A 110,859-nucleotide genomic window follows, 5' to 3' on the forward strand; every position below is an offset into this window, starting at 1 on the left:
GCTCACCACCGCGTCGGCGACTGCCATCGTCCCGCCCCGGTTCGATTGGAGAAGTTATAAGTATCCCCTCTCCAATTAGACGACCGATGACGAGTGTTCGCACGTACACGATAATATACGCCATACTGCTGGTGCTCGGGAGTGCCAAGTTCGTCTTCTTCGAGTTCGACCTCTTCACGTACTGGATGGCAATGGGCGGTACGATCGCTCTCGCAGCGGTCAAGTCGGGACTGATCGCTGGCTACTACATGCACCTGATCGAGGAACCGCGTGCCGTCACGTACATGATGGCAACCGCGCTGTTTATGGTGCTGTTGCTTACCATCGCCGCTGGATACTCCATCCAGTAACGTCGTATCGACCGTCGTGCGATCTTCTCTCTGGCCGATCTACTTCTATCCTCTGGGGACTAAACACGGACGCCCCGCGCCACCGTGCGCGGGGTACTTCACCACCTGTACGAGCGACTATGCAGTGGTCGTAGCGGTTGTGAACTTGCTCGAACTCGAGAAGCTACCCACCTCCCGACGGTGACGACGAGATGCTCACTTGTCTGATAAACACCGATCGCATCGAGAAATCGCCACAGCCCGAGATCAGCCCGGAGCCAGGACGTTCAACTCGGGGACGAGGAAAAACGCCGTCCAGATCCCGATCAGAACGAGTAAGTGCGGTAACGCCGCGTAGGCTACCTTCATGTAGTCGATGTCAGTCAGACCGCTGATGACGTAGAGGTTCAGCCCGTACGGTGGTGTGATAAAGCCGATCGCGTCGCTCATCATGAAGAGAACGCCCCACGTGACCGGATCGAGTCCGAGTTCCATCGCGGCGGGAGTGAGAAACGGGGCCGTGAGGACGATGTTCGGGACCGACGAGAGCAGCGATCCCGTAATCAGCATGATGATCATCATCGCGAGGATGATCGCCCAGTCGGAGTCGAGACGCAAGATCGCATCCGAGACGACCGTCTGGACCCCGAGAAACGAGAGATTCTGCTGGACGAGCACGGCGAACACCGTTACCGGCATGATGACGCCGATGAGCAACAGCGAGGTGAAACAGGCCCGGACGATCTGATCGAGTCCGTCGATTCGCCGTGCGAGGATGCCGGTGAGCAGGATGTAGACCACGGCGACCGCGGACGCCTCCGAAGGGGTGAAAAATCCGAGGAAGATTCCACCCAGGAGGATCACGATCGTCCCGAGTCCGAGTTTCGCCTTCCACGTGGAGAGTGCGATCTCGGCGGGACGAAACTCGAAGTCGTGACTCGAGACGCCGTATGTGGTTCTCGAGGAGAGATACGAGTTGACCGCGACCATCCCGCCGACCATCGCGATCCCGGGAACGATCCCCGCGATGAAGAGGTCGGTGATCGAGACGCCAAAGAGCACGCCGTAGATGATGAGCAGGATACTCGGCGGGATGATCGCACCGACGGTCCCGCCGGCCGCGACGGTCGCCGCCGCGTACGTCGAGTCGTAACCCTCGTCGACCATCGGCGGATGAAGCGCTTTGCCGACCGCAGCGGTCGTCGCCGTGTTAGAGCCGGTGATCGCAGAGAAGATCGCCGAACACGAGAGGGCGGTGTTACCGGTACTTCCCGGCAGCCAGCCGATCGTCTGTCGTGAGAACGCGATGAGATCGTCCGCGATATTCCCCTCGTGTATGAGGTCGCCGACGAGAATGAAAAGCGGTATCGCGACGTACGCGAAGTTCTGGAGTTCCGCGTGTGACTCGATCGCCATGTTCGTCATCGGAAACTGCGGAACGAGGAGATGAAAGCCGACGACCCACAGCCCGAACACGAGCAAGATCGGCATTCCGAACACGAACAGGAGTGCACACAGAAGCGCCAACCCGACCAACACCGTGGTGAAGCCGAGTTCAATCATCGATCTCGCCTCCCGTCCCGATCGACGCCGTCGGCGTGACGTCTTCGCCGCGACGGTACGCGTTTCTTACGCGGACGATCTGTTCTGTCGCACGTAGCACGATCAGACCCATTCCGACGGGAACCGACAGGTACAACAGTGCAGACGGGACGAACCCGGTTCCGACGACGATCCGGCCGGTCTCCCACCGGTCGAGGAAGATCGGCACCGAAAACCGGAGGACGAGCCCCATCACGACGATCCAGGCGACGTACTCGAGCCAGTACATGACGTAGTTGGCCCGGTTCGAGAGCTGTTTGCGAACGAGCGTAAACCGGAGGTGCGACCGGTGTCGAACCGCGAATGCCGCACTGAGCCACGTCATCCACGTGAACAGTCCGAGGACGATATCGAGACTCCACGTGAACGATCCACCCCAGAGCGTCCGCTGGATCACGTCGAGTGTGATGATCGTCGTGTAGACGGCCAAGATCGCGAGCGCAAGGAGGCCTTCTAGATGTGCGGTTGCCCGTCTCACGGCATCTTTGAACTCGATTTGCGTCCCACCGATCTCGAGCGTGCGAGTGTCCATGGGTTAGGTTACGGGTAGGGTATCGGTTACAGATCGTCGACGTAGTCGTCCCACCAGGTGTCGACGGTGACGTCAGTGACGTCCGTCGGTGTGGTGTCGGCACGGGCCTCGGTCCAGAGGTAGTCGTGGAACTCCTGGCCGTCGACACCGAGATCGTCGACGTACGCGTATATCTGGTCGTAGAGTTCGGGATGGTCCTGTGGATCGACCGGCGCTCGCCACGCGTCCAGCTCGTCGTCCTCGAGTGTGTTCACCGTGATGTCGTGTTCGGCCATCGCAGTCCCGTCGGCCGGCGGCGACGTCTGCCCGATGCGCTCTTCGACGACGTCGTCGTGCAGGTGGACGGCGTCTTCCGTGAGTTCGCGTGTGACGTCGGCGAGGAGTTCGCGGTCCTCGTCGTCGAGGCTCTGGAGCCAGTCGACGCTTGCCCACCAGCCCTGGTAGCCGATCGACCAGTCGTTGACGACGACCTCACCGAGCGTCTCCGTCATTCCGAACGCCGCCGCGGCGCTCGACCAGGTCTCGGCTCCGTCGATGACGCCCGTTCGAAGCCCCTCGACGGTGTCGCCCCAGGCGACCGACTCCGGGTTCGCACCCCACGCTTCGATCGCCGTCGAGGCGTTCTCGCTTTCGGTCCGACGGATTGCGAGCCCCTCGAGGTCCTCTGGCGTCCGGATCGAATCGTCGGCGTCGTGGGTGTCCTGACCGATCATGAGCTGACGGAAAAACGGGACGCCGAAGAAGAACGGAACGACGCCGTACTCCTCGGCGAACGGCACCCAGTATCGCTCCCAGGTCTCCTCGTGGCTGATCACGTGCGTGACCGAGGCCACCGTCGGGAACGTATACGGGATCAGGAACACGTCGTTCGACGGCCACTGGCTACTCGAGTTGCCGATCGAGGCAGAGCCGACGTCGACGAGATCTTGCACGACGCTCTCCGGACAGTCCTCTTCACCACAGATCGAACTATCCCCGGAGTAAGACACCTCGAGGCCGCCGTCGCTTGCGTTTTCGACTCGTTGCACGAACTCGTCGTGACCGTAGACACCGGTGCCGTCCCACAGGTGTGCCTCGGACTCGAGACTGGGAGCCCCTGCCATAGAGAACGACCCCGGCTCGTCACCGTCGAGTCCCGATGGATCATCGATACATCCGGCCAGCAGTGCGGTCACAGCGATACTACCACTCGTCAGGTACCGTCTGCGGGTGAGCCGCGTCACGTCCAGGGACCAACGTAGTAACACACTTGGGGGTTACGAACTCGAACGAAACGGTTGATTCTACTAGGTAACGTGAAGAAACATCTCACTACTGGGGTTCTCAAGGTAGCTGTCCGCTGACTCGGGACGGCACCAAGTGGCTACCCCTGCCCTCGAAGTGACTCTCGAGCATCGCGATCACCGACGACCACCTCGTCTGAACGCGGCCTGATCGGGGGGCGGGAGTCGGGATCGAACTAGCCCGTACGAACCGTTCTGAACCGCCGCCTTCGTAACTGTCTTTGCCAGCAGTAGTGAACGCGCCGCTATGTATGGGCTGTCGAGGCGTGAGATCCGCTTTGCTCTCGTTATCAGTTCATCTCATTTCACCCAGCACGTATATTACCGACTCCTTCCGCCACTCATTCCAGTACTGGCAGTCGCGCTAGAGTATCCACTGTGGCAGCTCGGCTTGCTGATCTCGGTTTACCAATTTGGCATGGGTATCGTCCAGGCCCCCCTGGGCGTTCTCTCGGACCAGCTCGACCGTCGGTACCTGCTGCCCACGGGGCTTGCAATTACCGGAGGGGCATACATCGGATTTGCGTTTGCACCGACACTCGGAGATCCACTTTCGGCGCTCTCTCTTTTCGGCTACACCGTCGAGGGCGGATTTATCATCATGTCGCTCGCGATGCTTTTGGTCGGCGTCGGGTTGGCCGTCGTTCACCCGGTCGGATATCCGATGATCACGGACAACGTGAGCGACACGAACAAGGGCAAGGTGCTCGGTGTTTTTGGAGCCTCTTCGAAACTCGGGGACGCAGCAGCACCTGCTGTCATCGCCGTCTTGATTCTGGCTCTCGCCTGGGAACAGATCATCCTTCTTTTCGGTGTTGCAGGGGTTCTTTACGGAATTTCTCTCTACGTAGTGCTTCGAAGCGACGACTACGAGACGGTCCCTGCCGGGAAACGGACCGAAGATGGTGCTGGATCGTCTGGCGACACCGTAGAGCGACGAGGGTATCTCTATCCGATGGTCGCTATCTACCTCTTTTTCATCTCGACGCATATCTCGACCCGCGGTCTCAATACGTTCCTTCCCGCATTCTTGGTCGCTGTTTACGCGTATTCGTTCGAGATCGTGGGCGTTCAGGTCGGTGCGGAGTCGGTGGCGAACATGTACTTTTCGGGAATGTTGATCGCCGGTGCCGCGATGCAACTCGTTTTGGGCGGGCTGACCGACGCGTACGACTCACGACAGCTTCTGTTGTACTGTATGGCAATCGCGACGGGAGGGATGATCGCACTTGCGCTGTTCGATCTTTCGTTCCTTCTCCTCCTCGTCGTCGTCGCTATGCTTGGGGTCGGGCTCTACGGCGTCAACCCGGCGCGTGATGCGCTGGTTAGTGACTTCTCGCCACCCGATTACGAGGGGCGGTCGTTTGGATACATCTTTACTGCTGGAACGTTGACGGTAGCACCGCTGCCGGCCGTCATTGGGTACGTTCTTGAAACCGCCGGGATGAGAATGGGGTTTCTCTGGCTCGCTGTTGGACCCGTCCTCGCCGCTGGCTGTATTGGACTGCTCTATTCCAATCGGATCTATCTGGAGTCGGATGTCGGCGCATGCACCGACACGTCGGATTGAGCGAGCATCCTTTCCGAACGCTGTTCGATCGATCGTCACGCTCGAAGTGACGTCGATATCGGATACTCCCTATTGTTGTCACTCGTCTTCGACTCGTGACGAAACAGAAATGCCCGGGGAGGGCTCCGAACCCTCGATCTCCGCATGTCCCAGGTTCGAGGCTCGGCAGTCCTCTGTGGGACAGGGAGGCTTCCAAGGCGAACCGCACCGAATCTCTGAACCCTATGAGTGCGGCGCTATGTCCAGCTAAGCCACCCGGGCTCACTCTCCCGTAGAGTGGTCTCGTTCTTTAAAGTTCTCATTCGCCACAGCCGTGGGGCCTGCACCCACGGATTTATCACACGACGTTACGAATTCGTACGTATGAACGTTCCCGGTATCGTACAGTCTACTCTCGACGACGAAGAGATTGCGGCGCGAGCCTCACTCGGCGGCGACGACGAGCTTTTCATCACTCCGACACGAACGATCATCTATCGAGCCGACGGACTGCTTAGTGACGAATCCGTCGACGACTATCCTCACGACGCCGAACGGGTTACGCTCTCTGAGGGACGACGGAAGACACGCATTACGCTCGAGTACCCACTCGAGGGCACACGCGAGTTTACCGTCCCGTCGAGTCGCACCGAGACGGTCTTGCATCCGGTCCTCGCGGGTATTCTCAACGGCAACGACATCACCGATCCCGGCGAGACGGTCGCGAAGACGTACCGGTTCAGCGAGCTGACGCTCATCATCACGAGCGACCGGATCGTCAAACACATCGGCGAGGCGGTCTGGGACGGCGACTTCGAACAGCATCACTTCGACGACGTGACGAACCTCTCGTTCGAGGACGGCAGCGTCGCAACCCAGATCGTCCTCGAGGTCGACGGCCGCCAGCAGCGAATCAAAGCCCCGAACGATCAGGCCGATGAGGTCCGGGAACACCTCGAACAGGCGCTGTTCGAGTACTACGACGTTACCTCGCTCGAGGAACTCAACGAGTACGTCGCACCCGACGACGACGACGAACGGACGGACGACCCGGCCGACGCGTTCGGTGACGGCGTCGATCCACTCGGCACGAGCGGGTCCGAGGTCGACACACCGGCAGGTACGAACACAACCGACGCTGGGGCCGATCCTGACCCTCTCTCAAGCACCGACGACCCGCTCTCGTCAGTCGGTGACGAAACTGCGGGAAACGCCGAGGCGGCTTCCACGGACGGACGTAACTCGAGCGCCGTACACGAGACCGACAAGAACCTCGCAGGCGAGACGCCGGACGCAGACGCTACGACCGGCGGCGGCGTCGCCGCAAGCGTCGAACGGCCGGTCGCGAACGATCGTCGGTCGACCGCCGGTCGCGACGGAGCCATCGGCAGCGACGCGCACGGACGTCTTTCCGATCCGGAGCTGCGTGAGCGGATCGCGGATCTCGAGGCGACCGTTTCCCGTCAGAACGAACTCCTCGAGCGCCACCAGCGGACGATCGAAAAACTGATCGAAGAGCTCCGACAGGGTCGCTGACGACGGTCCAACGAGAGACGATCACTCCCGACCAGTCACCTTTCGAATGCACGACGAACCGAACGGCCCGATCTCGCCGGCATCGACGTCGATGAAGTAGCCGGTCGAAAGCGTCGACCCACAGCGCTCGCACGTAAACTCACCGTCTTTCGTGATCACGTCCCGGTCGAACCGGACGTACGATCGACTTTTCGGGCGAACGATGCCGTCGTCGCGGTCGATGATCCCCCGGAGTTCCGCCTCGTCGAGAACCGTCCGGGTTACGGTCGGGTCGGTCGTTACCGTCTCGAGCCGATCGACGACGGCCGACAGCGGCAGTTCCTCGTGTTCGAGACGCTCGAGAAGTGCCAACCCTCGTTCGACGCGGTCGTCCGTCGATCCCATCGGTCCCTCGTGTCTTCCAGATCCGGTTAAGCGTTGTGTCCTATTCGGCGGAGAGTCACAAAGCCTTCAACGCTCGAGGTCGAACCGCGGTCGATGACGCTGCCGCGTTCGGCCCGTGTCGTCGCGAGTGCGGTCGTTCTCGGGGGAGTCGTCGCGGCGGGGCTGCTGTCGTCGCCGTCTACGCCGCTCACGGCAGTCGAGTCGACGGCATCCGACCCGTACCGATTCGGACTCGTCGTCGCGGGACTGTACCTCGTCCGACCGGCGCTCGCCTGGCCGACCACGCCGCTCGCGGTCGTCGTCGGCTACGGCTACGGCGTGGCGCTGGGCGTGCCGATCGCGCTCGTCGGCGTCGTCGTGACGGTGATCCCGGTCTTCGTCGTCGTTCGGCGGACGGTCGGACGCGCCGGCGGTCACGACGGCGACGTACTCGGCGGGTTCGGTCTCCTCGAGCGGACGGGCCGGGCCGTGGATCGCTACTACGAGGCAGCGGGCCCGGTCAGGGGCGTGACGGCCTCGCGACTCGCGCCGATCCCGTCGGACGTCTCGACGGCCGCAGCGGCGACAAGCGGCGTGAAGCTCCGTCATCTCGTCGCCGGGACGGCGATCGGCGAACTGCCGTGGACCGTCGCGGGCGTCGTCGTCGGCGCATCGGCGGCGACGGTGACGACGACCGGACTCGGCGAGTTCGGTCTTCCACTCGCTGTGGCGTGTGCCCTTGCAGCGACGCTATTGCTCGCCGGGCCTGCCTATCGGCTCGCACGGGAGCGGGCCACGCCACGCTGAAGCTACAGAAACGGATCGCTACAGTCGACGATCACGCCGTGTTGGGGACAGACGTACTTGCAGTGGCGGTCGTACAGCGCAGCGCCACAGCGTGGACAGCGCGGTCCACGGCGATCGTCGTCCTCGTCTGGCTCACTCGGTCCGGCCATCGTGTCACGGTTCGGACGAGGCGGTGCTAAGCGTTCTGGATGCGAGGTTAACACTCGCTCCAGCCACAGGACTCGCAGGTCTTACAGCCCTCCGAGTAGTAAAGCGACAGCGAGCCACAGTCGGGACACTCGGGGGATTCGCCGGCGTCGATGAGGTCCTGCGTCGCGTCGTCGCCCTCTCGGGCGGCCGCACCGCCGTCGGTCTCGTGGTCGACGTCTACGGCTGCGTCGGCGTCAGCCGACTCTTCGAGCGTCTGTTGTTTCGGATAGGGTTTGTCGATCTCGCCGTCCAGATACCGACGCATCGCCGTCCCGATGGCGTCGGGGATCGACTGGATCTGTTCGCCTTTGTCCCAGGCGATCTTCGGGCTGCGCGTTCCACAGAGTTCGTCGACGATCTCTTCGGGATCGACGCCCGAGCGCAACGACGTCGAGATGACCTTCGCCAGCGCCTCGGTAAAGGAGTTGGTGAAGCCGCCGGAGTGACCGATGTTCGCGAACAGCTCGAACGGCTGGCCGGTTTCGGGATCCTCGTTGATCGTCACGTAGATCTTCCCGTAACCGGTGTCGATGCGCTGGCTGACACCCTGCAGGGCGTCGGGGCGGTCGCGCTTCTCGGTGAAATCGACCTCGGCCGGCTGTCGGTCGCCGACCGGTGAGCCGACGCCCGTCTCGCGGACGTCTCGAGCTTCCTCGCTCTCGAGGAACGCCTCGAGGCCGCCGAAGATCTCCTCGATCTGTTCGACCAGGGCCTCGGCGGCTTCGGTCTCGTCGGCGAACTCCGCGTTGTCAGCGCGCGTGGTCAGCACCTGCTTGCTGCGGGTGCCGTCGCGGTAGTAGGTGACGCCTTTCCCGCCGTGTTCGTAGACCCACTCGAAGACGTCCTTTGCGTCCTCGACCGTCGAATCGCTGGGCGCGTTGACGGTCTTCGAGATCGCGGAGTCGACGCCGTCCTGGCAGGCACACTGGACCGCGGCGTGTTCTTTCGCCGAAAGGTCACTCGTGATGACGAACAGTTCGCCGATCGCGTCCGGAACGGTCGAGAGACCTTCGACGCCCTCGAACTGGTTCGTCGCCATCTGCTCTTGGGCCTCCGTTTTGACGGCGTCGACGTCGATGTCGTTCGCCTCGAGCGTTCGAAGGAAGTAGTCGTCGAACTCCACCAGCATCTCATCGCCCTGGACGTCGTCGGTGACGTTCTTGTAGTAGGCGACGTTGTAGATCGGTTCACAGCCGCCGGTGGTGTTGCCGACCATCGAGGTCGTCCCCGTCGGCGCGATGGTCGTCACGTTGTGGTTGCGGATGGGGAAGCCGTCTTCCCAGTCCTCGGCGTTTTCGCCGGTCTGTTTCTCGAACCACTCGCGGTACTCGGTCGGGTTCGCGTACTTCGAATCCTCCCAGTCGGCGAACGAGCCTCGTTCGTTCGCGAGGTCGTGGCTCGTCGCTTTCGCCCCGTGGTTGATGTGGGTCATCAGCTGGCGGGCGATCTCGTTGCCTTCCTCGCTGCCGTAGCGAACGCCGAGTTGGATGTACAGCTGGGCCAGTCCCATGACGCCAAGCCCGATCTTGCGCATCTCCCGGACCTTCTGTTCGATCTCTTCGACCGGGAAGTCGCTCATCGTGACGACGTTTTCCAAAAAGCGCGTGCCGTACTCGATGCGCTCGTCGAACTCCTCGTAGTCGATCGCCTCCTCGAGAAACGCCGCGATCGCGTCCTCCTGGCTGTCGTAGTCGTCGCCGTGTTCCGCAGACCAGACCCGCCAGTCCGGTGCGTCCAGATCGGCGAGCGTCGAGAGGTTGATGTGTCCGAGATTGCAGGCCTCGTACTCCTCCAAGGGTTGCTCTCCGCAGTTGTGAACGACAAGGCCGTTCGCAACGAAGGAGTGGGTGTCGGGCTCGGTCAGGTCGTACACGGCTTCGTGGCCGTCGTGTTCGACTGATTCGACGGTCGCTTCGAATCGCTCGCTGTATGGACCGCGCTCGTACTCGGAGAGACGGTGCTCGAGCGTGTCGGTCTTGTTATCGAGCAAGAAGCCGATCTCGTCGGCGAACCGCTCGAGGTTGTCCTTGACGATGACGAGTTCGTGCTGGTCTTTCGTCTCGTATTCCTTCGTTCCGCCCCGACCGTCGGAGAGTTCTCGAGTTCCCGCTTCCTTGCGGTTTTTATAGATCTTGCTGGCGATACCGAAGTTGAGGAGAAGCTGCTGGACGTCGCCGAGCAGATCGCCGTCCGAACTCCACAGTCGGACCGAGACGCCCTTTTCGACGTTACCCTGAACGCATCCGTCTGCAGTGAACAGCGACTGGAGGAATCCACGCGCCATCTCCTCGCTGCCGCGCATCACTGTATCGGGAACCTGCAGCTTGTCTTCCGTCAGGCCGACTTCTTCGGCGTACTCGTAGAGACGGGTGGATCGAATACGCTGTTCGATCGCTTGCGCACCGCGATACCCGTCGTCACGGCTAATCTCGTTGACGCCGATTTCGTAATCCGCGTTCCCGAGGGGCTCACGAACGACGTCGTTGACGTCCTCGACGAGCGTCTCGGAGATGTCGGCGTCCTCGTCGTAGAAGTTCAACACGGCACGTTCCTCCCCGTGTTTGAGGTGACCATCTCCGACGAGCCAACCGAGCGTCCGACCTTCCTCGACGGTTCCGTGCTGCCCGAATCCGCCCTTTCTATTCTGAATGTGAACCGTATCACCGGCGTCAAGCTCCTGTGTTTCGACCCATCCGTCGTCGGTCATGACACGGTGGTCTGCGGTGAGTCGAAGTTCGTATCCTTCTTCGGTCGTGAGCTTGTAGACGTCTTTCTCGCCGGTTTTGTAGACACTACTTGCTTCTTTGATTTCGTCTTCACTAAGCCGTCCGTCGACGACGACGTCGGTCGCGACACCCTGTTCGTATAGCTCTTCTGCAGGGACGAGACCACGTCCGGTACTAATGAGCGTCTCTCCAGTGACACACGGGTTCGTCGCGAGGATCCGGTGATCGTCGTGTTCACCGACGTCGAAGGAGTGCTCCTTGTTCACCCGCTCTAAGTAGATCACGCCGGGTTCGCCGTTCTCGTGAGCGCCCTCGACGATGCGCTCCCAGACGAGCTCCGCGGGGATCGACAGTTCCTCGCCGACCTCGACGTACTCGCCGAGGTCGTAGCGGCTGTACATCTCTTTTGTCTCCTCGGTGGCGATATGGGGCTCTTCGGTGCGCGGATTGGTGAACGTGTACTCCTCGCCGTTCTGGACGGCTTCCATGAAGTCGTCGGTGACGCCGACCGAGATGTTGAAATTCGAGAGGTGGCCTTCGACGGCGTTGCGGAGGTGTTCGGGAACCCGTCCCTCGTCGTCGATGAGGTCGCGGGCTTCCTCGAGTGCTTCCGAGAAAGAGGTGTAGGTATAGTCGTCGGGGTCGTTCAACCGGAGACAGTGAGCGAGCGAGACGTCCTTGTTCTTGGCGTGGATGAACTCGATGACGTCGGGGTGAGAGATACGCATGATCCCCATCTGGGCACCGCGGCGAGTGCCGCCCTGGGCGATCGTCTCACAGAGCTGGTCGTACGTGCGCATGAAGGTGATCGGTCCCGACGCGATGCCGCCGGTCGAGCCGACTGAGTCGCCGTACGGGCGAAGCTGCCAGAAGCCGTAGCCGACCCCACCACCGCTCTGGAAGACCTCCGCGGCCTTTTTCGCGGTCTCGTGGATGTCCGAGAGGTCGTCGTCCGGAGACATCACGAAACACGCCGACAGCTGCTGGAGTTCGTCGCCGGCGTTCATGAGCGTCGGCGAGTTCGGCATAAACGAGAGCGACTCCATCCCCTCGGTGAACGTCTCGGCGACGCCCTCGACGTGCTCGCGAACGTCGTCGGGGAGTTCGGGGACGACGGTGTCGTAGGCGAACTTGTTGACGTTGTGTTCGGTGAGTTCTGTCTCGACGTCGTCGTTCGTCGTCACGCCTTCCCCGAACACCTCTTCGGCGAGTTCGTCCCGACGCGGGTGATCGGGCTTGAGCTGGGCGGGCGTGACAGTGATCTCGAGGTCGCGTTTCTCGGCCTCGTAGACGGCCTCCGCCAGGGCGATGTTCGTGCCGACGCGCTCGAAGAGATCTTCCTGTTCTTCGATCAGGTCGCCGTCGGCGTTCTTCCGGAGGTACCGTGCCGGGAGGATGTTGTGGTAGGCGTTGTCGGTCATCCGCTCCTCGAGCGTCTCGCCCTCGGTGCGTTTGATCGGGAGCGTGATCTCGTCTGCGGAGCGTTCGGACTCGCTCATACGCGCCCCACCTCGTCTGTACGCCGACGTCTCGTGCCGGTTTTGGCCGGAGTTCGGGTGTTGGCTCTCATCGTTCGTGACGAAGGTTCGGTATTCATGCTATTCTCATAAAACAACTGGTTTGCAGTAGTCCAATTCTATTTGTACAGATATCTCTATGGGGTCGTGCGTGTACGGAGTCGCCGGTCTGTTCGGCCGTCTCCGAGCCTGTACCCACCTACGGAAAGGACGCTCTTAACGATTTTCAGAACGTACTGAAAGTAATTGTGAGCGAGGACGGGGTTGCGTCCCGACGGCGAGTTTTCTCTTTCACTGACGGGCGTGGCGTCCGGAGCCGGAACCATCGCTGTGGGTACGTGCTCGAGGCAAATAACCCTGATCGACAGGTTTCAATCTCCCTGGTGAGAATCTATGGTTACCGGTGGAATCTCTTATATCACCATTGGTGTGCGAGTGGTCAGGGTTGGCCAAAGACAGTGCGAATGATGATTATATAAATTTAGTTACTATAGAGTGATGCCAGTTCTAACGGGAAAAGCGTAAATAGGCGGCGACATATCTGACAAACTGTCTCGTAACACCCGTTACGGACGACAGAGACAAGAAGGCCGGACTTGACTGCTACGCAATCAAGTCTGGTGTTCAGCGTACCATACACCGAACCATACGACCATCGCAAAGGCCCAAGCGACCATCGTGATGGCGATGGTTACAGCCAATATTGCGGTAGATGGGCCCACAGTAGTGCTGGTAAGGCAACCTACCGTGAAGGTTCGGCTGCCAGCCTTTGCGAAGGCCAACGATGCTTCGTCGGTGATGGTATCACGGCGGCTTCACTTTTTGCGCGCCAATCCGCCGGGCACGATCACAAGACGTTAGTTTCTGTAACGTCCGTGACGAAGGTTCAGTATTCATGCTACTCTCATAAAGCAACTGGTTTTGCAGTTATGAAAATCTATTTTCAAAGATGTCTCTACTGGTTCGTGCGTTCGCAGAGCCGCCGACCAGTTCGGCCGTCTCCGCGTCCGTACCCGACTACGGAAAGGACCGTCTTAATGATTTTCAGACCATCCTGAAAGTGGTGGCGGCCGGAGCCGATTTCGGCGCCCGACGTCGGCGTTTCTCGCTCACCGGCCGCTTTCGTACCCGAACCCGGAACCATCAGTGACGGTACGCGCTGGACGCAAATGAGGCCAACGTTGTTTTTGAACAGATGGTCACGAACGCGTCATATTCATTCATCCGGAACAGTTACGGTATCGCAACGTCGTGTCTCGGGTATGCTCGAGCCACTTACGGCGGGTACGACGCTACTGCTCGTCCTCGCGGCGCTTGCTGCTATCGTCGTCGTCATCACGGCGATCAAGATAGCCGTCAGAATCGCGATCAGGGTCGGTCTGGTCGCCGCGGTCGTCCTCGCGGCCTTGTATGCCGTCGGCGTTATCGGCTTTTAACTTCTGCGAGGAAGTTTTCGATCACGTCGTGACCGACGGCCGTGAGCACGCTCTCGGGGTGAAACTGGACGGCCTCGATCGGGTACTCGCGGTGGCGAACGCCCATGACCAGAGTCTCACCGTCGTCCTGGGGCTCTGCCACAGAGCCAGCGGAACCGTGTTCTACGCTGTGTTCGGCCGTCGCCGTCACCTCGAAACACTCCGGTACGTCCGTCGCGACCAGCGAGTGGTACCGCCCGGCCCGAAAGCCCTGCTCGAGGCCGGCGAAGACGCCCTCGCCGTCGTGGTCGACCGCGGAGGTCTTCCCGTGGATTGGCTCCGGGGCGCGGCCGACGCTGCCGCCGTAGGCGTAGACGGCAGCCTCGAGGCCGAGACAGACCCCGAGCGTCGGCGTCTCGGGGCTTACCTCCCGGAGGGCGTCTATCGACACGCCCACGTCCCGATCGTTTTCCGGATGACCGGGGCCGGGACTGATGACGATCGCGTCCGGATCGACGGCCCGGACCGCCTCGAGCGTGGCCGTGTTCTTCAGCACCTCGGTCTCGGTGCCGGCCTGCTGGCTGACGTACTCGACGAGGTTGTACGTGAACGAATCGAAGTTGTCGACGAACAGCACGCGCGTCGGCTCTGACGCGAGTTCGTCTGCGGTGGCGTTCATCGACTCACCTCCGGCGTCGACGCCGGCGCGTCGGCTTCGATCCGCTCGAGGGCGACCCGGACGCCGTCCATCTTCTTTTCGGTCTCCTCGTACTCGGCGGTCGGGTCGCTGTCGGCGACGAGCCCGGCACCGGCCTGAATCGTGATCCGCTGGCCGCCGGGAACGGTGTCGTCCTCCTCGACGGTCGCCGTCCGGATGACGATCGCGAAGTCGGCGTCGCCCGTCCAGGAGTAGTAGCCGACGCCGCCGCCGTACAGGCCACGGGGCTCGCGCTCGAGATCGTCGATGATCTCCATCGCACGCACCTTGGGCGCGCCCGAGAGCGTCCCGGCGGGAAACGCGGCCCTGGTCGCGTCGAAGGCGTCCGTATCGGTTGCGAGCATCCCCGTTACCGTCGATTCGATGTGCTGGACGTGGCTGTACTTGAGTACGTTCATGAACTCGTCGACCCGAACCGATCCCGGTTCGGAGACCCGCCGGACGTCGTTTCGCGCGAGATCGACGAGCATCGTGTGTTCGGCTCGTTCTTTCTCGTCGGCGAGCATCTCACCTGCGAGCCGTCGATCCTCGACGGGCCCCGACCCGCGGTCGCAGGTGCCGGCGATCGGGTTCGACATCACCTCGCGACCGCGAACGGAGACGAGCGTCTCGGGGCTGGCACCGACGACGGTGAGATCGTCGTGCTCGAGCAGGTACATGTACGGCGACGGGTTGACCTCGCGCAGGGATTCATAGAAGCCGAGCGGGTCGACCTCGCCGTGGAGCTCCCGGGTGCGGGAGATCACCCCCTGGTAGATGTCGCCGTCGAGGACGTGTTCTTTCGCCCGCCTGACGCTGTCCTCGTAGTCGTCCTGTGGTCCTGCCGTCTCGTCGTGACGGACGAAGCCGCCGGTCTCGAGGGGGTCGGCCGCGGCGAGTGTCTCCCGGACTGTGGCGGCTTCGGCGACCAGTTCGTCGTACACCGCGCCGGGGTCGTCGTCGGCCCCCACGACGGGCGTGAACACGAGCGAAACCGTCCCGTCGCGTTCGTCGAACGCGAGCGTCTTCGTCGTCAGGACGAACTCCGCGTCGGGAAACCGCGAGTCGGGTCGCTCGCAGCCGACCTCCTCGAGATAGAGGTCGTACACCGCGTCGTAGGCGAGGAAGCCGACCAGTCCGCCCTCTAAGTGCTGGCGGTCCCGGTCGGGGACGTTCGCCAGCCTGACGTCGGGCATGGCAGCCCGCAACGCGTCGACGACGTCGCCGTCGGCGTCTCCCTCCACGTGCTCGATGGGTGCCTCCGGGGCCAGCGCCTCTACTGTCGTCCCGTCGGGACCGACCGTGACGACCGCCTCTGGGTCGTAACCGACGTAGGAAAAGCGCGCGTGGCGCTCGGCCGGCGTCGACTCGCGCTGGAACGCGCCGTCGGGGTCGCTCGAGGCGGTCTTCTCCGCGCTCTCGAGCAGGAAGGCGTGCGACGACCGTTGCCTGCCGTTGGTCCGTCCGGTCAGGGCCGCGTAGGCCGCAAGCGGCGTCACGTCGACGGCAAGCGTCGCGGCGGTTCGGACGACGACGGGGCGGTCTGTCTCGTCGCCAGCGAACTCGATAAACGCCTCCCGGGAGAGTTCGAGTTCGGGTTCGTCGGTCATACTGACTTCCTCCGTTCGACTCGTCCGCGGGCCGTCGTCGCTCGCTCGATGAACGACCGGACAGCGGCCTCGTCTTTGATCCCGCCGCTTGCTTCGACGCCGCTTGCGACATCGACGGCGAACGGCTCGACCGTCTCTATCGCGTCGGTCACGTTTCCTGGCTCGAGTCCGCCCGCGAGGACCACCGGCGACGCGAGGTCGGTCGTCGCTTCCGCCGTTCGGTCCCAGTCGTGGGTCTCGCCCGTGCCGCCGCCGCCGTCTCCGTCGACGGAGTCGACGACGAGCGCGTCGGCGACATCGTCGTAGGTGCGTGCCGTCTCGAGGTCGTCGGCGTCGACCGCGCGAAACACGTCGACCCCGACGCGCTCCCGGAGTTCGGCGAGCTCGTCAACGCCGAGTCCGTCGTGGACCTGTACCGCGTCCGGCTCGATTGCCTCGACGAGGGAAACTGCGTCCTCGAGATCCGCGGGCATCGTCACCAGCACGCTCGTCACGAACGGCGGGACGGCATCGACGAGTTCGCGTGCCCGTTCTCGCGAAACCTCCCGCGGCGTCTCGACCGGCACCGAACAGACGACGCCGACCGCGTCCGCACCCGCTGTGACGGCCGTCTCGAGGTCGTCCTCGCGAGTGAGCCCGCAGATTTTCACGCGCGTCATCGTGCCTCTTGGGCGCTCCGGAGCCGCTCGAGCGTCGCCGCCGCCTCGCCGTCGTCGATCGCCTGTCGGGCGCGTTCGGCCCCGTCCTCGAGACTGTGGGCGACGCCGGCGACGTACAGTGCTGCGCCCGCGTTCGCGAGGATGACGTCTCGTTTCGCCCCGTCGCGTTCGCCCGCGACGATCGCGCGCATGTCCGTGGCGTTCGCTTCGGGGCTCCCGCCTGCGATGTCGCCGATCGCGTGTCGCTCGAGGCCGAGGTCGGCCGGTTCGAGTTCGTAGGTCTCGACGTCCTCGCGGGAGACCTCGGCGACGGTCGTCTCGCCGTGGATCGCGATCTCGTCGGTACCGGAGCCGTGAACGACCAGCGCGCGCTCGACGTCCATCCGGGCGAGCGCGTCCGCGAGCACGGGCACGAGATCGGGGTCGTAGACGCCGACGACCTGGGCATCCGCGCCGGCGGGGTTGGTCAGCGGACCGAGCACGTTGAAGACCGTCCGCATCCCGAGTTCCTTGCGCGGGCCGATGACGGCTTTCATCGCGGGGTGGAAGACCGGCGCGAGCATGAACCCGATCCCGTCGCGTTCGATGGCGGCCTCGACCGCCGGCGGCTCGGCCTCGACCTCGACGCCGACCGCCTCGAGAACGTCCGCACTGCCCGAGGACGACGAGACCGAGTAGTTACCGTGTTTCGCGACCGGGACGCCCGCCCCGGCGGCGACGATCGCGCTCGTCGTCGAGACGTTGATCGTGTCGTAATCGTCCCCGCCGGTCCCGCAGGTGTCGACCAGCGGCTCGCGGTCGGGGTCGATCCGGCGGGCGACCTCGCGCATCCCCTCGGCGAAGCCGGCGATCTCGGCTTCCGTCTCCCCTTTCGCGCGCAGCCCCGCCAGCAGCGCACCGATCTGTGCCTCCGTCGCGTCCTCGAAGACCGCACTCGAGGCCGCTCGAGCCTCCGTCTGGGTCAGGTCGCGTCCGTCCGTGACGCGTTCGACGTATTCCTGCATAGTGAACACCAATGTACGCTGTTGTGTTGTGATGATCAAATCCGTACATCCACTTAAGCGTGTCGTCGACGAGCCGTGGTGGATCTTCGCGTGCGTCGTCCGATTCGAAACCTTCAATTACACCCGCGGGCAACGAACGAGTGCAGCAGGGAAACACGCCAGGCGGGTTGGTGGTCTAGTCTGGTTATGACACCTCCTTGACATGGAGGAGGCCGGCAGTTCAAATCTGCCCCAACCCACTAATTTTACGCCGAACAAACTCGTGAGGCGTAAATTCGTTATGTTGGTCAGTTTGAACTAGGCCGGAGTTCTGCGCCGCAGGCGCAGGTTCTCGGGCGTCGTTCAAATCTGCCCCACCCATTACGTTTGCTGCGAGCAGGCAAATCCGTCACGCGGACTCTTCCTCGAGTGGCTCCGGCGTCGATCGGTCCTGGAGGTCGACCGTCGTCGCGAAGACGAACCCCAACAACAGCCCGAAGACGAGGTGGCCGACGAGACTCTCGACGGCGAAGGCGGGAAAGCCTGCAGCGGGATCCGCGCCGAACACCTCGACCCAAAGCGGCAGAACGACCACGGGAAGGATCGACCAGACGGCGAGCCCGTAGACGAAGCCGGCGGCCGTGACGCGGGCCATCTCACCGGTCGAGGCGATCGCGTCGGTCTCGACGTCGGTCCGGATGATCCCGAGAAACAGGTCTCGGGTGACGAGAAAGCCGAAGACGATACCGAGCGCCGCGCCGTGAACGAGGTGGATAAGCCAGCCGCCGACGCCCGTCGCCTCGAGGCCGTAGATACCGGGGACGGCGTCCTCGACGATCGCCGGATCGATCAGCCAGATCAGGAGTCCGAACACGGCAGCGCCGACCACGCCGCCGACCGCACCGCCGATCGGCCATCCGACGCGGCTGCTGATTCCGAACCCGGTCGTGCTGTCGGCCGTGTCTGACTCGGTGCTCATAACGCGACCTATCACGAGCGCGTCCAAAAGGGTTCGACCGGCACGTTCCGGGCTGGTCGGCGACCGCAATACGGCGTCCTCGAGCGTGAACGATTAGGCGTACACGACCGAACACGTCCCCGTGGAGTACGAGATACTGGGCTGGCCGCCCGACGGGCCGAAGCTTCCGCTGGATCACGAGCGGTTCAGTTACGCCGGCAAGTTCGTCATGACGAACACGGGGAAGGCGGTCGCCCGCGAGGGAGACGGGATCGTCGCCGCCGCCGCGTTCAACGAGGACCGGACCGACTCCGCGACGCTATGGCTGCGGTATGTCACCGTCGCCCGCGACCGACGCGGCGAGGGAATCGGTCCCGAGCTGCTCGGACTCGTCCGTGACCGCGCCAAAGAGCGCGGCTACGATCGGCTCCGGATCGCCGTCAACAACCCCTACGCATACGAGGCGCTTCATCGCGTCGGCTTTACCTACACCGGCGAGACGACCGGGATCGCCGAACTCGTCCTCGAGTATCCCGCCGACTGCGACCTCGAGACGCCGGCCGAGGCCGAGTCGTATCGGGCGGGGCTCGCGGCGTTTCGCGATCGGGACCTCACGGACGACGAACGGGCGTTCCTCGAGGATCGTCTCGAGCGCGGGCCGCCGGTGCCGGATGTGAGAGACGACGGTCGGTGACGACCCCGCAGGCTGACTGGGGCCGAGAAAACGTTACGTCGGTCGCGCCCCGTCGATCGAGTAGGGCCATGCTCGTCGCACACGTCGCGTTTCTCGTCTTGTTCGTCGGTACGACGGCGTTTTTCACCATCCTGTCGATCCTGAACCTTCGTCACGGACAGCGAGCCCTCGAGCGCGAGCGAGGGTGGGTCGAGGACCGACTCGGACTCACAGAACCCGACCGAATCCTCGCCTACCAGCGGGCGAAGTCCCGGTTCGGGCAGAGCCGGACGTGGGCGTTCGTGGGACTGGTCCTGCTCGCGTTGTACTCCGGCGCGCTCGCTCGCGTCGTCGAGGGACTTGAGGGACTGGGCTACGGCTCCGTACTCACCGGTGTGGTCTTTTTCGTCGGGGTTGCCGTTGCCCTCCGGCTGTTTTCGTTACCGTTCGAGGCCTACGAGGCATTCGTGATCGAAGAGCGCTTCGAGTTCAACAACCTGACGCCAGGACTGTTCGTACGAGACGCGGTCGTCGGAACGACCGTCACGGTGGCGTTTACGGTCGTCCTCGCTGGGGGCGTCCTCTGGGCCATCGCGTTCGTCCCCGACTGGTGGTGGCTCGCCGTCCTCGCACTGTTCGTCGCGTTCTCGCTTGCGATGCTCGTGATCTACCCGCGGGTGATCGCCCCGCTTTTCAACGACTTCGAACCGGTCGAAGGCGGCGAGCTGCGCGAGGCCGTCGAACGGGTCTTCGATCGCGCCGGCTTCTCGTGTGAGGGGATCTACGTCATGGACGCGAGTCGTCGCTCCAGCCACGCGAACGCGTACTTCGTCGGCTTCGGACGAGCCAAACGCGTCGTCCTGTTCGATACGCTCGTCGAGCGGATGACACTACCCGAGATCGAAGCCGTCCTCGCTCACGAACTCGCCCACTGGAAACGAGCCCACGTCTGGAAGAGCCTCGGAGCGAGTACGGTCCGCATCGGTGCTCTCCTGTTCGTGCTCTGGTACCTGCTCGGGACGAGGTGGCTCTACGAGATGTTCACGCTCCCCGAGACCGCCTACGCCGGACTCGCCGTCGGAGCGCTGTGGATCCAGCCGCTTTCGAAACTCAGCCGCCCCCTCGAGAACAGGCTCTCGCTGGCCCACGAACGCGAGGCCGACGCCGTCGCGACCGACGTGATGGGTGAGGGCGACCCGCTCGTGGACGCCCTCTGTCGGCTCACGGGCGAGAATCTCTCGAACCCGTTCCCCCATCCGCTGTACGCCGCGTTTCACTACACCCACCCGCCGGTCCCCGAGCGGATCCGGTACATCCGAGAACTGGACGGAACCGACTCGAGCGATGCGCCGTCTCCGGCGACCGTCGGATCGGGGTGATCCGGCCGCGGCTTTATCACGCACGGGCGTATGTACTATCTACTACGGCGACCGACCTCGCCGTCCGTGCCGAGGAACGCACACCAACACGATGTCACCACCACGACCCGACGACCGGACGAGACGTCCCCGAACCGCACTCGAGGGAGACGTCGATCGGCGAACGTTCCTGCAGATGGCCACGGCGGTCGGGGCCGTGACCGGCTCTCTCGTGGCTGCCGGCTGTCTCGGCCGCCGTGACGACGACGGCATCACGGTCGAGACAGTGGCCGACGGATTCGCCCATCCCTGGGCCGTCGCCTTCCTGCCGGGTGACTCACGGGTGCTCGTCACGGAACGGGAGGGACGCCTGAACGTCCTCGACCGCGAGGACGGAACCGTCGAGCCCGTCGACGGTACGCCCGACGTCTACGCCGCCGGCCAGGGCGGGCTGCTCGACGCGGCGGTACACCCCGACTTCCCGGACGAGTCCTGGATCTACCTGACATACGCGGCGACGAACGACGACGGCGAGTCGGCCACCCACCTCGGCCGGGGCCGACTCGCACTCGAGGGGCCCGAACTCGAGTCGTTCGAGGAGCTGTTCGTCGCCGAGCCGTTCGTCGACTCCGACGCTCACTACGGCTCTCGAGTCGTCTTCGGCGAGGACGGGATGGTCTACGTCACGACCGGCGACCGCCAGTTCAAGGACTTCGGACCCGACCACGTCTCACAAGACAGGACGAACGAACTCGGCGCGACGGTTCGACTCGAGCCCGACGGCTCGATCCCCGAGGACAACCCGTTCGTTACCGACCCCGGCGTCGCCGACGCGATCTACAGCTACGGGCACCGCAATGCCCAGGGGATGACGGTCCACCCCGAGACGGGCGCGATCTGGCAGAGCGAACACGGCGAGGAAGACGGCGACGAACTCAACGTCGTCGAGGGCGGGGGCAACTACGGCTGGCCGATCGCTCACACCGGCTGTGCGTACGGCACCGACGAACCGGTCGGCGACGATCCACACGACCGCGAAGACGTGGTCGACCCGGTCTACTACTGGGAGTGTGAGAGCGGCGGCTTTCCGCCAGCCGGAATGACGTTCTACGACGGCGATGCGTTCCCCGACTGGGAGGGTGACCTGTTTGTCGGCAACCTGGCCGGGCAGTACCTCGGCCGCTTTACCGTCGACGGCACGGACGTCGACGAACGCGAGCCGTTACTCGACGGTCGTGGCTGGCGGATCCGCGACGTCGGGGTCGCACCCGACACCGGACACCTCTACGTGGCGGTCGATGCGGGCGACGCGCCGATCGTCCGTCTGGGACCCGACTGACGACACGGGCTCGACTGCGTCAAGAGTTTCTGGCCTCGAGCACCGTCCGATACCGCGTTCCCGCGTCGTCGTCGGCCGACAGCGCCTGCCGGATCGGGTCGCGAATCCACTCGCGGCTTCCGTCGTCGACGCCGTCGGCGGGCGGCCCCTCGAAGTCCGCCGGTCGGAGAGCGGACGGGAGGTACCGCTCGTAGACGGGCAGGCGCTCGCGCAAGGGAACGCCCGCCGTCTCGGCGACGGCCTCGAGTTCACACAGCTCGGGCCAGGCGTAGTCGGGGTTGACGTGGTCGTCGGTCACGGGCGAGACCCCGCCGAGGTCGTCGATGCCACAGTCGACGAGCTCTCGGGCGGGCGCGAGGTTCGGCGGCACCTGGACCGACACCGCCGGGGGCAGCGCCGCCCGGGCCATCGCCGTCGCGTGCCGGAGCGTCTCGAGGTCGGGCGTCCCGCCGTGCCAGCGCTCGTTCTCGACGACGGGCTGGACGATCACCTCTTGGACGTGGTCGTAGCGGTCGTGCAGATCGGCGATCGCGAGCAGGCTCTCGGCCCGGTCTCGCGGACTCTCGCCGATGCCGACGAGAATGCCGGTGGTGAAGGGGACGGCGAGTTCGCCCGCGTTCTTGATCGTTCGCAGGCGCTGGCCCGGCTCCTTTCTGCGTGGCCCGGCGTGGGCGTCGACCTCGGCGGTCGTCTCGAGCATCGTTCCCATACTGGCGTTGACGTCGGCGACTGCGGCCATCTCCTTGCGGGTCTGGTCGCCGGGGTTCGCGTGGGGGAGCAGTCCCTCCTCGAGGGCGACTTCACAGGCCGCCCGCAGGTAGTCGTGGATCGAGTCGTAGCCCCACTCGGCGAGTCGGGCGTGGATCTCGGTGTAGCGGTCGTCGGGGTCGTCGCCGAAGGTAAACAGCGCCTCCGTACAGCCGGCGTCGGCCCCGCGACGACAGATCTTCCGGACCTCCGCGAGTGAGAGCAGCGACGCCTCGCCGGGCGGATCGAAGTACGTACAGTAGGTGCAGGTGTACCGACACGCCGTCGTCAGCGGCACGAAGACGTTCCGGGCGAAGCTCAGTTCCGGGGCGGACGAGACGCTCTCGGGTGTGACCGCAAGCAGGCGTTCGATCTCGGCGTCGTCGATCGAGACGTCGACGTCTTCCTCCTCGACCCCGGGGATCATCACGTCGGAGTGACGTCGCCTCGAGTATAACACTCCCGGTCGTCGATGCCGGCCTGCCGCGTTGGCGATGTCGTCCGGGTCGAACGGCGCGCTTGAGGAACGTTTATTCGTCTCAGTTTCTTCGGTTCGGACGAGAGCATGGTCGATCGGAACGGGCAGGGCCGGGACGTGTCACCGTCCGGTTCGCCCACACGCCCTCCATCGTCGTTCGTCGAACAGGCGAACGTCACTGACGAGGGGATTTACGAGACGTTCGAAGACGAGTGGCCGGAGTGTTGGGATCGAGCCGGATCCCTGCTCGAGTGGGATCAGGAGTACGAGACGATCCTCGACGATTCCGACGCACCGTTTTACCGGTGGTTTCCGGACGGCAAACTGAACGCGTCGTACAACTGCCTCGATAGACACCTCGAGGCCGGCCGGAAGAACCACGCCGCGATCTGGTGGGAGGGCAAACGCGGCGAGTCAGAGACCTACACGTACCGGGAGCTGTTCGTCGCGGTAAACGAGTTCGCGGCGGCGCTTCGCGAACTGGGCGTCGAGGAAGACGACGTCGTGACGATCTACCTGCCGATGATCCCCGAGCTCCCGGTCGCGATGCTTTCGTGTGCCCGCATCGGCGCACCCCACTCGGTCGTCTTCGCCGGGCTCTCTGCGGATGCGCTCGCGACCCGGATGGAAGCCGCCGACAGCGAGTACCTGCTCACCTGTGACGGCTACTACCGCCGTGGCGACGCGTTCAACCAGAAGAGCAAAGCCGACAACGCCTTGCTCTCGCTCTCACAGGACGTCTCGACGGTCGTCGTCGACCGACTGGGCGAGGACTTGCCTCACGTCTTAGGTGAGAACCAGTACGACTACGACGATCTCACGGCCGCCCACGAGGGCGAGACCGTCGAGCCGGTCACCCGAGACGCCGAGGACATGCTGTTTCTGATGTACACCTCGGGGACGACCGGCGAGCCGAAAGGCGTCGTTCACTCGACCGGCGGCTATCTCTCGTATGCAGCCTGGACCTCCCACGCTGTCTTGGACATCAAGCCGGACGATACACACTGGTGTTCGGCCGACATCGGCTGGATCACCGGCCATTCGTACATCGTCTACGGGCCGCTCGCGCTCGGGACGACGACGGTGATGTACGAGGGCACGCCGGACTATCCCGACCGGGACCGCCTCTGGGAGATCGTCGATCGCAACGCTGTCGACGTCTTCTACACCGCGCCGACGGCAATCCAGGCGTTCATGAAGTGGGGCACAGAGTACCCAGACCGTCACGACCTCACCTCGCTGCGCCTGCTCGGCAGCGTCGGCGAGCCGCTTAGCCCCCGTCCCTGGCGGTGGTACCACGAACATATCGGCGGCGGAGAGTGCCCGATCGTCGACACCTGGTGGCAGACCGAAACCGGCGGCATCGCGATCACGACGTTGCCAGGCGTCAGCGAGATGAAACCAGGCGCTGCGGGGCCGCCGTTGCCGAGCATCGACGCACGCGTTGTCGACGACGACGGGGCGGCGGTCGGCCCCGGCGAGGACGGCTACCTCACCATCCAGACGCCCTGGCCCGGTATGGCGACGACGCTGTACGACGGCGACGACGAGTTCGTCGAGGAGTACTGGCGACAATTCTCCGAGTCCGAAGACGACGAGTGGGTGTACTTCAGCGGCGACGCGGCCCAGGTGGACGAGGACGGCTACGTCACCATCCTCGGCCGCGTCGACGACGTGATCAACGTCGCCGGCCACCGGCTTAGCACGATGGAGATCGAATCGGCGATCTTAGACGTCGACGGCGTCGCCGAGGCCGCCGTCGTCGGCGGTACCTCGGGGGCAAACAGGACCGACGTCTACGCGTACGTTAGCACCGAAAACGACTACGAGCCCGGCGACGCGCTCTCGAGAACGATCGTCTCGACCGTCGAGGCGGCGATCGGTCCGATCGCGAGACCCGAAGAAGTTATCTTCACCTCCGAACTACCGAAGACGCGCTCGGGCAAGATCATGCGTCGCCTCCTCGAGGACATCGCAAGCGGCGACGAACTCGGCGACACGAGTGCGCTGCGAAACCCCGAGATCGTCGGGGAGATCCAGGCGGCGACTCGAACGGAGTAACTCTGACTCGACGTATCGATCGACTGATTTCGCTATTCCTGTAACTGCGAAACGAAACACGCACGCCCGAACGGTAGTTTAATTCACGCTTCGGGGTTTCGGGCTGTACCGTAAGAAATACTTGCCTTCGAAGCGTCGGAAAACGCGAAGGATGAGTCTCGAGGAGCCGCGTTCCGACCCCGACGTCCTCTCCCGCGAGCAGTACGACGCGCTCCTCGATGCGGCGGCGACCTACCGCGAGGCGCTCGTCGTTCGTCTCGCCGGCGAGGTCGGCCTGCGTCCGGCAGAGCTCGCTCGGATCAGACCGGGCGACGTCACGCGCGCGCAAGTCGACCCGTTACGGTATCTCCTCACCGTTCCGACCGAGGACGGCGACGACGACCGGGCCGCGTATCTCCCGACCGGCGTCGAGCGGGAGCTACGACGGTACGTCAGGAGCAACGACATTGACGACGACGAGCCGATCTTTTCGGTCACGCCACGACGACTCCAGATGCTCGTCTCGGACGTCGCCGACCGCGCTGCCGACCTCCACGCGGAGCCACGTCTCGAGTCAGTCTCGACGAGCGACCTGCGACGACGGTTCGCGTACGCCTCGCTCGTCGAACACGAGATCAATCCCCGCGTCGTCAAGGCCGTCGGCGGCTGGCAGAGCTTCGAGGGACTCGAGCCGTACCTGTCCGAGCCGAACGAGGACGCGATCGTCGACGCCTTCGAGACGATCGAGGGAAACGACGAGGACACGGCGTCGACGTCGGTCAGCGACGACAGCATCGTCCAGTCGCTGCTCGCGGCGAGTGACGGCTACGCGTTGATCCGACTCGACGAGGACGGATACGTCGACCGCTGGAACCGAAGTGCCGCGACGATGTTCGGCTATCGGGCGGGGGAGATCATCGGCACGCACGTCTCGGCGTTTTACACCGACGACGACGTCGAACGCGGCGTTCCCGACCGAATGCTCTCTGCCGCAGCCGAGGGCTCCGGTGTCGAAGAGGAAGGCTGGCGCGTCGGTAAGGACGGCTCGACGTTTTTCGCGAGCGAGGTCGTCTCCCCCATCAGGGACGATCGAGGTCGCCACCGCGGGTTCGCCGTGCTCGTCGCCGACGCCTCCGAGTTCCAGGATCGACTCGAGACGACCCGACGCGAACGCGACGAACTCGAGAGCCGACTCTCGATCGCCCGACTCCTCCGGGCGGTCACCGGGGTGCTGTTCGACGCCTCGACGCACGAAGAGATCGAAACCGACGTCACCGCCGTCGTCGCCGACGCCGACGTCTACGACTTCGCCTGGATCGATCGGCGAACGTTCTCGGGTACTCGTCTCGAGTGGCGCGCAACGAGTGGCATCGAACCGGACGACGTCGAACGACTCTCGTCGACGCTCGACGATCCGTCCGGAACAACTGACGAGGACGAGCCGTCGATCCGGCTCTCGGTCGACCGCGACGTCGCCGTCGATCACTCGAAGAGCGGTCGATTCGAGGGTGCAGTCGCGGCCATACCCCTCGAGTACGGCGATACGGTCTACGGCACGCTCCGGATCGGAACGAGCCGAAACGACGCCTTCGACGACGACGAACGCGCGTGGCTCGAGACGATCGGCCGTCAGGTGGGCTACGGCATCGCCGCAGTCAGACGTCGTAACCTCCTGCTTTCTGATACGCTCGTCGAGCTCGAGATCGCCTGTCGCGACGCCGATTCCTTTTTCGTCGACGCGACCGACCGGCTCGACTGTCGGTTCGAACTCGACTCGCTCGTTCCGATCTCGGAGTCGACACACCTCTACTACGTCCACCTCGAAGGCTCCCAGCCGGCCGAGGTCTTCGAACTCGCCGAAGACGACGACGGCATCGAGGACTTCCGACTCGTCGAGAGCTACGAGGACGGCTACCGTCTCGAGTTCGTCGTCCACGGCTCCTCGCCGACGTTGACGTTGACCGAGTACGGTGCGACCGTTCTCGAAACCGTCGTCGAAGACGGTGAGGCGACGATCGTCGCTGAGTGTGCAGCAGACGCCGACCTCCGGACGATCGTCGACGGCCTCCGGTCGCGGTTCCCCGGATCGGAGCTGCTCGGCAAACGGGAGGTCGAACGCTCGGTCCAGACCGCCCGGGAGTTCCGGGAGGGGCTCGAAGATCGACTCACCGACCGGCAGGAAGCGGCACTTCGAGCGGCGTACTTCGGCGGCTACTACGACTGGCCCCGCGAGAGTACGGCCGAAGAGATCGCCGACGCGATGGGCGTCTCGTCGCCGACGCTGCACAACCACCTTCGGAAGGCACAACACGAACTGCTTCGGACGTTCTTCGACGAGTCGACGGTCGAGGACAGAACGCGACAGTGACTACCTGTCTCCCTGTTCATCCGCCGAGAGACTAGAGTCACCAGTTCTGCATGATTGATGATCCTAGGCTTCTAGAGTAGCCGGTCGAAACCGCTGCTGTCTTACCGCCCACCGTGTCAGAAATACATCTATTATGGCGATCGACGACGGTGTGATTCGACACCAAACCGTTCGATCGGAATTATTTCGATTACTATTGTAGAAATACAACAAGATTATCCCGGGCAATATGTGGCGGTTTTGCACACCTAGATTCGGGATTTACTATGATAATAGCACATTGAATCGAGTACCATGTCAGAGGAAGATGTGCGTGGTGATGGCGGTTTGGAGGCACGGCTCGAAGAGCAGGAGACGTTCGAGCCGCCGGCGGAGTTCGTCGAGCAGGCCAACGTCACCGACGAGTCGATCTACGAGCAGTTCGAACAGGAGTGGCCGGAGTGTTGGGAGCGTGCGGCCGACTTCCTCGAGTGGGAACAGGCGTACGACGAGGTACTCGTCGAGGACGACGCGCCCACCTACCAGTGGTTTACGGGGGGGAAGCTCAACGCCTCGTACAACTGTCTGGACCGTCACGTCGAAGACGGCCGCGGCGACGCCGTCGCCATCGAGTGGGAGGGCGAACTCGGCGAGCAGCGCACCTACACCTACGCGGAACTGCTCGCGGAGGTCAACGAGTTCGCCGCGGCACTGCGTGAACTGGGCGTCGAAGAGGACGACGTCGTCACGATGTACATGCCGATGGTTCCCGAGTTGCCGATCGCGATGCTCGCCTGTGCTCGCATCGGTGCACCCCACTCGGTGGTGTTCGCCGGCTTCTCCGCGGACGCACTCGCAACGCGGATGAACTCGTCCGACAGCGAGTACCTCGTCACCTGTGACGGCTACTACCGTCGCGGCGACGCCCTCGAGCACCTCTCGAAGGCCAACGAGGGACTCACAGACGTCGAGCACGAAACCTCGACGGTCGTCGTCGACCGCCTCGGCGACGACGTAGAGCACGACCTCGGGGCCGACCAGTACGACTACGACGAACTCGTCGCCGCCCACGAAGGCGAGACCGTCGAGCCCGTCACCCGCGACGCCGAGGACATGCTGTTCCTCATGTACACCTCGGGGACGACCGGCAAACCCAAGGGCGTGAAACACACCACCGCGGGCTATCTCGCCTATACGGCCTGGACGAGCCACGCGGTGCTCGATTTAGAGCCCGAGGACACCTACTGGTGTTCGGCCGACATCGGCTGGATCACCGGCCATTCGTACATCGTCTACGGGCCACTGGCGCTTGGAACGACGACGGTGATGTACGAGGGCACGCCGGATTATCCGGACAAGGATCGGTTCTGGGAGATCGTCGACGACTACGACGTCGACGTCTTCTACACCGCACCGACGGCGATCCGCGCGTTCATGAAGTGGGGTGCGGAGTACCCCGAAAAGCACGACCTCTCCTCGCTGCGCCTGCTCGGCACCGTCGGCGAACCGATCAACCCCCGGGCCTGGAAGTGGTACTACAAACACATCGGCGACGAACAGTGTCCGATCGTCGACACCTGGTGGCAGACCGAAACCGGCGGCCACATCATCACGACGCTGCCCGGCGTCTGTGACATGAAACCCGGCGCCGCCGGTCCCGGCCTCCCCGGCATCGACGTCCGCGTCGTCGACGCCGCCGGCGAGGAGGTCGACGCCGGCGAGGCCGGCTACCTCTCCATCGACAAGCCCTGGCCCAGCATGCTCCGGACGCTGTATCGCAACGACGAACGCTTCATCGAGGAGTACTGGACCGAGTACTCAGATCCCGAGGCCGACGAGTGGGTCTACTTCCCCGAAGACGGCGCCAAAATCGACGACGACGGCTACATCACCGTGCTGGGCCGCGTCGACGACGTCATCAACGTCTCCGGCCACCGGCTCGGCACGATGGAAGTCGAGAGCGCGATCGTCGGCACCCAAGGCGTCGCCGAAGCCGCCGTCGTCGGCGGCGACCACGAGATCAAAGGCGAGGCGGTCTACGCCTACGTGATCCCCGAAGACGGCTACGAAGGCGGCGACGAGCTCGAAGACGAGATCGTCGACAACGTCGTCGACGCGATCGGACCGATCGCCAAACCCGAAGAGGTCGTCTTCACACCCGAACTGCCGAAGACGCGCTCGGGCAAGATCATGCGCCGACTGCTCGAGGACATCGCAAGCGGCAACGAGTTAGGTAACACCTCGACGCTTCGCAACCCCGAGGTCGTCGAGGACATCCAACGGCAGGTCCAGGGGGAGTGACCGAGCCGTGAGCCGACATCCAATCACGATGAGAGATACGAACGCAACTCACGACAACAGAGGCACCAACAATGTCAGACGATAATACAGAAACCGATGGCGGTACTGCCACGGTGAGAGAAGGGGGACAGACTGTCAACTACCTCGAGAAAGAGATCAACCTGTTCAAGCCTGCGACGCCGTTCATGCGGGACAACCTGAAGATGATCTTCGGGTTGTTCGCCATCTGGCTGGTGGCCGTCTTCGGGCCGGCAGTGGCGAGTTACATGGCACCGGAGTTCATGTTCGAGACGCGGGTGCTGGGTGGCTATCCGCTTAACTTCTTCCTCACCGCGATCGTCTCGCCGTCCGCCGCGCTGGTGCTATCGGGGATCTATGCCTGGTACCGGGACAAGCTCGACGAGAAGTACGACATTAGCCACGGAGGTGGACAATGATAGAGCCAGTCGTTCTCCAGTACGAGACCGCAGTCGACATCGGGTTCAAGACGATCCCGGCGCTGACGATCGTCGGAATGATGCTGCTGTTTCTCGGTATCGGGTACTTCTTCCGCGTCGCGGCGGTCGACGACCTGTGGGTCGCCGGCCGCTCGATCGGCCCGTGGGAAAACGGGATGGCGATCGCAGCAAACTGGATGAGTGCCGCGTCGTATCTCGGCGTCGCAGCACTGGTCGCGACGGCGGGATACTACGGTCTGGGCTTCGTCGTCGGCTGGACGACGGGATACTTCATCCTGCTGATCTTCCTGGCCGCGCAGTTCCGCCGGTTCGGGAAATACACCGCACCCGACTTCGTCGGTGACCGGTTCTACTCCGACCGCGCACGCGGCATCGCCGCGTTCACGACGCTCGTGATCGCGCTCGTCTACGCGATCGGCCAGGGGAGTGGCATGGGCTACATGGCCCAGTACATCCTCGGGCTCTCCTACGAGGCCGGTGTCATCCTGTTCATGGGTGTCACAATCGCCTACGTCGCCCTCTCCGGGATGCTGGGTGCGACCAAGAACATGGCAGCCCAGTACATCATTCTGATCATCGCGTTCCTGGCCGGCCTGTACGCAGTCGGCTGGAGCCAGGGCTGGTCGACGTTCCTGCCGTACCTCGAGGCTGGTCCACAGACGGCACTGCTCATCGACGAGTTCCACGCGCAGTTCGCAGAGCCCTTCGCCGTCAACAGCGCCTACATGTGGTTCGCGCTGGTCGTCAGCCTGATCCTGGGTACGTGTGGACTGCCACACGTCCTCGTGCGCTTTTACACGGTCGACAACGAGCGCACTGCTCGCTGGTCGACCGTCACCGGACTGCTGTTCATCTGCCTGCTGTACTGGGGTACCGCGGCCTACGCCGTCTTCGGTGGGTTGCTGTACGAAGAACCGGCAAGCGGCGACGAAACGGGCGTGACGGCTGGTGCAGTCGATAGCTTCGCAGAGATGCCCGCAGCCGACAGCGACGCGCTGGTCGCACTGACCGTCCAGCTCGCGGACATGCCCGAATGGCTGGTCGGCATCGTCGCCGCCGGTGCGGTCGCAGCCGCACTCGCGACGACTGCTGGCCTGTTCGTCTCCGCGTCGTCGGCTGCAGCCCACGACATCTACACGAACCTCTACAAGAAAGACGCCAGTCAGCGCGAGCAGATGGTCGTCGGTCGAACGACGATTCTCGTGATCGGTATCCTCACCGCCATCATCGCGCTGAACCCGCCAGCGCTGATCGGCGAGCTGGTCGCGATGTCGTTCGCGATCGCCGCCAGTGTGTTCTTCCCGGTGTTCTTCCTCGGTCTCTGGTGGGAGAACGCCACCAAGGAAGGCGCACTCGCTGGCATGATCACCGGTATCGTTATCTCGTTCGGCGCCATCGCAAACGACACCGCGATTCCGATGTACACTGGCGTCGAAGACGCCGTCATTCCGGCACTCGCCCAGTGGGTGCCCGGCCTGGCCTCGGGACTCGTCGGTGTCCCGATCGTCTTCGCCGTCATCATCGTCGTCTCGCTGGTCACGGAGAGTCCGCCGGAGAGCGTCAAACGCCTCGTCCGGCAGTGTCACAGCCCCGAACCGATGGAGCAGATGCAGACCGCCGAAGACGTCGCAACCGACGGCGGTACCCCCTCGGATGACTGACCCATGTACGAGAGAATACTCATCCCGACGGACGGAAGCGAAGTCGCAGAGAACGCAGTCACCCACGCGCTCGACATCGCCAGCCAGTACGGGGCCGAGGTACACACGATGTACGTCATCGACGTCGACGCGATCGACGTCAGCCTCGGCACCGAACAGGTCCAGCGCATCAAGGAGGGACAGTTCGACGAGATGCCGGAACTGCAGGCACAAGCACAAGCGGCCATGGACACCGTCGCCGAACGTGGCGAAGACCTCGGCGTCGAGGTTACCGAGTCGATCACCGCGGGCCAACCTCACCGCCAGATCAGCCGCTACGCGGAGGACAACGACGTCGATCTGGTCGTAATGGGATCGGCCGGACGCAGCGGCGTCCGCCGTGCCCTGCTCGGTAGCGTCGCCGAACGGACGCTCCGGACCACGAAGATTCCGGTGATGGTCGTCGACATCCACGACGAAGAGTAGCGATCCCGTCGCCGGTCACGTTTTTTGTGCATCGTCGGACAGCCTCGAGCGGCTGCCGTCGACGTCGCTATCCTTGCTTGCCGCTTTTCGCGAGCTCGAGGTTCCAGAACAACCCGAAGTAAGCGACGATACCGGCGACCATCATCGCGTAGTAGGCCCAGGTCGGTCCATCCAGCACCTGGAAGATGATCTCGACCATCGTCACCCAGACGATCGCGAACACGAGGTCGACGAATATTCCCCACTTCTCCTCCCGGGCGGTCGCGATCCACTCCCTGACGGTCGTCACCGTGTACTCACCCGTCTCGCCGTCGTGTACGTCATGTACACGAGTACGGAAGGACACTCAAAAAGCCTACTGTCACGGTCCGTCCCCGAATCCGAACCCACATATGCGAACCGGGCGAACGACCGGCATGAACGAGACGCCCGAGGTCGCCGTGCTTCGACTCGGCCATCGTCCCGGCCGGGACGATCGCATGACGACCCACGTCGGCCTGACCGCCCGCGCACTCGGGGCGGACCGGGTGATCTTCCCCGACAACGCCGGCGGCTCCCTCGAGACGGTCGCGGACATCACGGACCGGTTCGGCGGCCCCTTCGAGGTCGAACTCACGGACTCGCCTCGGGGAGTCGTCCGGAACTGGGAGGGACAGATCGTCCACCTGACGATGTACGGCGAGCGGATTCAGGACGTCGAAGCCGAGGTCCGCGAGACGAGTCGGACAGAACCGCTTCTCGTCGTCGTCGGCTCCGAGAAGGTTCCGTTCGACGTCTACGAGGCCGCCGACTGGAACGTCGCCGTGACGAACCAGCCCCACTCCGAGGTCGCCGGGCTAGCCGTCTTCCTGGACCGACTGTTCGAGGGCGAGGAACTCGAACGGGAGTGGAACGACGCCGACCGACGGGTGGTACCCCAGGAGACCGGCAAACGGGTCGAGTCGGTCGAGCCGAACTCGGAGCCGACGGACAAGTAGCGAATTCCGGCACCAACCTATTTCCCTCCGGTCGGTGGTCGGTTGCTGTATGGCCGAAACGACCGACTACGACGACGAGATCTCGAGAGAAGAGGCATCGGAGCTGATAGAAGAACTCGCTCACGAACTCCGCGGGGACGGACCGACGAACGTTCGCGTCGGGAACAAACGCGTGCGGCTGTCGCCGGGAGACGTCCTCGAGTACCACGTCGAGGTCGAAGAACGATCGCCGATGTTCGGCGGGAACCGCCAGTCGATCACCCTCTCCCTCGAGTGGCGTGCCGACGAGAAGGGATGATCGCGGCTCAAAAGACTTAATGGCTACATGGCGTTACGGATAGGTAATGGCTTTTGAGGAGCTGCTCGAGGATCCGGTCGTCCAGAAGTACTTGCACGAGCTGGTCGGTCCCAAGGGGATGCCCGTCGCGGCAGCACCGCCGGACGGGGAAGTGACCGACGAGGAGCTCGCCGAAGAGCTCGACCTCGAGTTGAACGACGTTCGCCGCGCGCTGTTTATCCTCTACGAGAACGATCTCGCGTCGTACCGCCGACTGCGCGACGAGGATTCGGGGTGGCTGACCTATCTCTGGACGTTCGAGTACGACAACATTCCGGAGAATCTAGAAGAGGAGATGTACCGCCTCCACGAGGCGCTCGAGGCTCGTCAGGAGTACGAGCGAACCCACGAGTTTTACCTCTGTGAGATCTGCTCGATCCGGTTCGAGTTCGAGGAGGCGATGGACTTCGGATTCGAGTGTCCCGAGTGTGGCTCGCCGCTTGAATCGATGGACAACGACAGGCTCGTGAACGCGATGGAAGACCGAATCGCAGAGCTCGAATCCGAGCTCAACGTATAATGGTCGTACTCGCGACGAAAGTGTACGTCGACGGCGACGCACGCGAGCGCGCGCTCGATTCGTTACGGTCGCTCGTCGACAACGCCGTCGGCGACCTCGAGGTCGAGACGGACGTCGGGGTTCGCCACGACCAGTTCCCGTCGGTCACGATCGAGGGCGACGACGCCGTGGTCGCGCGCAACGTCCTCCGCGAGGAGTGGGGCGAGATCGTCCCCGATCTCGAGGCCGGCGAGAGCTACGTCGGCACGCTCGAGTCCTGGGACGAGGGCGGGTTCGTCCTCGATGCGGGCCAGCCGGTCCGGATTCCCACAGACGAGATCGGTCTCGGGCCGGGGTCGCCCTCGCAGATCCGCGAACGGTTCGGACTCGTCCAGCACGTTCCATTACGGTTCGTCTACGGCGACGACGACCCCTCGCGACTCGCCGAGGCGGAACGGGACCGACTCTACGAGTGGACCAGAAGCGAGAACGGGCGACTGAACGTAAACAGCGCCACCCGTGCGGAGGTACGGGCCACGCTCAACCGTGCCGGACACGCACGGGACGTGGTGACGATCGAACGGCTCGGTCTGCTCGAGCAAAGCGTCATCACGACCGAGGATACGGACCCGCCGGGGCTGCTCGCAAGCGTCGGGGAGTACCTCCCCGCGGAGCTACGCTGTGTCGTTCCCTAGTATGAATCGACGTCTCGTCTTCGCCGTGATCGCCGTCGCCGCGCTCGCGACGCTCGCCGGCTGTGCGGCGATCTTCGGTGGCATCTCCGACGAGGACCTCGACCGCGAACAGGAGTACGACGACCTCAAAGACCGCAACGCGGACGTCGTCATCTCCATCGAGGACGTCGGGCTGGTCCGCAGCGGCGAGTTCCGTGCGGTGTACGATCTCAACGACACCGACGAGCTCTCGCTCCATCGATCCACGTTCTACCGCGATCGGGCGATGGACGTCCACAGCGTCCGGTACTGGTACCCGAACGGGACGGAGGTGACCGGCTCGGAGCTCGACGTCGATCAGGGACGCTCGAACACCGACGTCCGGGTGCCGGACGGGAACGGCACGCTCGCCTTTACCGGCAGCGCCGGGAGTCGGACGTTCCAGCTGCCGGCGTTCAAAGCGGGGTCGTACGAAGTGATGCTTGCGGACGGCTACCGGACGTCGAACTTCCTGTTCGGGGCCGTCAGTCCGGGCGGCTACGAGCGGGAGGTCGTCGACGACCGGGAACACCTTCACTGGGAAGAAAACGGCGGAACGATCTCGCTGCGGTACTACCTCCCGCGGGACGTGACGGTGTTTACCGGGCTCGTCGTCGTGGTCGTCACCCTCGGCGGAGCTGGCGTCGCCTACTACTACCGACAGGTGAAACGGCTGCGGGAACGACGCGAGGAGATGGGCCTCGACGTCGAGATCGACGACGACGACGACAGCGGACCGCCGCCCGGAATGCGGTAACCGTACTCATACGGACCGTTGTACGTCTGTCCCGGTGCAACCGTAGAACGGTCGCGGTTTCGCCGGTACATCGGTACAGCAATCCGTATCACTCGTTGATCCGTTTCGCATCGAGCCAGAGCGCACGCTCTCTCCCGGCCTGGCGGTCGAGGTCGACCCGTCCGCGGACGAACCGGGAGTGGCCGACCGTCTTCTCGAGCGTCGACGGAGCGACGGCCGAGGGACTTCCGACGGCGTCGACGAGCCACCCGTACCGCGAGCCGTCCGCGTCGGTCGATGTGAACACCACCAGTTTCGGATCGGCCGACCGTGCTGGCGTCCCGGAGCCGACCACCCGCCCGAGATCGACGACGCGGACGCGCGTTCCGTCGGTAGTGAACTCTCCTGCGTACCAGGGGTCGGTCGCGTCGGCCGGGACGGCCTCGCGGTCGACGCCGAGTACCGACCTGACGCGATCGACGTCGACACAGTAGCGTTCTCCCTCGAGTTCGAACGGCAGCACCATCGGACCCGACTGCTCGTCGGTGTCGGTCATCTCGAGAACGTTTCTCGGTTCGGGAGATCAATCTGACGACCAGCCGCCGATCGACTGACGGCTCCGCCGAACGGGGGTCAACGTTTTGGTCGTGGAATCTGAGATACGGGTACGAACGAAATCATGTCACCGGACCTCTCCGAGACACTCCAGGGGATCAGCATCGGCGAGCCGAGCGAGGAGCGCTCCCGGGACGACGCCGACGACGAGGACCTCGAAGAACGCGAGCGGTTCGTCGTCTTCGAACTCGGGGAACGTCGTCTCGCCGTCTCCGTCGACGACGTCGGAACGACCACGGCCGTCCCGTCGTCGATAACGCGTGTGCCTCGGTCTCCGGACGCGATCGAGGGGGTGACGGATCTGCGCGGTGACGTCACGGCGGTGGTCGATCCCCGGGCGCACTTTCCGACGCACGAACCGCCCACCGCCGACCAGGATTTGCTCGTCTTCGATCGACCGAGCGATCGACAGTCGGCCGGCATCCGTGTCGACGACGTCCGCGGCGTCGAGAGCGTTCCGACGTCGAACGTCCTCCGGGACGGGGAGTTCGACGAGGGCGACCTCCTCGAGTACGGACTCGACGCCGAGTCGCTCGTCGACAGGACCGCCCATCCGCTCGTCGCCGGGATCGTCCTCACGAGCGAACGCGACGAACCGACCGAGACCGAAACTGAAGCCGATGGACTGCTCGAGGGCGACGACGAGAGCCCAGGGACGACCTTCGAACTCGAGATCGAGGACGAGGACGACGAGGAACGCGAGGACGAGTCGACGAACGTCGTCTACGAGGCGACGATGCTGATCGACGTCGAGCGGATGTTACTCGCCGCTGGTCACGAACAGGAGTAAGCTGTCGGGTCGTCGCGTTCGTTCGGTGCCGATGTCAACGCCATCACTTATCACGTCTGATAATCGGGAGACAGCATTTATGGTCGTCGTATCGCAACCGAACCATGGTGTACAATTGAATGTCGACAGGGGTGCTCATCGTAGACGACTCTCATTTTATGCGTAATTTACTGGGCCAGATCTTACAGCAGGATTACCACATCGTCGGAGAAGCCGAAAACGGCGCGAAGGCGGTCAAGATGTACAAAGAACACGACCCCGACGTCGTGATGATGGACATCGTGATGCCGAAAGCGAACGGGATCAAAGCGACCGCGGCGATCAAAAAGATCGATCCCGACGCGAAGGTTATTATGTGCACGAGCGTCGGTCAGCGAGAGAAGATGAAACTCGCCGTCAAGGCAGGTGCCGACGGCTACGTGACGAAACCGTTCGAGGAAGAGAGCGTCCGGAAAGCCCTGACAGACGTCGTGGAATCGGAACCGTCGGCTGTATGACCAGCGTACTCGTTGTCGACGACTCGCGGTTCATGCGAACAGTCGTCGGCAACGCACTCGAGCGAGCGGGCTATGAGGTCTCGCTGGCTTCGAACGGACTCGAGGCCGTCGACCGCGTCAGGACGGATCGCCCAGACGTCGTGACGATGGACGTGGAAATGCCGGAACTCGGCGGGATCGAGGCTGTCGAGCGGATCATGTCGACGTATCCGACGCCGATTCTGATGCTTAGTGCGTACACGGACGACGGTGCCGACGCGACCCTCGACGCGCTCGAACGCGGTGCCGCCGACTTCCTGCCGAAACCCGACGGCTCCTCGCGGACAGTCGTCGATCTCACGGCGGAGGTGACGGAGAAAGTCGACGAGCTCGCAGCGACGGACGTCTCCTCGCTCGCACTCGCCCGTGCCGCCGCTGCGATCGAGTCGATAGAGTTGGGGTCGAACGGACGCGATCTCGAGGCCGCCGCCGGGCCGACAGCCGCGGTCGACGCTGGGTCCGTGCCCGCGTCCGCGTCTGCGTCCGGATCCGACGCGATCGACACCGGTGACGGAACGGCAGTCGACTCGAGCGACGCAGGCGAGGAGGTCGTCGGCGACGACCCGCTCGTCGTCGTCGGTGCGTCGACTGGCGGACCGAAGATCGTCGAACAGCTACTCGCCACGTTACCCCGCGAACTCGGCGCGAAACTGCTCGTCGTCCAGCACATGCCGCCGGCGTTTACCGGACGGCTCGCCGACAGACTCGACCGGATCAGCGAGTACCGCGTTCGCGAGGCTCGCGACGGCGACCGAATCGGTCCCGGAGACGCGCTGGTCGCTCCCGGTGGCTACCACCTCGAGGTGGTAGACGGTACCGGCGGTCGCGTGCAGGTCGGCCTCGACGAGAGCGAGCCGCGACACGGCGTCAAACCCGCGATCGACGTTACGATGGAGACGGCGGCTACACGGGCCGGCGATCCCCTCGTCGGCGTCGTCCTGACGGGCATGGGACGCGACGGCGCGGCCGGGATTGAGGCGATCAAAGCCGCCGGCGGCCGGACGATCGCACAGGACGAACAAACGAGTCCGGTCTTTGGCATCCCCTGTCAGGCGATCGAAACGGGCTGTGTCGACGACGTCGTTCCAGCCGGCGCCATCGCCGACAGTATCGTCAGTGCATGCGGTGAGAACCATGAGTGAGTACGTCAGCGAGTTCGTAGAGGAGAGTCAAGAACAAATCACGGAGCTGAACAACCGGCTGCTCGAGCTCGAACGCTCCCCGGAGAACGAGGAGTCGATGGACGCCATCTTCCGGATCGCTCACACGCTCAAGGGCAACTGCGGTGCGATGGGGCTTGCCCGGGCGAGCGAGCTCGCACACGCGATCGAAGACCTCCTCGATGCGGTCCGGGCCGGCACCGTCGAGGTGTCACCCGAACTCATGGACGCCATCTTCGACGGCGTCGACGAACTCGAGGCGATGGTCGACGAGGTCGCGTCCGACGGGGAGGTCCGGACCGATCCGACGCCGACGATCGAGACGCTCCGGGCGACCCTCGACGACGAGGAGTTCTCGACGCCGGGCGACGAGGCGATCGACGCCGTCCTCGAGGGGGTCGATCCGCCGGCCGAAACCCACAGGGCCTACTTCGTGCGGCTCGCGGTCGACGAGACGGACGGTCGAAGCGGCACGCTCGTCGTCGCGGCGCTGGTCGACGCTTTCGACCTGCTCGCAACCGATCCCCCTCGAGAAGAGATCGAGGCAGGCGAGTACGGCGACGGCTTCGACGCCGTCTTCGGAACACCCGTGAGCGAAGATGCGATCGCCGCCGCGCTCGATCCAGTCGACGTCGTCGTCGAGTTCGAGATCGTCGACGTCACCGACCGGTTCGACGCGTTCGACGGTGACGCCAGCAACGAAGACGCCGGCGAGCTCTCGACGACTGACGCGGCCGAGATGGACGTCGACGAGTTACTCGACGAGTTCGACGAGTTCGACGACCTCGATCGGATGGTCGAGGACGTCGAGGACGTAAGCGCCTTCGAGGACATGGGCGACGCGGGCTCGTTCGACGACCTCCTCGCGGACGAAGACGAGATCGATCCCGGTCTCGAGCCGGGCGTCCCCAGCGTGGACGGTCCCGTCGAGGGCGAGGTGGACGACGATAGAGCCGAGACGGTCGGCGACGACGCCCCCGCTACCGCCGTCGACGAAACAGACGACCCAGCCGTAGCCGACGAGGTCGACGGCGATGCAAACGCCGTCTTCAACGAACTCAAAGACGAGGTCGAGCAGGTCGAGTTCGACGAACTGCAAGCGGAGCTCGACGACCTCGAGTTCGACGAGTACGACGAGGAGGAAGTCGGCATGGACGAGTTACTCGATGACGACGTCGACGGCGGGACATCCCTCGCGGAGGGGTCCGACGGCGACGAAATCGACGAGGTCCCCGGCGAAACGGAGTCGTCGGCTGTCGAGGCGGAACCGTCAGCAGACGACGAGACGGGGCCGTTGCCCGACGAGACGGCGGACGAAGTGTTCGCTGAGATGGCGTCGTCGGCGGACGACGAGCGAGTGGACGAAACGGTCACGATAGAGCCGTCGGCGGACGAACACGCCGGTACGGCGTCGGAGCCGGAATCGGAGAGCGACGACGAATCGACGGACGTGACGTTCCAGTTCGGCGACGTCGAATCGGCCGACGAGCACTCAGGCGAGGAGCTAGAACCGGCGTCGGAGTCGGACGCACTCGAGGCGTCGGCGGACGCCGATTGGGAGACCATCGAGACCGACGATGACGACGATCGCGTCGACGCCGACGACGCGCCGGCCGCTGGCGACGACGATGCGGAGACGAACGCGTTCGTCGACGACGGACTCGAGCCATCGACGGACGCCGGTTGGGACGTCGACTCGGCCGACGACGAGTTCGACGTCGGCTCCGGGTTCGACGAGACGACGGTCGCCGATACGTCCGACTACGAGGAGTCGTCTGCAGTTTCGGATCCGTCTCTCGAGACGGACGCGTCGACGATCGACGACGCCGACGACACCGACGACGTCGGCGAATTCGATCCACCAGCTGCCAGCGCCGGCGGCTTCACGGAGCCGGAAGCCGGCGACGACGCGTTCGACGTCGACGTCGACCTCGACGACGGCGGTTTCGACGACACACTCGAGACGGCGGCCGAGCCGGATGCGGGAACCGACGAGACGACGCCGGAGACGGAGATAGAGACAGAGACGCCGGAATCGCTCGACGAGTCGGCGTCGACGGACGTCGAGCCGCCGGAGGCCCCCGACATCTCCCTCCCCGACGTCGAGGAGACGTCGACGGCCGACGACGAGCGCGACCGGACCGCGACACAGCAGTCCGTTCGCGTCGACGCCGACCAGGTCGACTCCCTGCTCACCCTCGTCGAGGGACTGGTTACGAGCCGCGTCCGGCTGCGACACGCGATCGAGTCCGACGCGGGTCCGAAGACGGTAGAGCGGGAGCTCGACGACCTCGAGGACATCACGACGGAACTCCAGGAGACGGTGATGGACATTCGACTCGTCCCCCTCCAGTCCGTCACGAACAGACTGCCACGTGTCGTCCGCGACGTCGCCAGAGAACGGGACAAGGAGGTCTCTCTCGAGGTGTCGGGTGAGACGGTCGAACTCGACCGGAGCATCCTCGGTCGGCTCGACGATCCGTTGATCCACGTGGTCCGAAACGCCGTCGACCACGGGATCGAACCGCCGGACGAGCGCGAGGCGGCGGGCAAACCCCGTGAGGGAACCGTCGAGCTTCGGGCCGACCGATCGCGCGATCGGGTGACGATCGAGATCGAAGACGACGGCAGCGGGCTCGACCCCGACCGGCTCCGGGACGAGGCCGTCGACGCCGGCGTCGTAAGCGAGACGGAAGCTACGGAGCTGACCGACGAGGAGGCCCACGAGCTGATCTTCCACCCCGGGCTGTCGACGGCCGAGGAGGTCACCGACGTCAGCGGCCGCGGCGTCGGGATGGACGTCGTCAAACGAACGATCGACGAACTCGACGGCGCCGTCTCGGTCGAGAGCGAACCCGGCGACGGAACGACGTTCACGCTGACACTCCCCGTGACGGTGGCGATTACGGACGTCCTGTTCGTCGAAAGCGGCGACGAGACGTTCGGCATCCCCTCGAAGGCGATCGAAGACGTCGAGACGACGACCGCACTCGAGATCGACGACGGGCGGTTACGTCGAGGAGACGACGAGGAGCTCCCGATCGTCGACCTCGCGACGGCGCTTGATACCCCCGAACCCGGAGCGGACGACGGAATGATCGTCCGCGCTCGAGAGGAGGTCCGGCCCGTCGCGATCCGCTGTGACGAGATCGGCGGTCAGCAGGAGGTCGTGGTCAAACCGTTCGAAGGGTTCATGGCCGACATTCCGGGGCTAAGCGGTGCGACCGTCCGGGGTCGTGGCGAAGTGGTTAACATTCTGGACGTGAAGACACTATGATCGAGAGTGCACGGAGGAACCTATGACGCTGAAAGTCGACATCCGAAAACTGAGTTTGATAAACGAAATGGCGAAAGTCGGGACGAACGGCGTGGCCGACAACATGGGAAAGCTGACCGGCAAAGACGCCAGAATGGAGGTCACGACGACGAACTTCATCGACGTCGACGACCTCGGTTCCCAGCTCGAGCCCGGCAAGCGCGTCGGCGTTCGCGTTCGGCTGCTCGATCCCCCACACGGACACATTCTCGTTCTCTTTCCCGAAGCGAGTGCGAAGAAAATCACGGCGCTCATGCTCCGGGACGTCACCGACGACATGTCGAACGTCTCGGGGAAGATGGCACGAAGCGCCGTCGAGGAGATGGGCAACATGATGGCAAGTGGCTTCATCGACGGCTGGGCAGACGTTCTGGGACGGGCGATCGACATCGCTGCTCCCCAGCTCGTCTACGCCCCCGTCGACGAGATCGTCGTCCGGACCGCCGAACGGGACGGTGACGACCTCGCGTTGTTCTTCGACTCGGATCTCACCGTTCCGAGTTACCAGATCGAAGCCGAGATCTACGCGTTTCCCGACCTGGAAGCGTTCGTCGAGATGATAAACGGTATGGACGTGACCGAAGCATGAAACTCGACACCGACGCACTCGGGACGTTTTATCGGATCGCCAGGGAAGGCGCTGGACTCGCGGCCGGCAGGCTGACGCGGCTGACCGGCGTCGATACCAGAGTCGGCGTGACGAAGGTCAACTTCACGCGCGGGGCGGACATTCGCCGAGACTTCACGGACGGCGCGGAGAAGGTCGGCGTCCGGGTCGAACTCAGCGGCGGTCTCGACGGCTACTCGCTCATCGTCTTCGATCGAGACAGCGCTGTACAGATCGTCGAGACGATCGTCTCGGCCTCCGACGTCGAAGACGTCGAGGAGATGGACAAAAGCGCCACGACCGAGGTCGGCCACATCATAAACAGCGGTCTGATCGACGGCTGGGCGGACGTCCTCGAGACCGCGATCGAACTCTCGACACCGGAGTACGTCGTGGGAGCCTCCGCCGAGCCGTTCGTCGACGACATCGACCACGCGCCCGGAGACGACGACCTCGCGTTGCTCTTTCAGAGCACTATCGAGGCCGTCGGCACCGAGATCGGGTTCGACCACTATCTGTTTCCCGAACGCGAGTCGATGGCGTCGCTGCTCGAGCAACTTCGGACGAGCGAGGGTATCGACTACGACAAACTCGACGGCTTCGATCGGATGGCCGAGCAGGGCGCAGAGGAGGTCGCGGAGACGGCGACGACGCTGACCGGAATCGACACGACCGTCGAGATTCGTCGACTGAACTTCGTCTCGCTCGAGACCATTCCCGAGACCGTCGCGAACGAGACCCTCGTCGGCGTCGCCTTCGAATTCGACGGCACCCCGAGTGGGTATCTGCTCTTTCTGTTCGACGAGGAGTCGGCCCACGAGATCGTCGACGCGATGGTCCCGACCGCGACCGACGCGGACGGATTCGACGAGATGGGACAAAGCGCTATCATGGAACTCGGAAACATCATGGCGAGTGGCTTTCTGGACGGCTGGGCGAACGTCCTCGATACGACGATCGACCACTCGACGCCGGAGTTCGTCCACGATACCGGCGCTGCGGCGGTCGATCCGGTCGTCGTTCAACTCGGCGAAAGCCAGGAATTCGCGTTCGTCTTCGACACCGTCGTGACGGCCGACGGACGCGACCTCGATTGCCAGATCTACGCGATTCCCGACGAGGACGACCTCGAGCGCGCGCTCGACGATCTCGACACCGACCGCATCGACGACACGCCGACGACCGCGGAGTTCGAAGAGATCGAAAACGCATGAAAACGTACGGAACCGAACCCGGCGCACCCGATCCGGTACAGGTCGGCATCGCAGAGCTCGTCGTCAGCGACGGCGACGACACGCTTCGGTCGTACGGACTCGGATCGTGTCTGGCAATCGCCCTCTACGAGCCCGATACCGGCATCGGCGGACTCGCACACGTGATGCTACCGAACGGCGACGAGGTCGAAACCAGCGACGAAACGCCCGGCAAGTACGCAGACACCGCAATCCGGGCGTTACTTCGACGGATGGTCGAACGCGGAGCGAGTTACGTCGACGTCGAAGCGAAGATCGCAGGTGGAAGCGACATGTTCGAATTCGAAAGCTTCGACGAGGGCGTCGGAGAGCGAAACGTCGAGGCGGCACGGGCGGAACTCGAGAAACTCGGCGTCCCGCTCGTCGCCGAAGACGTCGGCGGTGACCGCGGCCGGACCGTCGAGTTCTCCCCCGGAACCGGAGTCCTCGTCGTCACATCGAGCACCGACGACGGCGGAGTGACAGAGCTGTGACGAACGAGACGGCGGCACTCGAGTCGATTCTCGAGTACGTCGAGTCGGAGTTGGCGTTCGCGAGCAGTCACTACAACGACAGCTATCTCGATCGTCGCGTCTCCTCGCGCGTTCGCCGTGCCGACGTCGGGGGATACGAGGACTACCTCGAGTTGCTCCGGACCGACCTCGACGAGCAGGAGGCCCTGCTCGACGCCTTGAGCATCAACGTCACCGGATTCTTTCGCAACCCCGACGTCTGGGAGGGCATCCGCGACGTGTTGCGAACGCTTTCTGACGACCGAAAGCGCGGTCGGATCCGCGCCTGGAGTGCGGCCTGTGCCGACGGTCGTGAGCCCTACTCACTGTCGATACTCGCACACGCGGATCCGGCTATCGACGAATCGGCCGTTCACGTTCTGGCGACGGACATCAGCGAGACGGCGCTACAGACGGCCCGCGAGGGCGTCTACGAGGACACACGGACCACCGACATCGACGATCAACTCTCGGTGTTGAAAGATTACGAACGGTTCGTCGACCGATCGGGCGACACCTTTCGCGTTCGAGACCGGGTCAAACGCTCCGTCACGTTCGAACGGCACGACCTCATCAACGACGACCCGAAATCCGACTTCGATCTGATCATCTGTCGAAACCTGTTCATCTACATCGACAACGAGTACAAGACGCCGATGCTCGAGACGATCGCGGACTCGCTTCGCCCCGGTGGCTACCTCGTGATCGGCAAATCCGAGACGATCCCCCCGTCGCTTACGTCGGTGTTTTCCGTTTGTGACGGCCGCCTTCGGATCTATCGGCGAGAGCCGACCGGTTCGTAGCCGGGATCGACGTCTCGCGTTCGTCGTAACGTCCTCGAGGTCGATTGATCACTCACGGCTGGCCTCTCGGAGCGACAGGCCGGATACCCAGTGGTCGGAGCCGAGCGAACGAAACCGTCTTGTACGCAAGCCCCGACGGATCCGGTGTGACCGAGGTTGGCATCGACCTGGCGCTGTTTCTGTTCGCCCAGCCCATCGTCGCCTGGCTCGTCTACGACGAGTTTCTCGCGTACGGCCAGGCCCCGTCGGTGGCGCTTGCACTCCTCGTCGTCCTCGCAAGCGTAGGAGCCGCCGTTCTGGTCGGTCAGCTGTTGCTCGTACTCTTTCTCCAGGCCGCGGTGATCGGACTCTACGCTGGCGTCCGCTCTCGGGTCCGGGCCGTCGGCTGATGATCGATCGATCCCACGTCGTTATAGGCCCGGACGCACACCCTCGCGTATGGACCCAGACCGCTCGACGCTGCAGGCGTATCTCGCCGAGGAAGGGCTCGACGGCTACCTCATCGACGCCGACTCCACGGATCCCGACCAGCGGTACGTCTCGGGGTTCGAAGCGCCCGATCCCTTCCAGACGCTGGTGACCGACGACGGCGTGTCCCTGCTCGTCTCGGAACTCGAGTACGGCCGCGCAGTCACGGAGGCCGACGCCGACGTCGTCGCGCGGTTGTCAGAGTACGGGTACCGGGATCTGCTCGAGGAACACGGCCGCTACGAGGCTCGCATCCGGACCGTCGCCGCCTTCCTCGCAGATCACGACGTCGACGCCGTCGCCGTTCCCAGGGGATTTCCGACCGGAACGGCAGACGGCCTACGCGAGCACGGTGTTTCGGTAACCGTCGAACCCGCGGGGATCGTCGAGGACGTTCGCGCGGTCAAGACGGCATCCGAGATAGACCACGTCCGGACGACCCAGCGAGCAAACGAGGCCGCGATGGCCACGGCCGAAACGCTGATCGCCGAAGCCGACGTCGAAGACGGCCGGCTCGTCTACGACGGCGAGACACTCACCAGCGAACGGGTCACACGAGACCTCGAGATCGAACTCCTCCGACGCGGCTGTACGCTCGAGGACACCATCGTCGCCTGTGGCGAAGACGCCGCCGATCCCCACGACCGCGGTAGCGGCCCGCTCGAGGCCGGCGAGGCGATCGTCGTCGACATCTTCCCACAGGACAAAGAGACGAAGTACTTCGCCGACATGACCCGGACGTTCCTCCGTGGTGAGCCGACCGACGAACTTCGACGGCGCTACGAGGTCGTCCACGACGCCCACCAGGCCGCCCTCGAGGCCGTCGAACCCGGCGTCACGGGCGCCGACGTCCACGACGTAGCCTGTGACGTGATCGAGACGGCCGGCTACGAAACCCTTCGGAGTAACCCCGACGCCGAAACGGGCTTTATCCACGGTACGGGCCACGGCGTCGGACTGGCGATTCACGAACGCCCCACCGTCTCGCCGGGCGGGGGCGAGCTCGAGCCCGGCCACGTGATCACGATCGAGCCCGGCCTCTACGATCCCGAGATCGGCGGCATCCGCATCGAAGACCTCGTCGTCGTCCGCGAGGACGGCTACGAGAACCTGACGGAGTATCCGATCTCGCTCGAGCCGTCCGCTCGTCGGTGAGTTCTCACACCAGGACGCGCTCGAGGTCGACGACCGTCCCCGAGTCGGCGTCGGGATCGCCGACGAGTCGACCCAGACAGACGGCCGCGTCGTTCGGTGTGAAACAGGCCACAAGGTCGTCGCAGTCGGCCGGGTCGGCCTCGAGGACGCCCGGGGCGTACACCGGAGCTCCGTTGGCGACCTCCCGGGCCGCGCTCTCGGCGATCGTCACCGCCGGCAGGTCCGCGAGAATCCGTTCTGCCGGCTCGACGGCGTCGTACAGCGGTCCGGGATCGTCGTCCTCGAGCCAGAACGCGAGTGCGTCGACGAGGTCGTAGGCGCTGTGAAGCTCTCGGTCGTCGAACGGCTCGGTCGCGGTCCGGCGTAAGTCGCCCATGTGAGCGCCCGTTCCAAGCGCCAGTCCGAGGTCGTGACAGAGTTTGCGGACGTAGGTCCCGCTCTCACAGCGGATCCGCACGAGTGCTTGCCGATCGTCGGTCTCGAGCAACTCGAGTGCGTGGATCTCGCGGGTTCGCAGCCGACGGGCGACGGCGCTCTTTCGGGGTGGCTTCTGGTAGATCTCGCCTTCGAACTCGGCGATGACGGCCTCGGCGTCGGCCGGCACGGGGGCGTGACACTCCAGCACGGTGACGTACTCCTTTTTCCCCTCGAGAAACACCGGCGCGAGCCTGGTCGCCGTTCCGAGCATGACCGGCAGACAGCCCGTCACCTTCGGATCGAGCGTCCCCGCGTGGGCTGCCTTTTCGACGGTCGTCGCCGCGTCGGCGTCCTCGAGTGCGTCGGCGACGGCGTCGCGGATCCAGCCGCTCACCTGGTGGGAGGAGGGTCCCGGCGGCTTGTCCAGCGCGACGACGCCGAATGCGAGCAGTTCGGCCGGCGACCGATCTTCGGGTGGGCCACGCAGACTCATCAGAAGTCGTAGTCGACGTCGGTGACGGGAGTCATCCCTTCGTCGCCCGCGGGCTCGTACTCCTCGACGGCGGTCACGAGCATATCGAGGACGGCGTCTGGCTCCCAGCGTGCGGTGTTCACCGAGAGATCGTAGATCGTCAGATCCCGGATGTCGATGTTGTAGTACTCCTCGTACCGCATGGCTTCGCTCGCCTCACGGGCTCGCGTCTCCTCGGTCGCACGCTCTGGATCTTTCCCTTCGCGGTCGGCGATGCGCTCGCCACGGACCGACGCGGGCGCGTCGAGCCAGAACCGAAAGTCCGCGTACTCGCCGGCGAGCCAGCCCGCGAGCCGGGACTCGAGCACCAGGTCGTCGCGTTCGATCGCGATCTCGCGCAGCCGACGGTCGAGATCCCGGTCGATCTCGTCGTCTTCCTCCGCGAGCTTGTTGAACTCGAGGGGGCTGTAGCCCCGTTCGTCGGCCAACTCGCGGAAGATGTCGCCGCCGCTTACGTGCTCGAGGTCGAACTCGTCGGCGAGCAACGCTGCGGTGGTGCTCTTCCCGCTGCCCGGCGGGCCGGAGACGGTAAGTAACATAGTCGATCTGTGCCGTGGCCGGTAAAAGGGGTTGTGGATCGGTCGGCGTCAGCTCGTCGAGGGCGTCATGTTGATGTTCAACGACTTTCGAAGCAGCTGGGTAAAGCCCATCGAGCACAGGAAGTACCAGACGATCCAGGCCCGGAGCGGTCCGACCACGCCCGACCCCCACTCGATGGTGCCGACCATGGGCATGACCACCGACTCTTCGATCTGGTGTGGGCCGGGATCGTGGATCTTCCACCACATCCACAGAAACAGCGGGATCGTAAAGAGCATGATCCAGACCATCGGCCGGAACTGCTCTTTGAACATCCCCATGTTCTCGGCCATCGCCTCCATCTGTTCTTCCTGGACCTGCTCCATCTCCTCGTCGATGCGCTCGAGTTCCGCTTCGCTCGCGTCGCGCTCTTTGGCCTCTTTCTTTCGTTCCTGGATCTCCTTTCGCTTCTCCTGGACGGCTTTCATCCGCTGTTGGTACTTCGCCATCCGGTCGGGATTCATCAGATTCGCCTGCAACAGCGACGAGTAAAGCCCCGTAAGCAACGCGACGGAGAGAATCACCGCGTAAAACGGCAACGCGGCGTCGAGTGGTGCAAGCAGGAGGTCGATCGTCCCGCCGACGGTGTCCCGGATCGAGTCGAACCAGTAGCCGACCATCAACAGGACGGCCCCGCCAGCCGCCATCTTGTCCCACTGGGACCATTGCGATTCTTCCTCGTCGATGTCGACGTCCGGGATACCGGTCTCGACCTCCCCGTCGAGAGCCTCGTCGAAGGCCTCCCGATCGGCGATGACGAACCCCTCCTCGCCGTCGACCAGGACGCCCTTCTCGATCAGCCGGCCCCACTGCCCACTCGAGAGTTCGTCGTTGACGTCGCCCCACGCGACCTCCCCGCCGTTCTCGTCGGCCGTCTCGCGGATCGTCTCGAGGGCGTCGGCCATCGAGGCGTCCTCGCGAACGAGGGCGTCGATCTTCTCCGCTGTACGCGTCATCTGTTCGGGACTAGGTTACGTCCGGTATACAAGCCTTTTTCTTCGCGTGGCGGCGCGTACAGGCGTCGTCGACGTCGGCTCGCAACGGCCGGCGACCCCAAATGACGCCAGAGCGGTCCCGATGGTCGGTTTCAAGCGGCCGTTGACTCGTGATGATGTGTGCCTGAACGCGGCGGGTGTCCATCAACCCGACTGCCGGCCGGTCAAACGGCCGATTGATATATACCAGTGTAATTCATGCCAACGAACATGAACGAGTTGGTCCTCGAGGGGGAGAGACAGTGACGAGCGAGCGCGCCCAGACTGCGGTGCTCGGCGTCGTCCTGCTCGTCGGCGTCGTTGCGATCGCCTCCGTCGGAATTCTCATGCTCGCTGCGGAGACGACGGAGGAACTCGAGCAGCAGGCCGAAAACGAGCGCATCGAGCAGTCGTTCGTCGAGTTGAGCCAGACGATGTCGACGACATCTGCGACCGGTGATACGACCGAAGTCGTAGACTTCGCTGCGGGTGAGCATGGTGCAGTCGTGATGACCGAGACGGGGCACATCAACATCAGCGCCGACGGTCCCGCCGACTTCGAGGAGAATATTTCGATCGGTACGATCGAGTACGAGGCCGACGACGGAACTCGGATCGCCTACCAGGCTGGCGGCGTCTTCCGGGAAACCGGTACCGAAACGCGGGTCGTCACCGCGCCGCCGATTCACTACCACGACGACACCAGCACGTTCTCGTTCCCGATCGTCGAAGTCGAAGAGGAAGCACAGATCAACTCCGGAGACGTCACGATCTCACACGCCGACACCGAGACGTACCGAAATCTCACTCGCATCGAAGACAGCGTCGTCCAGATCAACGTCACGAGTGATTACTGCGTGGGATGGGAGAACTACTTCCGAGGTCAGACCCAGGCAGGCGCTATTCAGGAGTCCTGTGACGAGAATACGGACGATCAGGTCGTTGTCGAGCTTGGGCTTACTGACCTGAAAGGTGCCTACGAGCAGGGACTCTATGCTGTTGGTGAAACAGGCGTTGATCTCCGATGCGAGTCTGCACATCAAATTATAGCTGGTCCAGTTGCAATCGAGGGGGGTGTTGACAATGATGCCAAAGAATGTATTGATGAGGATTGGAGAGACGATGCTATTGGCATTGATCCCGATGAGACACTTCCACCACTCGACAGAGTTATCGAAAAAATGAATGAATCTGTCAAAGATAGCGAGGCTAAAAGTTTCGATGGCAGTGACAACCTCGAAGGGGGGAACACCTACTATGCAGATGATGGAGTTACGATTGATGGTCAGGGTGCAAATGCTATTGAGGCAAACTTAGATGAAGGTGATATCACCCTTGTGATTGATGGAGATCTCAATATCGATGGTGAGTTAGAAATTAAAGAATATGAAGATAGCAGATCACTAGATATCTATCTAACAGGAAATTTAACTATTGACGGTACTGCAGCCACTGACGATTTCGAATTTGAGGATCCAGATGGACAACATATAAGCATATATGGAACATCATCAATGATCGTTGGCGGGCAGGGTAGCGAGTTTGAGGGAACAATCTTAGCACCTCGGCATGAGGCAGCACTTAATGAGTCTCCCAACACTGCTTATTCTGGTAATCAGGAGGACGATTGTGAAATAGAAGAGACTGGCGAATATGCAGACGTTTGTATTGATGGTGGAAATACAGAAATTGGAGGAGCAATCATTGCCGGTCCAACATTAATCAACGCTGACCAAGGGAATATCGCTCTGAGATGGGATGAGGATCTAGAGGACCACGATCCCAAGTTACCAACTGACGAAATCGTCCTCCCTCCAGATCTCACCTACTTCAACATTGTCGAACACAAGGTTGATGTAGAGAACTAATGTCCCTAGGAATACATCTCTCAGGTTATAACCATGTCGTAGTATCTTCTCCTGGGTGTTATAGAATTAAGTCACAGAAATAATCTATCTCAGAATTGGCAGGCCAGTTGAACTGCAGTCGTCCCTCTTTTCTATCTGGTGACGATAACCGAACGATACTTCACCACTGACAGTCATACTCTTCGATATGACTGCGGCGGATACCGAGTCGGGCGGCGACGAGAGAGCACAATCGGCGGTCCTCGGCGTCGTGCTCCTGATCGGTGTCGTCGCGATCGCTTCCGTCGGTCTCCTCATGCTCGCCGCGGAGACGACCGAGAGCCTCGAGCAGGATGCCGAAAACGAACGCATCGAACAGTCGTTCGTCGAGTTGAGCCAGACGATGGCGTCGACGGCCGCGACGGGAGATACGACCGAAGTGCTTGACTTCGCCGCGGGCGAACACGGCGCAGTCGTGAAGAAAGACACCGGAAACATCCACCTCGAGGGCGGCGACGTCGACACGAATCTCTCTATCGGTGCGATCGAGTACGAGGCAGACGACGGGACTCGAGTCGCCTACCAGGCCGGCGGCGTCTTCTACGAAACCGGCAACCAGACACGGCTCGTTTCCGCACCACCAGTCCACTACGATTCCGCCACCGAAACCTTCTCGTTTCCGGTGACGACGGTAAGCGGCGAGACGAGTCTCAGCTCCGGAGAGATCGCCATCAAACACGACCGAACCGATCCGCACCGGAACGCCACTGTCGTCGAGGACGACTCCGTGACGATCACGATCGAGAGCGTCTACTACCGTGGCTGGCAGGAGTACTTCGAACGACAGGCCGGTGACGCGTCGGTTCGAAACGTCACACACCCCGAAGCCGACGGTGAGCCCGGAACCGTCGAAGTCATGGTCGGGTACGTCGAGATTGACGAAGCGTTCGAAGAGGGACTGATCGTTGGTGACGACGATGGCTTCAGCGAACAGGGAAGCACTGGTCTCAGTGACGACGACTGGGACGCTGCACCGATGCCGGAACTCGACGAGATGATCGAGATGATGGTCGAGGATGCCAAAAGCGGCTCCTACGAAGGCGGCATCGACGAGGATCTCGAAACGTATGAGGGTGGCACGTTGACAAGCGGTTCGTACTACGCAGACGAAGTCGATCTCGATGAAGAACTTACCGCCGAGCTCGAGGACGGGAACGTGACGCTCATCGTCGACGGGAACGTGACGGTCGACGACGCGGCCATCGACGTCGATCCTGCTGGCACGAACAACGAGTTTAGTATCTGGACGACTGAACACGTCGACGTCAGCAGCCAAGACGCCTGTGTCAACGATTGTCCAGATTCTGCCGAGGATGCCGACGCAAGCCAGCTACAGATCTACGGTACTTCTGATTCGCACGTAAGCCTCGGTCCGGGGACGTCGACGTTCGAAGGAGCGATCTACGTCGCGGGCGATGACGACCCCGATGAAAACGTCGTCCACGATACGGGTGAGGGACAGTGTAGTTCGCAGGTGTGCATCCACTCCGACGTCGATTTCTACGGTGCGATCGTCGCCTCGTCGATCCACGCCCAGGGGGGCGAAGGAAGTATCGACTTCGGATACGATTCAGATCTCGCCGATATCGACATCTACCCGAAAGGGTACCAGCTCCCGCCTCAGCTCACGTATCTCAACGTCGTCCACCACGAGGTCGACGTCAAACAGCGATAACGATAGTATCGACAGCGGCCGTCGTTTCCAGTCGCGCTGTTACGCCCGCCGGTCGTTGCATTCGATGGGAGACGCAGCTGGTCTGAGAATCTGTTCCCAGTCGAGACGCATTCAGGCCGCGTTCTCGATCGTTTCCTTCACCTCTGCCCAGACCTCGTCGGGTGCCTGCTCGCCGTCGACGCGCTCGAGCAGTCCCTCCGTCTCGTAGTGTTCCACCACGGGCTCGGTGTTCTCCTCGTAGACGCTGAGGCGTTCGCGGACGGTCTCTTCGTCGTCGTCGTCGCGCTGGACGAGTCGCTCCTCGATCTCGGGGTCCTCCGGCGGGTTGTACTCGACGTGGTAGATCTCGCCCGTCTCGGGGTCGAGCCGGCGACCCGTCAGCCGGTGGACGAGCTCTTCCTCGCTGACGTCGAGCATCAGCGCGAGATCGAGCTCGGTCATCTCCGCGAGTTCCTCGGCCTGCTCTAAGTTCCGGGGGTAGCCGTCGAGCACGAAGCCGTCGGCCTGGGAGAGGGCCTCGTCGACGATGGCGTTGACGACCGCGTCGGGGACGAGTTCGCCCTTGTCCATGTACTCTCGTGGGGTGTCGTACTCCGTGTCCATCTCCGAGATGTCCATGTCCTTGTTCGCACGGAGTGCGTCGCCGGTGGTGACGTGCTCGACGTCGAACTCGTCGACGATGTTCGCACTCTGTGTTCCTTTGCCTGCCCCCGGCGCACCGAGGATGAGGAGTCGTGGCTGTGCCATGATCTACCGTTTACAACCGTCACGTAAATGCTTAAAGAATCGCGTCCGATCGGATACGTATGACCCGCTTCGACGCGGCTGACCCTGCCGACCGACGAAAACTCTTTGTCGACGCGATCACGGCTCACCGGACCCGCGCCAGTCCGTTCCTGACGATCGAAGTCGACAAGGAGACGCTCGAGAGCGACGACCCCAAGCTCGACGCGCCGTGGCTTCAGTTTGCCGACGGGATCGTCAACCTCGACTGTACTGACGCGGAGCTCGAGTCCCTCAAGGACCTGCTCGGAGAGTTTCCGGCGTTCAAAATCGACGAGATCACTCGCTCCGATAGTACCGAGGGAGTTAACGTACGCGTGAGCGCGAAGGCCGATCCGAACCGGATCGCCCAGTTCGTCGACGCCACGTTCCAGAGGGTCTACGACTGTCCCGACGAGTTTCGGGCGTGGGTCGTCGCCGTCTGACCACCGACCGCGTGGTTACTCGATGCTAAGGCCGCCGCCGTCACCGTCGGTCTCTCCGTCGTCCCACTCGAGTTCGAACTCGACGGACAGCTCTGCAGGACCGCCGCTGCTCGAGGTTTCGCGCTCGGCTTTGATCTCGAAGGTCGGACGAGACGGCGGCTCCATCGTCACCGACTCGCTGCCGGATTCGAGTTCGATCGCGTCGCCGCGCTCGAGGTTGTCGGCGACAGTACGCAGATACGAGGCGATCTCCGAACGGTCCATCGAACCTTCGAATTTGAAGAGGACTTCTTCGGGCATGGGTGAGCTGAGAACTCGAGAGCACCTATAGGTACTGGAACGGGAATGGTCCTGACCGACGACATCTCGAGTTGGATTGTACTGTTTATATCAATTAACATTATCCGTGTACTACCTTCAAAATCCAGCAATTTTATACACTCAACATCGTATTTCGGAGGATGAGTAGAGGAAATATGTTCGTTATAATAATATGTGTTATAATTAGATTAGTATATATGATATTATCGTAAACATACTCTTATATAAAATACATGAAGACAAATATCACGATAAACAGATTCTATTCTCCGTTGAAGGCCCGTACGGCGCGGCGACGCTCGCAGCCGAGTCCCAAAATAAATAAATACCTAGTCTCTGAATGGGCGAGATAACACGCTCACAATCGAGGTGAATACGATCTTCAACGAAATACATCCGATGCAGACACGCGTTGACGTGTTCGAGGAGATGTTCCTCCTCTTCCTCGGGCTCGGCACGCTCGTCGGCATCATAGTTGTACTGTACACGTTGTACAATGCCTATAAGTATCGGGACTCGGACGATCGCGAGGCCGGTGAAGACCTGCCTTCGGTCGGTGAGTTACCGACCGGTGGCGTCGGTGGGAAGAAGCTCTTCCTGTCGTTCGGTCTGAGCGCGATAATCGTTATCTCGCTCGTCGTCTGGTCGTACGGGATGTTGCTGTACGTCGAGGATCCCGGCGACAACCCCGGAGATGACGGGATCGAAGTCGAGGTCGAAGGCTGGGCGTTCGACTGGGACTTTTACTACAACGACGGTGTCGACACCGAGATCGACACGACAGTCCAGACGACGTCCGTGACTGAGCCGATGCGGGTACCAGCCGATACAAAGGTCTGGGTAAACGTGACCTCGACTGACGTCTGGCACACCTTTGGCATCTCCGAGCTCCGTGTGAAAGCGGACGCGATTCCGGGTGAATACGACCAGACCTGGTTCGAAGCGAGCGAACCCGGTGAGGAGTACACCATCGAGTGTTTCGAACTCTGTGGACCCGGCCACTCCGATATGGAAGCCGATATGCTCGTGATGGAACAAGACGAGTTCGACGACTGGCTGGAAGAAGAAGCCGAAGAACAGGCTGACGACGGCGACGACGAAGAGGAAGAGGAAGAAACGGATGAAGACGACGACAACGACGATTCCAACGACGGAGGTGACGACTGATGGGTGAAGACCTGCCGCCGAAGACGTCGATCAAACGCTGGCTCGTCACCACGAATCACAAGGACGTCGGTCAGCTCTATCTGGCGACGTCGCTCGCCATTCTACTGATCGCCGGCGTGCTCGCTCTTGCCTTCCGGTACCACCTGTTCGAGCCGGGTGGAACCGGCCTCCTCGGTGAAGGGAGCGACGGCGATATGTTCAACCAGTTCGTGACAGCCCACGGGCTGTTGATGGTGTTTTGGTTCTTCTCCCCGATCGGGGTCGCCTTCGCGAACTACTTCATCCCCCTGCAGATCGGGGCGGAAGACCTCGCGTTCCCGCGACTGAACGCGATGAGCTACTGGTTCTACCTGTTCTCCGCTATCCTCGTCATCGGATCGTTCTTCCAGGGCGGGACCTACGCTGGTGGCTGGACGCTGTACGCGCCGCTTAACGTCCCGACCTACACGCCCGCGATGGAGGCGACGACGGGTGGGAACGCGACCATCCTCGGGTTGTTTATGTTCATCATCTCAGTGACGATGGGGACGGTGAACTTCATGACCACCATCCACCGTCACAGAGCCGAGGGAATGGGCCTCTGGAACATGCCCATGTTCACGTGGTCGATCCTGCTGACCGTCTGGATGATGTTGTTCGCGTTCGCGGCGCTGCTCGCTGCGGTCTTCATGCTGTCGGCAGACCGCATCCTCCTGACTCAGTACTTCGCGACTGATCAGGGATCGGGCCTGCTGTGGGCACACCTCTTCTGGTTCTTCGGCCACCCCGAGGTGTACATCGTCTTCTTCCCCGCACTCGGGGTCATGTTCGAGACGTTCCAGACCTTCTGTGGTCGACGGCTCGTCGGTCGCAAGTGGGTCATCATCGCGATGGTGCTGGTGACGGTCCAGTCGTTCCTCGTCTGGATGCACCACATGTTCCTGACGACCATCAACCTCGAGGTCAAGACGCTGATCATGGCGACGACGATCGGGATCTCCCTGCCGTTCGATCTGATGGTCTTCGCGATGATCTACACGATGGTCAAAGGGCGCGTTCGCTTTACCACACCGTTCCTGTTCAACCTCGGCGCGCTCGTGTTGTTCATCCTCGGTGGGATCACCGGCGTCTTCCTCGGTGCCGTCGTACTCGACTACGAGTTCCGTGGCACCTACTGGGTCGTCGCACACTTCCACTACGTGATGGTCGCCGGGGTGACAGCTCTCATCGGCGGCGTCTTCTACTGGTGGCCGAAGATGACCGGGAAGATGTACAGCGAGTTCCTTGGGAAGCTTAGCTTCGCCGTCTACTTCGTCGGGTTCAACCTGGTGTACTTCCCGATGTTCCTCGCCTGGGAGACGCCTCGCCGTGTCTTCCACTACGCGGAGGGCATGCACCTCTACCACCAGATCTCGACCGTCGGCGCGTTCGTCCTCGGGGCCGGCGTCGTGCTGGCGATCGTAACGCTCGTCCACAGCCTCCGCTGGGGCCCCGATGCGCCTGCCAATCCCTGGGAGTTCTCCCGGACGGCCGAGTGGGCAGTCTCCTCACCGCCGCCGCTCGAGAACTGGCCCGGCCGCCCCTCCTACGCGAGTGGCAAACTCGAGTTCGTCGACGACACGCCCGCCACCGACGGCGGGACGGCGACGGCAAGCGACGCCGCTGCCGTCGAACACGAAGAACACGCCGACCACGCAAGCATCTGGCCGTTCGGCATCGCAGTCGGAACCTTCCTGCTGTTCCTCGGGCTGGCCGGGCTGACGCCCACGATGGTCGAGCTTATCGAGCCGTATCACCCCGATCCCGGTTCGATCACTACCGCCGGTGAGATCGGGTATCTCTACCCCGCGATCACCGTCCTCGGTGTGTTGACCCTCGGATTCACCCTCTTCAAGCTCGGCGTCGAGGACTTCAACGTGCCCGAACCACGCGTGGCCGAGCGCTGGCCGTTCGAGGGCATGGGCGACACCAAGTTCGGGATGTGGGTCTTCCTCGCATCCGACGTCGTCCTGTTCGGCGCGGTCATCGGGGCGTATCTGTTCATGCGCATCCACGCCGGCTGGGGTAACTTCGAGACCATCCCGCCGGCGGCCTGGCCCGGCCTGTTGAACACGTACGTCCTGTTGACCTCGAGTTTCACCGTCATCATGGCGCTGGTAATGGCAGAACGTGGCAACAAGAAGGGGCTGCTGGGCTTCCTTGGTGCGACAATCCTGCTCGCGCTTACCTTCATGGGCGTGAAGGCCTACGAGTACAGCGCCAAGTTCGCCGAGGGTGAGTTCTGGTTCAACGGCGTCGAGTACTCGATGTACTACTTCACCACCGGTCTGCACGGTCTACACGTCATCTTCGGCGTGCTCATCGCCAGCTTCATGCTCTATCGGATCATCACGGTCGACGCCTACCTCGATGACGAGCGGCCGGTCGAGTTCTTCGGACTCTACTGGCACTTCGTCGACATCGTCTGGGTGTTCCTCTTCCCCATCTTCTACCTGATGTAGCGCCCTCGCGGCGCTCTCGCTGGCCGGAGCCGGACTCGTCCCGGTTCCGGTCATCAGTTCTCCGCTCTTCGTTTCGCGTGTTTCGCTTTTCACTCGGTGGCGCCGATCGAGAGCATTAGAGGTTCCCTAATCGCCACCGGCAAGCCGTAACCGGACCCCGAAGACGGCACGTGCGGGCAACGGCACGATCGGTCATAGATCGACTGCGAAAACCGATACGACGGGAAGACCGCAGATTCAAGAGGGCGTCGGACTCGCCAGGGCCTTAGAACGTTCTAGACCGACACAACCGGATGAACTCGGGACAACCGAACGAAACGCTCGACCGTCTATATCCCATCGGCTTTCGAACGAGCAGATCACGAAGCCACGATGTCCAGTTCCACCACCCACGACCGACGAACGACGTCGTCTCGCGACGAAGATACGTCCGATCGGAAGACACTCGAGCGGATCGCTCCCGGACTCGCAACGCCTGTCCGCGTCATGAGCTTCTGGATGGCGATCGTCCTTCCCTTTCTGTACGTCCCGTTGCTCGTGACAGGGCTCTCAGATGCCGCCGAGACGGTCACGTTTCTCGGGCTTTTCGTAGCGAACCTCGTTGCGCTCTACGTCGGCCACTCGCATCGTCGCTAAGCGGGCGTCGACAGTACACTACTGTACGTACCTCACTCTGCAGTAGTGTACCGAAGAAAGACCGCAGACGTGCCAACAGCGCCCCGTCCTCGGCAGAATGAGTCGGGGTCCTGTGGAGCTGGAAGCTATAGCGTTTCGAGCCGGACCACTCGACGGTCGTCGACACGATCAGCAACGGCGACGGTAATCTCGCGTTTCTCGCTCGAGGGCTGCTCGCTCATGTCGAACCATCCCGCGCGGCACCGCAGACACACCGACTACCCGCTTTCGAGCACTCGAAACAAAGCTGGTTGTACGGGTGATCCGGGTCACGGTCGACCGCGTACCCCGTGTGACCGTTCTCGAGGTTGACGACGTAGCCGGTCGTCACGGCTGCTCACCCTCGTCAGTGACCGCCGCGCGCGAACGTTCGAGGGTACTCCTCGAGTGGGTCGGGATGGGTAACCGATAGACCGGCGGCACTTCCCTTCGCAATTCGCTCGAGCGTATCGCACTCGGGACAGCGGTGGGCGACGTCGTTATCGTCTCTCTGCGACCGCCGGAACTCGGGCGTGACGTGCGAGCCACAGCAGCGACAGCACCGCGGGTCACGATCGACCTCGAGGCGCATCATGGCTGACACACCCCGTCGTCTTTCGCGGGACACTCCTGGCCGACTTCCTCGATTGCGAACCCACAGAATCGACACATGTGGACCGCTGGCGGGAGGTCCTCGGCATCGGAACTCACGCAGACCACCCCTGCTTAAACACGGGTGTTTAGTCCACCTATCGCCAAAGAGAATTTTGAGACGACAGAGTACTCTCCCTGTCGTAATTTTCATCCGGCAAAACGTTGAATGGGACCGCCGAGAGTCGAACTCGGGTCCTACGGACCCCATCCGCAGAGGATACCACTACCCCACGGTCCCGCACGTGAAACGACGAGTGTCTTCCGTTTAAGGGTGTCGCTTCACCGGTGGGCTGTCACTCGGTCTCGAGCGTTGGCAACCATAACAAAATTAGTATACGATCACTTCGTGAGCGAACCCTATGAACCGGCGGACGTACCTCTCGCTGGCGAGTGGAATCGGGACGGCACTCTGGGCCGGCTGTCTCGACGTGGCCGGACTGAACGACGAAAACGGCGAGACGGCCGATCCTTCGAACGAGGACGACGGTTCATCCGGATCCGGGTCCGGCGACTCGGCCGACGACCGACCGTACGCTGACGTGTCGCCGGAAGACCTCCTGCTGACGCCGGCGGACCTTCCCGAATCGGAGTGGACGACCTTCAACGAGGAAACGACCGACGGGGGCGAGGTCAACAGACGCGATTACCACTTCGAGTACGAGGTGGTAGCTGGTCCTGACGTACTCTGTGAGGTTCGCTCCGGCGTCTACCGTCAGGGCGAGTTCGGCGTCGTCGCGGGAATCGACGTCGGGACGATCGGATCGTACGACGAGTTCGTGACCACGTTCGAACGCGAACGCGAACTCGTCGAGGACGGGGAGATGTACGCTGTCAGTCGAGGGCTGGACGTCGCGGACAGTGGCTTCGCGATGGTCCTCGAGGAGACGACGGTTCGAGCCGACTTCCGTGCCGGAAACACTTGGGGAAAAGTTATGGTTTCGCTCGCGAGCGGTCGAGAAGAGCACGCACCGCTGGCGCCGTCACTCGATCAGGTCGAGACGCTCGTCGCCGAGAAGTACGACGGTTGGCACTAACTGGCAGCCAGACGGCTGACATCGCCCCCGTCCGCCCAAACGAGTCCATGCCAGTCGCGATCGACCGGCTCGGAGACCGTGGGAACTGTCACCGGCTTCGCTTGAGACGAATCGCTGTAACTGGTTACCGGGGCAACCGCCAGACGTGTCACGGTTGTCCCGGAACGGACTGACAGCAGTCAGTATGAGAGAGTTCGGAAAGTCCAAGACCGATCCCGCCGTACGACGGGACGGATCCGTTCGGTGACCGACTCGAGTAGCTCCCGTAGCGTCGTTCTCGCCGTCGTCGCGAGCACGTTCTTCGTCGGCTTCGGCGGCGGTGTGGTGTTTCCGATTCTGCCGAACCTCGAGGCGGCACTCGGCATCTCGGCGGTTATGGTCGGGCTCATCTTGAGCGCGAACCGGTTCGTCCGACTGGTGAGCAACGCGCCGGCGGGAGCACTCGTCGACCGCGTCGGGACGCGAACGCCGTTCGTCGCCGGACTCGCGATCGAGGGCGTCGCGACCTTTGGCTACGTAATTGCGCTTCACTCCGGCGCGCCGGAAGCGTGGTTTCTCCTCGCGCGGGTTCTCTGGGGAGTGGGTAGCGCGCTCGTATTCGCGACCGCGTACACGATCACGGCAGACGTCAGCGAGGCCGACTCGCGGGGGGCGAGCATGGGCATCGTCCGGGCCGGCATCACCTTCGGCTTCCCGGCTGGGCTCGTCCTCGGAGGTGTCGTCAGCGACCTCTACGGCAACTCAGAGGCGTTCGTGCTGGCCGCCGCCTTCGCCGCGTTCGCGAGCGTCATCGCCTACCTGATCGTTCCGGAGACACACGTCGAGAACCCGAAGGGCTCGGTCAAACCCTGGGACGTCGAGACGACCGTCCCCGCACTCACCGTTGGCCTCGTCAACTTCGGGCTCTACTTCGCGTACATCGGCGTGTTGTTCTCGACGCTCGTCCTCCTGCTCGGAGCCCGCGAGGTCGCCGTCTTCGGGCTCGACGCCCAGGGTACCTCCGGTATGTTGATGGCCGTAACCGTGCTCGCAGGCGCGACGTTTACGATCGGCGGCGGCGTCTTGAGCGATACGGTCGGCGCGCGCGTTCCGGTGTTGATCGTCTTCCTCCTGACGACGTGTGTCGGCTTCGCCGTCCTCGCGTTCGCCTCCTCGCTCGAGGTGCTCGTGCTCGCCTGTCTCCTGATCGGCGCAGGCCAGGGCGGCGTCGGCGGTCCGCTCACCGCCTTGCTCGCCGATCTCACGCCCGACGAGCGGATGGGCCGCGCCGTGGGGACGAACAACGTCCTGGGTGACGTCGGCGGCGGGCTCGGGCCGCTCGTCTCGCTGCCGCTCGTCAGAACCGTCGGCTTCGAGGCCGTCTACGCCGCGAGTGCGATCGTTCCGGCGCTCGCCGGCGTGATCCTCCTCGCCGGCATCTACCGTCACACGGGACGGATCAACCCGACGGTTGCGGAGTCGGCCGATCCCTCGTAACCCCCTTAAGCGGCGACCAACTACCTCGAAGCATGCATCCGCCGGGAGCCGACGTCGTGCTCGTTCGCCACGGCGACGTGAACGTAAAGAGCACGCAGGTCAAGCGGTACATGGTTGGGCTGCTCGTCGAGCACCTCGAGGCCCTGCTCGCGGACCGGTCGGTTCCCGGCGAGGTCGACCGGCGCTGGAACCGGCTGCTCGTCCACACCGACGAGGCGTCGGTCGCCGAGGCGGCGGCGACGGCCGCCGACGCGTTCGGCGTCGTCTCGGCCAGTCCGGCACGGGCCGTCACGCCCGAACGGGAAGCCATCTACGAGGCCCTCGCCGAGACCGCCCGCGAGTGTTACGACGGCGGCTCCTTCGCCGTCGACGCCCGCCGGGCCGACAAGGACCTGCCGTTTACGAGCGAGGACCTCGCTCGCGAGGGCGGCGACGAAATCTGGGCCGCCGTCGAGGACGAGTTCGAGCCCGAGGTCGACCTCGAGGATCCAGACCTCACCTTCGGCGTCGAAGTCCGCGAGGACGCCGCCTACGTCTACCTCGAGGAACTCGACGGGCCCGGCGGGCTCCCGCTTGGCTCGCAGGCTCCGATGGTCGCGCTGATCAGCGGCGGCATCGACTCGCCGGTCGCGGCCTACGAGGTGATGTGTCGGGGCAGTCCCGTGGTCCCGGTCTACGTCGACCTCGGGGAGTACGGCGGGGTCGACCACGAGGCACGCGCGATGGAGACAGTTCGCTCGCTCGCACACTACGCCCCGAACTTCGACATGCGCGTCTACCGGGTACCCGGCGGGAACGCCGTGGAGCGACTCGTCGAGACGATGGAGGAAGGACGCATGCTCTCGCTGCGGCGCTTCTTCTATCGCGTCGCCGAGGAAATCGCCGCGGAGGTCGACGCAAGCGGCATCGTCACCGGCGAGGCCCTCGGCCAGAAGTCGAGCCAGACCGCCCAGAACCTCGGCGTCACGAGTCGGGTCACCGACATCCCCATCCACCGGCCGCTTTTGACCTGGGACAAACAGGACATCGTCGCCCGTGCCCGCGAGATCGAGACGTTCACCGACTCGACGATCCCGGCGGGCTGTAACCGGGTCGCCCCCGACCGCGCCGAGACAAACGCCCGTCTCGAGCCACTGCTCGCGGCCGAGCCCGACGACGTACTCGAGTACGCCGTGCGGGCGGCCGCGAACGCGGACCGCGTCGAGCCGTAAGCTGCACCCGAAGGCGAAACCGACATTACGCTCTCGCTCCCACGTGAGACAGTGACCCGCGTCTGTTTCATCGGCTCCCCGGACGTGAACCTGCGGTACGAACTCCTCTCGCGGGAGACCTCTCGGGAGGCCCTCGCGACCTACGACCTCGAATGCCCCTTCGAGAACACGCTCGCCGTCCGGACGGTCAGCGTCGGCGCGGCCGTCTCTCTTCTCAACGATCTCGAGTGGTACCTCGTCCGGTTCGTCGACGAGGCACTGCTCCAGGAGCCAAGCGTCAGCGAGGCGGAGTGGCTCTCACGCGAGCTCGCGGAGTCGCTTCGAAGCGGCGAGATCACGCCCGAGGAGACGGGCGAGTATCTGAAGATCTACGGCGTCGAGTCGGCCGAGGAGGACGACACCGCAGGCGGTTCCGAGAGCGGACCCGGTGGCGCGACCCTCACGGCACCCGTCCGGCTCGTCGAACCGCTGTACGCCCGCCGGACCGACGGCAACGTCCCCGCCTACGACCTCCGGGACGTCGCCGAGACGCTGGTCGTTCGGCTCACGGAGGCTGAGTTTTCCGCATGAGTGGCACCGGAATCACGACGGTCGACGGACGACGTATCGCCTACCAGCGGGCCGGAACGGACGGCCCACCCGTCGTCTTGCTCCACGGTGGCGGCGTCGACGACTCGCGACTCTCGTGGCGACACACGATCGACGCCGTAGCCGAGGAGTATCGGGTGTACGCCCCCGACTGGCCCGGGTACGGCGACAGCGAGGACGGGATCACCCACACGACGGAAGCCTACGTCGACGTCCTCGCCGGCTTTCTCGAGGCGGTCGGCCTCGAGCGAGCGACACTCGCCGGCATTTCGATGGGCGGAGCCGCGGCGCTCGGATACGCGCTCGAACGGCCCGAGCGGGTCGATCGACTGGCGCTCGTCGACAGCTACGGGCTCGGACGGGAGATCCCGGCCGGCCCGTTCTGGAAGACCGCCGCATACGTCCCGGGATCGAACGCGATGGCCTGGTCCGCGATCGGCACCTCGAAACAGGCAACGCGGCTAGGACTTGGAAACGTCGTCGCGAACCCTCACAACCTCTCGGACGAGTTCGTCGAGGCCGTCCGATCGCGGGCGAGCCGGCCGGGTGCCGGAACGGCGTTCGAAGCGTTCCAGCGCAACGAACTCGGCCCCGACGGGACGGCCGCGACGAGCTACCTCGAGGACCTCGAGTTCTTGTCCGTTCCTACGCTGCTCGTCCACGGTGCCGAGGATCCGCTCTTTCCCGTCCGCTGGTCGAAACGCGCCGCGGCGAAGATTCCCGAGGCCGACCTCGAGATCCTCGACGACTGCGGTCACTGGACGCCGCGGGAACGGCCCGAACGGTTCAACGAGATCTTGCGGGGGTTTCTCGAGCGTGAGAGCCGGTAGGAATCGACGCCGTCACTCCTCGTCGGCCATCGACTCGAAGACCGCGTCGGCGTCGGCGGGAACGTCGAAGTCGTGGAAGTGTTCGCCCTTTTCTTTCGTGAGCACGTTGAGCGCGGCAGCCGCGCCGTCGCCGGCGGCGATGACTGCCTGCCACTCCTCGGCCCGGACCATCGCACCCGTCGCGTAGGCGTCCGCGACGTTCGTCTCCATCGTCACGTCGACGTCGACGATGTCTCCGTCGAAGTCACAGCCCAACGACTCCGCCAAGTCGCGGTTCGCGCCGGTCGCGAGGATCACGTAGTCGGCGTCTTCTTCGCCGTCGTCCGTCTCGACGCGGAAGCCGTCGTCGGTTTCGGTCACGTCCGTTACCTCCTCCTGTCTGCGCTCGACGCCGAAGCTGTCGACCTGTTCGCGGGCGGTCTCCATGAACGCCGACCCGTCCCGGGAGCCGATGCCGAGGTAGTTGAAGAGGTGGGCCTTGTGCATCCACGTTTCGTCCGTATCGAAGACGGTCGTCTCGAGGCCATTCTTCTGGGTGAACAATGCGCCACTGAGGCCGGCGGGGCCGCCGCCGACGACGATCACGTCCGGGTCGGAATCGCTCATACGACGCGGCTTCCACTACCATCGATAAAATACCACGCGGGGTATTTCAGAATCCGATGGTTTCACGCGTTTGCACGATTCGGTGGTAGTCGAGTCAGTCGAACAGACCGGTCGAGAGGTAGCGTTCGCCGCTGTCCCAGAAGACTGTCACGACGAGCGGACAGTCCTCGACGTCACCCCCGTCGGCCTCCGTCGGTGTCCCGAACTGCCGTTCGAAGGGGTCGGGCAGGGTCGGACACTCGCGATCCGGATCGGCGATCTCGCTGGCGACTCGCTGGGCGACGAGACTCGTCGCGCCGCTGGATTGGCCGACGAGCACCCCCTCCTCGCGGGCGAGACGGCGACACTCGGCTTCGGCGTCCTCGAGTCGAACCGTCTCGACGGAATCGATCAGATCGGTATCGAGGTTCTCGCTGACGAAGCCGGGTCCCATCCCCTGGAAGTCGTCGTCGCCGGCTTCGCCGGTCGAGAGTACGGCGTTTCGTTCGGGCTCGACGGCGACGATCTCGACGTCGGGAAACGCCTCGCGGAGCCGCCGGCCGGCACCCGACAGCGTCCCCCCGGTACCCACGCCCGCGACGAAGACGTCGACCTCGCGGTCGCCGACCTGTTCGACGATCTCCTCGCCGGTCGTCCGGTAGTGAGCCTCGGGATTCGCCGGGTTGTCGAACTGGCCGAGCTGGACCGCGCCCTCGGCCTCAATCTCGTCGGCCCGCTCGCGGGCGTCGGTCATGTCGCCCTCGACGAGCTCGAGGTCGGCCCCGTAGGCGGCCATGATCTGCCGTCGTTCCTCGGACTTGGAGGCGGGCATGACGATCGTGAGGTCGTAGCCGCGAGCGGCACAGACGAGTGCGAGCCCGATCCCCGTGTTTCCGCTCGTCGGTTCGACGATCCGGTCGCCCGGCTCGAGCGTGCCGTCTTCCTCGGCCGCCCGGACCATCGCCATGGCGGGGCGATCTTTGGCCGATCCACCGGGATTGAACGACTCGACCTTGGCGGCGACGGTCGTCCCCTCGGGTGAGTCGACCTGGACCAGCGGCGAGCCGATGGTGTCCAGGATACTCGCTTTCATCGCCTCCCGGTACGCATCGGAGACGTAAACCCGTACTGGACCTCGGCAGGCCGTGCCGGTGGAGTTATATTTCGCTGGCGCCTCACACTGTCCAGATGTACCAGGCTGGACACGTCGGCGCGGCACTGCTCGCGTACACGCCGCTTGGCGTGGCCACCGCGCTTGCGGGCCACGAATCGGTGGCAATCGGCGGCGCGCTCGTCTCGATCGCGCTCGCGACGCTACCCGACGTCGATCACCAGCTGCCGTCTATCGAACATCGAGGACCGACTCACACCGTGTTGTTCGCCGTACTGGTCGGAATCGTCGTTTCCGTCGCGGCGACCGTCGCCGTCGGTCCGTCCTCGACCGTCGGCGGCGTTTCGATCGGCGCGTTCGCTTTCGTCGTCGGGACGCTCGCGATCGTCTCACACCTGCTGGCCGACGCGATCACACCGATGGGGATTCGACCGTTCTGGCCCGTGTCGGACCGACACTACACGCTCGATCTCACGCGGGCGGCGAACCCGGTCGCAAACTACGCGCTCCTTACAGTCGGCGTCGTCGCCGTCTCTCTCGGTGCTGGCGTCGTCTCCGCACTCGGCTGACTAGCGGCCGGTATCGTACTTGTACGTCGCCGAATCGGGGTCAATACCGAAGTCTTCGGCCGTCTCGCCGTCGTCTTCGTCGTCCTGGCGTGCCGTTGCACGTTTGAACGCCTCGCGGAGTCGTTCCGGCATCCGGAACCGGCCGACCTCGATCCGTAACGGGACCGCGTTCGGATCCGTCTCCTCGCGTTTCTCCTCGAGGCGATCGGCGAGCGGTGCCGGAAGCCTCCCTTCCTCGATGGGACGGAAACCAAACTGCATAAGATACTCTACCTCGCCAGTCAGCGCGTACACGGCCTCGAAGCCGTCGTCGCCGGCGTACTCGAGTAAGCGTTCGATCACGTGGGCACCGACGCCCTGGCCGCGCCACTCCTCGAGGACGCCGATACTCGTGAGTTCACAGACGTCCACCTCGCCTTTGTGGACCCGGATGCGACCGAAGCCTGCCTTCGTGCCGGAGTTCTCGTCGATCGCGACGACGTAATCGCGCGAGCGGAACGCCGTGTCGTCGAGCTCCATCGACTCGATCTGCTCGAGCAGCCAGACCTCCTCTCTGTTTTTCGCGTCCCGCACGTACATGATTCGAGATACGGCATCCGTAACCTAAATCGTTTGTGGAGGGTCGAACAGCGACTCGAGCGATGGCGAGTCGATGTGACTGGTGACAACTTTCTTCGCGTATGGTGTGAAACAGTGACAATGAGCCATGGAGAACGATTCGGTCGACGAAATCGTCCACGAACCGGCCCAGGAGTTCGTCGAATCGACGAACGTCTACGCGTTCATGCAGGAGTACGGCATCGACGACTACGACGAACTCATCGAGCGCACCACAACGGAGGTCGACGGCGTCGACGAAAGCGGCGTCGGCTGGTTCTGGGACGAGCTAGTCGACTACCTCGGGATCGAGTTCGACGAGGAGTACGACGAGGTCAGAGACGACAGCGAGAGCGAGACACGAAGCGTCTCAGCGGGTGCGAGCGATGAACCCGCGAGCCGCGGGGGGCCACAGTTCACCGACTGGTATCCCGGTGGGAAGATAAACATCGCCCACAACGTCCTGGATCGCCACGCCGACCTCGAGGCGGAGACCCGAAACAGGGTCGCCTGCATCTGGGAGGGCGAAGACGGCGAGGTTCGGGAGGTAACCTACCACGACCTGCATCGCCAGTCGAACAAGGTAGCAAACGCCTTAGAAGAGCGGGGCGTCGAGACGGGCGATACGGTTGCACTCTACATGCCGATGGTGCCCGAGGTCGTCTCGATCCTCTATGGCTGTTTCAAAGTCGGTGCGATCGTGGTGCCGATCTTCTCGGGTTTCGGCGTCGAGGCCGCCGCGACGCGGATCGAAGACAGTGAGCCCGCCGTCTTGTTCACCGGCGACGGCTTCTACCGCCGGGGAGACCACGTCCTGTTGAAGGAGTCGGCAGACGAGGCTATCGACGAGGCGGGCCACGTCGAACACACGATCGTCGTCGATCGCCTCGGTGCCAGCGACGACGACGTCGACCTCGAGATTCCCTGGACCGACCGCGACGAGTGGTGGGCCGAGGCCGTCGAGCGCCAGGACGACGCCTACGAAACGGCGTCCCTGCCCTCGGACCAGGAGTCGATGTTGCTGTACTCCTCGGGGACGACCGGCAAGCCGAAGGGGATCGTCCACACCCACGCCGGCGCGTTGATGCAGTGTGCCAAGGAGGTGTACTTCGGCTTCGATCTGAAACCCTCGGACCGCTTTTTCTGGGTGTCGGACATCGGCTGGATGATGGGGCCGTGGACGCTCATCGGCACCCACACCTTCGGCGGGACGACGTTCATGTACGAGGGCGCACCCGACCATCCCGAACCCGACCGATTCTGGGAGATGATCGACCGCCACGCGATCACCCAGTTCGGTATCTCGCCGACCGCCATTCGGGCGCTTCGCAAACACGGCACGCGTCAGACGTCGTCTGACGAGCCATCCGGCTCCGGAGAAGCCGGAGACGACGAGTGGGTCGAGGGCCACGACCTCTCCTCGCTACGCCTGCTCGGCTCGACCGGCGAACCCTGGGATCCCGAGTCCTGGCAGTGGTTCTACGAGAACGTCGGCAACGAGGAGACACCGATCATCAACATCTCTGGCGGCACCGAGATCTGTGGCTGTTTCCTCATGCCGATGCCGATCCAGCCGCTGAAACCCTGCACCCTCGGCGGCCCCGGACTCGGGATGGACGTCGACATCGTCGACTCCTCGGGCGAGTCCATCGCCGACACGAACGAACGGGGCTTTCTCGTCGCGCGTGACTCCTGTCCGTCGATGACCAAGTCGCTCTGGAGTGGCGACGAACGCTACCTGGAAGAGTACTGGTCCTCCTGGGAGGACCTCTGGGACCACGGCGACTGGGCACAGAAAGACGAGGACGGATTCTGGTTCCTCCACGGCCGGGCCGACGACGCCCTCAACGTGGCAGGTCGGAAGGTCGGCCCCGCCGAGATCGAAGGCGTGCTCATCGACCACGACGCGGTCAACCAGGCCGCCGCCGTCGGCGTTCCCGACGAGACGACGGGCACTGCCGTCGTCGCCTACGTCATCTTAGAGGAGGGCGAAGAACCCTCCAAGGAGCTCCGCGAGGAACTGCGCGCCCAGGTCGGCGAGGAACACGGCAAGCCGTTTCGCCCCCGCGAGCTCCTCTTCGTCGACGAGTTCCCGAAAACGCAATCCGGCAAAGTCATTCGCCGGGCGATCGAAGCCGCCTACACCGGCGAAGACCTGGGAGATCTCTCGAGTCTCGAGAACCCCGACGCCCTGGCGGCACTCGAGGAGGCGAGTTGAGTTCGCGTCGGCTGTGGATTCTCGCGGTCGCGTCGACGAACCGCACGGCGGCGTCGGCGGGAACGCAACGGATTCGCGAGGCATCGTAGACGGGACGGTCGTTGTTCTCTAGGCGTTCTCCGATGGGCGCAAGTGATTTAGCGGGTGCGCCTGTATGGTCGGTCGATGAGCCCGCGTCGTCCCCTCACAGACGAGGACGATGGTCTGTCGCCCGTCGTCGGCGTCGTGTTACTCGTCGGAATCGTGGTCTCGGCGATGTCACTGATCCTGTTCGCGGTCTCGGGGTACGGCGTGTTCGAGTCCGAACCGAGCGCCGATCTGGTGTACTACGAGGATAGTACCGGTGGTGGTCTCGAGGTGACGATCGCCGTCTCCGAGGCGGATCGCCTCTCCGAAGGGAACACACGTGTCCAGGTCGACGGCGAGCGCTGTGACGATGTCTGGGACGGAAGTGGGGAGGTCGAGCCCGGAGACGTCGTAACGTTCGACTGTGGCGGCGGTATCGACGAGGGTGATACGGTGCAGATCGTCTGGTCTGACGGGCCCGGATCCCACGAGACGCTGATCGACACCTACGACGTACGCGACGACTGATACGGTCTGTTGTGATTCGGTACCGGTGATCGCTCGAACGGGGCAGCGGTCACCGGTAACACGTTACAACGATCCGTATGACCGCTCGAGGCCGGAAACTGGGCGTCCCTCTCGACAGGGCCGCTCCAGCAGCGCACCATGTCTCTCGCGAAACGTCGTCGGGACTGGTATCTCTGCGTTCGAGGACGTCGCGGTTGCCGACGCATAACTCCCGAGACGAATATATGCCGGCCGGGCGTATCCGGCCCCGTGAAACACGTCACGGACAGGGTGAGCAATCCCTTCGGGATGGCTCCGCCGTGTGAGCACAGTCCGGACGCCGGACGCCCCGTTTTCGGCTACGGCGACGCCAACGCCGACTTCCACCTGATCGGCGACCACCCGGGCGTCCACGGCGGCGAAACGACCGGCGTCCCGTTCACCGGGACCGACTCCGGCGACGCCGTCTACGAGCTGACCGTCGACCTCGGATTCGCGAGCGGGCCACGGAATCGTCCCGTCGTGGCGAATCTGTTCGCGAGCTATCTCCACCTGTGCCCGCTCCCCGACGGACGCGACCCGACCGACGAGGAGTACGCTTCCCTCGAGCCCGTCTTCGACGCGGAGCTGCGGGCGATCAACGCCCACGTCCTCCTGCCGGTCGGCGACCGCGCGACCGATCACGTCCTCCGGGCGTACACGACCCAGCGCGACCGCCTCGACCTCGAGATGGCTGACCTCCACGCCAGCGAGATTCGCGGACGGGGCGTTCTGGTCGTCCCGATCAGGGAGCCGACCGAGTGGGAGACAAACGAGCGCGAGACGATTCGCGAGACGCTCGCGGAGATCCTCGCGTCCGATTACCGCCAGACGAAAGGCGTGTCGACGCGAGTCGGGTGAAGTGGCGTCATCGCCCGGTTCGTCGCCTGACGGCCATCCGTAGCGACAGACCGAACGCGCCGGCAAGTGGCAGGACGACGAACGCGAGCAGATCCACGGCGATCGGCGACGACCGGGGGACGGCCGCGCCGACAGCGAACGCGACTGCCGGGGCGAAGACGGCGAGGACGTAGCCGTACGACGGTGACCAGCCGGGGAGTTTTCGCGTCCGGTGGATGGTCCACCCGAACAGCAACGGCATGAGGACGGCACCGGCGAGCAACGGTCCGCCGACGAGGACGGTCGTCAAGCCGATTACGACTGCGAGTGCGGCCATCTCCCCCGTCGAGACCGGCCCTCGTCGGCTCCGGACGATGCGCGTCCCGGCGAGGAGGGCGGACGACAGCGCGACGACGCCGGCGGCGACGCCGATCCCCGCTACCGGTGTAACGGATGGCACGACCGGCTCGAGTTCCGTGAGGACTCCGCCAGGGGTGGCGATCTCGTGGCGACCGCTGGTGAGAACCGTCCACGCGCCCGCCGGGTCCGCGCCGACCGCGGCGAGTTCCGTCCCGAGCGTCGACAACACGGCCGCGTTCTCGAGGACGAGGTGGACGAGCCCGGCGAGGTACGTAAGCGTCGACGCCCAGATGAGCGCCCAGGCGGCGTTCACGTTCGGGTCCCGAACCCATCCGACGAACGCGGTGTCGGTGTTCGACTCGTCACGAGGAGGCGTCGACGCTTCGGTCGACGTCCCCGTCGGCTCGTGCGTCGACGACGCCGTCCCGCTGGCGGCCGCCGTCCTCGAGGCGGTCGCACTCGAGGTGGCCGTCGACGCGGTCGCCGTGCCCGCAGCCGTTGGGCCAGTGCCGGACGTGGCCGCTGTGCTCGACGACGTCGACGCGCCGGCTCCGGTAGCGGACGCGTCGTCCGAGGTGGCGTCCGTACTCGAGGACGAGCCCCGTCTCTCCGTCCGATCGCTGGATTCGTCGCCGGTCGAGGTCGACGCCGTCTCCGAGGACGGTTCGTCGTCGGTGTCAGTGTCGGCATCGGCGTCGGTCCCGAAGACGTCTGCCGACGGGAGCCCGGAGGTCCGTTTCGCGACGTACGTTTCGTGACCGAGGCGATCGTACGCCTGTCGTTCGGTCGGATCGTCGAGGACGTCGTAGGCCTTCTTGAGCGCCACGAACTGCGCCTGGGCGCGGTCGTCGTCGTTCAGGTCGGGGTGATACACCCGGACCTGTTCGCGAAACGCCGCCGTGATCTCCTCCTGGGAGGCGTCCTCGGGCACGTCGAGCAGGTCGTAGAAGTCCTCGGTCATGGCTCGCTGGCGACTGGTGTACTCTCGAGTATGTCCACGGAGGTTATAAATACGAGGCGGATTGCCGGCGTTCTAACGGATCACGAGAAGTCCTCGAGCGACGTCTGTCCGTCCGCGGCCGTCTCCGAGGCGAGCGAGGCATCCGTCCCGTCGGCACCGGCGGACGACCCTCGGTCACCCGCCGACCAGCCGTCGAGACTCGCTTGATCTGTCGCGGCGAACTCGAGGTTCGAGACCCTGACGCCGAGCTTTCGGACGCGTCGGTCGTCGAACTCGGTGAGCAGCTCGAGGGCGATCTCGGAGACGAGGTCGGGATCGTCGACCGGCCCCGGGAGCGATCGTTCGCGGGTGTGGACGTCGTACGGTGGCGTGACGGCTTTGACGCCGACGGTACGGTACATCGCACCTTCCCGGCGCGCCCGATCGGCGACGGCGGCCGCGAGCGTCTCGATTCCCTCGCGTTTCGGGCCGGGTTCCTCGACGGGCGAACCGAACGCCGACTCTCGCGAGAAGCTCTTGGGTCGTCCTCGTGGCTCGACCTCGCGGTCGTCCTCACCGCGGGCACGGTCGTAGATCTCCCGGCCGCGCTCGCCGAAGCGTTCGACGAGCGGTCCGGGATCGGCCGCGGCGACGTCGCCGGCCGTCTCGAGTCCCAGTTCGCGAAGCTCTCGAGCGGTGACGGGGCCGACGCCGTAGAGCAGGTCGACCTCGAGCGGGGACAGAAACTCGCGAACCTCGTCCGGGCGGACGACGGTGAGCCCGTCCGGTTTGTCGAAATCGCTCGCAATCTTGGCCGCGCTCATCGTCGGCGCGACGCCGATACTGACGGTGATGCCGACCTCGCGACGAACCCGGTCTTTCACGTGGCGTGCGAAGCCGTCGACCACTTCCCAGGCGGTGCGGTCGGTGACGTCGAGGTAGGCTTCGTCGACGCTGACCTCACGGACGACGTCGGCACAGTCGTGGAGAATCGCCTTGACCTCGGCGGCGACTGATTCGTAGTGGTCCATGTCGACCGGGCGGTAGTGACCCGTCTCGGCGCGGGTGAGTTCGGGATCGTCCTGGAGGTCCGCCCGGCGGGGGAGTCGCTCGAGGGCAGTCGAGATCGCTTGTGCGCTCTCGACGCCGAACTCGCGGGCCTCGTAGCTCGCGGTGGCGACGGCACCGACGGTCTCGCCCGGCTCGTAACCCATGCCGACGACGACGGGCTCACCGCGTAAGTCGGGGTCGCGGAGCCGCTCACAGGCAGCATAGAAGCAGTCGGCGTCGACGTGGAGGACGATGCGATTTTCCTCGTCCTCGTCCACATCGCCGGCGACGCCCGGAAGCTGCGGTCCGTCTGCCATGGTCGTGGCTTCTCGCGAACGGACGTCAACGTTGTGTCCTTCCGATCGACGCTTCGGCGTTCTCGGCGCTCGATCGAAGCCGCAACCGTTAGGATTCACGACGGGAAACGTCGATTCGTGGGACTGTACGAACGGTACCTCGCTTTCCGCATCCGCCGTCGCGTCGGCGATCCGCCGGAGCACGTCGCGCTCGTCATCACCGAACGCGACCTCCTCGAGCAAGGGGCCTACGAGACGCTCGTCGACTTCTTCGAGTGGGCGTTCGAGTACGCGAGGCAGGTGACCGTCTACGTGAGTGTCCTCGACACCGCGGCAGTGCCGACGCTTCGTCGACAGCTCGAAGAGCTCGAGACGCCTCGCGACGTCGCGGTTCGGGGACCGGACGATCGGGACCGGGCGGATGCGCCGATCCGGATCGGGATCGGACTCGGCGGAAAACACGAGTTCACGAGCGCCGTTCGAACGCTCGCAGAGGGCGTCGCGGCCGGCGAACTCGAGCCCGGCGAGATCGACGACGAGGACGTCGAACGTCACCTCGTCTTTCCGTCCGAACCCGATCTCGTCATCAAAACCGGTGCGGAACGGCTCTCGGATTTTATGATCTGGCAGTCGGTGTACTCCGAACTGTACTTCACCGACGTCAACTGGCGTGACTTCCGCGAGCGAGACTTCCTACGAGCGGTTCTCGAGTTCTGTACCCGGTCGCGGCGGTTCGGACGGTAGGGAGGGCTCGTACTACGCCAGTCGTCTCGCCGACCAGTACCAGTAGGCCGTGACTATCACGAGTACGAGCAATCCGCCCAGGAAAAAGAGGAGTCCGGGCGGCAGCGTCGTCGCGGTCTCGAGTGCGTCCGGTCCGGCGTCGGTGACGACCGGTACCTCCCCGTCCGGCGCGGCCGGATCGCCGACGTCGTCGGCGTCCTCGAACGCGACGTCTTCCTCGTCGGCATCGTCCGCCTCGGGCTCTTCGTCGGCTACGTCCTCGTCTTCGTCGGCCGCCGGCTCGTCGTCCGGGCTGGCGAACGCGTCGACCTCGTCGTCCGTGTCGTCTGTCGGTTCGTCCTCGGTCGCCGGCTCGTCGGCCGGTTCGTCGTCGGTCGCCGTCGGCGCGGGATCGGCGGTCGGACCCGTGTACTCCTCGACGGTGGGGCTGAAAAACTGCCGGGCACCGTACTGGACGAGCAGGCTCCCGCCTGCAAGCGCCGCGAGTCCGCCGACGAACCGCGAGAGCGCGTCTTTGAGCTTCGTCGCCGTCGACTCGTTTCCGGTGACGATCAGTGGACCGTTCGCCGTCGCGTAGACGCTCATCTCGTTGCCCTTCTCGGAGTACCAGGTGTCGACGACGTCGACCAGCCCCGCCTCCTCGAGTTTCTCGAGGTGATAGCGGACGTTCTGGATCGAGGAGTCGATCGATTCGGCGACGTCACTCGGCGTCCCGGGTTCCTCGTCGAGTCGCGCGTAGATCTCCCGGGCCGTCGTCGACGAGAGCGCGCTGAACACCGCGTCGGCGTCCTCACCCGCCAGATCGACGACCCGCGGCTGCCCTTCCTCCGAAGACGTCTCAGACCGGAAGGGAAACAGACGGGCCATGCTCTTCTCTCGAGTTCGATTCCCGACACGTATACTCCTTTCTATAGCTCAAAACGCGATTTTACCTTCCCCGTTCGTCGGTGAAGCAGTCGTTTCTATCTCGGAAAACCCGGCGAGCGGACACCTCGTCGGTGATGACGAGATCTCTTCAACAGTCTCGTTCGAAGGGAAAATCTCGTCCGAAAGGAAAGAGTTACCAAACTCCGATCCGCCAGGGTCGTGCATGCGTCGTCTCGAACTCGGAGTCTGGGTTGCGGTCGCGGTGATCCTCACCTCCCTCTCGCTGCCGTGGTTTCTCTGGGGATCGGCGACCGTCGTCGCCGGCCTCCCGGTGTGGGTGTGGTGGCACGCTGGCTGGATGGTGCTCACGTCTATCGTCTTCTGGCTGTTCGCGACGCGAGCGTGGGGAATCGGCATCGAATCGGCCGGAGACGCCTCCGGCCGGCGGGGTGATCTCGAGTGACCGCTGCGCTTCAGATCGGGATCGTCCTGGCGTACATGCTGATCGCGCTGGCGGTCGGACTCGTCGCCTACCGCCTCGCCGAACGCACGGCCGAGGACTTCTACCTCGCGAGTCGGACCTTCGGCACGATCGTTCTCCTGTTTACGACGTTCGCGACGCTGCTGTCCGCATTTACCTTCTTCGCCGGGCCGAACATCGCCTACCACCAGGGTCCCGAGTGGATTCTCGTGATGGGGCTGATGGACGGGATCATCTTCGCGATCCTCTGGTACGTGATCGGCTACAAACAGTGGTTACTCGGCAGACAGCACGGCTACGTCACCCTCGGCGAGATGCTCGGCGACCGGTTCGGCTCGCCGGCGTTGCGCGCCCTGATTGCCGTCGTCGGCCTCCTGTGGCTGTTTCCCTACGTGATGCTCCAGCAGGTCGGGGCCGGCACCGCACTCGAGGCGCTGACCGAGGGTGCGGTCTCTTACGGCGTCGGGGCCGGGCTCATCACCGTCTTCATGATCCTCTACGTCGTCGTCGCCGGGATGCGTGGCATCGCCTGGACCGACACGCTCCAGGGCGCGTTCATGCTCGTCGTCACCTGGGTTGCGCTGATCTGGGTGCTTGCCGCCGTCGGCGGCCCCGGCGTCGCCACGGCCGAACTCGAGGCCGCCGCGCCGGGTCACCTCACCTTCGGGAGCGACTTCTACACGCCCCAGTGGATGCTCTCGACGGCGATCACGATCGGCTTCGGCGTCGCGATGTTCCCACAGGTGAACCAGCGCTTTTTCGCGGCCGGATCGAAGACGGTGCTCAAACGGTCGTTCGCGCTCTGGCCGATTCTCTGTCTCCTGTTGTTCCTCCCGGCGTTCATGCTCGGCGCGTGGGGACGCGGACTCGGCGTCGAGGTCCCCGAAGGCGGCAACGTCTTGCCCGCCGTTCTCGCCGAGTACACGCCCGTCTGGTTCGTCGCGCTCGTCATCGCCGGCGCGATGGCCGCGATGATGTCCTCTTCGGACTCGATGTTGCTCTCGGGCTCGTCGTATTTCACCCGAGACATCTACCGGCCGTTCGTCGATCGGGGGGTCTCCGCCCGCCGTGAGGACACGATCGCCCGGGTCGGTGTCGCCGTTTTCGCGACCGCCGCCTTCGTCGCGAGTCTGTACAACCCCGCCACGCTGTTCGAACTCGGCGACGCCGCCTTCTCCGGGTTCGCCCAGCTCGCGCTCCCGGTGATGGTCGCGCTCTACTGGCGACGGACGACCCGTGCCGGGATCACCGTCGGGATCGTCGCCAGCCAGCTGTTTTACCTCACGGCGCTGTTTATCGAATCAATCGTCGCCGTGATTACAGCCCTCGGCAGCGTCGTCGGTACCTTCCCCGCCAGCGCGCTGATCGCCGTCCTCGAGTTCGTCTTCCGTGCGAGTTACGCCGGCTGGACGCCCGGCATCGTCGGCATGCTGCTCGGACTGATCCTCACGGTCGGGGTTTCGGCGCTGACGTCGCCTGCCGCCGACGAACGACAGGCGCGGTACTTCGAGGGGCTGGGCGCGGACTGATCCCGTCAGTTCGAAGGCGTCTCACTACCGATATACGACCGATGGCAACCCCGCTTCCGGAGCCGTTTCGTGACGTCTGGCGGGTTGCGGGTACCCGCACCAGCCAGCGCAAACTCGGATTCGTCTCGAGCACCGCCGAAACGACGCTTTTCGAACACGGACCGACCGCCGACGCTGCGCCCGCGATCGGACGAGCCGCGGACGATCGACTTCCGGCTCGGTCGCTGTTCGCAGTCGAGTTGGTGCTTTCCCCGTCGCTGCCGTCGATCGGCATCGCGCCTGCGGCGGTCCTCGAGATGGCTGCACCACGGGCGAAACGCCAGTTCCTCGAGACGGTCGCGTCGGCGGGACTCGTCGTCGAGGACGAACGCGAAGCGACGCGGTTCGAACGTGCCGACGGGACGACCGGGAAGCGGTACGTCCTCGAGACCGCGTCCCGAACCGACACCGATCGGGCGAGCGCGGACGCGATCGCCGCCGAGACCCACGTCGCCGTCTGGCCGACCGACGAGGCCTACGGGATGGCCGGCGGGACGCTCCCGCTCGAAGATGGTGACCTCGATACGCTCGACGCCGACCTCGAGATCGCCCCTGGACGAGAGCGCAAGCGTGTCTACGAGTTCGTTCGGACCGTCGACCCCGGATCCGGCTGCGAATCGCCGGTCGACCGGGACGGGTGACACCGGGGCTTGCGCGCTCCGGGCCAGCCGTTACCCCGCCGGCCCCGATAGAGCGGGTATGGCACTCCAACGACTTCTCGGTTCGCGGGCGACTCGATCGGTAACCGTACTGTCGGTGTTGCTCGAGGCGAAACGGGCGTTCGACCGGAACAACACCGTTCGAGCGGCCGCGTTGCTCGGCGTCGCGGCCCTCGCCTGGAAGTGGACGATGCTCGGGATGGCGGCACAGGGCATCGTCAAACTGTTGCGTGGCGGCCGATAACTCGATGGCGTAGTGGTCGCGCGTCGGGTTCTGCGAGTCGAGTTTCGACGAGAACGTGCCGATTCTTGGACGTCACGGTGGACGCCAGGTACCGGTATCGAGTCCGAAAGGGGCCCACTCGAACAGGAGAAGTATGACATTGTTGAAAACAAAAAGAACGTACAGTGCGACTAGCGCTGCGACGAACACCACGTCCGATGGATTGGGAAGGAAGTTTCCGACGATGATAACGAGAGCAACGTAGCAACAGGCAGCGAGCACGATTCCGGGTATTCCGAACAACGTGTAGAAAAACACGGTGACAGGGTTGAGTTCGACCGCGTACGGGACCAGAATCAAGAACACGGCAGTGATCGTATCGACGGCCCACAGAAGGAGAAAGGTCCGGCGAAGCAACGGGGAGTTCGGTGGCGTTACGTACCGGTTCGAACGAATCCGACCTGACATACAACACCTCGAGTCGGTCTTACGCTCGCGTGCCGGCCGTCGCTTTCGCGGTCCGACGGTGTCTTGCCCACGAGCCGATCACGCCACCCAGCGCGCCGGGGATGGCGTACAACGCAAGCAGGAGGGCCCCAAGGACGAGTACACCGAACGATGCGACGAGCCCCGAAAATAGCAGGGTCGTAACCGTCACAATGGTCACCAGGACTAGCGATCCGAAGGCGGTCGCGATACCGCCGTGGACCGCACCGGAACTCGCTGCTCCGCCAGCGAGGTATCCGGCAGTGAGACCACCGATCAGCCCGATTCCGCCCCAGTACAGCACCACGATCGAGATTCCTGACCCGACGGAGACGGGGCCGCTGATAGACCCTGCCACGAGGCTCACGACGAATCCGGTCAGAACAGCTCTCCAGTTGACGCCCATGTCCAGCCGTCACTACGTTGTCAGTAGAGATAAACCTCGTTCAGCGAAGACGGACAGTTCGATCCACGTCCCGTATCAGCTCGTAGCGAGCCAGGTTTCGATCTCCTCGGCTAACGCACCTCGTCGGTGAATCTTTCCGCTCGAGACGTCGACGACGGTACTCTCGGTCCCCTCGGTCTCGCCCCCGTCGAGGACGACCGCCGCCGCCTCGACGATCTCCGGATCGAGTTCCTCGACGCGACGAGCGCTGTCTCGCCCGCTGACGTTCGCGCTCGTCGCCGTCACCGCGGTCCCGGCTCGCTCGAGAAAGCGCAGCGCGCCCTGGTGGTCCGGAACCCGGACGCCGACGCGGTCGCGGCCGGCGACCAGTTCCGTCGGAACCGCCTCGCGGCGTCGACAGAGCACCGTCACGGGGCCGGGGAGAAACGCCGCCATGAACCGACGTTCACGGTCGCTCGCGCGGACGTACTCGAGTGCCGACGGTACCGAGGGGACCGCGAGCGAGACCGGGTTCGATCGATCGCGGCCTTTCGCCGCGAAGACACGGTCGACGGCGTCGGAGTCGGTGGCGTCGGCACCGAGACCGTAGACCGTCTCCGTCGGGTAGACGACGAGTTCGCCGGCCTGGATCGCCTCCGTTGCACGCTCGAGGTCGTTCATCGACGCGAAGTCGGGCCGTCGCGAGCAAAAGCGTCCCGGCTCACGCCGACGCGAGGGCGTCTTCGATCTCGTCGTAGTCGGGGAACTCGGGCCACTCGTCGGCCACCCAGGCGTGGGAGATGGTCCTGTCCGACTCGAGGACGAAGACGGCGAGTCGAGGCTCGGAGATGCCGGTCATCCCGTCGAGGTCGTGACCGACCCCGTAGGTCTCGGCGACCTCGTTGGCCGGGTCAGAGAAGATCGGAAACGGGAGGTCGTACTCGTCGATGAGTCGTTTGTGTGCGTACGGCGTCGAGATAGAGACGCCGACGACGGTCGCCTCCCGGTCGTCCCAGCCCCGCTCTTTCAGCTCCTCCCAGGTGTGGGTCGCGAGGAAGGTGCGGTTCATCGGCGTGAACACGAGGATCACGCGACCGTCGTCCGTAAGCTCGGACAGCGAGCGGTCCTCCCAGTACTCCGGGGTGACCAGCGGCCGGGTGAAGTCGGGTGCCTCGTCGCCGGGCTCGGGATGGGATGTGGGAGCCAGATCGACGACGTCGAACTCCATCATCGGCACTCACCGCCGTCGGCGACGGCCGCGTCGGCGCTTGGGTCCCCGTCGCCGCCGTAGGTCGTCTCGAGGTAGTCGGCGATGTTCTCGCTTTCGGCCATCGTAACCCCGGTTCGCTCGTCGACGATGACGGGGACGGTCCGGACGCCGGCGACGCGTTTGACGACGTCGCGTCGCGAGTGCAGCGGTTCGACGAACCGCGAGCGGTAGGACAGGTCGTACGCCTGCAACAGGCGGGTGATGCGCTCACAGAACGGACAGCCCTGGAGCCGGTAGAACGTAATCGGCGGATCTGTCGTCTCGGCCATGTACGCGTGTTCGGAAACTGGCGTGGTAAGCGTGTCGCCGGCGACGGCACGACCGACTGCGCATGCCGATGTCGGTATCCTGGGTCAAAAAAAGCGGAAAAGGTTAATCGCACCGGTGACAACGCCCACGTACTCAATGGTGTCGGCTCTACTCGGCGAGTTGGTACTGGCGACGTACGACGTTCCCTGGCTGGGCGTCGACGTCAGCCGGTCTGCGGTGACGATTACGGGCGTGGTAGCTGTCGCCGTGCTCATCTTTCTCTCCGGCTTTTTCTCCTCGTCGGAGATCGCGATGTTCTCGCTGCCGAAACACCGCATCGAGGGGATGGTCGAGGACGGGGTTACAGGTGCCGAACTCGTCAAAGAGCTCAAAGACGACCCACACCGGCTGCTCGTGACGATCCTCGTCGGAAACAACATCGTCAACATCGCGATGTCGTCGATCGCGACGGCGCTTCTGTCGATTTACTTCGGCGGACTGATCGGTGTCATCCTCGCGACGTTCGGGATCACCGCGATCGTGTTGCTGTTCGGTGAGAGCGCACCGAAGTCCTACGCCGTCGAGAACACCGAGTCGTGGGCGCTCCGGATCGCGAAGCCGCTTCGCATCACCGAGTACCTGCTGTATCCGCTCATCGTCCTCTTCGATTACCTCACCCGGCAGGTGAACAAGCTCACGGGATCGACGGGGGCGATCGAGACGCCCTACGTCACCCGCGACGAGATTCAGGAGATGATCGAGTCCGGCGAGCGCGAGGGGGTCCTGGCGGAGGAAGAACACGAGATGCTCACGCGGATCTTTCGGTTCAACAACACCATCGTCAAGGAGGTGATGACGCCCCGGCTCGACGTGACCGCGGTGCCGAAAGATGCCGACATCGACGAGGCCATCGAGACCTGTATTCAAAGCGGCCACGCCCGCCTGCCCGTCTACGAGGGGAGTCTCGACAGCATCCAGGGCGTCGTCCACATTCGAGACCTCGTGCGCGATCTCAACTACGGCGAGGGCGACGACCTCGAGCTCGAAGACCTCATCCACCCGACGCTGCACGTCCCCGAGTCGAAAAACGTCGACGAACTGCTCTCCGAGATGCGGGAAAACCGGATGCACATGGCGATCGTCATCGACGAGTTCGGCACCACCGAGGGGATCGTCACGATGGAGGATATGATCGAGGAGATCGTCGGCGAGATCCTAGAGGGCGGCGAGGAAGAGCCTATCGAGGAGATCGACGACCGGACCGTCTTGGTCCGTGGCGAGGTCAACATCGAGGACGTCAACGAGGCACTCGAGGTCGAGTTGCCGGAAGGCGAGGAGTTCGAGACGATCGCCGGCTTCATCTTCAACCGTGCGGGCCGACTCGTCGAGGAGGGCGAGGAGATCACCTTCGACGGCGTTCGGATCACGGTCGAAGACGTCGAGAACACCCGGATCATGAAAGCGCGACTGACGAAACTCGAGGAATCCCCGGCCACGACGGAAGGCGACAAAGTCGTCGAAGAGTAGCCGTTAGCAGCTACCGTGAACGGTCGCCAGATACGAGTGTGGCACCGATACCGACGTCCGGCCGCGTATCGCCGACCCGTACGACGATCACCGCGAGCGAACGATCGCCTGCAACTCGCGGGCGACTGCCGGCGGCACGACGAGCCGTCGGGGGCCTTTCACGTACTGGCCGTCGGGCTGGGCGTACCTGAGTTTCACGATCGCCGTCTCCCCGATTCGCCGTACCGAGACGTCCTCGACGTCGTCCAGGTCGACCGACTGCTCCGGCTCGTAGAGGTAGAGTCGCTTCTCGTCGGGATCGAGTGACCCGACGGACTGGAGAAACGATGATCCCACGAGCAAAAAGAGCGCGATCGGGATCGTAAGCGCTGCCACGAAGAAGCCGACACCGGGGCCGAGTCCGAACGCCAACCCGTAGATCACGGCACCCATCACGACCGCGCCGACCGCGGTGTCGAGTACGCGCTGGAGTCGTCCGTCGCCGACCGAGACGCCAGGTATCGCCTCGAGGACGGCCTCGAGACGACCCTCGGTGCGGTTGATGGCCGCGAAGACGAGAATTACACCCGCGATGGCGGCGAGGGCGGCGATGACGACGGACTGTCCGCCGGTTTCGCCGGTCAGCGCGAAGAATCGTCCGTAGATCATGAGGCTGATCGCGGCGACGAAGGTCCCGGAACCGAGCGCCCACAGGATACGAACGGTCCGAAAGTTCGAGGCGTCACGTCGCCACTGAACCGTTCGAGAGTCGTTCATGGATATACGTCGACGACGATCCGGTAAAGCACGTTCGGTCTCCGGTCCGTCACAAGATCGCGCTTACAGTTGCGTACCCCGCGTAGCCGACCCCGAGCGAGAGGGCGAGCGAAAGTACCCACGCGAGGACGGTGTAGCCCATCTTGCTCGCGCTGACACCGCCTCCCGTATCGGCGGCGTAGCCGCTTCCGATGATCGAGCTAACGATGATCTCGTTGAACGAGACGGGGATGCCGAAGAGAACGGCCGTCTGAGCGATGATAAACGAGGGAATGAGTGCGGCGATCGACCGTCGAGGACCGAGCGAGGAGTAATCTTGCGAGATCGCTTTGATCATTCGCGGTGCACCGGTCCAGGAGCCGACGAGCAGACCGAAGCCGCCACCGACGAGCAAGGCGATCATGGGGAGGCCGACGTCGCCCGACAGCGGCAACAACGGTCCGATCGCGAGCCCGACCTGGCTGCCGCCCGCGGAGAACGCCACGAGCCCGCCGAGAACGAGCAGGAAGTGTCGCTCGGCCCGTTCGATGCCGCCACGGAGGTCGAACCAGAGTGCAAGCGCCCAAAGCGCCGCAATCGTCACGGTGACGGCGACGACGCCAGGAAGCTGTGAGACGGGGAGCCAACCCGCAAGCTCGAGTGCGATCGAGGCACCGGCGTCCGGCGGTCCGAGCACTGCAAACTCGATGTTCGCGACGAGCGCGCCGACGATCGCCGCGAGGGCGAGGATCAGGAACTGTTCCGGGAGCGGCTCTACCCGTAGCGTTCGGGCGATGGCGTAGGCGATACCACCACCGATAAACGGCGTCAGTATCCACAACGCGGCGATTTCGGTGTACTTCGCCCACGCCGGGTCGCCGCCCATCGCCAACCCGACGCCGATCACCGCGCCCGTGACGGTAAACGCCGTCGCGATCGGGTAGCCGGTGAAGACCCCGAACGCCACGAGGATCGCGGCGATCGTCAGTCCGATCGTCGCCGCAACCGGCGACAGCGTCACGCCGCCGATGAGTTCGGCTCCGACTGCCTCGGAGACGTTCGCACCCTGTAACACTGCTCCTGCAAACCCGAGAATACCGACGATGAACCCCGCTCGCATCACCGAGATCGCGTTCGCGCCGACCGCCGGCGCAAACGGCGTCGATCCGGACGATCCTGCTCCGATCGACCACGCCATGAAGAGACTCGCAATCGCGGCCACGGCGAAGGTTCCCAGCGTCGCGACGTCGACCATCTACCGGCGTTCTGCTGGCTGCCCTGATAAGTGTGGCGACCTGTCGGCGTACCGGGATCAGTTCGTCATCGACTGTGAGTCGTCGTCGGGTTCGGGCGGCGGCTCGGCACCCTCGACGGCCTCGGCTGCCTCGGTGTCTTTCTCGACCTCGATGTGCCAGCGATCGATCTCGTCTTCGTACTCGGTCAGCCGATCGGAGACGGTGTCTTTGAGCTCGTCATCGTTGACGTTGACCTCGAAGACGAATATCTCGCGGTCGTCCCCGCCGGACTGTTGGATGTTGGCGCTGACGAGTTCGTTGTCGAAGTAGTACGGCGCGAGTTGAGTCATCACGCGTTCGTAGACCGTGTCCTCGACGCGACGGAGCGCCCTCCGGCTAGCCGTGTCGGCAGCGCGTGCGACGTAATCGACCGACTCCTTCCAGGTGTCGACTGCGCTCTCGGTATCTTCCTCCTCGAGTGCTTCGTACGACTCCGAGAGTTTCTCGCCGGCGGTTTTGATGTCTTCGTCGGGCTCTTTACCGGCTTTCTCGCCTTTTCCTTCCTCGACGTGTGCCTGTTCGGCGGTCTTCTCGCTGACGTCTTCCTCGAGGGTCTCGTGGGACTTCGGTCGCCAGTCGTCCCACTCCTCGAAGGCGCGGGCGAACCGGGCTCCGTAGTCCGCGTCGGGATCGTGGACGCCTTCGTCCCGGAGCGCGTGCGTGACCCGTTCGCCGTGTTCGACGACGTCTCCCCAGTCGCCACGGATCTTGAATCCCGAGATGCTCTCTTCCATTCGATTAGTGCACCGATATGTGCCCGGACGGTATAAACTTCGTTGCTGGATCGCCTCGAGTGGTTAGTAGAGCTGCTCCGATCGGCTGTCCGTCGGCTGTGGACGCTGCCCCCCCTCCGACTGTCGGCCGCCCTGTCGTCTCTCGCCCATCCGGAGCAACGTCTCACAGGAGTCGATCGTACGGGTGATCGCCGAGATCGTCTCCGTGACGTGGGGGTGTCGTTGCTGGTGACGTTCTATTTCGGGCAGTGCCTCCCTCGCAACGTGGACGAACGCCTCGGCCAGGTCGGGTCCGAACATCGAGTCGCGGGCGATCAACTTCTCGTTGAGTGCTGCGATCTCGGCGATGTCCTCACAGACTCGTGTACACTCTGCGAGCTGTGGACCGCCGTAGGCACACTCTTTCGCACACCACTCGGCGACGTGGGTCACCTCGTTGAAATCCTCGAGAGCGATGCGTAGCTCGTTCGTGAGATGGTCCTCGAACTGTGGGGCCGCCTGGGCTGGGCGCTGTTGCTGGTCGTCCATCGGCTGGTCCTGCTGTGGCCGTGACCGTGCCGGCGTTCCCTGACCGTACGCCGACTGCTGTTTTCCGTACCGTCGCAGCCGTCGATCCTGGTGTTCCTGATGCATTCGAGATCACCACTCTCCGGGCGTGGGTGTTGGACTAACGACGAACCCTCGGATAAAGCGCCACGACCGTTACGACCGTTTTCGGCTCGGTTCGGCCGGTTCCAGAACGGACGCAGCGGCGAGTCTGCCCGCAGCCGGCTGGGCCGTTCCACGGGCGAAACCTCGCTTTACTGTCGCAACCGATCGCTGCGCACTACGGTCGCGTGACGACGTACGTCACCACGAACAACAAGAGCGCACCCGTCGCGACGTTGACCAGCGAAAACGTCATCACGCCGAGGAGGTCGAGCCCCCAGACGACCGTCCACGCGAACGCCGTCGAGAGGAGGGCGTTCAACGCGAGCACGACCCGCGGATCGCCACGAGAGGATTCAAGTCCCTCGGAGAAACCGCCGTCGCCGTCCCTGCTCATACTGTGAACGGGGTCGTTCACCACTTAGCTCTTTGTCCGTTGGGGGTGAAGCAGGCGGTATGCACCGGCCGCGAAACCGAAACGGCACCCCGGTCGATCCGGTCCCGTTCGTCGTCGTCGCCGCCCTCGTGACCATGCTGTCGATCTCGTTTGGCCCGGTGTACGGCATCTCCTACGGACTCTCGGTGTCGACGTCGCTTGCCGTCTCCGTGGCCGTCTCGCTCGTGGTGGCCGCGGGAGCGTACTACCAGCTCGTCTGGCTGGCGACGCCGGAGGCGGCCGGCGAGATCGCCGTCGAGAGTCGCTTTCTCCGGCTGCTGTACGGCGGTGCCGCACTCGGGGCCGTGCTCGTGGGGCTGACGATCCCGCTTCTGTGACGGGGACGACACGACCCGTTCTGACTCCGTCGTCCGTCGTCGACCACGACTACGGCGATCGGAGCACGACCGTCTCGCCAGCCGCCGTCGAAAACGGATCGGTACTCTCTCCCTTTCGTCCGTCCCCGATCCGTTCCCACTCCGTGTCGGTGACGAGGGCGTCCTCGAGCGCCGTCCGGATCGCCGTCTCGTCGACGTCGGTGCCGATCACGACGAACGCCGTCCGGCGGTCGCCGTAGTCGTCGTGCCACTCGAGGTCGGGCCGGTTCGAGCGGTACATCTCGCGTTCGACGTCGGGAAGGCTTGCGATCCACGGACCCTGTGCAGTGACCCGCACCGACGGGCCGGCCTGGCTTACGGACTGTCGAAACTCGTTACCGGCGATCCAGAGCGTTCCTTTCGAGCGGACGACGCCGTCGGGCAGGTCACGGAGCGTCGTGGCGATCCGGTCGGGATGAAACGGGCGGCGACGGCGGAACGTGAACGAGGAGACGCCGTATACCTCGTCGGGGTGGCGGTGGTCGTGGTGCTCGTCCTCGAGCGCTCGCTTCCAGCCCGCCAGCCCGTCGATCGCACTCGCGTCGAACAGCTCGACCTCGAGCAGCCGGTCGGGATCGACGACGGAAAACTCCGTCCGGATCGTCTCGGCGTCGGGCTGGAGCGTCCCGACGAGTTCCTCGGCGTCGTCGAGTTCGTCGGACGTACAGCGATCGGCCTTGTTCAGCAGGACGACGTTCGAAACCTCGACCTGTTCGACGAGCAGATCCGACAGCGGCCGGTCGCCCTCGGTTCCCCGACGTTCGGGACCCCCCGATCCGGCGAAGGCGTCGAGGAACTGCCGGGTGTCGAGGACCGTCACCAGCGCGTCGACGCGGTAGCGTGCGGCGACCCGTGACTCGGTCGTGAACAGCCGGGCGACGGGCGCCGGCTCGGAGATACCCGACGACTCCACGACGAGGACGTCAAACGACCGCTCGCGTGCGAGCCGGACGACGGCCGTCTCGAGGTCGTCCTGGAGTTCACAGCAGATACAGCCGTTCGAGAGTTCGGTGACCCCGCCGTCGGGGTCGAGTTCGGAGCCGTCGGCGATCAACTCGGCGTCGACGTTGACCGCTCCCATATCGTTGACTAAGACGGCGATCTCGCGGTCGTCGGCGGTCCGGAGCAGGTGGTTCAGAAGCGTCGTCTTTCCGGCTCCGAGCCCGCCCGAGAGGATCGTCACCGGGATCCGGTCGCTCATACAGAACAAAGACGCCTGTGGCTTTTGAACGTCCCGCTCGAGGCCACGACAGCTTTTACTGTCGCCCGCGCCTCCTCTCGAGCGATGACAGTGGCCGATCGCATCGCGGCCTACCGCGTGACACTCGAGGAGTGGCTCCGTGGACTCTACCACGGGATGGTCTCCCACCCGGCCTACGAGAAGATCGAGAAGGAAGCCGAAGACGCCGAAGACGCGTTCATGCTGGCCTGCTTCCCCGACGCCTTCGGCGTTCCTTCGCCGGTCTCGTACTACACCGCCGAGTTGCTCCCCTACCTCGAAGACGAGTTCGAGGCCTGGGAGCGCAGACTCTGGGACCGCGACAGCTACATCGAGCGCAAGGGCCAGCAGTATCACTTCTGATGGAGCCGTTCGTCTTCTTCGGCGGGAAAGGCGGCGTCGGCAAGACGACCGTCTCCTGTGCGTACGCCCGCAAGTGTGCCGACGCGGGCCTCGAGACGCTCGTCGTCTCTACGGATCCGGCACACTCGGTCTCGGACGTGTTCGACCAGTCCTTCGGCGACGTCCCCGAACCCGTTGGGGGGATCGCGGGCCTCTCCGCGCTCGAGATCGACCCCGACGCGGAAGTGACCGCCCACCTCGAGGAGATCCGCAGCCAGCTTTCCGAGCAGGTGTCGGCGGCGATGGTCAACGAGATCAACCGCCAGCTCGAGATGGCCCACCAGACGCCGGGGGCCTACGAGGCCGCGCTGTTCGATCGGTTCGTCGACGTGATGCGAAACGCAGACGCCTACGACCGAGTCGTCTTCGACACCGCACCGACCGGAGCGACGCTTCGCTTGCTCGGTCTGCCGTCGTTTCTCGAGGGCTGGATCGAACGACTGGCGTACAAGCGTCGCCAGAGCATCGACCTCTTCGAGAAGGCTGCGATCGGAAAAAGAGAACCCCGTCGCGTGATGGAGGGCGATCCCGTCTTGAACCGGCTCGAAGAGCGCAAGGAGTTCTTCGAGTTCGCCGGCGGAGCCCTGCGAAACGACGCCGCGTTCGTGCTCGTGTTGAATCCCGACCAGCTCTCGCTCGAGGAGACCGCACGCACGATCGAGGAGATGGCCGACCGCGACCTCGACGTCCGGGGACTGGTCGCCAACAAACTCACTCCCGAGCCCGACTCCGGCGAGGACGGCCGCGGTATCCACTATCTCCGCGAGCGGGTCCGGACCGAACGGGACCGCCTCGAGCGGGTTCGCACGGAGTTCGAACCGCCGTTGCTCGCGACGATCGAGTCCCGCCCCGAGGAGATTCGCGGTGAGCTGCTCGCGGACGTTGCCGCCGACCTCGAGATCGAAACGGACGCGGAGTCGCCGACGTTCGTCTCGTCGTAACCGATACACCGCGATCACCGGAGCTCGGCTGTTCCCTGTCGATCGCAATTACTACCGCGGTACGCCGATGGCCCGCGATGACGAGAAGAGAGTTAGGATCGCACACATTCGCTCGGATGAATAAGTCGATCGTGAAAACAATCGCCAGTGGCTACCGAACTTTTATTGCTATATGCGTGCAAGTCAACCAGACGTCGATGGTGTTATGAGTTAACAATGACGGCAGTAATATGGATCGTACTTGCCGTGCTGGTGACGTTTTCCGTCGGGTACGTCGGGTACTCACGATACCTCACGCAGTTCGTCGAGCTCGACGCGGAGGCGGAGACTCCAGCACACAAGTACGAGGACGGCCAGGAGTACGTACCATCGAAGAAGCCGGTGTTACTCGGGCATCACTTCTCGAGCATTGCCGGCGGTGCGCCGATCATCGGTCCGATCACGGCCGGTGCGATCTGGGGCTGGGTTCCCGCACTGTTGTGGGTCGCGATCGGGAACCCGCTGATGGGCGCAGTTCACGACTTCGTCTCGCTGTCGGGCTCGCTGCGTCACGAGGGGAAGTCAATCGGATACATCATCGGTCAGTACGTGGGTGAACAGGGGAAGGACATGCTGCTTTGGTTTGCGTTTCTGACGATCATCCTGATCGTGGCGGTGTTCGCACTCGTCGTGGGTATCGTCTTCAACGCGTTCCCGCAGGTGACGACCGCCTCGTTCGTCTACATCGCACTCGCGTTCGTATTCGGCGTGTACCTCTATCAGCTGAACGGACCCTTTATCGTGGGGACGATCATCTTCGTCGCGGGCGTCTTCGCCGGCGTCTGGGTCGGGATCCAGTTCCCGTTCGCGCTGTTTCCTGCGGGTCCCGAGACGACCTATCCCGAGGGAACGATCGTGCTCGCAGACCTGCTCGGGCTCGGCGACGGAGCGTGGCTCCCCGGCACCGAGTTGCTCGTCGGGCTCGGCTACGCCAACACGGCTGCGTGGGTTCCGATCATCATGATCTACGGCGCGATCGCCAGTGCGCTTCCGGTATGGGTGCTGTTGCAACCGCGTGACTATCTGTCGTCGTTCCTGCTGTACACCGGCGTCGGTGGCGCGATCATCGCGATCATCGTCGGCACCCTTTTTGCTACCTCCACGGAGCCGCTCGTTATCGATCCGACAATCGGCGCATTCGAAGGCTTCTGGGGCACCGAGGCTGCCGGGCTCGTCCCGCTGTTTCCGATCCTGTTTCTGACGATCGCCTGCGGGACGATCAGCGGATTCCACTCGCTGGTTTCCTCGGGGACGACGGCGAAACAGCTGAACAAAGAGACCGACGCTCGACTCATCGGCTACGGCGGCATGCTCGGCGAGGGGCTGCTCGCGGCCGTTGCACTGTCGACGCTTGCGGTGTGGGGCTTTGCCGACCCCGCAGGTGGAATCGGTGCGGCCTTGCCGAACTTCGCTGACGGCGGTGGGATCATCCTGACGGCCCTCTTTATCCCCGAGGCGGTCGGCGCCGTCTTTATGGCGCTCGTGCTCGTGAGCTTCCTGCTCACGTCGATGGACACGGCCGTCCGACTCGGTCGGTACATGATGGAAGAAGTCGTCGGTACGCCGGCCGGCCGGACGGCGACCGGCTTCGAGGACATCGGCGGTGGCTTCCGCGAGACCCTCGGTTCGATCGGTCGGGGCCGGTACACCAACCCCGTCGTCCAGATCATTCCCGCCTACCTGCTCGTCGTCTCCGGCGAGTGGGTGACGCTGTGGGCGCTTTTCGGCGGTGCGAACCAGCTACTCGCCGCGCTCGCATTGCTCACTGCGACCGTCTGGCTCGCAAACTGGGACGAGTCCAAACAGCTCGTCAGCACCGGCGTCCCGATGGCTATCATGGTGGTCATCACCGTCCTGGGACTCGCCTGGCTCGCGTTCTACGAGAACCTCTACCAGAACATCGCCCTCGGCGGAGCCGAAACGACCGAGGCGCTGATCTCGTCGGTCGTACAGATCGTCCTCGCGATCGTGTTGATCGGCCTCGGGCTGGCGCTTGTCAAGAAAGGATACGAGGGGATCCGAACCGCACGCGGCGACCGGGACGTCGCCGAACCGGAACCCGGCGACGACTAGTGGCGTTCAAAGCCTGAACTGATGGGTGAAACCGAGTGCGGTTGACCGGTTTCACTCATCAGTCGACGCTTGGAACGGTACTAGTGGACCGTCCAGGAAGTTCTTACCCGATCCCGTACTCGCCGCTTGCGGTTTGCGTTCGACATACTCGCGGCGTTCACTCGTGCTCGAGCGTCTCTCGGTCATCGATAACTACCGATTCTCGCGCTGCTCGACCTTGTTCAGGGAGATGAAACCCATGGTACGAGTCACGGAAAATATCTGTCGTGGGTAATAGTGGGCAAGGCTTATTCAGTAGTAGAATCTAATTGGAAACATGACGAAAGTAGATGCGCGAGACCTCCAGACCAACGAGACTGACGACCGAGGCCGAATCTATCTTGGGACAGAGTATGCGAACAAGCGTGTAACGGTCGCTGTCGTCGAAGTAGAATCTGACCACCCAGACGAGGACGAACTGGCTGCTGCGTACCGCGAGGCTTCTGAGAGTGCGGAAGAACTTTCGGAAGAGTGGGACGACGCGTCGGACGAGGTGTGGAGCGGACTGGATAAATGAGCGAAGGGTCGAAAATCCGTCGTGGCGACGTCGTTATCGTTCGGCTTTACCCTGCTGAAGGGCACGAGATGAAGAAAACTCGCCCCGCAGTAGTCGTCCAGAACGACGTTGGGAACAAAAATGCCAGTACAACTATTGTCGCACCTGCGACGGGAACGTATCGAGGCTATCCGTTCGAGGTCCTCGTTGAAGCGGCGGAGTCACCGTTCGAGAAAGATTCCTCGGTCCGTCTCGACCAGATACGTGTCGTCTCCATCGAAAAACGGATTCACTCGGTGCTTGGAAGCCTCGACACAGAAACGATGGAGGCGGTGGACGAGGCGTTGAAACTGAGTCTCGGACTAGACTGACGTATGCGTTGCGATCAGTATAGGGCAAGCAATTGCCGGAACGGTGATCGAGCTCTCTGATAGCTGTCAAACTCTGCCTGCTGCATACAGAGCGTATAGTCAGCAAGACGGCGTCGTTTGTTTCATTCGGAAGCAAGTGAACCAACCGATGGTAGATCTGCTGACACAGCAGAATCTCCATCAAAATAGGAACTGGGGGTCCTTCCCGGGAAGGGGTTGGATATGCACAGTAAGACCTCTCAACGAGGTCCCGGGCTGTACGATTATTGTGTGTTAACCCTTACTATAGTTATGGATGCAACCCTTGACGACATCAAGTTCCTCGTCAGTTCGTCCCATCGCGTGGGGGTGCTTGACGCACTGACCAGAGGTCCGTGTGATCGGGACGAACTCCGTACCGCAACAGGAGCATCTTCTCCGACCATGGGCCGAATCCTCACCGACTTCCAGAACCGCCACTGGATCGAACGAGACGGGAGGACGTATCAGCTGACCTGGCTTGGTGATTTCGTGGCCGACCAGTTCGAGGAATTCACGGAGGCGATGGAGTATCAACGGCAACTCCGTGAGATCTGGTCCTGGCTACCACACGAAGTCGACGGATTCAGTATCGAGTTATTCACCGACGTGGTTGTCTCCCGGCCGGGGCCTGGATATCCCTACAAACCGATCGAGCGTCTCACGGAACTCATCACAGCGACCAGAACGATGCGTGGATTCGGCATGGCACTGCTCAAGTCGGGAAATCTGGAGCCGTTTTTCGACCACGTTCGAGCTGGCCTGAAGTGTGAATACATCTACCCACCCGTCGTTTTCGAGGAACTTGTCTCGTGGGACGAAGAAACAGTCTTGGAGACGACGACACGCGCCAACTACACCGTTATGCTGCATGATGACCTTCCGCTTGACGACCGGTGTGGTATTTGCCTCTTCGATGACCGGGTCAGCATCTGTTGTTATGATACGGACACAGGAACGTTGCAATCGCTCATCGATACCGGAAGCGACGAGGTACATACGTGGGCGGAGTCGTACTACGAACAGTTCCGTGATGAGGCCCGACCACTCGACGACGCAACTGAGCTACTCTCGATAGAATCGATCTGATAATCGACGTACTCCAACTCGGATTGTTCTCGAGAATGATGGTTTCACGGTGTGAAATATTTCACTGAGCATTTATACTTTCGTCCGCGGTGTACCCGTATTCGTGGTAAGATGTCATGAACGACCAAACACGTCAATCGGCCGGCTGGCAGGTCGAACAGAGTGCTTCCGAGGCCTACGAACAGTATCTCGTACAGGCGATTTTCGCGCCGTGGACGGATCGGCTGATCGAGGCCGGCGAGATACACGAGGGAGATCGAGTCCTGGACGTTGCCTGCGGGACTGGCATCGTGGCGCGTCGCGCCGCATCTTGGGTCGGTACGAGTGGATCCGTCGTCGGACTCGACATCAACGAAGGGATGCTCGCAGTGGCGGAGGAAACCGCTGCCGAGATCCAGCCGTCGATCGAGTGGCGACAGGGCGACGCGACCGACCTCCCGTTCTCCAACGAAGAGTTCGACGTCGTCTGCTGTCAACAAGCCCTCCAGTTCTTCGACGATCCTGGCGCGGCAGTCGGGGAGATACGGCGAGTTCTCTCACCGGGCGGGCGTGTAGCAATGAGCGTTTGGCGACCGCTCGACTATCAGCCTGCGTACGTGGTGCTAGCCGACGCCTTAAAGCGACACATCGGTGACGAGGCTGGAGCAATGATGCGCTCTCCGTTTCCCGACTGGGACATGGGTTACTTGCGAACACTCACTGGCGACGCAGGGTTCGACGACGCTTCAGTCACCATCGAAATCGGTTCAGTGCGGTATCCGTCGGTCGCGGAGTTCATTCGCCGAGAGGCGGCTAGCTCGCCGTTAGCCGAACCAATCGCTGCTGTTGAGCAAGCGGTGCGAAACGAACTCGTCCGGGACGTTGAGAATGCATTAGACGCGTACGTTGACGACGAAGGAATTATCTCCCCAATGGAATCATACGTCGTCATCGTGGATAGATAGCAGTAGCGGACGACTTCTCTCCTTTCGAGATATGCGCCCTACATCTTGCACGGCGCTTAGAACATCTATCAGAATGGCCAGAATCGCTGGCGGTCAATACGCACGTGTAATGTCCACCAGTTCCAATGTACTCACTCGGCCTGAACCAACTGGACAGCAACCGGAAGATTTCTGTTCGTTGACCGGGCAGCACACGCACTCAGAGGCCCGCTGAGTGCTATCTACTATCCCTTTGCTCCACCTTGTTCAGGTCTCAGACTGATGTTACAGATCCTGTCTACTTTGCCTAATTCTGGCACATCTACTCAGTCGTCGTCAGCGGTATACGCGCCTCCGCGACGTTTGATTCGAGCAACGACCATTCGGTATTCGTCTTTGTGAAAAGTGACCGCAAGACGGAATTCACGATACGCACTTTACTTGTGTGTTACTGTAGATGTTTCGGCGTCCGAACGCAGACGTTAGTGGTGAGGAGAAACAGTAGTAGATACGTGAAATTAGCTGAATGCAGGCGCTAAGCCCCGCCCTCAACGAGCAGCGCAGTCCGCGTAAGCGGATAAGCAGCGCAGTAGGGCGGGGATACAGCGCCGTCTTCTCCTGTTCTTGCACGTTCCGGTGACTGTCTCACAGGCCCACGCAAGCATTTTGGTCGTGTCCCAAACTCGTCTAGAGTCGTAACTGACTCCTGTGGAAACAGGGTCACCTCTGGTACCTACCCCGAAGTGACCCATGCACGCCACAATCGACGCGCAAGTCACGGTTAGCATCGACTTAGACAAAACGCTACCGCTTGCCACTCTCGCTGAATCTCTCACAGAGCTTCACCTCGAGGCGACGATCCTCGAGGAGCTTGTCAAAAGCCTCGACGAGCGCCTCGTCGAGGCGTACTGTGGGGAGAAACACGCGCGCGGAAACGGCGATCGCCGTTTCCAGCGCGCCGGAACCACAACACGAACAGCTGTGACAACCGCAGGAGAGCACGAATTTTCCCTTCATCACGTCAAAGACACCGCTGCCACCGGTGACGATCCTACCTACTTCCGCCCTCTCGAAGATCTCATCAAATTCGACGGGCAGCGCATCTATCAAGAGGATATTTCGCTCCAGAGTACCGAACTCGCTACGTCGCTCAGCTTTCGTGATGCCGTTGCCCACGGCGACGGCTTCACTCCGATGCCTTCGAGAACCACGATCAACCGCCGAGTCCGTGAGTACGGCAGCAAACTCGGTGACTTCGTTCGTGATCGGCTTCCTGGGACGAATGCAGACACTGTCGTTCCTGACGGAACGAAGTGTCATAGCCAGGACGATCACTGCACGTACCACGACGTCAACGTCACTCTCGGACAGATCACCGAAGACAACGCGGAAACCACGCTCTTAGACGTCAATGTCAACGAACCGTGGGACGATACAGCAGAAGATCTCGAAGAGAACGAGGCGATCACTGACGACGCGACGGTCGTCAGTGACGCCGAGGAATCCCTCGTCGACGCCTTCGAGACCAGCTATCGATCTCATCAGCTCGATCTCGTTCATGTCGGTCGAACGCTTGGATACAAGCTGTGGAAGGACGGTACCTTTTCGCTCGAAACGCGGAAAGCGATCGCCTCAGACGTCACAAACGACTTGTTCCATCTGAAAAACTCGGTTGCGCTCCATGCATCGAGGAATGAGCGTTTGGCGATCCGCGAGCGGATCGACCAAACGCTCGAGAACCTCACGAAGGAGGCGTGGCGCTTAGAGCAACAGGACTCTCCAAAAGCAGCGGCGTACCTCCGAAAATGGGCACAAGCAACCGTCACATTCGCCGAACTCGCACTCGAGGGACAAGAGGTTCTGTGGACATCGAACGTGGTTGAACGAGCCATGGGCGAAATCTCGAAGCGGTGTAAAAACCAGTGGATGAGATGGACAGAGTCCGGCTTAGAATCGCTCCTCTGGCTCAATCTCGTGAGATATGCCGATTCCGAGCAGTTCGCGGCGTTCGCCGACGAACTGCTCGAGCGTTCAGCCAAAACAGCCATGACATTGGAGGTGTCAGTTGACGCTACCAGAGGCGAACTCTAGACGAGTTTGTGACGGGACCAGCATTTTACCGGAAAACGCCCAACCAGAGTGTAAGATGGGCGTTCCGACCTGTGGACTTCGACTCGCTCGCCGTTCCACGTTGAACGGCTCGCTCCTTGCGAAGTTCCCAGTCACGGACAGCGTTAGAACGCGACAAGAAGCGTGCGCTGTCCCACGGAACTACCCCGTCGAGACACTAGGAGTGGGACACTCCGAAGGTACGCCTGTGGAGACTGCGCTCCCTACGGGAACCACCTCGGTTCCTGCAAAGCGCGTCTTGGAAGCAGGAAGCCCCACCCTCAGCGAGCGCGTCAGCGCGAGCAGGGTGGGGTAGTTCACTACCGGTTCTCCCGCTGCTCGACCTTGTTCAGATAGACAATATCCAATGTGCGAACAGATGGAACACTGGTGACTGTACCATCGAATCCCTACTGGTGGTAAGATTCTTTTCCTATGGCACCATAGTCACATCTATGTCAGCAGAAACGGACGGGCAGGGGAGGTTGTACATCCCCAAAGACGTACGAGAAAAATACGGAGAGAAGTACCACATCGTCACGTATGAGGACAGAATTGAACTCGTTCCGGTTGCAGACGACCCGCTCGCTGCAGTCCGCGAAGCGGCAGGCGAGTTACGTGACGCATCCGTTGACGATATTCGCGCGGACATCGAAGCAGAAGCGAAAACAGAGGCCCGCGAGAAAGGGGACGATAGATGACGGTCTACGTCGAAACCGACTTTTTACTCGCGCTCGCTAAAGACTCAGACTGGTTGCAGCAATCAGCAGCAGAAGCACTCGACGAGTACGACGTAGAAACGTCGGCCTTCTCCTATCTCGAACTCCTTCTCGCCCGAGAACGGTACGAGTTTGATTACGTCCCACTCGTGGCAAATCTGCTCGAACTTGTCCCTGTCCGGGACGAGGAAGAACGACAAATCGTTCTGAAGGCCGTCAACTACTACGACGAGGGAATGACGGCGTTCGATGCGTTCCACGCCGCGACTGCAGAAACACGGACGCAGAACGTGCTCTCATCGGAGAAAGACTACGAAGACATCGAGGTGGAACGAGTCCCGCTAGAACCGGCTGATGAATGACAATATCTCTATCGCGTGCTACCGGTTCTCACGCTGCTCTACTTTGTTCAGCTCGATGAGTAATCGGAAAATGGCTTTCACCAGGTTGGGCTCGAGGCCGAACTGCGCGGCGTTCTCGCCCGCTCGTTCCATCACGCGCTCTTCTTGTTTCGCGTCGGTCGTCGGCAGCCCCTCGGCGGCTTTGACCTGGGCGATCGAGTCCGCGACGTAGGTCCGTCGAGCGATCAGTTCGACGAGGTTGCGGTCTATCTCCTGGATCTCTTCGCGCAGTTCGTCGAGTTCCATCTGCTCGGGGGTTCGCTCACTCGCTTCGTCGTCAGGTTCCGGATCTCGAGTCATATCGTGTGTGTCCCGTCAGTTCGCGTTCGAAGTAATCGCGTGGTTCCGTCCCGATTCGTCCAGCGCTCTTGTACCGCCTCGAGAGCCGTCCGATCTCCGACGGCCACGTAGCTCGGGCCCGTGCCCGACAGTGAGACGCCGTCGGCGGCCGGCATGGCGTCGATCATCGGTCCCGTCGGGAACTCGAGGGCGGCGGCGAAGGCGAAGCCGTTGACGGTCATCGCCTCGCCGTAGCGTCCGTCGAGTGCGAGTTCGGCGACGAGTTCGGCCATCGGGGCGATCCGCTCACAGGCCGAGACGTCGGTGTCGGCGCTGTAGGCCCGTTCCGGCGGCGTGTACACCAGGGCGTGGCAGTTGAATTCCTCCCGGGCGAGTAACTCGTCGCCGGTGTTGTCGGTCACCGTCACGCCCCCGAGCATGCTCGCGCTCGCGTCGTCGAACGCGCCCGTCACCGTCACGCCGGCGTCGCGGGCCGCCTGCACGCCGAGTCGGCAGGCGTCGACCCGATCGACCGCGTCGGCGAGCCCGAGCGCCTCGAGCGTTGCGAGCACCGTCGCGTTCGCAGCGGCGCTCGAACTCTTCAGTCCCGACGCCATCGGGGTCTCGGTCTCGGTGCGGACGTGTCCGCCGGCCTCGGTCGGCTCGAGGCCTGCCTCGGCGGCGTAGCGTTCGAGTGTCAGTTCGACGCAGCGTTCGATCAACGAGGCGTCCGCGTCGGGTTCCTCGGCGATCTCGCCCGTGACGGTCCCGCCGGTGTCGAGCGAGACAGAGGCGGTCGTCTCGAGGTCGATCGCGAACGCCGACCCCGTACCGGTAGCGAGCGCGTTGAGCACCGTTCCGGCTGCGGGGGCAACGGCCCGGCCGTCCATGTCCTCATTTGCTCAACGGGACTATTTACGGCTGGCGATCCGCGCAGCCGATCTCGTTCCAGAAACTGTATTGTGAATAATAAACAATACACAGCTCTTCCGAGAGAGCGGTAATCCGTGTTACTCTGAAAGATTTCGCGGAACCCCTTCGCACGAGAGTTTAGTTCTGCTCCCCCGCGACGAAGTGTATAGTGTGTGGTGTTGTGGATATAGCACAATATATTAGTGCCTCCGCGAACAACACCTGGATATGGCAACGAAAACGAGACCGGCGAACGTGACGGATCACGATTGGCATTACTCGCCGCGGACGTCGACGCTGTTCGGCCTGTTTATGGCCGTCGCAGTCTTCGGCTGGGTGGTCAGTACGTTCCTGAGCGGGATTCACTTCTGGGCGATTCCCCAGATCCCGTCCGACGCCGAACTCTCCGGGAGCATCGAGGTCATCACGAGCTCGTACGCCTACGTCTTCGGGGTGCCGCTTGCGACGCTCGGGGCGTTTTACTACCTGACGACGATCGGGCTGGCGGCCTGGTGGCTCGATACGCGCCATCCGCTCATCGTCAAGATCCTGACGCCGATCACGGCGAGTGGCGTGCTCGCCTCGTCGTACTTCGTCTGGCTGCAGCTGGTTCCGATCGGGGAGATCTGTCCGTTCTGTATGATGTCTGCGGCGGCGACGGTGACCCTGCTCGGACTCGAGTTGGCGATCCTGCGAACGAGCGACCTGCCGCCGACGACCGAACTGCTCGCTGACGCTGGCTCCCTGCTCGAGCGGACCACGTTCACCTGGCCGATACTCGCGGTTGCGATCGGCGTGTTGACCCTCGCCGCGTTCTACGGGGCGACCATGGCTCCGGTCCCCGGGGCGTAAGGGTTCGGTTCAGTTCGGTTCGACGAACGGTTCGTTTTTCCCGACGCGCGCACAACCGTCCGTCCATGAGCGCCCGATCCAACGTCGCACCGAGTACGCTCTCGGTCGAACTCCAGGAGGGTGGCGTCGCCGTCCAGTATCTCGACGGACGTGAGACGTTCTACCACGGCGTGCCCGAACCCGTCGAGGGTGCGGTCCAGACCCCACCGGGCAAGGAGGTCCACGTGCTCGTCACCGACGCCGACGGCGTCGAGGGCGTGATGACCTACGTCAACGACCGCAACACCCACGACGACATCCTCGAGTCGACCGGCGTCGGCCGGATCATGCTCGACAGCGACGACGAGACCCAGCTGTTTCCCGGCGTCACCGTCGGCACCGACGGCTACTCGGTCGTCGTCGAAGCCGACCTCGAGGTCGTCGACGGCCGGGTGTTCGTCTTTGCGGAGGACGAGATAAGCGAACACGGCTACGAACTCGTCTCCGAGTAATGCCGCTTGCTAAACCCTGGCGCGACCTCGATCGGGAGACGGTCGCCCGCGCGCCGGACCGACCGGGTGTCTACGAACTCGGCGACGCCAGCGGGACTGTCCTCGCCGTCGATTCAGGGGTTCTGCGGGACGAACTCAAGAGCGCGCTCGCCTACGGCGACGGCGAGCGGGTTCGCTGGGAGGAAACCCACACCCTCGAGCAGGCCGACGATCTCGCAGCGAGCCACCGCGAGCGGCTGTAGTCACAGGATGTACGGTGGCTCGGAGTCGTCCTCGTCACATCGTTTCTCGTGTTCTTCTGCATCCGACCGATCGTCGAACAGCAGTCCACAGGTCTCACACTCGTACCAGATCGCACCGTCGCGTTCGGTCTGGGCGACCATACGGAACCGTGTGACAGCCGCACTCAAAGCCGTTTCTCCGCTCCGGAACTGATCGGCGGTGACGACGGCTACTCGTCCTCGATCGTCCGGACGGTGACGACGGGGACGGTCGCGTTCGGCACGACCCGCTGGGAGACGCTGCCGACGACGAGTCGCTCGAGCGTACTCTTGCTCTCGGTGCCCATCACGAGCACGTCGACGTCTTCCCCGTCGACGTACGCGAGAATCGTCTCGTGGGGGGCTCCCTGCTCGACGTGTCTCGTGGCCTCGATGTCGCGCGATGCGGCCTGGTCGACCACGTCCATCGTCGTCTGCGCTCCGTGCTCTTCGAAGGCCGCGAGTGTGTCCGAGACGTCGGACTCGACGTCGACGGCATACAGCGCGTGCAGCCGGGCGTCGGCGCCACCGGCTAGTCTCAGGGCGTGATCCGTCGCCGCGGCCGAACCGGACCAGCCGTCGGTCGCGAGCGCGACGTCGTCTACCGTCTCGGCGATCGTCGCGTTCGGACTCACGGTACAGACCGGACGGCGGGCATCACGGACCACCTCGAGAGCGACGCTGCCGACCAGCACCTGCTGAATACCCGTTCGACCGTGTGTCCCAACGACGATCAGATCGACGTCGTGTTCGTCGGCGTATGCGAGGATCTCGCCGGCTGGTCTCCCTTCGCGAACCGTCGACCGGGCGACGCGTCCCGCCTCGCGTGCGTCGTCGGCGACGGCGGCGGCGAACTCCTCGTAAAGCGTTCGACTCTCCTCGTCGGGCGCGACCGACAGGACGTGAACGGTCGCCTCCGGTCCGCGAGCGAGCGCGGTTCCCTGTTTCGTGGCGGCGTCGGCGACGTCGCTGCCGTCGGTCGCGACCAGAACGTCGTCGTACATGTCCAAGCGTACGGAGGCGACCGCCTTGAAACTCCCCTCCACTCGAATCGCTTCGTTCGCCTTCGCGTTCGTCGACCGACCCGTCGTGTGGATCGGAATCGGGCCGGCAACCAGTCTCGAGAGCGAGGACTTTCTCTCGTTCCTACCGATTCGTCGACAGGAAGGCTTACAACGGGATGCTCGAGTTATCGATCTATGCAAGGCGATGCGTCACGAGAGCACGCCGGTACAACGGAGAATAGTCAGCTTCCAAACCTCGTCACTGTCGTCGGACGCGGCGTTCCCTCGAACGTCGAAATCTCGGTCGACGGCGACATCGAACTGGTCGGCGACGCCCCCCTCGAAGAGGCCATCGTCGTCTCGGGTGGCACGGCAGAAGGGGCGATCGACGTCGGCGTGTGGCGCTTTCGATTCTCCGGCGAGCTGGCGAACGTCCACGTCGTCGACTGGAACGGCGTCGAGGGAGCCGACTCCGCGAGTACCCCGACCGTCCACGTCGAGTACGGCGTTCCCGAACGATAACGTTCGCGTGCCGACGGCGTCCGGTTGGAAGAGTTGAAGTGACCCCCGCAGAAAGGAAGCGGTATCGTGACATCAGCAGTTCGGCGAGCAGGGGCGTTTGCAGCGCTCTGTACGCTCTCGCTCGCCGTACCGCTTCTCGGCCCGGCGGTCGCGATCCCGATTCCGGTCGTCGTGTTGCTGGGAGCACTCGTGGTCACCGACGGACCACTGTTCGACCTCTTCGCCTACCCGGACGACTACGAGGACGGTCGCCTCTACGGGCTGATGGCGTTCGTCCTCGCGGCGACCGCACTCGGGGTCGTCGCGGTGATGTCTTCGATGACGATCGCTGCCTTCGTCGGGGCCGTGATGCTCGTCGGCTACGGGAACCTCGCCGCACGGCTCGCCAGACGACGGGCCGACGACCCATCGGTCTCCGTCGGGGCGTTCTGTCTGGCTGGCGGCCTCGCTGCCGTCGTCGGACAGGCACTCGCGCTCGCGCTCGCCGGCGAGGCGGTCGGAGCCGCTGCGGCGACGATCGTCTTTCTCGCGGCAAGCGGCGCGTTGCTCGCGTCGATTCTCCGTGAGGTGTTGATCCTCTATGACGCCCCCGTGATCATGCTCGTCGTCGGACTCGTACTCTGGTTGCTCATCGAACTCGAGCCGGCCGTCGGCTCGCTCGAGGTCGTCGTCGCCCTGGCCGTCACGGGTGCGTTCGGGTACGTCTCCTACGTGCTCGGGGCCGCCTCGATCGCCGGAATGTTCACGGGCGTCTTGCTCGGGCTGTTGACGATCGTCTTCGGCGGCTACGACTGGTTCGTCGTCTTGCTTTCGTTTTTCGCGATCGGCAGCCTTTCGACGAAGTATCGCTACGAGGAGAAGAAAGCACGCGGCATCGCCGAAGCGAACGACGGCGCTCGCGGCAGCGCGAACGTTCTCGGAAACGCCGCCGTCTCCCTCGCTGCCGTCATCGGCTACGCCGCAAGCACCGCCGGCTTGCTCGCACTCGAGGCCGACGTCTTCCTGTTCGCGTTCGCCGGCTCCGTCGCGACCGCGATGAGCGACACCCTCTCGAGTGAGATCGGCGGCGTCTTCGACCGACCACGGCTCATCACCACCTTCGAGCGCGTCGAACCGGGCACCGACGGCGGCGTCACCTGGCAGGGCGAACTCGCCGGCATCGCCGGTGCGACGATCGTCGCGGCGCTTTCGTTCGCGTTCTTCCCCGAGGTCGACGCCGTCGGTGCGGCCGTGATCGTCGCCGCCGGCGTCGTCGGGATGACCGTCGATAGCCTGCTCGGGGCCACGCTCGAGGGAACGGTACTCGGTAACCAGGGCGTGAACTTCCTCGCGACGCTTTCGGGCGCGCTCGTCGGCGCCGTTCTCGTGTTCTCGGTTGCCGCCGTCGGCTGACTTTCGACGGGGCTACCCCAGCAAAACGAGCGCGAGCGCCGCGAGTCGTGCCGGACGATCTGCCGTCTGCGGTGTCGATCACTGCGAGTCGGGCGGCCGCTCGGCAATCTCGTCGATCGCGTAGATCCGGACGTCCGTCGGCCGTTTCACGAACTGACCGAGTGATCGGGCGACGACCCGGTCGACGTCGTGGTCGGCCATCCGGTCGAGCAGTTGCTGGCCGAGAATGTCGTCGAGGACGATCGTCGACGGAGTCGTCTCGAGTTCGTCGAGCAACGTCTCGGCTTCCGGGGCGTCTCCTTCCTCGAGTACGTCGCCGTCGGCGTCGAGAAACCGTACTCGGTCGGTTCCCTCGCGGACGACGGCAGCGGCGTGGCCGTAGATCGTTTCGGGATCGTCGGTCGGTGCTGACTCCGGCTCCGGTTCGTCCTCGACGGTCGCGGACGCGTCGCCCTCGTCTTCGTCACTCGAGTCCGGATGGGACGCCGTCTCCGGAGACGTCGACTCCTCACCGACTGGCGGTGCGGGCGTCGTACTCCCGTCGGTGGCGGCGACGGCCTCCCGGGGCGTGTTCAGTCCGGCGACGGCGTCGTAGGGAACCTTGTTTCTAAGAGCGGCGAACAGCTCGTGGTGGTCGAGTTCCTCGACCGACGATCCGGCGGGGGCGAACGCCACGTAATCTATCTCACCGACCTGTGAGAGCTCTTCCAGAATGAGGTCGCCGCCACGGTCGCCGTCGAGAAACGCGGTGACGGTGCGACTTCTCGTGAGGTCGGCGACGGCGTCGGGGACGTTCGTTCCCTCGACCGCGATGGCGTTTTTGATGCCGTACTTGAGCAGGGTGAGCACGTCGGATCGGCCCTCGACGACGATGACCGCGTCGCTGTCCGGCACGCGCGGTCCGGCAGGGAATCCCTCGTACTCGGTGACGTCCTCGACGCGGACGTGCTGGCGTACTTCGGCTAAGATCTCTTCGGTGCTCATCACCGAGTCGTCGAAACCGGTCTCGAGCAACTCCTTCGCGCGGTCGACGACCTCCTTTCGTTTTGCCGCCCGGACGTCCTCGATGTCGGTGGTCTCGAGGTCGGCTCGGCAGGGACCGATCCGCGTGATCGTCTCGAGGGCGGCCGCAAGCGTCGCCGTCTCGACTTTGTCGAGACTGGTCGCGATCGTCAGGTGACCGTACGACTGGCCGGCCGTACTCGAGATTTCGACGTCGATGCGGCCGACTTTTTGGGACTGACGCAGGTCACGGAGGTCGAGTTCGTCGCCGAGTAAGCCTTCGGTCTGGCCGAAGATCGCCCCGACGACGTCGCTCCGTTCGACCACGCCGTCGGCCGTGACGTCCGCGTGAATGAGATATTTCGATGTATCTTCCATGAGCGATCAGCCCCGGTAACACGGGAGCCGTCGGGTTCTGTTCGATAAATTTGGGGCGTCGATGGCAAATACCTGTTGACATGCGCGCAGGTACGCTGTGGAACGGGAAAACGAGACACTGACGCTTCGCCTGCGGTCCGACCACTCGAGTCCGTCGGGTGTGGTTCGGCGTCTACCTTGTCTCGGTCGTTCGGTTCGACTCGAGGGCGTCTTCGTCGGGTCGTTCCCCGCGTGGCAGTGAGTCCCGAAACCGGCTGACGACCGAACGAGCGTCGGCGAGTTCGGGTTCGCTGACGGCACCGAGCAGTGCGATCGCACGACGGGCGCGAGTGCGTCGCCAGGACTGCTCGCGGTGTTCGTAGGTTCTGACTGCCCGCAGAAAGTCCGTCTTCGAGAACTCGGGCCAGTACGGCGTACAGAAGAAGACGGCGGCCTCGTTGCCGTTTGCGTGCCACGGCAGGAAATTCGAGGTGCGTTCGTCCCCGCCGGTGCGGATGATGAGATCGACGTCACGGACCGGTCGGTCGTACAGCCGCCGTTCGATCGTCTCGACGTCTACCGCTTCGGGTTCGAGTTCGCCGTCGGCGACGTCGCGGGAAACGCTGCGGGCGGCACAGAGAAGTTCGTTGCGGCCGCCGTAGGCGAGTGCAATGTTGAGTACGAATCGATCGTACTCGCGGGTTCGAGACTCGGCGTAGTTGACGGCGTCTCGGACGCGCTCGGGGAGGCGGTCGATGTCGCCGATGCCGCGAATGCATACCTCGTTGTCGTGGACGCGGTCGGCGTCGGCGAACTCTCGCAGCTTCTCACAGAGGAGGTCGAACAACGCTTCCCGTTCTTCGGGTGGCCGATCGAAGTTCTCCGTCGAGAACGCATACAGCGTGAGCTCTTCGACGCCGACGTCCTGGCACCACTCGAGGACGCGTTCGGTCGTCTCCGCGCCGGCGCGATGGCCGTCGGGCGCGTCGTCGCCACGCCGTTTCGCATACCGCCGGTTGCCGTCCTGGATGACTGCGACGTGGGTCGGCGCACCCGATATTTCCCGGGCGAGCAGTCGTTCGTAGGCCGACCTGACGCGTCGGTGAAGCCACCGATTCATCGTCTCGTCTGCGGTAACATCGTCGACGACTATGTGTTTTGTGTGACACTCGCCACCAATGAGACGCTGCCAGCACCGCCGCGACGAACCGTGACGGCTATCCGTACCCGCGTCCTCGCCTCGGGCAATGGCAGACGCGATCGACGAGGACCTCTACAGGCGAACGAAGGCGTTGCTCGAGCCCGGCGAGATCGAACTCAACGGGACGATCGTTCACACCCAGTACGGCTCCGACGAGGACGTCAAGATGATGCAGGCGACGATCGACGTCGGCGATATTATTGCCGAACACGCCGGATACGACCCGAAGGACTGTTACGTCTACTCGGGCAACGACAACACCGACTTCGCCTCGAACCAGCACCAGGGGCGCACGCTCGAGGACGAGGAGTTCGTCTGGGAGTGCCAACAGCTCCTGCGGGAGGGCACCTTCGACGTCGTCATCTACTACGAAGCGAGTGCCGACCACGAGGCGATCCTCGAGGAGATCCGCGAACTCGGCTACGAGGTCACCGGCGTCGAAGGCACGTAGCGGAGCGATTCCCACGTCGCTGGAGCGGGCGTGTCCCTTATGCGAAGCCGGTACCGACGTACTCGTATGAGCGTGGCGTTGGTCCCCGCCCGTTCGGTCAATAACCCAGGAGATTGGTTACTTTTACATAGTGGTGACGCCAAACTGCGGCAAGTGATCGAGGACGTGTTCGTCGAACGACCGTCGATAGGGGGGGTGTCGTCGTGACCGACGCTGGCGTCGTAAGCGGTGCACGTGTCACACACGAGACCGGAAGCGTCGACGAGCTCGCCGCTGCCAGCCCGGACAGTCAGCGAGCCGGCGTCGCCGAGTTGTACTCGCGATCGGACGTCGAGGAGGCGTTCGTCATCTCGACGTGCAACCGCGTCGAGGCCTACGTCGTGACGCCGGACGCTGAAACCGGCCGGGAGCTGCTCGCAGACGTATTCGGCGACGTCCCCGCTGAGACGGTCGTCTACACGGACCACGACGAGAGCCTGCGACACCTCCTGCGGGTCGCTACTGGGCTCGAGTCGGTCGTCCTCGGCGAAGACCAGATCATCGGCCAGGTTAGAGACGCCTACGAGGACGCCCGCACGGTCGGTGCGGTCGGGCCGATGCTCGAGACGGCGATCACGAAGGCGATCCACGTCGGCGAACGTGCTCGAACCGAGACGTCGATCAACGAGGGCGTCGTCTCGCTCGGCTCGGCTGCCACGAAGCTGATCGCCGAAACCGCCGGTCTCGAGGACGCCACGACGCTGGTCGTCGGGGCGGGCGAGATGGGCGAACTCGCCGCCCGGAGCCTCGCCGATCGAGACGTCGAGGCGGTCGTCGTCGCGAACCGGACCGTCTCGGCCGCCGAGGACCTCGTCACCGCCCTCGAAGACGACGCCGACGCTCGTGCCGTCTCCCTCGCAGACCTCGAGTCCGTCGCCTCCCGTGCCGATGCGGTCGTCACGGCGACGGGGAGCCCGGAGCCGATTCTCGAACCGGCTCACCTCGGCGAGTGCGAACAGGTCGTCGTCGACCTCGGGCAGCCACGGGACGTCCGGCCTACGGCCGACTCGCTCGACAACGTCACCGTCTACGACTTAGACGACCTCGAGGCGGTCACCGAACGGACCCGATGCCAGCGAGCCGACGCCGCAGCCGAAGTCGAGGCGATGATCGACCGCGAGTTCGATCTGCTCTGTGAACAGTACAAACGCATGCGAGCCGACGAGGTCATCGCCGCGATGTACGAGAGCGCAGACCGGATCAAACGACGCGAGCTCGAGACCGCCTGCAGTCGGCTCGAGGCGGCCGAGACCGCCGCAGAACGCGAGGAGGTCGTCCGATCGATGGCCGACGCGTTGGTCTCACAGCTGCTCGCACCGCCGACTAAGAGCCTGCGAGAGGCCGCCGCCGAGGACGACTGGGAGACGATCAGCACCGCCTTGCAGCTGTTCGACCCCGAGTTCGGACCCGAATCGATCGTCGGCGGTGATGGTTCACCCGACGGCACGGAGGCCGTCGGCGCGCTCGAGGACGACTGATCTAGCACAACGATTATTTAATTGGGTTTCGTGCGACCGCACATGTCCGATCTGCTTTCCGACGACGAGATTGCGGATCTGCTTCCCCAGGGGTGGGACCACGACGGCGACGAGATCGTTCGCGTCTACGAGTTCGCCGACTACCTCCGTGGCGTCAACTTCGCACAGATGGTCGGCGAGATCGCCGAAGCTCACTCCCATCACCCCGAGCTCACGATTCGGTACGAGGAACTCGAGATCAGGCTTACGACCCACGAGGAAGGCGGCGTCACGGATAGAGACGTCGAGCTGGCGAGCGTCATCGAGGCCGAACGGTAGGCGATTTCGACGCGACGGTTCGCTACCTTTTTCCCGACCCTGTGGATACATTTCGGCATGCTCACCGTGCGGGCTCCGGCAACGAGCGCGAACCTCGGGAGCGGCTTCGACGTCTTCGGCGTCGCGCTCGAGACGCCCGCCGACGTGATTCGTGTCGAACGAGCGGCCGAAACCACGATTACGGTCACCGGTGTCGGGAGCCAGTACATTCCCGAAGATCCCGCGAAAAACACCGTCGGTGCGGTCGTCGAGGAACTCGATGCACCTGCTCGGATCCGGATCGACAAGGGCGTCAGACCGTCCTCGGGACTCGGTTCCTCGGCCGCAAGCGCCGCCGCAGCCGCCGTTGCACTGAACGAACTCTACGACCGCGGCCTCTCGCGAGAGGAACTCGTCCCCGTCGCTGCCGAGGGCGAGGCACTCGTCTCGGGCGAGGCCCACGCCGACAACGTCGCACCCGCTCTGTTGGGCGGATTCACCATCGTCAGCAATGGGGGGGTCACGCAGGTCGACGCCGACGTCTCGCTGGTCGCCTGCCTCCCCGAGATTTCGGTTTCGACGCGTGCTGCACGCGACGTCGTCCCCGAGTCGGCGACGATGACACAGATCGTCGACACCGTCGGTCACGCGTCGACGCTCGCCGTCGGGATGACTCGCGACGACCCCGACCTCGTCGGCCGCGGTATGGACGACGGCATCGTTACCCCCGAACGGGCCGCACTCATCGACGGCTACGATCGAGTCCGGGAGGCGGCCCTCGAGGCCGGCGCGACCGGCGTCACCGTAAGCGGGGCCGGCCCGACGATACTCGCGGTCTGTCGCCGTCACGATCGACGGGCGGTCGCCACAGCCATGATCGACGTCTTCGATTCGATCGGCGTCGAGAGTCGAGCCTACCAGACGACCGTCGGAACCGGCGCGACGGTCTATCGCGAGTAATAATGACGGCTGTGACTGTGTTCCGGTGCAACCGAACGATGGTTCGCGGTTGCACCGGTACCGACTCACAGCCGTCGTTATAAATGGCTCGCCGGCGCGATGGCGCGCTCGCAGGAGCCGTTCTCGCCGCATTTCTGTTCGCGTTCGTCTCCGTCGAGGCGTCGCTCTCGACGCCGTTTTTCCTCGCCGGCGTGCTCGGAACGATCGTCTTCGAACTGCTCGCCGCTCGAGCGTACGATCGGGTGCGAGCGTGCTGGGACCGGCCGATCGTTCAGGTCACGGCGCTCGTAGCCGGGGTCGCAATCGCGGCCGTCGGGGCCCAGACTGTACCCTCGAGGGCGCTCTCGGCCGGGATCGGCGCGCTGGTAGCGTACCTCGTTCTCCTCTTCGTCGTTCACGTTCGGGGCGTCCTCGAGGACGGTCGCGACTGACCGGCTCCTGCTCCGAACTCGCCGACGTGATGTCCGATCGATCCTCGAGATGTGCAACGTCTGTGCTTATCCACGTGACCGGCGAACGGCCCGGTATGGGTTCGTCCAGCACCGACGAGACGATAGCGTCTTACGGCACCGACATCGGAACGCGGACGAACGTCTGGACCCGGTTTCGGGAGTGGTTCCTCGTCGAGGGCGATCGCCTGCTCGTCGCTGCCTTCGTCATGATCGTGACGTTCGCCACGTTTTTGCTCCTGTTCTGGGGCGATCTCATCGCGTTCACCAACGACGACTCGATCACCCGTCTGGCCGGCGGCATGATCGCCGGGACGCTGTCGCTCGTCACGCTCGTCGTCTCGATCAACCAGCTCATACTGTCGGACGAAAATCCTGGCGGATTTTCGCCCGCCAGTATCGAACACGGTGTTTCAGTGTTCGGGCGCTCATCACGGGACAGCAGTCCCGTTCTTCGCGCCCGCTGTTTCGTCGGCTGTCCCGATTGCCGTCTTCTGTCGTTTACGTACTTCTGTCCGACAGTATCATCCTCTCGCGGGAGTTCGCCGCCGCCGGCGAGTCAGAAGAGCAACTCGAGGGGGTCCTGTCGTTTCGCGACGACGAGCTCAGAGAGCGGGTGGTCCCGTACGCCAACCAGGTTCGAGAGAGCACCGACAGGGTCGACGAGACGCTCGAGCACACGACGTTCGGCACGTTCCGGGCCGTCTCAGCCGCTATCGGGTACGACACTGCCTGGCAGTTGTACGTCGCCAGACACCTCCGGAAGCGTCACGGCGAGGAGCTATCCGCCGAGGCGGCCGAGGCACTCGAGGAGTTGATCGAGACGCTCGAGCTGTTAAGCGTCGCCCGCGAACACTTCAAAAGAAAACCAAGGCGGATTCCCCGCCCCACTGTGGGCGGGGTTGAAGCCGACACCCGCTGCCACTAACCACGGACTGTTAAGTACCTATACAAACTATTGAAATTCGTGGCAGACGGCTACCTGAGACGCACCGCAATCACCCGCCCCATCCTCACTGACGAGCAACAGGACTTGCTCGATACCACCATCAACGAGTGGAAAGCTGCCTGCAACATCAGTAGCCGCATCGGATGGGAACACGGTGAAACGCGGAAAACCTACCTCCAAGACCTCACCTACGACACGGTGTTGGAGAACACACGTCTCGGGAGCCAACACGCAATCCTCGCCACCCATCAGGCTGCAGCCGCACTCGATGGTATCGAAGCAATCGAAGACCTTGACGAACACTACAAAACATCCCGACCGGAGTTCACAAGTAACACGGTGAAATACGACACCCGGACGATGACGCTGTTCGATGACGGGTCTGTGTCGCTTTCCACCGTCGATGGCCGGATTCGGTGTGACCTGAACCTCCCCGACGACGAAGACGGGTATCAACACGAATACCTCACCGATGACG

117 protein-coding genes, 3 tRNA genes and 3 pseudogenes (1 of these 123 only partly in view) are annotated in these 110,859 nt (G+C 63.5%); 75 read left to right on the plus strand and 48 right to left on the minus strand.

Annotated elements, in window-relative coordinates; all coding sequences use genetic code 11:
* The first annotated feature begins 86 nt into the window (after positions 1-86).
* On the plus strand, positions 87-350 hold the full coding sequence (locus tag QQ977_RS03965; RefSeq protein ID WP_285927664.1) for a cytochrome C oxidase subunit IV family protein: 264 nt from the start codon (positions 87-89) through the stop codon (positions 348-350).
* Between the two features lie 246 nt (positions 351-596).
* On the opposite strand, the gene QQ977_RS03970 is transcribed toward QQ977_RS03965, so the two are convergent.
* Genes QQ977_RS03970 through QQ977_RS03980 form a run of 3 tightly spaced genes read right to left on the minus strand, consistent with a single transcriptional unit; the run spans position 597 to position 3,566 of the window.
* Positions 597-1,892: a TRAP transporter large permease gene (locus QQ977_RS03970; protein WP_285927665.1), complete on the minus strand. Its 1,296-nt coding sequence runs from the start codon at positions 1,890-1,892 to the stop codon at positions 597-599.
* The gene (locus QQ977_RS03975) at positions 1,885-2,463 is read right to left on the minus strand and encodes a TRAP transporter small permease (RefSeq protein WP_285927667.1); all 579 of its coding nucleotides are present in this window, start codon (positions 2,461-2,463) and stop codon (positions 1,885-1,887) included. Before QQ977_RS03975 ends, QQ977_RS03970 begins: the two co-directional genes overlap by 8 nt.
* 26 nt (positions 2,464-2,489) lie before the next feature.
* A complete protein-coding gene (locus QQ977_RS03980; protein WP_285927668.1) occupies positions 2,490-3,566 on the minus strand; it encodes a TRAP transporter substrate-binding protein in 1,077 nt (358 codons plus the stop codon).
* A gap of 427 nt (positions 3,567-3,993) precedes the next feature.
* Between QQ977_RS03980 and QQ977_RS03985 the strand changes: the two genes are divergently transcribed.
* Complete coding sequence (locus tag QQ977_RS03985; RefSeq protein ID WP_285927669.1) at positions 3,994-5,316, plus strand: MFS transporter; 1,323 nt, start codon at positions 3,994-3,996, stop codon at positions 5,314-5,316.
* A 110-nt stretch (positions 5,317-5,426) separates the two neighbouring features.
* Here the strand turns inward: QQ977_RS03985 and QQ977_RS03990 are convergent.
* A tRNA-Met gene (locus QQ977_RS03990) sits at positions 5,427-5,577 on the minus strand.
* 102 nt (positions 5,578-5,679) lie between these two features.
* Here QQ977_RS03990 and QQ977_RS03995 point away from each other — a divergent pair.
* Complete coding sequence (locus tag QQ977_RS03995) at positions 5,680-6,831, plus strand: DUF7115 domain-containing protein (protein WP_285927672.1); 1,152 nt, start codon at positions 5,680-5,682, stop codon at positions 6,829-6,831.
* Positions 6,832-6,852: 21 nt separating this feature from the next.
* On the opposite strand, the gene QQ977_RS04000 is transcribed toward QQ977_RS03995, so the two are convergent.
* Positions 6,853-7,215 (minus strand): DUF5830 family protein, encoded by a 363-nt coding sequence (locus tag QQ977_RS04000; RefSeq protein ID WP_285927673.1) that lies wholly within the window; start codon positions 7,213-7,215, stop codon positions 6,853-6,855.
* 93 nt (positions 7,216-7,308) lie between these two features.
* Between QQ977_RS04000 and QQ977_RS04005 the strand changes: the two genes are divergently transcribed.
* Positions 7,309-8,001: a TVP38/TMEM64 family protein gene (locus QQ977_RS04005; protein WP_285927674.1), complete on the plus strand. Its 693-nt coding sequence runs from the start codon at positions 7,309-7,311 to the stop codon at positions 7,999-8,001.
* Positions 8,002-8,003: 2 nt separating this feature from the next.
* On the opposite strand, the gene QQ977_RS04010 is transcribed toward QQ977_RS04005, so the two are convergent.
* Positions 8,004-8,150 (minus strand): HVO_2523 family zinc finger protein, encoded by a 147-nt coding sequence (locus QQ977_RS04010; RefSeq protein WP_285927676.1) that lies wholly within the window; start codon positions 8,148-8,150, stop codon positions 8,004-8,006.
* A gap of 47 nt (positions 8,151-8,197) precedes the next feature.
* Entirely contained in the window at positions 8,198-12,415 is a 4,218-nt protein-coding gene (locus tag QQ977_RS04015; protein WP_285927677.1) for an LAGLIDADG family homing endonuclease, read from the minus strand.
* Between the two features lie 1,280 nt (positions 12,416-13,695).
* On the opposite strand from QQ977_RS04015, the gene QQ977_RS04020 reads away from it, so the two are divergent.
* The gene (locus QQ977_RS04020; protein WP_285927678.1) at positions 13,696-13,869 is read left to right on the plus strand and encodes a hypothetical protein; all 174 of its coding nucleotides are present in this window, start codon (positions 13,696-13,698) and stop codon (positions 13,867-13,869) included.
* On the opposite strand, the gene trpG is transcribed toward QQ977_RS04020, so the two are convergent.
* The 4 genes from trpG to trpD are packed head-to-tail and all read right to left on the minus strand — an operon-like array spanning position 13,856 to position 17,818.
* The gene (trpG, locus tag QQ977_RS04025; protein WP_285927679.1) at positions 13,856-14,527 is read right to left on the minus strand and encodes an anthranilate synthase component II; all 672 of its coding nucleotides are present in this window, start codon (positions 14,525-14,527) and stop codon (positions 13,856-13,858) included. The two genes, QQ977_RS04020 and trpG, sit on opposite strands and share 14 nt — an antisense overlap.
* Entirely contained in the window at positions 14,524-16,155 is a 1,632-nt protein-coding gene (trpE, locus tag QQ977_RS04030) for an anthranilate synthase component I (protein ID WP_285927680.1), read from the minus strand. Before trpE ends, trpG begins: the two co-directional genes overlap by 4 nt.
* On the minus strand, positions 16,152-16,814 hold the full coding sequence (locus QQ977_RS04035) for a phosphoribosylanthranilate isomerase (protein ID WP_285927681.1): 663 nt from the start codon (positions 16,812-16,814) through the stop codon (positions 16,152-16,154). The genes trpE and QQ977_RS04035 overlap by 4 nt, the downstream gene beginning before the upstream one ends.
* Positions 16,811-17,818: an anthranilate phosphoribosyltransferase gene (trpD, locus tag QQ977_RS04040; protein WP_285927682.1), complete on the minus strand. Its 1,008-nt coding sequence runs from the start codon at positions 17,816-17,818 to the stop codon at positions 16,811-16,813. The genes QQ977_RS04035 and trpD overlap by 4 nt, the downstream gene beginning before the upstream one ends.
* 164 nt (positions 17,819-17,982) lie before the next feature.
* Between trpD and QQ977_RS04045 the strand changes: the two genes are divergently transcribed.
* Positions 17,983-18,057: transfer RNA gene (locus QQ977_RS04045), tRNA-Val, on the plus strand.
* A gap of 149 nt (positions 18,058-18,206) precedes the next feature.
* Here QQ977_RS04045 and QQ977_RS04050 read toward each other — a convergent pair.
* Positions 18,207-18,776, minus strand: a complete 570-nt coding sequence (locus tag QQ977_RS04050) for a hypothetical protein (protein ID WP_285927683.1) — start codon at positions 18,774-18,776, stop codon at positions 18,207-18,209.
* 121 nt (positions 18,777-18,897) lie between these two features.
* Between QQ977_RS04050 and QQ977_RS04055 the strand changes: the two genes are divergently transcribed.
* The 3 genes from QQ977_RS04055 to QQ977_RS04065 all read left to right on the plus strand — a co-directional run bounded on the left by QQ977_RS04055 (position 18,898) and on the right by QQ977_RS04065 (position 22,125).
* A complete protein-coding gene (locus QQ977_RS04055; protein ID WP_285927684.1) occupies positions 18,898-19,449 on the plus strand; it encodes a GNAT family N-acetyltransferase in 552 nt (183 codons plus the stop codon).
* A 68-nt stretch (positions 19,450-19,517) separates the two neighbouring features.
* Entirely contained in the window at positions 19,518-20,807 is a 1,290-nt protein-coding gene (locus tag QQ977_RS04060; protein ID WP_285927685.1) for a M48 family metallopeptidase, read from the plus strand.
* Between the two features lie 175 nt (positions 20,808-20,982).
* Positions 20,983-22,125: a PQQ-dependent sugar dehydrogenase gene (locus QQ977_RS04065; protein WP_430540855.1), complete on the plus strand. Its 1,143-nt coding sequence runs from the start codon at positions 20,983-20,985 to the stop codon at positions 22,123-22,125.
* A gap of 19 nt (positions 22,126-22,144) precedes the next feature.
* Here QQ977_RS04065 and cofG read toward each other — a convergent pair whose 3' ends face one another.
* The gene (cofG, locus tag QQ977_RS04070; RefSeq protein ID WP_285927687.1) at positions 22,145-23,299 is read right to left on the minus strand and encodes a 7,8-didemethyl-8-hydroxy-5-deazariboflavin synthase subunit CofG; all 1,155 of its coding nucleotides are present in this window, start codon (positions 23,297-23,299) and stop codon (positions 22,145-22,147) included.
* Positions 23,300-23,437: 138 nt separating this feature from the next.
* Here cofG and acs (QQ977_RS04075) point away from each other — a divergent pair, with 138 nt between their 5' ends.
* The 6 genes from acs (QQ977_RS04075) (at position 23,438) to QQ977_RS04100 (ending at position 32,622) form a co-directional block, all read left to right on the plus strand.
* Complete coding sequence (acs, locus tag QQ977_RS04075) at positions 23,438-25,411, plus strand: acetate--CoA ligase (RefSeq protein ID WP_285927688.1); 1,974 nt, start codon at positions 23,438-23,440, stop codon at positions 25,409-25,411.
* A gap of 151 nt (positions 25,412-25,562) precedes the next feature.
* Positions 25,563-27,758 (plus strand): bacterio-opsin activator domain-containing protein, encoded by a 2,196-nt coding sequence (locus tag QQ977_RS04080; protein ID WP_285927689.1) that lies wholly within the window; start codon positions 25,563-25,565, stop codon positions 27,756-27,758.
* Between the two features lie 294 nt (positions 27,759-28,052).
* Entirely contained in the window at positions 28,053-30,038 is a 1,986-nt protein-coding gene (acs, locus tag QQ977_RS04085; RefSeq protein ID WP_285927690.1) for an acetate--CoA ligase, read from the plus strand.
* 71 nt (positions 30,039-30,109) lie between these two features.
* On the plus strand, positions 30,110-30,475 hold the full coding sequence (locus QQ977_RS04090; protein WP_285927691.1) for a DUF4212 domain-containing protein: 366 nt from the start codon (positions 30,110-30,112) through the stop codon (positions 30,473-30,475).
* Positions 30,472-32,157: a solute symporter family protein gene (locus tag QQ977_RS04095; protein WP_285927692.1), complete on the plus strand. Its 1,686-nt coding sequence runs from the start codon at positions 30,472-30,474 to the stop codon at positions 32,155-32,157. The genes QQ977_RS04090 and QQ977_RS04095 overlap by 4 nt, the downstream gene beginning before the upstream one ends.
* A gap of 3 nt (positions 32,158-32,160) precedes the next feature.
* Positions 32,161-32,622, plus strand: a complete 462-nt coding sequence (locus QQ977_RS04100; RefSeq protein WP_285927694.1) for a universal stress protein — start codon at positions 32,161-32,163, stop codon at positions 32,620-32,622.
* A gap of 67 nt (positions 32,623-32,689) precedes the next feature.
* Here the strand turns inward: QQ977_RS04100 and QQ977_RS04105 are convergent, their stop codons facing one another.
* Positions 32,690-32,911, minus strand: a complete 222-nt coding sequence (locus QQ977_RS04105) for a hypothetical protein (protein ID WP_285927695.1) — start codon at positions 32,909-32,911, stop codon at positions 32,690-32,692.
* Between the two features lie 127 nt (positions 32,912-33,038).
* On the opposite strand from QQ977_RS04105, the gene QQ977_RS04110 reads away from it, so the two are divergent.
* The 5 genes from QQ977_RS04110 to QQ977_RS04130 are packed head-to-tail and all read left to right on the plus strand — an operon-like array spanning position 33,039 to position 35,905.
* Positions 33,039-33,599, plus strand: a complete 561-nt coding sequence (locus QQ977_RS04110; protein ID WP_285927696.1) for a tRNA (cytidine(56)-2'-O)-methyltransferase — start codon at positions 33,039-33,041, stop codon at positions 33,597-33,599.
* 49 nt (positions 33,600-33,648) lie between these two features.
* A complete protein-coding gene (locus tag QQ977_RS04115; RefSeq protein WP_285927697.1) occupies positions 33,649-33,897 on the plus strand; it encodes an amphi-Trp domain-containing protein in 249 nt (82 codons plus the stop codon).
* Between the two features lie 46 nt (positions 33,898-33,943).
* Positions 33,944-34,456, plus strand: a complete 513-nt coding sequence (tfe, locus tag QQ977_RS04120; protein WP_285927698.1) for a transcription factor E — start codon at positions 33,944-33,946, stop codon at positions 34,454-34,456.
* Positions 34,456-35,130, plus strand: coding sequence for a DUF2110 family protein (locus QQ977_RS04125; protein WP_285927699.1), 675 nt, complete (start codon positions 34,456-34,458; stop codon positions 35,128-35,130). The genes tfe and QQ977_RS04125 overlap by 1 nt, the downstream gene beginning before the upstream one ends.
* Position 35,131: 1 nt before the next feature.
* Positions 35,132-35,905, plus strand: a complete 774-nt coding sequence (locus tag QQ977_RS04130) for a DUF5803 family protein (RefSeq protein ID WP_285927700.1) — start codon at positions 35,132-35,134, stop codon at positions 35,903-35,905.
* A gap of 88 nt (positions 35,906-35,993) precedes the next feature.
* Here the strand turns inward: QQ977_RS04130 and QQ977_RS04135 are convergent, their stop codons facing one another.
* A complete protein-coding gene (locus tag QQ977_RS04135) occupies positions 35,994-36,440 on the minus strand; it encodes a chemotaxis protein CheW (protein WP_285927701.1) in 447 nt (148 codons plus the stop codon).
* A 123-nt stretch (positions 36,441-36,563) separates the two neighbouring features.
* Between QQ977_RS04135 and QQ977_RS04140 the strand changes: the two genes are divergently transcribed.
* The 10 genes from QQ977_RS04140 (at position 36,564) to QQ977_RS04185 (ending at position 47,078) form a co-directional block, all read left to right on the plus strand.
* Complete coding sequence (locus QQ977_RS04140; RefSeq protein WP_285927702.1) at positions 36,564-37,289, plus strand: chemotaxis protein CheW; 726 nt, start codon at positions 36,564-36,566, stop codon at positions 37,287-37,289.
* 119 nt (positions 37,290-37,408) lie between these two features.
* On the plus strand, positions 37,409-37,786 hold the full coding sequence (locus QQ977_RS04145) for a response regulator (protein WP_285927703.1): 378 nt from the start codon (positions 37,409-37,411) through the stop codon (positions 37,784-37,786).
* Positions 37,783-38,967 (plus strand): chemotaxis-specific protein-glutamate methyltransferase CheB, encoded by a 1,185-nt coding sequence (gene cheB, locus QQ977_RS04150; protein WP_285927704.1) that lies wholly within the window; start codon positions 37,783-37,785, stop codon positions 38,965-38,967. Before QQ977_RS04145 ends, cheB begins: the two co-directional genes overlap by 4 nt.
* Positions 38,960-42,262, plus strand: coding sequence for an ATP-binding protein (locus QQ977_RS04155; RefSeq protein WP_285927705.1), 3,303 nt, complete (start codon positions 38,960-38,962; stop codon positions 42,260-42,262). The genes cheB and QQ977_RS04155 overlap by 8 nt, the downstream gene beginning before the upstream one ends.
* A 22-nt stretch (positions 42,263-42,284) precedes the next feature.
* The gene (locus QQ977_RS04160) at positions 42,285-42,890 is read left to right on the plus strand and encodes a chemotaxis protein CheC (protein WP_285927706.1); all 606 of its coding nucleotides are present in this window, start codon (positions 42,285-42,287) and stop codon (positions 42,888-42,890) included.
* Positions 42,887-44,122, plus strand: coding sequence for a chemotaxis protein CheC (locus QQ977_RS04165; protein ID WP_285927707.1), 1,236 nt, complete (start codon positions 42,887-42,889; stop codon positions 44,120-44,122). The genes QQ977_RS04160 and QQ977_RS04165 overlap by 4 nt, the downstream gene beginning before the upstream one ends.
* On the plus strand, positions 44,119-44,634 hold the full coding sequence (locus QQ977_RS04170; protein ID WP_285927708.1) for a chemotaxis protein CheD: 516 nt from the start codon (positions 44,119-44,121) through the stop codon (positions 44,632-44,634). Before QQ977_RS04165 ends, QQ977_RS04170 begins: the two co-directional genes overlap by 4 nt.
* Positions 44,631-45,455, plus strand: coding sequence for a CheR family methyltransferase (locus QQ977_RS04175; protein ID WP_285927709.1), 825 nt, complete (start codon positions 44,631-44,633; stop codon positions 45,453-45,455). The genes QQ977_RS04170 and QQ977_RS04175 overlap by 4 nt, the downstream gene beginning before the upstream one ends.
* 146 nt (positions 45,456-45,601) lie before the next feature.
* Complete coding sequence (locus QQ977_RS04180) at positions 45,602-45,844, plus strand: hypothetical protein (RefSeq protein ID WP_285927710.1); 243 nt, start codon at positions 45,602-45,604, stop codon at positions 45,842-45,844.
* A 49-nt stretch (positions 45,845-45,893) separates the two neighbouring features.
* Complete coding sequence (locus QQ977_RS04185) at positions 45,894-47,078, plus strand: M24 family metallopeptidase (protein WP_285927711.1); 1,185 nt, start codon at positions 45,894-45,896, stop codon at positions 47,076-47,078.
* Positions 47,079-47,082: 4 nt separating this feature from the next.
* Here QQ977_RS04185 and QQ977_RS04190 read toward each other — a convergent pair whose 3' ends face one another.
* From QQ977_RS04190 to QQ977_RS04200, 3 genes are read right to left on the minus strand one after another with little or no spacing between them, the layout of a single operon-like run.
* On the minus strand, positions 47,083-47,988 hold the full coding sequence (locus QQ977_RS04190; RefSeq protein ID WP_285927712.1) for an RNA-guided pseudouridylation complex pseudouridine synthase subunit Cbf5: 906 nt from the start codon (positions 47,986-47,988) through the stop codon (positions 47,083-47,085).
* Positions 47,988-48,566, minus strand: coding sequence for a (d)CMP kinase (cmk, locus tag QQ977_RS04195; protein WP_285927713.1), 579 nt, complete (start codon positions 48,564-48,566; stop codon positions 47,988-47,990). Before cmk ends, QQ977_RS04190 begins: the two co-directional genes overlap by 1 nt.
* Before the next feature lie 48 nt (positions 48,567-48,614).
* Positions 48,615-49,562, minus strand: a complete 948-nt coding sequence (locus QQ977_RS04200) for a DUF106 domain-containing protein (RefSeq protein ID WP_285927716.1) — start codon at positions 49,560-49,562, stop codon at positions 48,615-48,617.
* Between the two features lie 281 nt (positions 49,563-49,843).
* Between QQ977_RS04200 and QQ977_RS04205 the strand changes: the two genes are divergently transcribed.
* Both QQ977_RS04205 and QQ977_RS04210 read left to right on the plus strand, forming a co-directional pair.
* Complete coding sequence (locus QQ977_RS04205; protein WP_285927717.1) at positions 49,844-51,448, plus strand: DUF7289 family protein; 1,605 nt, start codon at positions 49,844-49,846, stop codon at positions 51,446-51,448.
* 187 nt (positions 51,449-51,635) lie between these two features.
* Entirely contained in the window at positions 51,636-53,162 is a 1,527-nt protein-coding gene (locus QQ977_RS04210) for a DUF7289 family protein (protein ID WP_285927718.1), read from the plus strand.
* A 111-nt stretch (positions 53,163-53,273) separates the two neighbouring features.
* Here the strand turns inward: QQ977_RS04210 and QQ977_RS04215 are convergent, their stop codons facing one another.
* Positions 53,274-53,909: an adenylate kinase gene (locus QQ977_RS04215; protein ID WP_285927719.1), complete on the minus strand. Its 636-nt coding sequence runs from the start codon at positions 53,907-53,909 to the stop codon at positions 53,274-53,276.
* A gap of 59 nt (positions 53,910-53,968) precedes the next feature.
* Here QQ977_RS04215 and QQ977_RS04220 point away from each other — a divergent pair, with 59 nt between their 5' ends.
* Positions 53,969-54,370 carry a hypothetical protein gene (locus tag QQ977_RS04220; protein ID WP_285927721.1) on the plus strand — a complete coding sequence of 134 codons (402 nt, stop codon included), beginning with the start codon at positions 53,969-53,971 and terminating at the stop codon, positions 54,368-54,370.
* Between the two features lie 15 nt (positions 54,371-54,385).
* On the opposite strand, the gene QQ977_RS04225 is transcribed toward QQ977_RS04220, so the two are convergent.
* Positions 54,386-54,670, minus strand: coding sequence for an amphi-Trp domain-containing protein (locus QQ977_RS04225; protein WP_285927722.1), 285 nt, complete (start codon positions 54,668-54,670; stop codon positions 54,386-54,388).
* Between the two features lie 420 nt (positions 54,671-55,090).
* On the opposite strand from QQ977_RS04225, the pseudogene coxB reads away from it, so the two are divergent.
* The 3 genes and pseudogenes from coxB to QQ977_RS04240 form a co-directional block, all read left to right on the plus strand.
* Positions 55,091-55,855 (plus strand): annotated as a pseudogene (gene coxB, locus QQ977_RS04230) (cytochrome c oxidase subunit II); the annotation flags it as partial.
* Between the two features lie 2 nt (positions 55,856-55,857).
* Positions 55,858-58,338: a cbb3-type cytochrome c oxidase subunit I gene (locus tag QQ977_RS04235; protein WP_285927724.1), complete on the plus strand. Its 2,481-nt coding sequence runs from the start codon at positions 55,858-55,860 to the stop codon at positions 58,336-58,338.
* 372 nt (positions 58,339-58,710) lie between these two features.
* Entirely contained in the window at positions 58,711-58,974 is a 264-nt protein-coding gene (locus tag QQ977_RS04240; RefSeq protein WP_285927725.1) for a hypothetical protein, read from the plus strand.
* A 385-nt stretch (positions 58,975-59,359) separates the two neighbouring features.
* On the opposite strand, the gene QQ977_RS04245 is transcribed toward QQ977_RS04240, so the two are convergent.
* Positions 59,360-59,587: a DUF7563 family protein gene (locus QQ977_RS04245; RefSeq protein WP_285927726.1), complete on the minus strand. Its 228-nt coding sequence runs from the start codon at positions 59,585-59,587 to the stop codon at positions 59,360-59,362.
* Between the two features lie 226 nt (positions 59,588-59,813).
* Positions 59,814-59,884 (minus strand) — tRNA-Pro (locus QQ977_RS04250).
* A gap of 121 nt (positions 59,885-60,005) precedes the next feature.
* Between QQ977_RS04250 and QQ977_RS04255 the strand changes: the two genes are divergently transcribed.
* The 5 genes from QQ977_RS04255 to QQ977_RS04275 all read left to right on the plus strand — a co-directional run bounded on the left by QQ977_RS04255 (position 60,006) and on the right by QQ977_RS04275 (position 64,785).
* Positions 60,006-60,680, plus strand: a complete 675-nt coding sequence (locus tag QQ977_RS04255) for a hypothetical protein (RefSeq protein WP_285927727.1) — start codon at positions 60,006-60,008, stop codon at positions 60,678-60,680.
* A 243-nt stretch (positions 60,681-60,923) separates the two neighbouring features.
* Positions 60,924-62,156 carry an MFS transporter gene (locus tag QQ977_RS04260; RefSeq protein ID WP_430540842.1) on the plus strand — a complete coding sequence of 411 codons (1,233 nt, stop codon included), beginning with the start codon at positions 60,924-60,926 and terminating at the stop codon, positions 62,154-62,156.
* Between the two features lie 32 nt (positions 62,157-62,188).
* Positions 62,189-63,367, plus strand: coding sequence for a tRNA sulfurtransferase (locus QQ977_RS04265; protein ID WP_285927728.1), 1,179 nt, complete (start codon positions 62,189-62,191; stop codon positions 63,365-63,367).
* A gap of 51 nt (positions 63,368-63,418) precedes the next feature.
* A complete protein-coding gene (locus QQ977_RS04270) occupies positions 63,419-63,937 on the plus strand; it encodes a DUF5804 family protein (RefSeq protein WP_285927729.1) in 519 nt (172 codons plus the stop codon).
* Positions 63,934-64,785, plus strand: coding sequence for an alpha/beta fold hydrolase (locus QQ977_RS04275; protein ID WP_285927730.1), 852 nt, complete (start codon positions 63,934-63,936; stop codon positions 64,783-64,785). Before QQ977_RS04270 ends, QQ977_RS04275 begins: the two co-directional genes overlap by 4 nt.
* A gap of 12 nt (positions 64,786-64,797) precedes the next feature.
* Here the strand turns inward: QQ977_RS04275 and QQ977_RS04280 are convergent, their stop codons facing one another.
* Complete coding sequence (locus tag QQ977_RS04280; protein WP_285927731.1) at positions 64,798-65,391, minus strand: NAD(P)/FAD-dependent oxidoreductase; 594 nt, start codon at positions 65,389-65,391, stop codon at positions 64,798-64,800.
* A 94-nt stretch (positions 65,392-65,485) separates the two neighbouring features.
* Complete coding sequence (locus QQ977_RS04285) at positions 65,486-66,463, minus strand: PLP-dependent cysteine synthase family protein (protein ID WP_285927732.1); 978 nt, start codon at positions 66,461-66,463, stop codon at positions 65,486-65,488.
* 95 nt (positions 66,464-66,558) lie between these two features.
* On the opposite strand from QQ977_RS04285, the gene QQ977_RS04290 reads away from it, so the two are divergent.
* Positions 66,559-67,050 carry a metal-dependent hydrolase gene (locus tag QQ977_RS04290; protein WP_285927733.1) on the plus strand — a complete coding sequence of 164 codons (492 nt, stop codon included), beginning with the start codon at positions 66,559-66,561 and terminating at the stop codon, positions 67,048-67,050.
* On the opposite strand, the gene QQ977_RS04295 is transcribed toward QQ977_RS04290, so the two are convergent.
* A complete protein-coding gene (locus QQ977_RS04295) occupies positions 67,051-67,629 on the minus strand; it encodes a GNAT family N-acetyltransferase (RefSeq protein WP_285927734.1) in 579 nt (192 codons plus the stop codon). It lies immediately after the preceding gene.
* A gap of 127 nt (positions 67,630-67,756) precedes the next feature.
* Between QQ977_RS04295 and QQ977_RS04300 the strand changes: the two genes are divergently transcribed.
* The 3 genes from QQ977_RS04300 to QQ977_RS04310 all read left to right on the plus strand — a co-directional run bounded on the left by QQ977_RS04300 (position 67,757) and on the right by QQ977_RS04310 (position 71,338).
* Positions 67,757-69,865, plus strand: coding sequence for an AMP-binding protein (locus QQ977_RS04300; protein WP_285927736.1), 2,109 nt, complete (start codon positions 67,757-67,759; stop codon positions 69,863-69,865).
* 165 nt (positions 69,866-70,030) lie between these two features.
* Positions 70,031-70,459 carry a type IV pilin gene (locus QQ977_RS04305; RefSeq protein ID WP_285927737.1) on the plus strand — a complete coding sequence of 143 codons (429 nt, stop codon included), beginning with the start codon at positions 70,031-70,033 and terminating at the stop codon, positions 70,457-70,459.
* A gap of 249 nt (positions 70,460-70,708) precedes the next feature.
* Positions 70,709-71,338 carry a uracil-DNA glycosylase family protein gene (locus tag QQ977_RS04310; protein ID WP_285927738.1) on the plus strand — a complete coding sequence of 210 codons (630 nt, stop codon included), beginning with the start codon at positions 70,709-70,711 and terminating at the stop codon, positions 71,336-71,338.
* Between the two features lie 7 nt (positions 71,339-71,345).
* Here the strand turns inward: QQ977_RS04310 and QQ977_RS04315 are convergent, their stop codons facing one another.
* Positions 71,346-72,638, minus strand: a complete 1,293-nt coding sequence (locus QQ977_RS04315; protein ID WP_285927739.1) for a J domain-containing protein — start codon at positions 72,636-72,638, stop codon at positions 71,346-71,348.
* 80 nt (positions 72,639-72,718) lie between these two features.
* Positions 72,719-73,984, minus strand: coding sequence for a DNA polymerase IV (gene dinB, locus QQ977_RS04320; RefSeq protein ID WP_285927740.1), 1,266 nt, complete (start codon positions 73,982-73,984; stop codon positions 72,719-72,721).
* Positions 73,985-74,101: 117 nt separating this feature from the next.
* Between dinB and QQ977_RS04325 the strand changes: the two genes are divergently transcribed.
* Positions 74,102-74,707, plus strand: a complete 606-nt coding sequence (locus QQ977_RS04325; RefSeq protein WP_285927742.1) for an undecaprenyl diphosphate synthase family protein — start codon at positions 74,102-74,104, stop codon at positions 74,705-74,707.
* A 12-nt stretch (positions 74,708-74,719) separates the two neighbouring features.
* Here the strand turns inward: QQ977_RS04325 and QQ977_RS04330 are convergent, their stop codons facing one another.
* On the minus strand, positions 74,720-75,574 hold the full coding sequence (locus QQ977_RS04330) for an ArsR/SmtB family transcription factor (protein WP_285927743.1): 855 nt from the start codon (positions 75,572-75,574) through the stop codon (positions 74,720-74,722).
* 48 nt (positions 75,575-75,622) lie between these two features.
* Positions 75,623-75,799, minus strand: a complete 177-nt coding sequence (locus QQ977_RS04335; protein ID WP_285927745.1) for a hypothetical protein — start codon at positions 75,797-75,799, stop codon at positions 75,623-75,625.
* Between QQ977_RS04335 and QQ977_RS04340 the strand changes: the two genes are divergently transcribed.
* Genes QQ977_RS04340 through QQ977_RS04355 form a run of 4 tightly spaced genes read left to right on the plus strand, consistent with a single transcriptional unit; the run spans position 75,798 to position 78,526 of the window.
* Entirely contained in the window at positions 75,798-76,037 is a 240-nt protein-coding gene (locus QQ977_RS04340) for a DUF3311 domain-containing protein (protein WP_285927746.1), read from the plus strand. The genes QQ977_RS04335 and QQ977_RS04340 overlap by 2 nt on opposite strands.
* Positions 76,034-77,584, plus strand: a complete 1,551-nt coding sequence (locus QQ977_RS04345; RefSeq protein ID WP_285927747.1) for a sodium:solute symporter family protein — start codon at positions 76,034-76,036, stop codon at positions 77,582-77,584. Before QQ977_RS04340 ends, QQ977_RS04345 begins: the two co-directional genes overlap by 4 nt.
* Positions 77,585-77,625: 41 nt before the next feature.
* Positions 77,626-78,264, plus strand: a complete 639-nt coding sequence (locus QQ977_RS04350) for a hypothetical protein (RefSeq protein ID WP_285927748.1) — start codon at positions 77,626-77,628, stop codon at positions 78,262-78,264.
* A 58-nt stretch (positions 78,265-78,322) separates the two neighbouring features.
* Positions 78,323-78,526, plus strand: coding sequence for a hypothetical protein (locus tag QQ977_RS04355; protein ID WP_285927750.1), 204 nt, complete (start codon positions 78,323-78,325; stop codon positions 78,524-78,526).
* 72 nt (positions 78,527-78,598) lie between these two features.
* On the opposite strand, the gene QQ977_RS04360 is transcribed toward QQ977_RS04355, so the two are convergent.
* The 5 genes from QQ977_RS04360 to QQ977_RS04380 form a co-directional block, all read right to left on the minus strand.
* The gene (locus tag QQ977_RS04360) at positions 78,599-78,973 is read right to left on the minus strand and encodes a hypothetical protein (protein WP_285927751.1); all 375 of its coding nucleotides are present in this window, start codon (positions 78,971-78,973) and stop codon (positions 78,599-78,601) included.
* A 19-nt stretch (positions 78,974-78,992) separates the two neighbouring features.
* The gene (locus QQ977_RS04365; RefSeq protein ID WP_285927752.1) at positions 78,993-79,397 is read right to left on the minus strand and encodes a DUF5518 domain-containing protein; all 405 of its coding nucleotides are present in this window, start codon (positions 79,395-79,397) and stop codon (positions 78,993-78,995) included.
* A gap of 75 nt (positions 79,398-79,472) precedes the next feature.
* The gene (locus QQ977_RS04370; protein WP_285927753.1) at positions 79,473-80,057 is read right to left on the minus strand and encodes an L-threonylcarbamoyladenylate synthase; all 585 of its coding nucleotides are present in this window, start codon (positions 80,055-80,057) and stop codon (positions 79,473-79,475) included.
* A gap of 40 nt (positions 80,058-80,097) precedes the next feature.
* The gene (locus QQ977_RS04375) at positions 80,098-80,607 is read right to left on the minus strand and encodes a redoxin domain-containing protein (RefSeq protein ID WP_285927754.1); all 510 of its coding nucleotides are present in this window, start codon (positions 80,605-80,607) and stop codon (positions 80,098-80,100) included.
* Positions 80,604-80,915 carry a glutaredoxin family protein gene (locus tag QQ977_RS04380; RefSeq protein WP_285927755.1) on the minus strand — a complete coding sequence of 104 codons (312 nt, stop codon included), beginning with the start codon at positions 80,913-80,915 and terminating at the stop codon, positions 80,604-80,606. The genes QQ977_RS04375 and QQ977_RS04380 overlap by 4 nt, the downstream gene beginning before the upstream one ends.
* A 136-nt stretch (positions 80,916-81,051) precedes the next feature.
* Here QQ977_RS04380 and QQ977_RS04385 point away from each other — a divergent pair, with 136 nt between their 5' ends.
* Positions 81,052-82,422: a hemolysin family protein gene (locus tag QQ977_RS04385; protein WP_285927756.1), complete on the plus strand. Its 1,371-nt coding sequence runs from the start codon at positions 81,052-81,054 to the stop codon at positions 82,420-82,422.
* 87 nt (positions 82,423-82,509) lie between these two features.
* On the opposite strand, the gene QQ977_RS04390 is transcribed toward QQ977_RS04385, so the two are convergent.
* From QQ977_RS04390 to QQ977_RS04410, 5 genes are all read right to left on the minus strand, one after another.
* Positions 82,510-83,178 carry a hypothetical protein gene (locus QQ977_RS04390; protein ID WP_285927758.1) on the minus strand — a complete coding sequence of 223 codons (669 nt, stop codon included), beginning with the start codon at positions 83,176-83,178 and terminating at the stop codon, positions 82,510-82,512.
* Between the two features lie 49 nt (positions 83,179-83,227).
* A complete protein-coding gene (locus QQ977_RS04395; protein WP_285927759.1) occupies positions 83,228-84,412 on the minus strand; it encodes an inorganic phosphate transporter in 1,185 nt (394 codons plus the stop codon).
* Positions 84,413-84,469: 57 nt separating this feature from the next.
* On the minus strand, positions 84,470-85,186 hold the full coding sequence (locus QQ977_RS04400; protein WP_285927760.1) for a DUF5828 family protein: 717 nt from the start codon (positions 85,184-85,186) through the stop codon (positions 84,470-84,472).
* Positions 85,187-85,249: 63 nt separating this feature from the next.
* Complete coding sequence (locus tag QQ977_RS04405; RefSeq protein ID WP_430540843.1) at positions 85,250-85,819, minus strand: hypothetical protein; 570 nt, start codon at positions 85,817-85,819, stop codon at positions 85,250-85,252.
* A 193-nt stretch (positions 85,820-86,012) separates the two neighbouring features.
* Positions 86,013-86,231 carry a hypothetical protein gene (locus tag QQ977_RS04410; RefSeq protein ID WP_285927761.1) on the minus strand — a complete coding sequence of 73 codons (219 nt, stop codon included), beginning with the start codon at positions 86,229-86,231 and terminating at the stop codon, positions 86,013-86,015.
* A 59-nt stretch (positions 86,232-86,290) separates the two neighbouring features.
* On the opposite strand from QQ977_RS04410, the gene QQ977_RS04415 reads away from it, so the two are divergent.
* Positions 86,291-86,608 (plus strand): hypothetical protein, encoded by a 318-nt coding sequence (locus tag QQ977_RS04415; protein WP_285927762.1) that lies wholly within the window; start codon positions 86,291-86,293, stop codon positions 86,606-86,608.
* Between the two features lie 49 nt (positions 86,609-86,657).
* Here the strand turns inward: QQ977_RS04415 and QQ977_RS04420 are convergent, their stop codons facing one another.
* On the minus strand, positions 86,658-87,848 hold the full coding sequence (locus tag QQ977_RS04420; protein ID WP_285927763.1) for a CobW family GTP-binding protein: 1,191 nt from the start codon (positions 87,846-87,848) through the stop codon (positions 86,658-86,660).
* Positions 87,849-87,932: 84 nt separating this feature from the next.
* Between QQ977_RS04420 and QQ977_RS04425 the strand changes: the two genes are divergently transcribed.
* From QQ977_RS04425 to QQ977_RS04455, 7 genes are all read left to right on the plus strand, one after another.
* Complete coding sequence (locus QQ977_RS04425; RefSeq protein ID WP_285927764.1) at positions 87,933-88,229, plus strand: hypothetical protein; 297 nt, start codon at positions 87,933-87,935, stop codon at positions 88,227-88,229.
* Positions 88,229-89,209: an ArsA family ATPase gene (locus QQ977_RS04430; protein WP_285927765.1), complete on the plus strand. Its 981-nt coding sequence runs from the start codon at positions 88,229-88,231 to the stop codon at positions 89,207-89,209. Before QQ977_RS04425 ends, QQ977_RS04430 begins: the two co-directional genes overlap by 1 nt.
* Positions 89,210-89,425: 216 nt before the next feature.
* Positions 89,426-91,321 carry a carbon starvation CstA family protein gene (locus tag QQ977_RS04435; protein WP_285927766.1) on the plus strand — a complete coding sequence of 632 codons (1,896 nt, stop codon included), beginning with the start codon at positions 89,426-89,428 and terminating at the stop codon, positions 91,319-91,321.
* A gap of 316 nt (positions 91,322-91,637) precedes the next feature.
* The gene (locus tag QQ977_RS04440; RefSeq protein ID WP_285927767.1) at positions 91,638-91,877 is read left to right on the plus strand and encodes a hypothetical protein; all 240 of its coding nucleotides are present in this window, start codon (positions 91,638-91,640) and stop codon (positions 91,875-91,877) included.
* On the plus strand, positions 91,874-92,227 hold the full coding sequence (locus QQ977_RS04445; RefSeq protein ID WP_285927768.1) for a type II toxin-antitoxin system PemK/MazF family toxin: 354 nt from the start codon (positions 91,874-91,876) through the stop codon (positions 92,225-92,227). The genes QQ977_RS04440 and QQ977_RS04445 overlap by 4 nt, the downstream gene beginning before the upstream one ends.
* 291 nt (positions 92,228-92,518) lie before the next feature.
* Positions 92,519-93,334 carry a helix-turn-helix transcriptional regulator gene (locus QQ977_RS04450; RefSeq protein ID WP_285927770.1) on the plus strand — a complete coding sequence of 272 codons (816 nt, stop codon included), beginning with the start codon at positions 92,519-92,521 and terminating at the stop codon, positions 93,332-93,334.
* Positions 93,335-93,450: 116 nt separating this feature from the next.
* Entirely contained in the window at positions 93,451-94,278 is an 828-nt protein-coding gene (locus QQ977_RS04455) for a class I SAM-dependent methyltransferase (protein WP_285927772.1), read from the plus strand.
* A gap of 305 nt (positions 94,279-94,583) precedes the next feature.
* Here the strand turns inward: QQ977_RS04455 and QQ977_RS17260 are convergent.
* Positions 94,584-94,682 (minus strand): annotated as a pseudogene (locus QQ977_RS17260) (type II toxin-antitoxin system RelE family toxin); the annotation flags it as partial.
* A 325-nt stretch (positions 94,683-95,007) separates the two neighbouring features.
* Between QQ977_RS17260 and QQ977_RS04460 the strand changes: the two are divergent.
* The 4 genes and pseudogenes from QQ977_RS04460 (at position 95,008) to QQ977_RS04475 (ending at position 97,447) form a co-directional block, all read left to right on the plus strand.
* On the plus strand, positions 95,008-96,348 hold the full coding sequence (locus QQ977_RS04460) for an ISH6 family transposase (protein WP_285926620.1): 1,341 nt from the start codon (positions 95,008-95,010) through the stop codon (positions 96,346-96,348).
* Positions 96,349-96,544: 196 nt separating this feature from the next.
* Positions 96,545-96,682, plus strand: a pseudogene (locus QQ977_RS04465) (RNA-guided endonuclease TnpB family protein); the annotation flags it as partial.
* 139 nt (positions 96,683-96,821) lie between these two features.
* Positions 96,822-97,067, plus strand: coding sequence for an AbrB/MazE/SpoVT family DNA-binding domain-containing protein (locus QQ977_RS04470; protein ID WP_285927773.1), 246 nt, complete (start codon positions 96,822-96,824; stop codon positions 97,065-97,067).
* A complete protein-coding gene (locus QQ977_RS04475) occupies positions 97,064-97,447 on the plus strand; it encodes a PIN domain-containing protein (protein ID WP_285927775.1) in 384 nt (127 codons plus the stop codon). The genes QQ977_RS04470 and QQ977_RS04475 overlap by 4 nt, the downstream gene beginning before the upstream one ends.
* Before the next feature lie 18 nt (positions 97,448-97,465).
* Here the strand turns inward: QQ977_RS04475 and QQ977_RS04480 are convergent, their stop codons facing one another.
* Together QQ977_RS04480 and QQ977_RS04485 are read right to left on the minus strand one after the other, a co-directional pair.
* A complete protein-coding gene (locus QQ977_RS04480) occupies positions 97,466-97,786 on the minus strand; it encodes a chorismate mutase (RefSeq protein WP_285927776.1) in 321 nt (106 codons plus the stop codon).
* A complete protein-coding gene (locus tag QQ977_RS04485) occupies positions 97,783-98,655 on the minus strand; it encodes a shikimate kinase (RefSeq protein ID WP_285927777.1) in 873 nt (290 codons plus the stop codon). Before QQ977_RS04485 ends, QQ977_RS04480 begins: the two co-directional genes overlap by 4 nt.
* 250 nt (positions 98,656-98,905) lie before the next feature.
* Here QQ977_RS04485 and QQ977_RS04490 point away from each other — a divergent pair, with 250 nt between their 5' ends.
* The 3 genes from QQ977_RS04490 to QQ977_RS04500 all read left to right on the plus strand — a co-directional run bounded on the left by QQ977_RS04490 (position 98,906) and on the right by QQ977_RS04500 (position 100,262).
* Entirely contained in the window at positions 98,906-99,529 is a 624-nt protein-coding gene (locus tag QQ977_RS04490; RefSeq protein WP_285927778.1) for a vitamin K epoxide reductase family protein, read from the plus strand.
* Between the two features lie 65 nt (positions 99,530-99,594).
* On the plus strand, positions 99,595-100,020 hold the full coding sequence (locus QQ977_RS04495) for a DUF5796 family protein (protein WP_285927779.1): 426 nt from the start codon (positions 99,595-99,597) through the stop codon (positions 100,018-100,020).
* Positions 100,020-100,262, plus strand: coding sequence for a DUF7508 domain-containing protein (locus QQ977_RS04500; protein WP_285927780.1), 243 nt, complete (start codon positions 100,020-100,022; stop codon positions 100,260-100,262). Before QQ977_RS04495 ends, QQ977_RS04500 begins: the two co-directional genes overlap by 1 nt.
* On the opposite strand, the gene QQ977_RS04505 is transcribed toward QQ977_RS04500, so the two are convergent.
* Both QQ977_RS04505 and QQ977_RS04510 read right to left on the minus strand, forming a co-directional pair.
* Positions 100,263-100,403, minus strand: a complete 141-nt coding sequence (locus QQ977_RS04505; RefSeq protein WP_285927781.1) for a DUF7128 family protein — start codon at positions 100,401-100,403, stop codon at positions 100,263-100,265.
* A 68-nt stretch (positions 100,404-100,471) separates the two neighbouring features.
* On the minus strand, positions 100,472-101,284 hold the full coding sequence (locus QQ977_RS04510) for a universal stress protein (RefSeq protein WP_285927783.1): 813 nt from the start codon (positions 101,282-101,284) through the stop codon (positions 100,472-100,474).
* 195 nt (positions 101,285-101,479) lie between these two features.
* Between QQ977_RS04510 and QQ977_RS04515 the strand changes: the two genes are divergently transcribed.
* Both QQ977_RS04515 and QQ977_RS04520 read left to right on the plus strand, forming a co-directional pair.
* Positions 101,480-101,806 (plus strand): hypothetical protein, encoded by a 327-nt coding sequence (locus tag QQ977_RS04515; protein ID WP_285927784.1) that lies wholly within the window; start codon positions 101,480-101,482, stop codon positions 101,804-101,806.
* 66 nt (positions 101,807-101,872) lie between these two features.
* Positions 101,873-103,198, plus strand: a complete 1,326-nt coding sequence (locus QQ977_RS04520; protein ID WP_285927785.1) for a DUF92 domain-containing protein — start codon at positions 101,873-101,875, stop codon at positions 103,196-103,198.
* A 78-nt stretch (positions 103,199-103,276) separates the two neighbouring features.
* Here QQ977_RS04520 and dnaG read toward each other — a convergent pair whose 3' ends face one another.
* Both dnaG and uppS read right to left on the minus strand, forming a co-directional pair.
* Positions 103,277-104,578, minus strand: a complete 1,302-nt coding sequence (gene dnaG / locus QQ977_RS04525) for a DNA primase DnaG (RefSeq protein WP_285927786.1) — start codon at positions 104,576-104,578, stop codon at positions 103,277-103,279.
* Positions 104,579-104,750: 172 nt separating this feature from the next.
* The gene (uppS, locus tag QQ977_RS04530) at positions 104,751-105,677 is read right to left on the minus strand and encodes a polyprenyl diphosphate synthase (protein ID WP_285927788.1); all 927 of its coding nucleotides are present in this window, start codon (positions 105,675-105,677) and stop codon (positions 104,751-104,753) included.
* Positions 105,678-105,804: 127 nt separating this feature from the next.
* On the opposite strand from uppS, the gene QQ977_RS04535 reads away from it, so the two are divergent.
* The 5 genes from QQ977_RS04535 to QQ977_RS04555 all read left to right on the plus strand — a co-directional run bounded on the left by QQ977_RS04535 (position 105,805) and on the right by QQ977_RS04555 (position 109,414).
* A complete protein-coding gene (locus QQ977_RS04535) occupies positions 105,805-106,209 on the plus strand; it encodes a DUF5778 family protein (RefSeq protein WP_285927789.1) in 405 nt (134 codons plus the stop codon).
* A gap of 203 nt (positions 106,210-106,412) precedes the next feature.
* Positions 106,413-107,726, plus strand: a complete 1,314-nt coding sequence (gene hemA / locus QQ977_RS04540; RefSeq protein WP_285927791.1) for a glutamyl-tRNA reductase — start codon at positions 106,413-106,415, stop codon at positions 107,724-107,726.
* Positions 107,727-107,768: 42 nt separating this feature from the next.
* The gene (locus QQ977_RS04545; protein WP_285927792.1) at positions 107,769-108,044 is read left to right on the plus strand and encodes a 4a-hydroxytetrahydrobiopterin dehydratase; all 276 of its coding nucleotides are present in this window, start codon (positions 107,769-107,771) and stop codon (positions 108,042-108,044) included.
* Between the two features lie 57 nt (positions 108,045-108,101).
* Positions 108,102-108,983 (plus strand): homoserine kinase, encoded by an 882-nt coding sequence (locus QQ977_RS04550; protein ID WP_285927794.1) that lies wholly within the window; start codon positions 108,102-108,104, stop codon positions 108,981-108,983.
* An 83-nt stretch (positions 108,984-109,066) separates the two neighbouring features.
* Positions 109,067-109,414 carry a hypothetical protein gene (locus QQ977_RS04555; protein WP_285927795.1) on the plus strand — a complete coding sequence of 116 codons (348 nt, stop codon included), beginning with the start codon at positions 109,067-109,069 and terminating at the stop codon, positions 109,412-109,414.
* A gap of 130 nt (positions 109,415-109,544) precedes the next feature.
* Here QQ977_RS04555 and QQ977_RS17265 read toward each other — a convergent pair whose 3' ends face one another.
* Positions 109,545-109,790 carry a hypothetical protein gene (locus tag QQ977_RS17265; protein WP_345783353.1) on the minus strand — a complete coding sequence of 82 codons (246 nt, stop codon included), beginning with the start codon at positions 109,788-109,790 and terminating at the stop codon, positions 109,545-109,547.
* 126 nt (positions 109,791-109,916) lie between these two features.
* Here QQ977_RS17265 and QQ977_RS04565 point away from each other — a divergent pair, with 126 nt between their 5' ends.
* On the plus strand, positions 109,917-110,360 hold the full coding sequence (locus QQ977_RS04565; protein WP_285928763.1) for a hypothetical protein: 444 nt from the start codon (positions 109,917-109,919) through the stop codon (positions 110,358-110,360).
* A 39-nt stretch (positions 110,361-110,399) separates the two neighbouring features.
* Positions 110,400-110,859 carry the 5' portion of an RNA-guided endonuclease InsQ/TnpB family protein gene (locus tag QQ977_RS04570; protein ID WP_285927797.1) on the plus strand. 752 nt of this gene lie beyond the right edge of the window, so 460 of the gene's 1,212 nt are visible here — the first part of the coding sequence; it begins with the start codon at positions 110,400-110,402; the stop codon falls past the right edge of the window.

Source organism: Natrialbaceae archaeon AArc-T1-2 (genome assembly GCF_030273315.1).
Classification (GTDB): Archaea; Halobacteriota; Halobacteria; order Halobacteriales; family Natrialbaceae; genus Tc-Br11-E2g1.

Coding starts and splice junctions, on each gene's coding strand:
- QQ977_RS03965 (WP_285927664.1), top strand. CDS start 87: ATGACGAGTGTTCGCACGTACACGATAATATACGCCATACTGCTGGTG.
- QQ977_RS03970 (WP_285927665.1), bottom strand. CDS start 1,892: ATGATTGAACTCGGCTTCACCACGGTGTTGGTCGGGTTGGCGCTTCTG.
- QQ977_RS03975 (WP_285927667.1), bottom strand. CDS start 2,463: ATGGACACTCGCACGCTCGAGATCGGTGGGACGCAAATCGAGTTCAAA.
- QQ977_RS03980 (WP_285927668.1), bottom strand. CDS start 3,566: ATGGCAGGGGCTCCCAGTCTCGAGTCCGAGGCACACCTGTGGGACGGC.
- QQ977_RS03985 (WP_285927669.1), top strand. CDS start 3,994: ATGTATGGGCTGTCGAGGCGTGAGATCCGCTTTGCTCTCGTTATCAGT.
- QQ977_RS03995 (WP_285927672.1), top strand. CDS start 5,680: ATGAACGTTCCCGGTATCGTACAGTCTACTCTCGACGACGAAGAGATT.
- QQ977_RS04000 (WP_285927673.1), bottom strand. CDS start 7,215: ATGGGATCGACGGACGACCGCGTCGAACGAGGGTTGGCACTTCTCGAG.
- QQ977_RS04005 (WP_285927674.1), top strand. CDS start 7,309: ATGACGCTGCCGCGTTCGGCCCGTGTCGTCGCGAGTGCGGTCGTTCTC.
- QQ977_RS04010 (WP_285927676.1), bottom strand. CDS start 8,150: ATGGCCGGACCGAGTGAGCCAGACGAGGACGACGATCGCCGTGGACCG.
- QQ977_RS04015 (WP_285927677.1), bottom strand. CDS start 12,415: ATGAGCGAGTCCGAACGCTCCGCAGACGAGATCACGCTCCCGATCAAA.
- QQ977_RS04020 (WP_285927678.1), top strand. CDS start 13,696: ATGCTCGAGCCACTTACGGCGGGTACGACGCTACTGCTCGTCCTCGCG.
- trpG (WP_285927679.1), bottom strand. CDS start 14,527: ATGAACGCCACCGCAGACGAACTCGCGTCAGAGCCGACGCGCGTGCTG.
- trpE (WP_285927680.1), bottom strand. CDS start 16,155: ATGACCGACGAACCCGAACTCGAACTCTCCCGGGAGGCGTTTATCGAG.
- QQ977_RS04035 (WP_285927681.1), bottom strand. CDS start 16,814: ATGACGCGCGTGAAAATCTGCGGGCTCACTCGCGAGGACGACCTCGAG.
- trpD (WP_285927682.1), bottom strand. CDS start 17,818: ATGCAGGAATACGTCGAACGCGTCACGGACGGACGCGACCTGACCCAG.
- QQ977_RS04050 (WP_285927683.1), bottom strand. CDS start 18,776: ATGAGCACCGAGTCAGACACGGCCGACAGCACGACCGGGTTCGGAATC.
- QQ977_RS04060 (WP_285927685.1), top strand. CDS start 19,518: ATGCTCGTCGCACACGTCGCGTTTCTCGTCTTGTTCGTCGGTACGACG.
- QQ977_RS04065 (WP_430540855.1), top strand. CDS start 20,983: ATGGCCACGGCGGTCGGGGCCGTGACCGGCTCTCTCGTGGCTGCCGGC.
- cofG (WP_285927687.1), bottom strand. CDS start 23,299: ATGATCCCCGGGGTCGAGGAGGAAGACGTCGACGTCTCGATCGACGAC.
- acs (WP_285927688.1), top strand. CDS start 23,438: ATGGTCGATCGGAACGGGCAGGGCCGGGACGTGTCACCGTCCGGTTCG.
- QQ977_RS04080 (WP_285927689.1), top strand. CDS start 25,563: ATGAGTCTCGAGGAGCCGCGTTCCGACCCCGACGTCCTCTCCCGCGAG.
- acs (WP_285927690.1), top strand. CDS start 28,053: ATGTCAGAGGAAGATGTGCGTGGTGATGGCGGTTTGGAGGCACGGCTC.
- QQ977_RS04090 (WP_285927691.1), top strand. CDS start 30,110: ATGTCAGACGATAATACAGAAACCGATGGCGGTACTGCCACGGTGAGA.
- QQ977_RS04095 (WP_285927692.1), top strand. CDS start 30,472: ATGATAGAGCCAGTCGTTCTCCAGTACGAGACCGCAGTCGACATCGGG.
- QQ977_RS04100 (WP_285927694.1), top strand. CDS start 32,161: ATGTACGAGAGAATACTCATCCCGACGGACGGAAGCGAAGTCGCAGAG.
- QQ977_RS04110 (WP_285927696.1), top strand. CDS start 33,039: ATGAACGAGACGCCCGAGGTCGCCGTGCTTCGACTCGGCCATCGTCCC.
- QQ977_RS04115 (WP_285927697.1), top strand. CDS start 33,649: ATGGCCGAAACGACCGACTACGACGACGAGATCTCGAGAGAAGAGGCA.
- tfe (WP_285927698.1), top strand. CDS start 33,944: ATGGCTTTTGAGGAGCTGCTCGAGGATCCGGTCGTCCAGAAGTACTTG.
- QQ977_RS04125 (WP_285927699.1), top strand. CDS start 34,456: ATGGTCGTACTCGCGACGAAAGTGTACGTCGACGGCGACGCACGCGAG.
- QQ977_RS04130 (WP_285927700.1), top strand. CDS start 35,132: ATGAATCGACGTCTCGTCTTCGCCGTGATCGCCGTCGCCGCGCTCGCG.
- QQ977_RS04135 (WP_285927701.1), bottom strand. CDS start 36,440: ATGACCGACACCGACGAGCAGTCGGGTCCGATGGTGCTGCCGTTCGAA.
- QQ977_RS04140 (WP_285927702.1), top strand. CDS start 36,564: ATGTCACCGGACCTCTCCGAGACACTCCAGGGGATCAGCATCGGCGAG.
- QQ977_RS04145 (WP_285927703.1), top strand. CDS start 37,409: ATGTCGACAGGGGTGCTCATCGTAGACGACTCTCATTTTATGCGTAAT.
- cheB (WP_285927704.1), top strand. CDS start 37,783: ATGACCAGCGTACTCGTTGTCGACGACTCGCGGTTCATGCGAACAGTC.
- QQ977_RS04155 (WP_285927705.1), top strand. CDS start 38,960: ATGAGTGAGTACGTCAGCGAGTTCGTAGAGGAGAGTCAAGAACAAATC.
- QQ977_RS04160 (WP_285927706.1), top strand. CDS start 42,285: ATGACGCTGAAAGTCGACATCCGAAAACTGAGTTTGATAAACGAAATG.
- QQ977_RS04165 (WP_285927707.1), top strand. CDS start 42,887: ATGAAACTCGACACCGACGCACTCGGGACGTTTTATCGGATCGCCAGG.
- QQ977_RS04170 (WP_285927708.1), top strand. CDS start 44,119: ATGAAAACGTACGGAACCGAACCCGGCGCACCCGATCCGGTACAGGTC.
- QQ977_RS04185 (WP_285927711.1), top strand. CDS start 45,894: ATGGACCCAGACCGCTCGACGCTGCAGGCGTATCTCGCCGAGGAAGGG.
- QQ977_RS04190 (WP_285927712.1), bottom strand. CDS start 47,988: ATGAGTCTGCGTGGCCCACCCGAAGATCGGTCGCCGGCCGAACTGCTC.
- cmk (WP_285927713.1), bottom strand. CDS start 48,566: ATGTTACTTACCGTCTCCGGCCCGCCGGGCAGCGGGAAGAGCACCACC.
- QQ977_RS04200 (WP_285927716.1), bottom strand. CDS start 49,562: ATGACGCGTACAGCGGAGAAGATCGACGCCCTCGTTCGCGAGGACGCC.
- QQ977_RS04210 (WP_285927718.1), top strand. CDS start 51,636: ATGACTGCGGCGGATACCGAGTCGGGCGGCGACGAGAGAGCACAATCG.
- QQ977_RS04215 (WP_285927719.1), bottom strand. CDS start 53,909: ATGGCACAGCCACGACTCCTCATCCTCGGTGCGCCGGGGGCAGGCAAA.
- QQ977_RS04220 (WP_285927721.1), top strand. CDS start 53,969: ATGACCCGCTTCGACGCGGCTGACCCTGCCGACCGACGAAAACTCTTT.
- QQ977_RS04225 (WP_285927722.1), bottom strand. CDS start 54,670: ATGCCCGAAGAAGTCCTCTTCAAATTCGAAGGTTCGATGGACCGTTCG.
- QQ977_RS04235 (WP_285927724.1), top strand. CDS start 55,858: ATGGGTGAAGACCTGCCGCCGAAGACGTCGATCAAACGCTGGCTCGTC.
- QQ977_RS04240 (WP_285927725.1), top strand. CDS start 58,711: ATGTCCAGTTCCACCACCCACGACCGACGAACGACGTCGTCTCGCGAC.
- QQ977_RS04245 (WP_285927726.1), bottom strand. CDS start 59,587: ATGATGCGCCTCGAGGTCGATCGTGACCCGCGGTGCTGTCGCTGCTGT.
- QQ977_RS04255 (WP_285927727.1), top strand. CDS start 60,006: ATGAACCGGCGGACGTACCTCTCGCTGGCGAGTGGAATCGGGACGGCA.
- QQ977_RS04265 (WP_285927728.1), top strand. CDS start 62,189: ATGCATCCGCCGGGAGCCGACGTCGTGCTCGTTCGCCACGGCGACGTG.
- QQ977_RS04275 (WP_285927730.1), top strand. CDS start 63,934: ATGAGTGGCACCGGAATCACGACGGTCGACGGACGACGTATCGCCTAC.
- QQ977_RS04280 (WP_285927731.1), bottom strand. CDS start 65,391: ATGAGCGATTCCGACCCGGACGTGATCGTCGTCGGCGGCGGCCCCGCC.
- QQ977_RS04285 (WP_285927732.1), bottom strand. CDS start 66,463: ATGAAAGCGAGTATCCTGGACACCATCGGCTCGCCGCTGGTCCAGGTC.
- QQ977_RS04290 (WP_285927733.1), top strand. CDS start 66,559: ATGTACCAGGCTGGACACGTCGGCGCGGCACTGCTCGCGTACACGCCG.
- QQ977_RS04295 (WP_285927734.1), bottom strand. CDS start 67,629: ATGTACGTGCGGGACGCGAAAAACAGAGAGGAGGTCTGGCTGCTCGAG.
- QQ977_RS04300 (WP_285927736.1), top strand. CDS start 67,757: ATGGAGAACGATTCGGTCGACGAAATCGTCCACGAACCGGCCCAGGAG.
- QQ977_RS04305 (WP_285927737.1), top strand. CDS start 70,031: ATGAGCCCGCGTCGTCCCCTCACAGACGAGGACGATGGTCTGTCGCCC.
- QQ977_RS04315 (WP_285927739.1), bottom strand. CDS start 72,638: ATGACCGAGGACTTCTACGACCTGCTCGACGTGCCCGAGGACGCCTCC.
- dinB (WP_285927740.1), bottom strand. CDS start 73,984: ATGGCAGACGGACCGCAGCTTCCGGGCGTCGCCGGCGATGTGGACGAG.
- QQ977_RS04330 (WP_285927743.1), bottom strand. CDS start 75,574: ATGGCCCGTCTGTTTCCCTTCCGGTCTGAGACGTCTTCGGAGGAAGGG.
- QQ977_RS04340 (WP_285927746.1), top strand. CDS start 75,798: ATGCGTCGTCTCGAACTCGGAGTCTGGGTTGCGGTCGCGGTGATCCTC.
- QQ977_RS04335 (WP_285927745.1), bottom strand. CDS start 75,799: ATGCACGACCCTGGCGGATCGGAGTTTGGTAACTCTTTCCTTTCGGAC.
- QQ977_RS04350 (WP_285927748.1), top strand. CDS start 77,626: ATGGCAACCCCGCTTCCGGAGCCGTTTCGTGACGTCTGGCGGGTTGCG.
- QQ977_RS04355 (WP_285927750.1), top strand. CDS start 78,323: ATGGCACTCCAACGACTTCTCGGTTCGCGGGCGACTCGATCGGTAACC.
- QQ977_RS04360 (WP_285927751.1), bottom strand. CDS start 78,973: ATGTCAGGTCGGATTCGTTCGAACCGGTACGTAACGCCACCGAACTCC.
- QQ977_RS04365 (WP_285927752.1), bottom strand. CDS start 79,397: ATGGGCGTCAACTGGAGAGCTGTTCTGACCGGATTCGTCGTGAGCCTC.
- QQ977_RS04370 (WP_285927753.1), bottom strand. CDS start 80,057: ATGAACGACCTCGAGCGTGCAACGGAGGCGATCCAGGCCGGCGAACTC.
- QQ977_RS04375 (WP_285927754.1), bottom strand. CDS start 80,607: ATGATGGAGTTCGACGTCGTCGATCTGGCTCCCACATCCCATCCCGAG.
- QQ977_RS04380 (WP_285927755.1), bottom strand. CDS start 80,915: ATGGCCGAGACGACAGATCCGCCGATTACGTTCTACCGGCTCCAGGGC.
- QQ977_RS04385 (WP_285927756.1), top strand. CDS start 81,052: ATGGTGTCGGCTCTACTCGGCGAGTTGGTACTGGCGACGTACGACGTT.
- QQ977_RS04390 (WP_285927758.1), bottom strand. CDS start 83,178: ATGAACGACTCTCGAACGGTTCAGTGGCGACGTGACGCCTCGAACTTT.
- QQ977_RS04395 (WP_285927759.1), bottom strand. CDS start 84,412: ATGGTCGACGTCGCGACGCTGGGAACCTTCGCCGTGGCCGCGATTGCG.
- QQ977_RS04400 (WP_285927760.1), bottom strand. CDS start 85,186: ATGGAAGAGAGCATCTCGGGATTCAAGATCCGTGGCGACTGGGGAGAC.
- QQ977_RS04405 (WP_430540843.1), bottom strand. CDS start 85,819: ATGCATCAGGAACACCAGGATCGACGGCTGCGACGGTACGGAAAACAG.
- QQ977_RS04410 (WP_285927761.1), bottom strand. CDS start 86,231: ATGAGCAGGGACGGCGACGGCGGTTTCTCCGAGGGACTTGAATCCTCT.
- QQ977_RS04415 (WP_285927762.1), top strand. CDS start 86,291: ATGCACCGGCCGCGAAACCGAAACGGCACCCCGGTCGATCCGGTCCCG.
- QQ977_RS04420 (WP_285927763.1), bottom strand. CDS start 87,848: ATGAGCGACCGGATCCCGGTGACGATCCTCTCGGGCGGGCTCGGAGCC.
- QQ977_RS04425 (WP_285927764.1), top strand. CDS start 87,933: ATGACAGTGGCCGATCGCATCGCGGCCTACCGCGTGACACTCGAGGAG.
- QQ977_RS04430 (WP_285927765.1), top strand. CDS start 88,229: ATGGAGCCGTTCGTCTTCTTCGGCGGGAAAGGCGGCGTCGGCAAGACG.
- QQ977_RS04435 (WP_285927766.1), top strand. CDS start 89,426: ATGACGGCAGTAATATGGATCGTACTTGCCGTGCTGGTGACGTTTTCC.
- QQ977_RS04440 (WP_285927767.1), top strand. CDS start 91,638: ATGACGAAAGTAGATGCGCGAGACCTCCAGACCAACGAGACTGACGAC.
- QQ977_RS04445 (WP_285927768.1), top strand. CDS start 91,874: ATGAGCGAAGGGTCGAAAATCCGTCGTGGCGACGTCGTTATCGTTCGG.
- QQ977_RS04450 (WP_285927770.1), top strand. CDS start 92,519: ATGGATGCAACCCTTGACGACATCAAGTTCCTCGTCAGTTCGTCCCAT.
- QQ977_RS04455 (WP_285927772.1), top strand. CDS start 93,451: ATGAACGACCAAACACGTCAATCGGCCGGCTGGCAGGTCGAACAGAGT.
- QQ977_RS04460 (WP_285926620.1), top strand. CDS start 95,008: ATGCACGCCACAATCGACGCGCAAGTCACGGTTAGCATCGACTTAGAC.
- QQ977_RS04470 (WP_285927773.1), top strand. CDS start 96,822: ATGTCAGCAGAAACGGACGGGCAGGGGAGGTTGTACATCCCCAAAGAC.
- QQ977_RS04475 (WP_285927775.1), top strand. CDS start 97,064: ATGACGGTCTACGTCGAAACCGACTTTTTACTCGCGCTCGCTAAAGAC.
- QQ977_RS04480 (WP_285927776.1), bottom strand. CDS start 97,786: ATGACTCGAGATCCGGAACCTGACGACGAAGCGAGTGAGCGAACCCCC.
- QQ977_RS04485 (WP_285927777.1), bottom strand. CDS start 98,655: ATGGACGGCCGGGCCGTTGCCCCCGCAGCCGGAACGGTGCTCAACGCG.
- QQ977_RS04490 (WP_285927778.1), top strand. CDS start 98,906: ATGGCAACGAAAACGAGACCGGCGAACGTGACGGATCACGATTGGCAT.
- QQ977_RS04495 (WP_285927779.1), top strand. CDS start 99,595: ATGAGCGCCCGATCCAACGTCGCACCGAGTACGCTCTCGGTCGAACTC.
- QQ977_RS04500 (WP_285927780.1), top strand. CDS start 100,020: ATGCCGCTTGCTAAACCCTGGCGCGACCTCGATCGGGAGACGGTCGCC.
- QQ977_RS04505 (WP_285927781.1), bottom strand. CDS start 100,403: ATGGTCGCCCAGACCGAACGCGACGGTGCGATCTGGTACGAGTGTGAG.
- QQ977_RS04510 (WP_285927783.1), bottom strand. CDS start 101,284: ATGTACGACGACGTTCTGGTCGCGACCGACGGCAGCGACGTCGCCGAC.
- QQ977_RS04515 (WP_285927784.1), top strand. CDS start 101,480: ATGCAAGGCGATGCGTCACGAGAGCACGCCGGTACAACGGAGAATAGT.
- dnaG (WP_285927786.1), bottom strand. CDS start 104,578: ATGGAAGATACATCGAAATATCTCATTCACGCGGACGTCACGGCCGAC.
- uppS (WP_285927788.1), bottom strand. CDS start 105,677: ATGAATCGGTGGCTTCACCGACGCGTCAGGTCGGCCTACGAACGACTG.
- QQ977_RS04535 (WP_285927789.1), top strand. CDS start 105,805: ATGGCAGACGCGATCGACGAGGACCTCTACAGGCGAACGAAGGCGTTG.
- QQ977_RS04545 (WP_285927792.1), top strand. CDS start 107,769: ATGTCCGATCTGCTTTCCGACGACGAGATTGCGGATCTGCTTCCCCAG.
- QQ977_RS04550 (WP_285927794.1), top strand. CDS start 108,102: ATGCTCACCGTGCGGGCTCCGGCAACGAGCGCGAACCTCGGGAGCGGC.
- QQ977_RS04555 (WP_285927795.1), top strand. CDS start 109,067: ATGGCTCGCCGGCGCGATGGCGCGCTCGCAGGAGCCGTTCTCGCCGCA.
- QQ977_RS17265 (WP_345783353.1), bottom strand. CDS start 109,790: ATGAGCTGGTTGATCGAGACGACGAGCGTGACGAGCGACAGCGTCCCG.